Source organism: Methanomicrobium mobile BP (assembly GCF_000711215.1).
GTDB classification, from domain to species: domain Archaea; phylum Halobacteriota; class Methanomicrobia; order Methanomicrobiales; family Methanomicrobiaceae; genus Methanomicrobium; species Methanomicrobium mobile.
In genome coordinates, this window is the sequence record NZ_JOMF01000004.1 from 346,030 (window position 1) to 461,372 (window position 115,343).

The following is a 115,343-nucleotide window of genomic DNA, read 5'->3' on the forward strand; positions in this document are numbered from 1 at the left end:
ACTGCTTGACCGCCTCCTGAATTGCGGCACTGTGGGCTGCCGCCTGCGCCTCAAGGTGGTCTATCATCTGGGTGAGATCGGTGATTCTCTCGTCCTTCGAAGCCGCAATCTGATCGGCTGTCGTGACGCTCATTGCCTCGATCCTCGAGATGCTCTCCTTTAAGTCCTCGATACGCTGATCTTTTTCGGCGATAAGCTTCGTGAAGGTCTCGCGGAGCTCGATCTGAACATTGATATTATCCTTAAGTGCGGTAATCTCTTTCTTTAACGACTCTACCGTGGAAAGGTTACCGTCCCCGGTGCAGCCCGCAGCTTCCGACCCGCAGGTCTCAAGGTATCTGATACATGCGTCGCGAATCCAGTCGGATTTTTTTGCATTTACTTTCTCCGCGGCTTCATCGATTTTCTGTCCCAAACTGTCTTCTACTGTAAAGATAATTCTCATTTTATCACCATTCATTGCTCATTGCTGGTAGCTGTCTTCATATTCGTACTTATCTTCTGATTCACGGCAATCTTCGGGTTTCCTTTTGCAAGTTCGGCGGCTCTTCTGAAACATGCGTCCGCTTTTTCGAATTCCTGCATCTGCGTATATGTAACCCCGAGATTGTTGAGGGCTGCGGCATTGTTCGGCTCAAATGAAAGAACTTTGCCGAAACTGATTGCCGCCGCGCTTAAAAGTTTGATATGAAACTGAGAAATGCCGCGTTTGAACCAGACCCGTGCGTCATTTTCGTCAAGAGCGATAGCTTTGTCAAAGCAGTAGAGCGCTTTCTCGTGAAGCGCCGCATCCGCCAGACTGACTCCTTTGTTGTACCAATAGCCGACACTTACTTTCATCCTGTGTATCACCAAAAAGATGCCACCATGTTGCCGCCGCAAATCGTCGCCGGTAACCGGAATCACACCCGAATCCTGCTTAAAACGTTCACGGCGGAAATCTGACTGATTAATATATAATATCGACTTCATATGATAAATGTATTTGTTATCCCGCGCCGCATTTATCAGGGAATATCAAAGAATTTCTGTCAATAATCAATGATTCCGACATTTTACGCGACATTTGCGTTTATGTCGCGAAGACCCGCGAAGACTCACTAAGACCTGCAATGAACTGAGAAGACTCGTGAAAACCTGCAATAAACTGCGAAGACCTGAGATGACTTGCGAAGACCGTGAATACATGTGAATACATGTGAAGACCTGTCGCGAACGTTTGTGAACGGTATTAACCGTCATGAACCGTATGAACTGTTTCGAAAAGAGGTCTTATATATCATCATTATAAAGTATTTGTAATTATATCATCGGTAAACTACGGGATCGGCAGATTGCGCCATACGTAAACTGCCAATCCGGTAAGGGCATCTGCAGGTCAGATTGTTACATTATTTGCAAATACGGATTTTTGTAATACGGAATTTGCAGACAAGGTGCCGTGCCTGCTGTGCATGTAATATAACGGAGAATAATATGGGTGTTGATGAGATAAATCGGGTTCTTATCAGGGCATTGGAAGGCGATACCTCCGCAAGTCTGGATGCGGACTCAATGGAAGACGAATATCGCGAGCTGGCACGCACGGTCAATGCCGCCGTTAAGATGCTCGAGAAAGCCAAAGAGGCTGAGATTTACAAGAAAAGGCTGATTGCGTTCATAACTCAGAATCCGCAGGCAATCGCCGTTCTTGTAAAAGACAAGAGCAGAATCGACTTAAACAAAGAATACGAGCGTGTATGGCGCGGCAGTTACGACGAACTGATGGCAAAGAAGCTCTACGACTTCGACGTGACGATTACCGGCGGCGACGACTTCTATGCGTCATTCGAGACGAAGAGGAATGCCTGCACCGAGATGGAGGTCTCGTGGGCGGACGGCGTAAAGAGGAATCTGAGGCTTTTCCAGACGCCGATTCTTGACGAGAACGGCGAGATAGATGTCAATTATTATATCTATCAGGACCTGACAGCCGAGGTCGCGCTCAACAAATACCTGAGCACCGAGATCGACAAGATCTCGGAAAATATCGAGAAGATCTCGAAGGGCAATCTGGATATCGACCTCTCGGTCGGCGAAAGCGACGAATACACGCACAATGCCGCGGAGATGATACACAAGATCGCCAACAGCATCGGCGACGCAAAGACGGCAATAGAGAATCTCATTACGGATGTAGAATTCCTTTCGGACTCGGCAATTACGGGAGATCTCTCAAAGCGTGCCGATTCCTCGAACTATGAGGGACATTTCAAGGGTGTTATCGACGGTTTCAACCAGACCCTCGACATGATTGAGGGTCCGCTCAGAGAGTCGATGAAGGTCGTCAAGTTCTATGCGGATAACGACTACAGGGTGCGTTTCTCCGACGATGTCCCCGTCGCGGGTGACTTTGACGAGTTCAAGAACTCCATCAACGAGCTCGGCGACAAGTTTGCGGCCGTCATCTCCGAGGTCAGAAACGCGGTCGACAACGTGAACCACGGAACCGTGGAGATTACACGCGGCTCGGACGAGGTGGCGAAGGCAACCGAGCAGGTCGCGATGACCAGTCAGAAGTGCGCCGATATCAACCGCGACGTCCTCAAGAAGATGGAGAATATCCAGAGGCAGATTGCGGAACTTTCCGCCTCCAACGAGGAGATTGCCGCGACTTCGCAGGACGTTCTCAAGAATGCCGAGAACATGGCGACAATGGGCAGTGAGGCTCAGGTCCTCGGAAACGACGCAAATCAGAAGATGGAGTCCGTTCAGGACATTACGTCCAAGAGCGTTCAGGAGATTAAGGATCTCAACGAGCAGATAAAGGAGATCAACAACATCGTCAAGATGATCAATGAGATTACAGGTCAGATCAACCTTCTTTCGCTCAATGCCGCGATTGAAGCCGCACGTGCGGGTGAGCACGGCCGCGGTTTCGCAGTCGTCGCGGGCGAGGTCAAGAACCTTGCCGCCGATGCGAGAAAGGCGACCGACCATATCGAGAAGGTGATTACCTCGATTCAGAAGAACAGCCGCGAGACCGCCTCTGCCATCCAGGAAGCGAACAACAGTGTTCAGAGCGCGGTCGTGAGCGTAAATGCGACGATAAAGGCGCTCTACGAGATAGTCGGCGAGTCGCAGCAGGTGACGACGGATATGGGCGAGATTGCGCGTGCGATTGAAAACCAGGCGAATATCGCCAATATCGTCGTCGGCGCCACCGATGACGGCGCAAAACAGACTGGCGAGAGCTTAAAGGAGGTCGAGGAGCTTGCGGCTCTTGCGGAGGAGACGAGCGCTTCGGTCGAGGAGATAGGCAGCGCCATCCACGAGGTAAATTCGATGGTGAACTCGCTTACCGAGAACATGAACAATTTCAAGATCTGATATTTCATATGATTAAGGCATAGGGTGTAATTCCAGACAATCACCCGTTTACATTTTTTTTGAAACTTTTTCGTCCCGATAAACCGCTCACCCGCCATCTGCCACCCGTAACCCTTCAATCCCGCATATCGGCAGATTGATTAGAATCGAGATGGGCATAATATTAGACAATATCGGAGAGAACTTTCTAAAGCCGATCCGAAAAGACAGGGTAAAAATATACGGTATAAATATACGGCAAAATATAAGGTAAAAATATAAGGTAAATACGATACGGTAAGACGGGATAAAGCGGCATGAACGATGATTTTGCTGAGAATGGGGGCGGTCCGGATATCGGCAGGGCGGAAGAGATTCTGCGGAAATACTTCGGATACTCCGGACTATATCCCTATCAGCGCGAGATTATCTCATCCGTGCTTCAGGGTCGGGACGTTGCCGCGGTTATCGCGACCGGCGGCGGCAAATCCATCTGCTACCAGCTTCCCGCGCTCATGTCGGAAGGCGTATGCGTCGTCATATCGCCGCTGATATCGCTCATGAAGGATCAGGTCGATTCCCTGACGGCATCTGGGGTCAATGCGGGGCTTCTAAACTCGACGCAGGACTATACCTCGCATACCGCGGTTACCCGCCAAATGCAGGACTCGACAATCCCGATTGTCTATGTCTCGCCCGAGCGTGCCGTGACCGCGGCTTTCATATCGACGCTGAAGCGGACGAAGATCTCTCTTTTCGCGGTCGACGAGGCGCACTGCATATCCCAGTGGGGTCACGAGTTCAGACCCGAATACCGCCGCTTAAGCCTTCTCAAGAAGGAGTTTCCCGACGTTCCCGTCATAGCCCTGACCGCGACCGCCACCCCGATTGTCCGCGACGATATCATAAAACAGCTCGGGCTTAAGAATCCGATGGTGTATGTCGGCAGTTTTTACAGGAAAAACCTGCACTATTCCGTAATTCCGAAGAAGGACGCACTCGGGCAGATAATTGCGTATATCAAAAAGAGAGATGCCGACGACTCGGGGATAATCTACTGTCACAGCCGCAAAAATGCCGAAGAGATTGCGGGAAAACTCGCTAAGGCAGGCATATACGCACTTCCCTATCATGCGGGGCTGTCGAAACAGGCACGCGAGAAGACGCAGGACAGGTTCATCCGCGACAATGTCCACGTTATCGTCGCAACCGTGGCTTTCGGCATGGGAATCAATAAGCCCGACGTGCGCTACGTGATTCATTACGACCTCCCGGACAGCCTAGAAAACTATTATCAGGAGACGGGACGCGGCGGTCGCGACGGTCTCGATTCGGACTGTATCCTCTTTTACAGCCGCGGCGACCGCGCAAAAATCGAGTATTTCATCTCGGAGATATCAAGCGGCGTCCAAAAGAAGACCGCCGTAAAAAAACTCGATGCGATGACGGATTTCTGCGAGAGCAAAGAGTGCCGCGTCAGGATGCTCCTCGATTATTTCGGGGAGAAGACCGACGGGTTCGCCTGCGGAACCTGCGACAACTGCCTGCATCCGTCCGAGGAGTTCGACGGCACCGATATCGCCGTTCTCGCAATACGCTGCGTGGAATCGCTGGAGATTCCTTTCGGAGCGGGATATATCGTAGATATCCTGCGGGGCTCAAAGAGCCGTAAGATTAAGGAGAAGGGGCATGACAAATCCCCGTATTTTGCCGCGGGCGCACACATACCGAAGGAGAACTGGGAGAATTACCTGAAGGAGATCATCAATGCGGGCTATCTCTCGCGGAAGGGCACAAAGTATCCCGTTATCGAGCTTAACAGCCGGAGCGACGACGTGCTTTCGGGAAAGGTCAGGGTAAGCCTCTACCGCGATGCGGTCAAAGCGTCCGGCAGCAGCCGCAGCCGCCGCGGATCGATCAAAGACAGACTGCCTGTGCACGGCGCGGGCATTGCGAAGGCGGATAACGGCGGCATTCCCGACACCGCGCTCTTTGACAGGCTTAAGAGACTTCGCAAGGAGATTGCGGACCGCAAGAAGCTGCCGCCTTACATGATATTTTCAATCGCAACCCTTGCGGAGTTGTCCTCAAAATGCCCGCTGAGCAGGGAGGAACTCTTGGAGATCAAGGGTATCGGCGAGCACAAGGCGGACGAGTTCGGAAAACTCTTCACGGACGAGATTTACGCTTATTTGAGCGGCGGCGCGGACGCGGATAACGATGCCGCATCTGCCGCCCCGACCGCTTCCCCGGTCCCCGCCATGATTCCGCCGCCGAAGAAGAGCAGCGACATCACATACGAGATGTACTGCCGCGGCATGACCCTCGGTCAGATTGCGAAGGAGAGGGATCTCGCCGCGGGGACGGTTGCCGTGCATATCGAGGAGAAGATTCGCGAAGGTGCCGATATCAACATCGACGATCTCGTGAGTGCCGAAAACCGCGACGCCGTTCTCGCCGTCCTTGAGAGCTACGGCGATTCGATATCGATTAAGGACATTCGGATTCTCACGGACAGCAAGATTCCCTATGACGAGATTCGGTTTGTTGTCGCCCACAAAGCCGCAAAAAAGCAAAAATATTGAAGATAGATTGATGGCAGATTGAAGGTCGTGCGGTTTACTTCAGTATCCGATAGTCCGTCGTTCTCTGCCTGAATTCGCGCCCGATATCGACGGAGAGGCGTTCCATCTCGGCGGGGCTGAGATAATCCGCCTCGTTTCCTCCCGCATCCTGCGAGACTTCGTCGGTAAAAATGGTGCCGCCGAGGTCGTTTGCGCCCGAAAGCAGCATCATCTGGGTGAATTTCTTGCCGAGTTTGCCCCATGAGACCTGTATATTGTCGAAATTATCGAGGAAAAGCCTTGATACCGCGCAGAAGAGGAGATCGGCGCGTCCCGTAGCACCCGCGGGTGCAAGCCCTCTTTCGTAGAGCTTTGTATTTACGTGGAGATAGGGCAGGGGGACAAGTTCGGTAAATCCGTGCGTCTCGTCCTGAATGCCGCGGAGCACATTGAGGTGTTCGGCGCGATCGCGCTCGGATTCGATTGAACCGTACATTATCGTCGAGGTCGATTTCAGCCCGAGAGAGTGGGCTTCGCGGATAATCCGCGACCATTCCGCGGTTTTCACCTTGGTCGGGCACATCACGTCCCTGACACTGTCGACGAGGATCTCGGCGCCGGTTCCCTGAAGTGTTCCCAGACCGGCGTCGATCATCATCTCAATGACCTCTTTTGTCGAGATTCCGCTTTTTGTCGCGGAATGCGATATCTCGTCGGGGCTCATGGTGTGTATGTCGACGCCCGGGAACTCTTCGTGCACGAGACCTATGATATGCGCATAGCGCTCCGCGTCAAAATCGGGGTTGACACCGGAGAGAAGGCAGATTTCGGTGACGTTGCGCTCTTTTGCCAGCCGAATCCCCTCGCGGATCTGCGCCTCGCTCCTGAGATATGCGTCGGGGCTTGACTTCGGTTTTCCGAACGCACAGAATCCGCAGAGGTTTTTGCAGATATTCGTCACGTGGACGTTCTGGTTTCTGACATAGGTTACGGTATCGCCCGCTTTTCGTTCGCGGAGTTCGTCCGCCGCATCGCATACGTCGAAGATTCTGCGGTCGGTCAGCTTGAGAAGCGATGTTGCCTCGTCGACCGTCATCCTGTGACCTTCGAGAGTGTCGCTCAGCAGTTTTTTCAGTTGAGTTTTATCAGGTACCCCGTTCATTTTTCCCCCAATCACCGTTTTGCAGTAAATTCCGTATCCCCCGATACATTCGGCTTCAGGTCATACGTAAATCAGGCACGTAAATCCGGATCAGTCTTTCTTTGAGCCTTTTTTGCCTTTGTTACTTTTTTGATTATTTTTCGTATCATTACTTAAATTTTTCCTGCGGTTTTCGTCGCGGTTGCGGATATACAACTCATGGATGACCATGATTACAATCAGTATTATCGCGAATTCCACGATATGCAGCGGCGCATAACCGACATACGGTATCGAGAAGAAGGCTTTTCCCACGACCCATTCCTTCTTTACTGGCTGAATCATGCCGACATTCGTCAGACCCGCCATCTGGTCGTATACATTGTTGTTGTCGCCCTTGGTGATGTAACCGCTGATGTCGGACGGCTTGGATGCGTCGGCTTCGTGCCACGAGATTGCCCTGTGAATTATCGGGTGCAGGTTGCCGCGTCCGTTGGGTTTGTAGACGATGACGTCGCCGTAGACCTTATTTCCCTGTCTGTCAGGATTTTCGTTGTATTTGCCGTATCCTATGACCGCTCCCTCTTCGCTTGTCACGATATTGCCGAACCTGTCCGGCGCCACCACGATTACGAGGTCGCCGACGTTCATGTTCGGCACCATGCTCTCGGATTCGACGGCGACCACCGCGGGCCACGTGCCGCATACGCCGTACAGTCCGAGCACGATGAGACCGACTATGCAGACAACGCAGAGGATATCGCGTATAAAACTCATTGTCGGGTCGGTTGTCTTAAGAAATTTCATAAGCGGGTTTTTGCCGCCGGTATCGCTTTGTGTCTCGGTTTTTCTATCTTTTTCCGTATCGGGTATTTTCCCGGACTTGTTCTGTTTTGTCACGGCATTCATCCATCTACTGCTTTACAGAATAGAAAGCTATCATCGGTTTTAATGTTTCTTATATGTCGCGACCGAAGGTGCGGTTGCGGCAGGACAGCAGGTCAGCGTGGCAGCGGGCAGTCGGAGAGCGGGTCACCAGATGCGGGGGAAAAGCCTTATAGAATGCTTTCCCATTTGAGATTATGACCGATGTCAGTCGTGACGAATTGAAAGGGAGGGTAATCTCCCTTAAAGAGCTTGTTAATTATCAGGACGGCACCGTATCGAGCAGAATGATTGTAAACCGGAGTGCGGGGAGCATCACGCTCTTCTCCTTCGACGCGGACGAGGGACTCAGCGAGCATACGGCGCCGTATGACGCCGTCGTGACTATTCTCGACGGCGAATGCGAGGTCTGGCTTTCGGGCGAGACCCATGTCATGAAAGAGGGCGATACGATTATCTTTCCGGCGAATGCCCCGCATGCACTCTCGGCGATAACGCCGTTCAAGATGATGCTTATCATGATAAGGGGAGAGCAATGAACGCGGACGAAGGGAAATACTGCATAGTATGCGGCGGCATGGTGCCCTCCGGCTCGGACGTCAAGCAGATTGAGATAGACGGCAAGATGATAGGCATTTACTGTCTTGACGAGATAATTGCCCGGGTAAAATCCCAAAATCACGATTCCGAGGCAAAAATAAAAGAGGAACTGCTTGCCGCAGTCTCGAAGAAGAATTACATCCCGACAAAGAAACGCGAGGATTATGCCGCGGCTTTACTGAGGGAATACAAAGCGAAAAAAGATTGAATCGATAAAAAACAGCGGGGGTCAGCCGCCGAACAATCGTATGAGGATTGCCGTGACTCCCCCCGCACCCGCGCCGATACCGAGACTGAGACTGTTTTCCACGCTGAAAAGCGAGAACAGGGTACTCTTTCGGGATTTCTCCAGAGCCCGAAGCCGCCTGTCCAGTTCATTCTCACGCTCTTTTATCTCCGAAAGCGCCGCCCGTATCCACTTTACGTCGCGGTTTGTCTCAATCAGCATCTCCCGTGTCGAAATTCCGTGCATAACCCCGAAAACCCCCGTCATCATGCCGCAGAAGAACCTGCTATCCGCAGTCCGCTTTCAGGCATCCGCACGCAAAGAGAAAATTCACGAATGATACAAATAACGTCGATAATGCCTGTTTCCACTCATTCCTACTCAATCATCGCCGACCGACAAAATCTCACCGGCATTATCCGTCATTCATGCCTATACATGCCGATTCATTCTCCGCATACGAAATGCCCATACTTAAATTAAGGTGATAATGACCGCAAAAATGCGGAAAATCATTTCCGCATAAGTATACGCATAAGTATACGCATCAGCCCGCACTCAGGCGAGAGCGGGGACGGTATCAGCCCAGTTCTCGACCTTTTCAAGGATGGCGTCGCTCTCGAACGAGGAGATTCTGACCTTTGTGCGTGAGAAGGTAACATAGTATATCTCGCCGTTTGCGTCATGGCATTTCAGCTGACAGTAGAAGGCGTCGTTGTCGCTGTCTCTTACCGCGTCGCCGCCGATGTTCTCCGCAAGTGTTTCGTCAGCCGCAATTCTCGATGCCGACTGAGTAAACGCCTCTACGTTCGGCGATTTAAGCGTAATGTTGCCGACGGTCTTTGCATTGTCGTCCTCATAGAGAAATTTCGAGGTGTAATACTCTTTGTTCCTGACGACGCCCGCCGTCGCAACGCCCTGCGATGTGTAATCCGTGCACCCGAACGGATTTTCGGTGAGCACCGCGTTTACAATCGCGTCAAATGCGGCAATATCCGCAATAGGGTTGGTCAAAATTCTTACCGCGCTCTTAGAGTTGCCTGTTTCGATAAAATCTGTCATTTTCTTCACTTCCCGACTGTATCGTCTTCATCCGTGCCGCCGCATCCGATTGCCGCGACCGCAACCCGTCAGGGAAAAACTCTCCCCCGCAGAGTTTGTAAAAGCGCCCGCCATTATCCCAAAACCGACCGCAGGCATAACCGCATCTCCCGTTGTCCGAGGGAAACGGCGATTACGCACACGGCGGTTTCGGAGATTCCCGTGAAATGCCGCCCCGCATGCCGCAGTTATGCAGCATGCCTAAGCCCCATTCACGGATAAATGACTGCCCCCCAATCGGATAATCTCCGCAGAACGGACGGAGAAGGCGTCAAAGGTGAATTTGGATGCGCATTCCCCCTTCAGCCGCACTTCCCGCCGCTTGACACAACAATGTTATACCCGCAGATATAAGCAGGTTAGCCGTGCGTGGTGCGAAAGTGTATAACGGCAGTATAAGGATTTATTTCACGTCATTCAGGCGTAAAGCCGTTTTTAAAAATCACGAAAAACAGACACTGAAAAACCCGATGAAAAAGCAACGGCAAAAACAGTCAAAACATTTTAATATTTTATACTCCTAGACGGACTCGAACCGTCGTCCCCGGAACCAAAATCCGGGATGATTGACCGCTACACTATAGGAGTAAGAAATACCCGATTTCTAATATAAGATAGCTTTGATAAAATATATGAATTGCGCAACATGAATTGCGCAAATGACCGGGGTTGGAATCTGATAAATTAACAATACTTAAGTAATTAAACGGTAATTAAACACTTATTAAACAATAATTAAACAATAATTAAACACTTTACCACATATTCACTACATATTAACCGCTTATCAGACAGTTGTCGCGGTTAATCGCGGTCGTTAACATGGCAGACACGGAAGATGGATCCAATTATCTTAAGGCATACATCCTGCTGATGTATTACATAGTCGTGGGTCTCCTTGCCGTAGTCGGCAATCTCTCGGCAAACGCGGATATGAAGCCGATTCTCTCCATGCTCACGCCGCATCTGCTCTACATTCCGCTTGTTCTGACCGCGCTGTGGTATCCCAAAGAGAAGTTTATCCATATCTCGATATTCATAGTCTTCATCTTCGTATCTCTGCTCTCGTTCCTTATAGGCGATCTCGGCGCCGATGTAATATTCTCGATATTCATCTCGCTGATATACCTCTGGGTTTACTTTGCCATCATCCTCTTCATGCGCAAGCGCAACACGGCTGAGGAAAGCGTCCGTGCCGAGCTCGACATGGTTAAAGCCCAGCTCCGTTCAAGGATGGAATCCGAAGACTCGGCAGGCGGAGCGGGAACTGCGGGGGGAGCGGGCGGGACACCCGTCCGCGGCGTAGGTTCGGGATCGGTTGCGGTGGCTGAGACGGCTTACGTCATCGGCAGGGGCAAAAACACGGAGACTTTCGCGCCCGAACAGATTAAAGCGCTCATATCCTCGTTTGACGTCCGCGACCCGCTCATCCTCGAAGGCGCTTTCAATGCCGCGGAGGTAATGGGCAGGCAGGCGGAACCATATCTCATAGAAGGGCTTGGATCGCAGTCGCTGCCCGTCCGCGAAAACTGCGCCAGAATGCTCGGCAGGCTGAAATACGAGAGCAGCATCCCACATCTCATAGAGGCGCTGAACGAGAACTCCAAAAGGATGCACGCCGCCGCAGTCTCAGCCCTTGCCAACATAGGTCCCGCGGCAAAGGAAGCCCTCATCCTCGGGCTCAAAGACCCGTCCTATAAGGTGCGTGCGGGCTGCTGCGAGGCATTGAGAATCATCGGCGATAAAGACGTAATAGACCTCATCATCCCCATGATGGCGGACGAAAAGCACTACGTGAGGAAGGAAGCGGCGAAATCCCTCGGCAGAATAGGAAATTCCTCCGCGACGGGCGTCCTTACGGATGCGCTCTCCGACTGCTCCCGCGGCGTAAGACTTGCGGCGGCGGCATCGCTCGGGAAGATACGCGACGAAACCGCGGTAAAACCGCTGATTGAGCGCTACAAGTCCGAGACGGATTATCAGGTCCGCGAGAGAATCTTAAAGAGCCTCGCCATGATAGGCAACACGGAAGCCGTGGATGCCATACGCTTTATCACGATGTACGAGACCGATTCCGACCTTCTGGACTCGGCAAAAGACTTCTATCACGGCTTCAGCCGGCGGGATACCGATTGAATTCAAATCAGTCCTAATAATATAAATCCGCCAGAATCAGACCAATTCTTAATTATTCCCCGTTTTTCTCTTTCCCGGCATTCTCTTTATTCACGCGGAATGTCTTATACGGATAGGGCACCAGAATGAAGAATATCAGGGCTATTATTATCGGAACCATCAGACTTGTGATGCCGAAGAGAACATCCGTCATATCGGCAATATAGCCAGTAATCGCGACTCCGAGACCGCCCGAGCCGACGGCAAAACCGAGGATGAGACCCGAGACCATGCCCGTGCCCTTCGGCGCCATCTCATGCGACATTGCGACCGTGACCGAGAATGTCGTCCAGATGAAGTATCCGAAGATCATGAGGGCAATTATCGAGATTATGCCTTCCGTATTAATGAACAGGATAAACGGCGGAATTGCGCAGGCAACCCCGAATATCGAATACTCTTTCCGCCCGTATTTATCCGAGAGAGAGGCGCCTATGAACTGCCCGGCAACGCCGAAGAAGAGCATGAGTGAGGTGAGGAAGTTGGCAAGTCCGTATTCCATGCCGTTCTGCGTGAAGTAGGTCGGCAGATAGGCTATGCAGCCGTAGATAACCCATGACCTGAACGCCGTTCCCGCCACGAGATACGAGACAGCCTTAATGGGGAATTTGCCTTTCGCCGCTTCGCCGGCCGCATCAGGGGTTAATGCGGGTTTTGTTCCCGCATTCGCTCCGGAACTCTTTGCATCCCCCGCACCCGTCTTAGTGAAGTTTCTCGGAAGAACCTTAAGGAGGGTGACAATCATCAGAAATGCCGGTATGAAGAGCAGATAGAGACCGTTAATGCCGTAGAGCGAGACCGCGACACCCACAAGAAGAGGTCCTATCGCAAAGCCGAGGTTGCCGCCGATGACAAAGAGCGACGTGAGCTTTCCGCGGTGCTCGCCCTCAGCAAGCCGACTGACAAGTCCCAGAGCGCCCGGGTGGAAGAAGGCGTGACCCAGCGCCGCTCCGATGGCAAACATCATGGTAAGGATGTAATTCGAGGTCACAAGCCCTATGAATGCCATGAAGAACGACGAGAAGAAGATGGCGACGGGAATCGGGATGGTGAGCCTGTCGGTATCGTAGAGCCAGCCGACAATCGGCTGCGTAAAGGACGAGGTGAGCTGATGGGCGGTAACCAGAAGTCCCGCAAGGAAATAGGAATAGCCGTTCTGAAGAATCAGAAGCGGCAGTATCGCGGGAAGAACGGGCGAATATATGTCGTTGACCACATGCGATGCCGCAAGACCGAGTATTGTGCGAACGTTCTTCTCCATGCTCCCTGCCTTATCCTTACAAAATATTACTGTCTATTCTTATCGCCGTCGGAGATTCTTATTGTTTTCTCTTGTTGCGGATTCTTAGAGAGACTTACAGCCTCTCCATCCTCACGATATCGACGGCAATGTTTACGCAGTCCTTTGTATGATGGGCAAAGGTCCTCTTCATGGGGAATTCGCAACGGAATTTGTCGGTGATGACGGCTCTGCCTTCCGTGTATGCGGTCGCAAAAGCCAGAGAGCCGCCGTTTAAGACGGCATAGACCACGGGTGCGGCTTTAAGGGCGGCGTCGATGAAGGGTCGGTCGGCATGCTCGCTTCCGTTCTGTGCACCGAAAGGCGGATTCATGACGACGGTGTCAAACGGCACTTCGAACGGCACTTCCGCATCGGATGCACCTGCAAACGCGGAATCCGAACCGATATCGCCCTGCCTGAATTCGACCGCGACACCGAGCTTTTCGGCGTTCTTCTCCGCAATCTTAAGAGCGCCCGCATCCGTATCAATGCCGAGGACGTAAGCCGCCTCCAACAGGGCGGCGCCGCAGGCGAGCATCCCCGTCCCGCATCCGAGGTCGAGGACGTTTCTCTCCGTGATGTCGCCTTTCATCATCGCTTCGTGGAGCATGCGTGCCGCTACGGTCGCGGGCGTCATGTACTGCTCGAGAGCGGAGTTCGGTTTCTCGAATCCCGAGACGCTTTCAAGTTTTATCTCAAGGGTGCGGAGTTTAATCGTTCATCACCTCGTTTGTCATCTTCTTCCTTTTACCCAATCGCGTTCAGATATTGTCGAATTCGTCGATGGCGTAATCCTCCCAGTCGCGAACGCCGCAGACGATCTCAAACTCCTGCGGCGAGAGCATGGGGACGGGATAGCGTGCCTGATCGTCGTATGCGAGCCGCGGGCATGAAGTATTCACGTATGCGTCAAATCCGAGATTGAGCAGGGAATCGGGCGTTATCTCGCCGAGTGAGACAAGATATGCCTTATCCGATAGGGATAAAAGGCGGTGTGCAAGTTCTTCGCGGCGCTGACCCGATTTTTTGCTCACGATAATGCCGAAACGCTCCGCGGACCTTGCTTTTTCTATCTTTGCAAACCGCTGTCTGAGGAGTTTGTCGGTGTTTATGAGCTGAACTCTCTTCATGAACGGGTCAAGTGCCACAACGGTCGCGGATTTGCCGTTCGGGCGGTCTCCCCCGCAGCCAACCCCTCCGACCCCTGCCGAGAGGGCAATGCCGGTCGGGTGAAATACCCCCGTGCCTATGAAGAGAATGTTTCCGCATCCCGTCTTCCTCGCGGCACCGTAACTGCATCCGAGGATCTGACCCGCATAAGGTGTCCTTGAGCCGCCTTTGGCAATCACGCCCCCGATATTCATCTCCTTCAGAAGTTCAGCCACCCGCGGCAGCTCATGCACATGCTGAATCGTCGTGACAAGCCCTATCTTTTCGGGAGATTCCGCGCCGAAGAGCGAGACGGCTTCCTTCAAAAGCGCCGTGAACTCATCGGCGGTGAGTCCCCCGTCCCCGCCATCGCCGGCAAAGATATCCTGCGTCAGATACTCGTAGATGACCCCTTCCGTATCGTCAACGGGCGCATGTCCGTAGTGAATGAGGATATCAGCCTCTTTGAGAGCGTTCGTGTCAAGGTCGCAGGCGCCCCAGCAGGGTGAACCCGATATTATGACAGAATATCCGTGTTTTTTGAGTTCGTCGGCAAACTGCCATGCCTGACGTTTCAGACCTTCGGGAAACTGAAGGGCAACCGTCTTCGCATCGGTCGCGGAAAGTCTTTCCAAAATAGAATTGAGTTTAGTATTGTGTATTGAGGACATGAACGCCGTTCTCGTCGACATCTATCTCGACAAGGTATTTGTAATCGCGACCGATGTCGTGCTCCCCTCTCTTGATGACGACAAGGACATCGACGACCTCAGCGCCCGCCTGCTCGAGTCCAGAGAGGATTGCCCTCATGGTGCCGCCGGTGGAGAAGACATCGTCGACGACGACAACCTTATCGCCCTTCTTAATGCTGTTCAAGTAAAGCTCGCCCTTGGAGTAGCCAGTCGTCTGATGAAGGGCAATCTCGCCCGGAAGTTTGTATTCCCTCTTTCTGATGATGGTAAGCGGAATATCGGTCATCATCGAGAGCGCAACGCCGATATGGATACCCATGGCTTCGGCGACGACTATCTTGGTGACGCCTTCGAGATTTAAGTTTCTCAGCATGAGAACCGCGACCTCCCTTAAGAGTTCGGGCTCGACAATCGGGACGCCGTCGCTTATCGGGTGTATGAAGTAGTTGTATTCTCCTCTCTTTACAATGGGGCATGTCTCAAGTGACTTTACAAGTTTGTCAAACATAATATCTCCTTTTCCTGCTCTCTTTCTCTGATTATCAAATACTCGGGTTTCAAATTTCAAACTCAATGATTCTTTTTCTCCAGCATTGTCTTAACGTCCGCAAGGAACTCGTCTACGACTTCTTCCGTGACATGCGGCATGCAGACCGTTCTCATATGTCCTTTCCTTGTCCTCGATACCTTCCAGCCTTCGGGGGTGTCGGGGCAGACGAAGGAAGCGACATTGACGTCGGGCTGTGCGGCAACGGGTATGCCCATCTCCGCCATGCCCTTTATGAGCCTGCGGCTGTTCTTCATGCATGTATCGACAACCTTCTGCATACCCTCACTGCCGAGATATTCCTGAACGGCGTAGGCGGATACGACCGAAGCCCCGGGTCTTGTGCCGCAGAGCGTGCATTCCTTATTGACCGTAAGATAGGGCGTATCGACCTCGGTTGTCTTGAACATCGAAGGATCGCGTGCCATAAGACAGCCCGCGGGAATGATTGCCATACCCATCTTGTGCGGGTCGGCGGATATCGTGTCGACGCCAGGGAGTCTGAAGTCGAATTCGGGTGCGTTCCTGATATAAGGCAGGACGAGACCGCCGAAAGCGGCGTCGACGTGGAGGAAGATGTCCTTATCCTCCGAGATATCCGAAAGATAAGAGATTGGGTCGACGACGCCGTACTCGGTCGTGCCTGCGACGCCTACAAGACAGATTGTGTTTTTGTCGACGTAATCGGGGATTTTTTCCTCGTCCATCCTGTAGTTTTTGTCCGAGGGGACGACCCTCATCTCGAGGGAGAGGATATCGCATGCCTTGTCGAACGAGAAGTGAGCGGATTCGGGGATTACGACATTCGGGAACTTCGTCCTGCCCTTCGCAAGATTCCTTGCGATTCTGAGCGCCTGAATATTCGACTCCGTGCCTCCCGAAGTCGAGTATCCTCCGACATTGCCGCATCCGAGGAGTTCGCCCATACTTTTGACGAGCAATGCCTCAATCTCGGCGGTGCCGCTGAAGAGTCCCGGGTCTCCGAGGTTTGATTCCACGAACATATCATAGGCACGCACCGCAACCGGATGCGGAATCGTGCACATGGAACTGATTACTTTATGGTATTTTCTGTCTTTTCCCCTCATCTCCGCTAAAAATGAGAAGAGTTCTTCCTCGCTTCGTCCTTTCCGATTCATTATATCGCTTTGTCGGGATTTTGTCCCGTATTTGTAACGTATTTGTAACGTATTTGTAACGTATTTGTAACGTATTTGTAACGTATTTGTAACGTATTTGTAACGTATTGTCACGTTTTTGTCACGTGTTTTGTAGTTTAAGGTGGTATCCGTGAAAAATATGAAAACCGATTGTTTCCGATTGCGGCATCGTCGCCGGATCACAACCGGTACGGTATCGCAATCGGGTATCGCAATCAGTTCAGTCTTGCTCTTGCGGCATCCAGAATCAGTTTTGCTTCGGTCTTTGCGGCTGTCTCGCGAATCTTGGGGACGGCATCGATGTTTGCCGAGACACTCGTGATACCCGTCTCGATGAGCCACTTTACCATCTCGGGGTCGGAACCTGCCTGACCGCAGATGGAACACTCGACACCTGCCTTGCGGCAGCGGTCGATGGCGAACTTGATGAGCTTTAAGACCGCGGGGTGCTTGGGCATGTACATGTCGGCAACATTCTGATTGTTTCTGTCGATTGCCAGCGTGTACTGGATGAGGTCGTTCGTGCCGAAGGAAGCGAATTTGATGCCTGCCGCGATGAAATCGTCGACGAGGATGACGCTGCTCGGGATCTCGAGCATTACGCCCAGTGTTCTGTTCTCGACATCGACTCCGAACTCAGCCATGAGCTGTTTTGCGGCGATGAACTCCTTGGGGTGTCCCACGAGCGGGAACATGACGCCCAGGTTGTCGTAGCCCTCGGCCCAGAGCCTCTTGAAGACTTCGACCTGAAGTCTGAACTGGTCGCTTGACTGAAGGTCGCGGCGGATACCTCTCCAGCCGAGCATCGGGTTATGCTCAGAAGGCTCGTTCTCGCCGCCCTTCATGTTTCTGAACTCGTCCGTGGGTGCGTCGAGTGTTCTTACCCAGACCGGCTTGCCGTTGAACTCGTCCATAACAATCTTGATTCCCTTATAGACCTCGTCAATGAACTCGTTCTCTTTGCCGTTCGTGATGTACCAGTTCGGCGTCTTTCCGAGACCGAGGATAAGGTGCTCGACTCTGAGGAGTCCCACGCCGTCCGCGCCGGTTGCCGCCGCACGCTTTGCTGCCTCGGGAAGAGAGACATTGACCTTGATGCTCGTCGCGGTTATTATCTTTGCCGGAGCCGCAGTGCCTGCGCATGCCGCCGCACCTGCCGTCTGCTCGGAACCGCTCTGACCGACGGCGCCGTCGAAGACAAGACCTTTCTCGCCGTCGACGGTGACAACCTGTCCGTCCTTTAAGATGTGTGTCGCGTTCTTTGTTCCGACCGCCGCGGGCGTTCCGAGTTCACGGCTTACGATTGCGGCGTGACAGGTCATTCCGCCCTCATCCGTGATGATTGCGACCGACTTTCTCATGGCGGGCACCATGTCGGGGTTTGTCATCTTGGCGACTATGATGTTGCCTTCCTTGACTTTTGCGAGGTCCTTTATCGATGATATGATTACGACCGCACCCGAGGCGATACCGGGGGATGCTCCCTGACCTTCGAGAAGGATCTTGCCGTTAACCGCCGGCTGTGCCTTCTTTCCCGCTTTTAAGTCCCTCTGAATCGTGGTAATCGGGCGTGACTGGAGGATGAAGATCTTGCCGTCGACTATACCCCACTCCATATCCTGCGGGCATTCGTAGTGCTCCTCGGCAACTTTGGCGAACTTGGCAAGCTTCTTTATCTCGTCCTCGGAGAGAACGACCGCGTCCTGACGCTTTTTGTCAACGGCAACCTCTTTCGTTCCGTTGTTGCCGTCGGGGAGGATCTCGGTCTTCTTGTTTGCGATGTATTTGTCAATCACGCGTTTTCCTTTCTGATCGAAGACGTATTTGTCGGGTGAGACCGTGCCCGAGACTACGGCCTCGCCGAGTCCCCACGAGCCCTCGATGATGGTCGTCGGCTCTCCGGTTATCGGGTGCGACGAGAACATGACGCCCGCCTTCTGAGAGTAGACCAGCTGCTGGACGACGACGGCGATATCGACGTTTCTGTCATCGAATCCCTGTTTTGCACGGTAATATATTGCCCTTGCACCGTAGAGCGACGCCCAGCATTTCTGGACGGCTTCGAGGAGGTCTTTCTTGCCCTTGATGTTGAGGTAGGTCTCCTGCTGACCCGCAAAACTCGCGTCGGGCAGATCTTCGGCGGTCGCGCTCGATCTGACGGCGACGACGACGTTTTTGCCCATCCTGTTGTATGCCTCCTCAATGTTCTTTACGAGGCTTGCGGGCATCTTCGCCTTTAAAACAAGTTTCATGACGTCCTGTGCGGTCGCTTCGAGAAGTTCGGCATTTTCGACGTCGAGGCCCTTTAATTTGCCGAAAAGAGGATCTTCAATCTTGCTTTCGACGAGGAAGCGTCTGAATGCCTGTGCGGTAATGACGAATGCCGTCGGAACGGGGAGACCGACCGAGGTCATTTCACCGAGTGATGCGCCTTTGCCGCCTACTGACGGGATATCTTCTTTTCTGATCTCTGCTAACCACAGAATATCTTCAATATTGTTCATTTACTCTAAACCACCTTAGTAAAAGTAAATGTAATATCTATTTTTGCCATACTAATTAGTTTTCGCAAGTACCCGAAACTCAACCGCAGAACCGCGGCGTAACCCCTGCCCCGACCGCTCCCGTATGCCTTCCCGTATGTCCTTACAGTATGCCCTTCCGATACTCTTCACGCATATCCCACTGCCTGAAAATCATGCCGCGACCGACCCGTTATCCTGCCGCCTTAATGCCCCCGACATGCCGTGTGCAAACACTCAATACATTTTAATTGCAAATGAATAGTGGGATTTTTAAATGAGCTTTAAAGTCTTAATCAGTGACCCCCTCGCGGAAGAGGGAGTGGAGATTCTTCGCGCCTTTTGCGACGTCGATGTGAAAACGGGTCTTTCTGAAGACGAACTTGTAAAGATAATCGGAGACTACGACGGTCTTCTGGTCCGTAGCGGAACTCAGGTTACCGCCAGAATCATCGAAGCCGCCGACAAACTGAAGTTCATCGGACGTGCGGGTGCGGGCGTCGACAATATCGAGATGGAGCCTGCGACAAAGCGCGGAATAATTGTTGCGAATGCGCCGGCGGGCAACACTCTTGCGGCATGCGAGCACACGGTCGCCATGATGATGTCCCTTGTCAGAAATATCCCGCAGGCAACCGCCTCCGTCAAGAAAGGCGAGTGGAAACGCTCGCAGTTCATGGGTATCGAGGTCAACGGCAAGACGCTGGGTATCGCCGGATTCGGCAGAATCGGACAGGAACTTTCAAAGCGTGCAAATGCGATGGCAATGAAGGTCATTGCATACGACCCCTACATGAACTACAAGAGAGCCGAGGAGCTCGGCGTCACCGTCGTTACCCTCGAAGAGCTCTTTAAGATGTCGGATATCATCACCGTGCACACGCCGCTAATCAAAGAGACGAAGCACATGATTAACAGAGAGACGATTGCGACGATGAAGGACGGCGTCCGCATCATCAACTGTGCACGCGGCGGAATCATCGACGAGGACGCACTCTATGACGCAATCGTGAGCGGCAAGGTCGCCGGCGCGGCTCTGGACGTATACGAGGAGGAACCGCCGAAGAACTCGAAGATTATCGAGCTGCCGCAGGTCATCAACACCCCGCATCTCGGAGCGTCGACTGTCGAGGCTCAGAAGAATGTCGCGGTCTCGGTCGCCGAACAGTGTATCGAGGTCTTAAAGGGCGGCAGCGCGGACTTCGTCGTCAACGCGCCGATTGTCGCGCCCGACATGCAGGAGAGAATCAAGCCCTATGCGGAGATTGCGCAGAAGATGGGCAAACTTATCTCTCAGATTGTCGAGGGCAGAATTACCTCGGTCGAGATTGAATACGCAGGCAAGGCGGCGGAGTTCGGAAACGGCTCGAAGTACATCACCCGCGTCGTCGTCAAGGGAATCATGGACACAATCCTTCAGACCCCCGCAAATATCGTCAATGCCGAGTTCGCGGCAACCGAGCACTCGATTAAGATCTCGGAGAGCATCTCGCCCGAGGCACACGGCTTTGCAAACCTGATTACGATCACCCTTAAGACCGACAGGATGAGCGAGACCATAAGCGGCAACGTGCTTGCGCCCGACAAGGTAAGGATCGTCAAGATAGGCGACTACATGACCGATCTCACGCCGAGCGGCAGCGTAATCGTCTCGTATCACCACGACAAGCCGGGCGTCATCGGCGCATTCGGAACGATTGCCGGCAAATACGGCATCAATATCGCGGGCATGCAGGTCGGACGCAACAACCCGGGCGAGGATGCGGTTATGGTCCTCAATGTCGACTCCGAAGTTCCGCAGAACGTCATGGACGAGTTCTTAAAGATCGACGGCGTCAAGACAGCAAAGTACGCACGCATCTGAACCCGTCGTGTTTAGGGTCGTGTTCAATAAAAAATCCCCATAATTCCCCAAAATATCTTTTTTTGCCTTTCATTTTTTTTGCGCGCATTTATTAACCGTCATGAATATCTTATGTTATGGGTTTTTGCAGGGGTAATGCCACGGGTAATGCCGCGACCGGCGGTTTTCTGATGCTGATTATCTCCGTCTCGCTTGCGACTTTCATGTCGGCTCTTGACGGAACGATTGTAAATGTCGCACTGCCGACAATATCGCAGAATTTTCATGTTCCGACAAGCACGGTAAGCTGGGTCTGCACGTCTTATCTGCTGACAATGGCGGGCTGTATGCTGATTGTCGGAAAGACCGCCGACAGAATAGGATACAGGAAGATATTCATTCTCGGTTTTGCAATCTTTACGACGGGCTCGTTTGCCTGCGGCTTTCTGCCCGTTCTTCTCGATTCGTTATATGCCCTTATTGCCGCAAGAGTGTTTCAGGCCATAGGCGGTGCAATGATTACGGCAATAACCGCCGCTATGATTGCCGCTTATCTGCCGTTTGAGGAAAGGGGTCGCGGCATGGGTATCATCATGACCACGGCATCGCTCGGAATGGCGGTCGGTCCTACGGTCGGCGGAATTCTGACGCAATACCTGACATGGCACTGGATATTCTATATAAATGTGCCCGTAGGCATTGTTGCGATTCTCTTAAGCGCCAGATATATTCCCGCGGATCGCGAGATCGACGTGAGTAAATTCCTGCCGTTTGACAAATGGGGCTCAATCTTTATCTTCATCGGTCTGGCATCCTTTATGTTCTGGATATCGGAGGGTGCGGCATTCGGCTGGACGAGTCTGCCGATTATTGCCTCGCTTGCCGCCGCCGTTTTATTCCTTGCGGCGTTTGTCATCTGCGAGAGGAGGGCTGCCGACCCGATTCTCGATTTCGGGCTGTTTAAGAACCGCAACTTCCTGATACTGAATCTGCTCGCCTCGATTCTCTTTCTGAGTTACAGCGGCGTGAACTATCTCCTGCCTTTCTATCTTGAGTACGTGCAGGGCTTTGATGTCGCGTTCTCCGGTCTTGTGCTTGCGGTTCTCTCGTTCTCGCTTATGGCAGGCGGTCTTGTTTCGGGTGCGCTCTTCAATAAGAGGGGCGGACGCATGATTCTCCTCTGCGGTACGGTCTGTGTTCTTGTCGGCTATCTTATGATGATCGGCTTTAATATCGCGACCACCCTTTTATACATCGTGCCCGCGCTCTGTTTCGTGGGTTTCGGTCTGGGTATGGGCACAATAGTCATAAATCTGATTGTGAACTCGGTGCCGCGCTCAAAGAGCGGCATGGTTGCCTCGATTACGGGTCTTGAGAGGTTTGCGCCGATGACTGTCGGTATCGCCGTCTATAACCTCATCTTTATCGGGTCAATCTCATATCTGGGTCACCGTGAGCTTGCGGTCGGACAGCCCATATCGGATATGACCCTGATGTTCAGGCACATTCTTGCGCAGGGCTTTGAGATAACCTTCACGATTGCGGCAGTCTTCGGAGTTATTCTGGTCATCCTCACATTCTTCTCGCGTCAGGTCGTCCACGAAGATTATGTCACGGACGCAAACCGCGAACTTGTCGAGAGAATTACGAAGAAATAAAAAAATATTCAAAAAGTGAACTGTTCGGAATTTCCGAACTGTTGAAGAATTTAATGTCTGCTGAGATTACACAAATATTTCAGGAATTCCGAGTCTGCGGAATTCTTCGTTTTCTTTTTTGATTTTTTCCGCATCCGGCATGGTTTTAGTAGTATTCGTGTCTGCGACTTTGTTAAATTTATCGATATCTGGATAATATTTTGGATTGGGTTCGAGTCTTATCCCGTTGTCATTAGGGAACGGAAGTCTATGATCATAACGATATAATCTGATCTCGTCAGGGATGCCTTCAGGAAACGCATCACACACACGCGCATTACTTTTTGTATCTATACCTCGGTAATGTTTACAGGTATAGCACATTGGTGCCAATGTACTCATAAATATCCCTCCTATATTATCCACGTCTGTTGTTTTCTACAGCATTAATATTTCCATCATCCTACCCATCTATAAAACTATCAAACCCGTCAGAATATCGGCGGCGTTCTTCTTCGTTCTTTTTAATCTCATATACTTCTTGTATTGAGTTGATTGTAAATTCGTCCGCAGTTTTCTTGAATTCGTTTTCATCGGAATAATATTTGGGGTTTGGTTCAAGCCGTATTCCGTTATCGTTTGGGAAAGGAAGTCTGTGATCATAGTTATAGAGATATATCTCATCAGGGATACCTTTTGGAAATGCATCACACACACATGACCCATATTTTGGATCTGTGCCTCTATAGTGGATACAATATTGACACAGTGGGGCTAATCTCGACATAATCTCTTCACCGTCATTTAGTCTTTAGCTGCCTTAATTATTTTTATCAATCAATCCCCCACCATCTTTACATTTTCGCGAGGACAGGGGCTGTTTTGGTATTTTAACCAAAAATCCGCAACGTAATCTGATTATATCCAGAGATACCCGCCATAACCTCGAATTCATTCATGGGCTGTTATAAGAATTAATTATCCCTATCACAAACATGATTTTACATTAAAATCAATATATAGTCGAAAATCTGCGGTCAGAGGTAGGATAATGGAATCACCCGATTATTACGATATCAGACATGTGAACGGCAGTTCCGTGCATATAGAGATAGACAACGGACGTATCGAATCCGCGTCAGGCAGTTTCTCAGATACCGCCGTGCTCCGCGTCCTCAAAAAGAGCGGCTGGGGAATCGTGTCAATAGAAAATTACGGCTCCAAATCGAAGAAAGAGATAAACGAATATATTAAGACGGCGCTGCGCTATGCCTCGGCGACCGCGGAGAAGGTGGAGCTGGCGGAGGCAAAATCGGGAATCCTGAAGGTGCCCGCGATGAAGGAAGACCCCCGCGAGATCTCGCTCGAAGAGAAATGCGGACTCCTCATGGAGATCGAGCGTGCCGCGGCAATAAAAGACATAATCAATACGCGGGCAAACTACACGGAGGGCAGCGGCACCGTGCACTTCGAAGACAGCTCGGGCAACGAATACGAATATGAGATCTGCAGAAGTGGGTATTCCGTATCGGCGGTCGCGAAGCGCGGCGACATCATACAGGCGGGACGCGAGAGCGAGCATACGATTCTGGGACTCAACCTGCGGCATAAGGCGGAGAAGGGAAGAAGCGCCGCGGAAAGAGCCGTAAGCCTCCTCGACGCAAAGCCCGCGAAAGGCGGCATCATGGACGCCGTTCTGGATCAGGAGCTCGCCGGCGTCTTCGCACACGAAGCCGTGGGTCACGCCTCCGAAGGCGACCTCGTAAAAGAGGGTGTCTCCGTCCTTAAAGGAAAGATGGGGGAGAGAATCGGTAACGGCATCCTCACGGTAGTCGACGACCCGACACTCCCCGAGTTCGGATTCATGCCCGTCGACTGCGAAGGTATCCTCCCCGCAAGAACCGAGATAATCAAAAACGGCGTCTTAAACTCCTATCTTCACAACCGCCAGACCCTTGCCGCGGTGGGCGACGGCGACGCGGGGCATGCACGTGCGCAGACGGGCGAAGTCCCCGTCGTGAGAATGAGCAACACCTTCATAGAAAACGGCGATTCATCATACGACGAGGTCATTGCCGAGTGCAGAAACGGCATTCTCCTCAAAGGCTCGAGGGGCGGACAGGTCGACCCGGGACGCGGAGTCTTCCAGTTCAACGCAGAATACGGCTACCTCATCGAGAACGGCGAACTCTCGGGCATGGTAAGGGACCTCTCCCTCAGCGGCGAGATCCTCAAAACCCTGCACGACATCGTGCTCTGCGCCGACGACCGCCGCATGAACCCGGGATACTGCGGAAAGAGCGGGCAGAACGTGCCCGTCACCGACGGCTCCCCGCACCTTCTCCTTAAGAACGCGGTCATAGGAGGTATGGGATGATGGCGGACGCAATCGGGAACAAAATCGCAAACGGAGACGACGGCTCGGAGATAATCGACAGAATCCTCAACGCCGGCAGAAAACTCGGATATGAGACCGAAGTCTACTTCGTTACGGGAAAGGGCATAAACCTGGAACTCAAGGGCAAACTCATCGGCGAAGCCTGCGGCTCAGAGACATGGGCAATGGGCGTCCGCGTCATAAAAGACGGCAGAATCGGCTGCTCATCGACAAACAGCCCGTCGCGCTGGGAAGACTGTCTGAACTCGGCGATAGCGGGCTCAAAGTTCTCCGACATGCAGGAATGGGGCGGAATGGCAAAGCCTTCAAAGCCCGCGGTCTCATCGCTGAATGTCTTTGACAAAAACATTGCCGACTGCGACATTGCGACCGCAAAAGAACTCATAGAGAGGATGCTTTCGGCGGCGGAAGGCAAAGGAGCGGAGATAGCGGGCGGCTCGGGCTCGCTCTCCGTCGGCACGACAACGGTTGCCAACACCGAAGGCGTCTGCTACTCTCTCGAAAAGACGGGCTGCGGCGTCTCGATGGAGACCATTGACGGAACCTCGACGGGATACGAGTTCGATTCGTCGGGTTTCCTCAAAGACCTCGATCCCGAAAGAGTAGGACGCGAGGCATGCGAGATGGCGGTCTTCTCGAAGAACGGCGGCGATATCGCGACCGGAAAATACGACGTCATCCTCTCGCCGCTCAGCGTCTGCCAGCTCTTAAGCGCCGTCGTAATCCCCTCGCTCTCGGGAAGAAACGTCCACTCCAAGAGGTCGTATCTCGAAGGCAAACTCGGCGAATGCGTCTTCGACGAGAAACTCTCGCTATATGACAACCCCTTTGAAGGAGAGAGCGCAAGGCTCTACGATGCCGAAGGCGTCCCGACAAAGCGGATTGACTTCGTAAAAGACGGCGTCGTCGAGGCTTTCGCATACGACCTCAGGACCGCCTACCGCTACGGAGAAAAGTCCACGGGAAGCGCCGTCAGGGCTGGAGCGGGCGGTGCACCCGTCATCGGCACGCACAACATCTGCCTTGACGGAAAACGCGAGAATATCTTCGACGAGAAAGCCGTCTTTGCAACCGGCATTGTCGGGGCGCACACCGCAAACGGCGTTACCGGCGATTTCTCGGTCGAACTCTCGAATGCCTCGTGGATGAACGCCGGCGTCAAAGAAAACCCGATAAAATCCGCGATGCTCTCGGGCAATATCTTCGATATGCTGAAAAATCTCTCGGGCATCTCAAAAGAGTCCCGTGACTTCGGCTCGGGTGTCATCCCTTATCTGAGGTTCTCCGAATTGAGCGTTATCGGAAGATAAGCCTCATATAACCTTTTTTCAAAAAACTTTATCCATACTGCAGTCAAAATTACTGTTATGTTAGGGACTTTGCTTACTCTTGTAGCCGCGGCTTTAATTCTTATAGTCCTGTGGTATTTCCTCAAAAATCTGACAACACTGATAGTGAACTCCATCCTCGGAATCATTCTTCTGGTTCTGACATCCCATCTGGGAATTCTGGGAATGTCGGGATTTACGATCACATGGGGTTCAGTACTTATCTGCGCACTCGGAGGACTCCCCGGCGCAATTCTTCTGATTGTCCTCAATATTGCGGGAATACATATCTGAGCGGCATATCCGGCAATAACCGTGTCTCTAACTGTGAGGTTTTTGTAATGGATCAAAATAGCAATGAGAACACTGAAAATAATGCGGACAATGCGGCAAATTCGGTAAATGCGGCAAATGCGGCTGACGTGAACAATGCAGGCACCGCGACCGCAAAAACCGGCGAAAGCGACAATTTCAACCCGAAAGCGGTCGTCGCGATAATTGCGGGAATGATTGTCTGTCTGATTTTGGGTACCGCCGGTAACGCCATACTTCCCGAATGGGTAGTCTCCTTCTTCGCAGCGGCGGTAGAGATATCTCCGTTTGTAATTCTGGCTATTCTGGCATACGCATCGAAGAAATACGACGGCTTAAAGATAATCACGACAATCTGGCTGCTTCTGCTGATTCTCGGAATGGCATTTGTCACATTCGGAATGGGTCTCATCACGGTCCTGCCTGCCGATACCGTTGCGGGCATGACACAAGCCGCGAACAGCGGGGTAGTAACCGAGGAAGCGAGTATGGAAATTATGAAGTCGATGGAGGGTCAGATCGGCGCGATTGTCGGTCTCTTCTTCGGAGTCGTAATCGCGGGTTTGCTCGCACTTACCGCTCAGATTCGGGCGGTGCGTGTTTGGATATCGCGTTATATCCCCATAGATCCCGATTCGTTCGTGCACAAGACCGCACTTACGGCAATTCTGGCAGTTATCTTCATCTTTGCGGTACCGCTGATTGCCACGGGTCAGCCGCCGCTTACGAGCCCGAACGGCATTACCGTTCTGTCGGATTCGCCAGCCATGTCGGAAGGAATCATGGTCAACGTATATTCGCTGTTCTGGATGATATTCGGCTCAATGCTTGTTGCGGGATTGTTCGTCAGCAAGACAGCCGCACAGGTCTGTGAAAGACTCGGCTTGAGGATGCCGACGGCAAAAGAGTTCGCGCTTGCAATCGGCGTCGGCGTGGCTCTGGTTATTGTCTTCCACTTCATTGACACTGCCATTTCGATGTTCTGTAAATTTGCGGGTCTGACCCTCACGGACAATGCTGCGGTCAATAAACTCTTCTCTCCGTACCTGACGCCGTTTGCCGCCATTCTCGCAGCAATCTCGGCAGGATTCGGTGAAGAGATAGGAGTCCGCGGTCTTCTTCAGGAGAGATTCGGCATACTGATTCCGACAGCCCTCTTTGCCATGCTTCATGCTTTCCAGTACAACTGGGACGGCGTTCTCTCGGTATTCTTCGCGGGCTTTATCTTCGCAATTCTGAGGAAATACTATCACACGACGTTTACGGCAATATCCCATTCGATATATGATCTTATACTGTTCTATATGATCATCTACGGAATCACAATCTGAAACAACGGGAATACCCGCAATAACCCAAACACTTTTTTTCAAAATTACGCTTAAAACGGTAATATCAGATAATTCCAAAATAATGCGCAATTATTGTGTAAATAACGCGTAAATAACGCGTAATTAATACAAATTTAATACAAAATTAATGCAAAATTGATGCAAAATTGATGCAAAATTGATGCAAAATCAATACAAAATTGATGCGAAAATAGTATTATGTAAGAGTCAGGGATACAATCTCTGCGCTCTCGACACCCTTGATGCTTGCGAGAATCTTCTCAGCCTCTTCGGCTGCGCCACCGTCACCGTCGGGGATGACTATTGCGACTTTAAGCGAGGAGAGACCGAAGCCGATCGGCTCGATCTGCATGTCCTGTGTTCCCGGGTATTTCTCTTTGATTGCGACTTTAAGACCCTCAAGGTCGACCTCGGGTGATTCCGGCATGACCTTGACTATGATAACAACGTCACCCATTGTTTACGGCCCCTGGTATCCGCATTTCTCACAGGTGTATGAAACACTCTGGTGTCTGCATCTGTGGCATCTGTAGATAGGCTCACCGCATTTCGGGCAGGTGAATTTTGTCCATCCCGGCTCTGAGAGGGGGGCTTTACATGAAGTACATTTTTCAGTATCCATATTTCTTCTCCTAAAATTAACTTATAAATTCGGTTTGTCTGCACTTAAAAACTTCTATGGGTGCCTGTGAATATGCGTGCCGCCGAAATTCCGACCGAGAATGAAAGCGGTCAATAATTCGGGTTTTCGGGCATTGAGGATATATCCGTCGATTCCCGATTTGAGTATCAGCGGTATGCAAAAGGGGTCGACTTCCTCAAATCTCTCACCCTCGCGTATGCCGCAGATCTCGGGGATGATTTCGGAATTTTCGGCGGCATCCGATGCGGGCGCGCCGCAGGCGGCGGTGTCGGGTATGGGGGCGGGGGTTGTGCGGGTGGTGTTGATTGCGGAAGTGGTGTTGGTGTCACGGCGCATTATTCCGTCCACGGATTTGAGCAGAAGGAGAGAGACGCGGCAATCGCCGCCGAATCCCGGTTTAAGCCTTTCCGAAAGTTCCGATGCCGCCCATGCCGCTATCGAATCCGAGGTTATGTCCCACGAATGCGGCAGAGGGTCATGCTCGCGCATCGGCTTATAGGGCAGGAGGACAAGGGTTTTTCCGCAGCAGGATGAGCCGCGGCAGGTGTCGGCATCCGCGAAATCCGCGATACAATCCGCTAAAGAGTCGGTTGAGGGAACGCCGAGCGCCGAGATGAGATATCCGAACTTCTCCATGGCAAGCACGGCAAGCCAGTGAGAGGTTTCGTCATCGGCGTTCATGCTGCGGATTTCGTCGGCGAAGATGCCGCCGCCGGGGACAAGGACAATCTTATCAAAGGCGCAGTCCGGGGATTGCGCCGCGGATTTGAGAGTCGCGATTACGGATGAGACCTTATCCATGAGGCTGCCGCCGACCTTCACGACAAGTATCCGCCGGCGCTCTCCCGACGCGGACGCGGCGTTATCCCCGCGGATTGCGCCGCTTCCCTCTGTTTCTCCGTTCATCTTCATCCGTCACCGGTAATCTGTCAGTTCATTCAGATATGATCTTTCTTCGCGATATAATTATACGGCAAATACCGAAATTACCGGGAATACAAAAATACAGGATACTGCAACTGAAAATACAAAATACTAAAAAACCCGTTCACCTATTACTTTTATCGGATTCTATAGGGTATCGGCATGCACGGCAAAATAATATCGGGCAAAGGAAAGGAGCGCCGCGAAAACGAAGGTAAACCCGCGATCTCTGTCTTTAAGAGATATCTTCCGCTCTTCATCCTCGGCATCCTCTTCATGCTCTGCATATGCCAGACCGCATCGGCGTCGGCATACGATATCAGAATCACCGAGTTCTGCCCCGACACCTACCTCAAGGGCGAAGGCGACGAGTATTTTGTCCTCGGAGGCGGCGGAAGCCTCGGCGGCGTTGAGGTCTCCGACGGCGAAGGGAGCGTCGGATTCCCGAAGGGTGCGGCGTTTTCGGGCGCGGTTACCGTGGCACGCGAGGGCGCCGCATTCCGTGACGTTCACGGATACTATCCCGATTACGAGATGTATGATACGACGCCGTCGGTCAGGGACGCGGTCAGAACCGGCAACTTCCAGATGGGCAACGGCGGCGACAACCTCGAACTGGTAATCAACGGCGTCACCGTGCAGGAGATAGTCTACCCCTCCGACACGATAAAAAAGGGCGAGGGGCGCGTGCATAAGCTCGACGCCGCCACCGGAGTCTGGGATATCCGCCCGTATTATATCGGTCAGTCGGATTTCACGCCGCGGACGGTGAACGGAGCGGCGGTAACCGCCTTTGCCGCGCCCGACGGCTCGTATAAGGTCTTTTCCGACGCGGTTTCATCTGCGAAAAAGACGATTGACATCAATGTCTACGAACTCACAAACCCCGATATCACGGAGATTCTGGAACGGAAGACAGCCGCGGGCGTAAAGACACGAATCCTCCTTGAAGGAAGCCCCGTCGGCGGACTATCGCCGGAGAGCATATACGCGGCATCGCGGCTCTCGAACGCCGGCGCCGACGTAAAACTCGTATCCACGGAGAACGGCATATACCACACACCCTACAGATTCGACCATGCCAAATACATGGTCATCGACGGCGAAAAACTCCTGATTGCGAGCGAAAACTTCGGCAATACGGGCTTTCCGTACGCGGATGACGCGGCGGGACCGGCGGGCAGGGGCAATCGCGGTTTCGGTGCGCTGATTGAGAGCGCCGCGGTCGCGGAATACTTCACGGAGGTATTCGAGACCGATATCAGGGGCGGCTGGGTCACGGACTGGAAGGATTACGCCGCCGCAAACCCGCAGAAGATTCGCGGCGCAAGAGCCGGGGAGAGCGTCGGCGGCGCATACCGCGGGGATATCGTCTTTGCACCCGCAACCTTTTCGGGCGTCACCGTAACGCCGGTGCTCTCCCCCGACACCTCATACCTCATCCCCGAACTCGTGAACAGCGCCGAAAAATCGCTTTACATCGAGCAGGCATACATCACGAAATGGTCGGGCGGCAAAAACCCGTATCTTGAGGCGGCGATTGATGCCGCAAGACGCGGGGTCTCGGTCCGCGTTCTCCTCGACTCATACCGCTACAACACCGACGGCGATGACGACAACGACGAGATGGCGGATTACATAAACGACATCGCCGCTAAGGAAAATCTGGATCTGAAGGCGGCGCTGATTGATCTCGACCGGAGCGGACTCCTCAAGATTCACAACAAATGCGTCATCGCCGACCGCGACAGAGTCCTCGTAAGCTCGGTCAACTGGAACGAGAACTCGCCGTCATACAACCGCGAGGCGGGCGTTATCCTCGCGGGCGGCGTCGGCAGCGTAAACGGCGGCAGCGGCGGACAATCGGGCACAATCGGAGAGTATTACTCAAAGGTCTTCGACCGCGACTGGGAAAACCGCGAAGGCGGGGGAATTATCTCGATTGCGGACAGCATCATCGCCCCCGACTCCCCGGGCAAAGAAGGCAGAGGGCTTCAGATCATCATTGCCGCAGTCATAATCCTCTGCTTTGCGGTCATATTCGTAATTCGGAAAAGAAAAGTATGACTGTAAATTACTCTTTCTTCACATCCCAGTGAATGCAGACCCTCTGCGACCTTCCGTGAAGGGTCACTTTGCCGTCGAAATGCGCCTTAAGCCATTCCAGCAGTTTCTTTCGGTTCGCGGGGTCGGAGACGGCATGCCGCTGTGCAATCTTTTCGGCGGCAACATCCGCGGACGGATACTCGTCGGGCAGGCTCAGGGAATATGTGTATAAATCGGGGTAAATGCCCATCTGAGCGAGAGCGCCGTAGAGGAGGTCGGCTTTCGGTCCCGGGTAGAAATCCGCGGCGCCGATTGACCTCATGAACTCCCCGAACTCCTTATTCTCCCAGATGTATTCGCCGGCGAACCAGAAGAGGAATATTCTGCCGCGGCAGACCTTTTCCATACGGCGAACCTGTTCGCATATGTCCGCCATGGACAGCGAGAACGACGCGGCAACGGCGTCGAACAACCCGTTTTCAGCGACATTCAGGTCTTTTTCGAGATCGGCGTCCTCCCACTTTTTCTGAACGACGGTGACGTTTGCGAGGTTTTCCTCCGCGATTCTCTCCTTCATTATCGTGCACATTCCCAAAGACGGCTCCACGCAGACGACATCGCGGGCGTGCTTCGCGGCGGGAATGCCCAGAGTCCCGGGACCCGAGCCTATGTCCAGAAAACGTTCGGTCTTTTGAAGGTTTATGGTCTCGAGCTGTTTCAGCGGGCGGCAACGGTCTTTCTTCGTCCTCTCCCAGTAAGACCTCGCGTGCTCCACGGAGTCCCACTTCACGCGGTTGCCATGCTTCTCGTCGCTTTCGAAGACCTCTTCCATCCGCCTGCGCCATATATCGGCGTAGTCAGGTACGTATTCGGGTATATTCGCGGTCATTTTCATATCTCCCCCTTTGTTCCTTTATATGTTCCTTTTTATCATTAATGCCGGCGTTCGGCAATGAGGTTCAAATGGCATTAAGTAATGATATTCGGCAATATATTCAGTAATAATAGGACTGAATCTTTACGATTTCTGCCGAATCCTTAGCGTTTGCATACTCGTTGAGCGGATTCTCGTTAACTTCCAGAAATCTCAGACCCCAGTTGAACTTCGATAGTATATCATGCGCCTGATTCTTCTCCCCCATGATATATAATGCGGCGGCTAAAGCCTCGACCGAGTTCAGCATGAAGGCACGCCCGAAATGACCTGGATTGGCGGCAACGAGGAACGGCAGTGCCCGCCTTCTCTGGTAACCCTCGACAATCCCCGTATTAAGCGCCTCCCACGAGCAGTCCAGCGCCGTCAGAGACGGCGCTATCCTGTCGGCGGGTGAGAGAGCCTGATCTGCGGTAGGGTCGAGGATAAGCGAGTTCCTCGGAATCGCACTTATCTTGGAGTGGACTTTTATCATCCGAAACCGTTCCAGTTTCTTTACCGAGCATACGCGCGGGTCACAGGTATTGTCGCGCCATGCCAAAAGGGGCATCATCATATTATTGTTAAAACTAAAATCGTATAAGTTCATCTGTAGTTCATCCGTAGTTCATTCGTCATCCGTATCACGTATCGTATCACATATCGTATCACGTATCCCGCGGGATGCGGGGATTCGTGGATGCACGGATGCGCCGCGGCAGAAGGGGAAAAAAGAGGAAAAATCATGTATGTTCTGATTGCGGCGTGCGTAAAAAACCCGAATCTGCGGGCAAAAGGGATTACAAAGCCATCCGATATCGCGATGTTCAACCGATGCCTTGACCGCTGCCGTGACTGCGGCATTGAAACCCTCTTTCTCCCCTGCCCCGAGACCGTTTATCTGGGTGCGGACAGAGAGCCCGGCTCGTTCCTCGAAAGGCTCAATACTAAGGAGTTTGCCGCGATTATCGACGGCATGGAGAAGGAGGTGAGGGCAGAGTTCGAAAGGCGCGGCAGTATGCCCGCATGCATTGTCGGCGTCGACTCGTCACCGTCCTGCGGCGTTAACACGGTCTATATCACGGACGTGAAGGAACGCGGCCGCGGCGCTTTTATGAAACGTTTTTCGGATATTCCCGCCTATGATGTAAGTGAGTTTTCGATGTACAGAATATATCTCGCGGCGCCGCTCTTCTCCGAGGCGGAACGCGAGTTCAATGCGAAGATTGCCGGCATTCTGCGGGAGAAAAAGTATCTCGTCCATCTGCCGCAGGAGGTAGGGGATGACTCCTCCACACGCGACGGGGCGGAGACGGGACGGATTTTCGAGTATAACCTCAAAGCCCTCAAAGAATGCGATATCGTCGTCGCGGTCATCGACGGCGCCGATGCGGATTCGGGAACGGCATGGGAGATAGGTTATGCCTTCGCCGCCGGAAAACGGATTATCATGCTGAGGACGGATTTCAGGCGCACCGGCGACAACGAGGCGGTAAATCTCATGCTCGAAGAGTCGGGGGAGGTTGTCGGCAGCGTCGCGGAACTTCTCGGGGTGCTGAATTCCCCGTTCTGAATTTTTGTTTTACCACGCCGTACCCTATTTAAAGTTTATGTGCCACTCAAAATCTGTGTCAAAAAAACAATGACAAATAAAGGATTAATTGGAAAATAAACAAAAATGAAAAATATTTTTTATGTAATCGTCATGTAACCATAATGCAATCATTGTGCATTCAAAATATGAGAATGAGAGTATCATGTGAATGATTTTTTAGTCGATAATCAGTCCCAATAAGGAATGTACTTTCTATATTTTGCCGAATTATTTGACCCGTCATTATTGTATATCTTTATCAGGTTTTTCTCAAGAGTTTTTTTCAGTATCTTAGATGCAATCGGATAGTTTTTGTCATCAATACCCAATCTGTTACGAAGCGACGTATTTGTCATGTATTCTTTTTTCACGTAGCATAAGCAACAGTGCTGATAGCACGCGCGGATTTTATCGTTCATATCCATCTCCCCCAGTGAACGGTATGAATACATAATAACATGGAAGGAATCTTCGTCTTCTTTAAACTCGGGTGCAGGAAGCTGATACAACTCTATCTCGTTTATTGCCCGATCTATTCCGCTTCCCCGTTCTTCACAAAATCCCATGCGTCTCATCATTCTTGCAAGGGTTTCATTTCTGGAACGCGGCGTGCAGTTAATCAGCCTGTCCAAAGACACTAACAGACAACCGGGATTTGTAATTTCCATTCTTTTCGGGAATATCTCTACAACAGGACTTGTGCCTGAAATCCAGAAATCCTGATGAATTAGTGCGTTTGCAAGAAATTCGCGTATGGCTATTTCAGGATACATCATGACTTCTTTTCGGATTACATCTTTTATGATTTCATTTGAAGGCAACTCATTCTTGAGTCTCTCCATGGCTTTTACTAAAGTTACGGCATAACCTTCATTAAATTCCCATTCATCTTTTGCGTAAATCCGATCCGGGCTGTTATATGAGATTATTCGTAACTTTTTCCGACTGATGTGCGGATATCTGTCAAGTTTTTTTGCAAACAGAATTGCACCGAGATTTGTCAAAGAAAAGGTTTTGCCGGTCCGAACAATGAATCCTTCCTCAATAAGTCTGCTGATTTTTCCATCAGACGTGTCCGGAACTTTTTCTTTCAGGTATTTGAATATCTCATCCGTAAAAATGTGATCATCTATCTCTTCTTTGGATATGTTTTCAAATGCAATTTCCGATTCAAATCTGCGTTTATCCAATTCTTTCCAGAGTTTTTTCTCTAAATCGGGATATTCATCAATCGGTTTGTTATATGAATTAATGCGGACATATCTTGTACTTTTAAATGAAGTTGGCTGATATTTTGCGGCAGGTATCTGAAAAACTACAATTTTCTTTCCGTTTATCTGTAGATCAATTATTTCAAATCCGATGCGAGGTGTCAAAAGACGCCTTAACCACGGTTCAAGATCTTCATTTCCTTTTCCTTTTTCGGTTTTAGGATTGAATTTTGTTCCGACTATTTCATGTGTTTTGTCCTGAATTCCATATATCAGATAACCGTATTGCTCATCTGCCAATAGAGCGGAGTTACTTAATGCGGATATGTATTCCCCTATTTTTTCAGGTTCATGATAATCAACCTTAAACTCATAAAATGTGCCTTCTGACTCCGATTTGGCAAGATTTAATACAATTTCTTCAAGTGTGTCAGGTTTCAAAATATCTCCGCGCTATATCTTATACAGTGGTTTTTGTCAGCAACCTTATTATTGATTATTATTGGAAAAATCATGTTGTGCCTTATTTAAACCTTATGTATCACCAAAAATATGCTCCAAAAAAATAACCTCGCACAAGCAATTGTTTTCATAAATAATTCAAATTATCAATATTTTTTATGTAATCGTCATGTAATCGCAGACCTCCATATGATATGTGACACATTTAAAAAATTCCCGTAAACTCCACGTGACTTTTTAATATATTCGCGTCCTATCTGATCTCATACAGGACAATAAACCCGTCCCGAAAAGAGAGATTCGCTGAAAATGACCGACAGCACACTGCCCGGCAGAACAGTCTCGGATAAATCGGACCTTATCTGGCTGATGATAATAGGGCTTCTCACAGCCCTTGCTTTCACGGCAAGCTATATCTCCTTAAGCAACTCGCAGTCATACAGCGTCGCAAACATCTTTTTAATCCCGATTATCCTTGCATCCTTCATATATCAGCGGAAAGGAATCATCTACACCGTATCGGTCACGGCACTCTTCGTAATACTCGCCGTCCTCATGAATCATCGCGAGACGCTCTTCGATACAGGCATCTACGCGGTCATAATGATAGGTATCGGGCTTATTATCACGCTTCTGAGCATTGCGCTTCACAAGAGCGAGAACAGATACAAGATACTCTTCGAGACGTCGCCGGCGCCGATGATAGTCATAGACTCCAGAAACATTATCCGCGACATCAACGACAGTCAGTTCAAGATCTTCGGATACGACCGCAGGTCGCTCATCGGAAAAAACTTCTTCGAACTTGAGTTCATACCCGGAGAATGCCGCATGAACATGTGCGAATCGATAATCGGCGGAGAAGGCACGGAGATAACGTCGGATACGAATTCGGGCAAAGTCACGCGACAGAAAAATCGGGAACGTAAAACAAAGCCGGATGCGCCCGAGACACCGCACAAAAGGACGCTCATCATACATATCAACGACATAAACGGCATCACGCATACCTGCCAGGTCTATCACAGCACACTCAGAAACGAATACGGCACGGTCGAACTGCGAATCATCGGAATGCTGGACATAACCGACAACGTCATCGCGCAGAAAAACCTCCGGATATCCCTTAAAGAGAAGGAGATGCTCATCCGCGAAGTCCATCACAGGGTCAAGAACAACCTTCAGGTCATAGTAAGTCTCTTAAAGCTCCAGATGAACAGGACCGAGGACGAACAGGCATGCGAGACGCTCCGCGACTGCCAGACGAGAATCTATTCGATGGCGATGGTGCACGAGAAACTCTACCGCTCCGAAGGTCTTGCCGAGATCGACGTCCGCGAATACCTCGAAAATCTCGCAAGGAACATCATGATAGAGTATTCCGAGAAACTCGGAGATATCAGCATCGAGGTCACCGGCGACAGCGACCTCTCCTTCGACCTGGATACCATTGTCCCCTGCGCACTCATTACAAACGAACTCATAACCAACTCCTACAAATACGCATTCCCCGATAAAAGAGCGGGCAGGATATCCATAGACATATCCATGCAGAAACCGGAAGCGGGGGCAGCGGGGCAGGCGACGGCGCAGGACGGCGATGCGGAGAGCGAAGTCAGATATGTCTACACATACCGCGACAACGGTGTGGGAATCAGAAACCCGACTGCTGCTGTAGGGACGGAAGGTTCGGGTTCGGGCGCGGGCGGATCACGGAAGAACGCCGGCAACCTGCTCAACAACCCCGACACGCTGGGCATGAAGATTATCCGCTCTCTCGTAAGGCAGCTCAACGGCGTCATCGAGATAAAGAACTCCGGGGAATCTTCTGAAGGCACAGAAATTATCATTAATTTCAGAGGTAAACTGTAATAATCAATAACAGGTGAGGAATATGCCGTCCAACAAGAAGATACTGATAACCGAGGATGAAGGCATTGTCGCCCTTGAGATAAGGGAGACTCTGGAGAATCTCGGGTATTACGTGGTCGGCGAAGCACAGACGGGTCAGGAGGCCATCGAGCTGGCGCGGGATAACAAGCCCGACCTTGTCCTTATGGATATCACGCTTCAGGGGGACATGGACGGCATCGAAGCCGCGGAGAGAATCTATAACCTCTACGACATACCGATTATATTCCTCACGTCGCATTCGGACGAGGCGACGATAAAGAGAGCCATGCGGTCAAATCCGTTCGGATACCTGATTAAGCCGTTCAATGACCGCGAGCTTTACAGCAATATCGAGATGACGCTTCACAAGCACAGCGTTATCAAAAAGGTGGAGCCGAATGCGCTTATCGATTCGACACTGCGGCTTGTATCCGATGCCGTCATCACGGTCGCCGTCGACGGCGAGATTACACGCATGAATCCGCCGGCGCAGGCGCTTACGGGATATTCGCGCGAAGAGGCGACGGATTACGATATCTTCCATCTCTTCAGGCACGACCGCAGGAAGATCTCGGATATGATGGATTCCCTGCGGACCGATACCGCCGAGAAGAAAAACCTCCTCTCGTGGATAGAGTCGGTGACGCTTACGAAGAAGGACGGCGATTTTCTCCCGATGTCGCTCAATATCGGGTTTGTCAAGGGCAATCGCTGGAACAGCGACGAATACTTCTTCGTTCTTATCCCGTACAAGTCCAACGGCGCCATCGGCGAGGGCGAGTCGGGGCTTGAGAGATATTACAGGATTGTTCTGGACGCAATCAAGGACTCGGTCTGCCTCATTGATTCGGATTTCAAGATAGTCGTCTATAACTCGGCGTTCTCAAATCTCTGCATCCGCCTCGGTGCCGACCTGAACAAGCTCGATAAGCCCGTCTACGATATTCTTCCCAACGATATCTTCGGCAACAGATGGGACTTCAAGGATCTCTTCGACAGCCACAGATCGGGCGTGCCGAGCGAGATTGCGGTTAAGGAGAGGTCGTATATCAGGGACAAGGTTGCGCATTATCTGAATATCGAGACGATTATGCTCTCCGACGGCAAAAAGGTCACGCACTTTGCGATTATCTGCTTTGACGTGACACGCGAGAAGGAGGTCGAGGAGCGCGATGAGAAGCTTTCGCGCAATTTCCGTGCGCAGAGCCGCAACATCGAGGCGATTGCCGATATCTGCGCACGCTTAAAGCCGCCGGTCTCGACGATTAAGAAGGTTGCGGGTCCGCAAAACTCGATGGAATTCAGGAAGGTGATGAAAGCCGCGAACGAGCTTTCGGATCTCATCTTCCAGATGGATATGAAGTGGCTGAAATACGAGAGAATCAAGAGCCTCTTCACCGCGATGGGAATGGACCTGCCGGACGATAAGGGCATCGACGAGGACGAGAAGACCGATGCCGCGGCTCAGCAGGACGGCGAGTTCCCGACCGAGAACGACGGCATCGCGGGCGCAGGTGCGGACGGCACCGTGACGGATGCTTCCGCCGACGGAGACACCGCTCAGCCGAATCAGCCGGCACAGTCGAATCAGACCAATCAGTCTAATCAATCAAATCAATCAAATCAGTCTTCTCAGCCGCGTCATGCGACCGAGGACAGCGAGATGACCGAGGAAGAGCTGAAACTCTTTGAAGACCTCGATTCCGAGAGGATAATGAAATAAAAACAAAAAAATACAATAGCCGAAAACAGCAAAACAAATTCTTTTTTTTTATTCGGTCGGCTCTTTTGCGGAATCCTTTTCGGAATCGGTTTTTGAATCCTTTGGCGAATCCTTTACGGATTCTTTCCGGGATTCATTCTTTGATTCTTTCGCGGCATCGGTTGCCGATTCCTTTTCGGAGTCGCACGCATCGGTTTTCGGCGCGTTTTTCTTCACATACGGCGCAAAATACTTCTTAGGTTGCGGGCTTTCTGAAGTGTCATCGGACTTTTCGATATTTTCGGCATTTTCGGCTTTTCCGTCTTTATCCGCATTGTCCTCTTTTGCGGATGCTGTCGATGTTTCCGATGCTGCCGAATCTGCCGACTTGGAAGCCGAGATGCCGCCGAAGATATCGCCGAGAGAGATGCGTTTTTGCGTTCCGTCGCCGCCTTTATCGCCTCTACCGCCTTTTCCGAACATTCCTCCGATACCGTTCTTTCCTATCTTCCCGCTCTGCCCTTTATTTCCGCCGTTTGCGCTCTCTCCGCCCCCGTCTTCCATAAGCGAGAGGCTGTCGCTGTCGATAATGCTGTTGTCGTCGAAGACCGTGTAGGTCTCCTCGGTCCTTGCGGATGTGACACCGTAACGGGTCTTGGATATCTTGAGTTCAACGGCGGCGGTGTGCTCGCCGACCGATTTGTGCTCCCCCGAGATCAGCACTTCGTAGCTTCCGGGCGCCACGAAATGCTCCATGGATCTGCCGTCGAGATAGACCGTGCAGACAAAAGCGCGGTATTTGCCGCCCCTGGCATCGACGGAGAACTTCAGATACTGCGGGCTTTCCCCGGCGGCACGCAGGGCTTTCGGGACGTCAAGGACGATAATCGGTTTCACGCGATGCCGCATGACGTTCGCCGCGAAAAGCACGACAATAAAGAATGCGAGGATGAACGGCACCGCATATATTGCGTTGTTCGCGATCTCCGCCGCCATATCATCGGCATTTTTGACGCCGTCGAGGTCAACGTCTTCCGCCGCGATCATAGCCCGCTGCGTGAGATTGATCGCCTCGTCGTAATCCTTCTTTTCGTATGCGGCGCGGGCTTCTTCAATCAGTGCCTTCGCCAATACGGGATTGTACTTGAGATTCGCGGTTATTACCGCTTCAACCTCGGCGATAGCCTCGGGTATGGTGGTCTCGGGGACATAGGTCAGAACCGCGCCCTCGTAACCGATGATGAGAGTCTCCTCAATCGTCCTGAAACCGAGTTTTTCAATGCGTATCTCGTGCCTTCCCTGCGAAATCGTGCCCGAATACGGAGTAGTGCCCACGTCAACGCCGTCAATATACAGCTCGAAACCCGCGGGCACGGTCGTTACCGATATCGTGGTATCCGAGGGAACCAGCTCGGCTTTGACCTCGGATAACTTTCCTACCTCGACGTTAACCCTTCCCGTCCAGTCGTTATAGCCTCTGTGCCTGATAATCACCGTGTATTCGCCGGGCTCGACATCTCTCAGCGTATAAGGTGTTTTTCCGACATTGCGACCGTCAAGTATGATATCCGCACCCGTCGGAGTACTTGCGAAATCAATCTGACCAGTCGTCGGAATCGGTTTGAACTTATGATACACAAGCTCGGATGCGCCTTCGCTTACCGTCTTTACAACCTCGTAAGGCTCATAGCCGTCAAGTTCCAGACGGACGAGATGCGGACCCGTCTCAAAACTGTAAAATACCGTGTCTTTGTCGGAAAGACCGCGATAGTTGCCGTCTATCCAGATCTTTGCGCCCAGCGGCTCGGTCTCTATCTTGAATGCCTCTCCGACGGCGGCGCTCACCGCGGGCATCAGTAAAAGAAGGAGAATCAGGGCTAAAAGCGCTCCGTAAACAAATCTTTTAGTCCCTGTTGCGTGTATCATGACGGCGAAAAAATGAATTATTCCTGTTCCGTTCTAAATGCCGTTATTGCCGTTATTGACGTTACCGTTCGGCATATCGGGCGGACTCTGAGGAGATGCGGGCGGATATGCGGTCGGCTCGGAGAAAGGAGTGCCTCCCGTAACGGTCATATCGGGAGTTATCCGATAAAACAGATGATATATACCCGAATCCGGGAGAGTCGCCCAGACCTCATCCGATCTTATTTTGTCGACAGTACCCGTCTGCGACCAATAACCCGTAGCCGTGTCAAGTTTCATCACAATAAGTTCGGCATGGCTGTCCAGAGCATACGGATTGGTATTCAGAGGCAGAGCGACCAACTGCGGACTCTCAACCAGAGTCACATTATACTGACTGCCGAATGCTTTAAAACCGCCGGAAATATTCCGGACTTCGACATCCGAAGGAAATACAACGAACATATTCGTATTCGGAATATTCTCCGAGGGGTTAATCTGATGAACATCGGGCTCGCCCGTATGGGGATCGCCTTTCTTCAGTAATCCCAAACCGAGCGGGTCGGTAACGACGAAACCGACGGCGCCGCATACGAGAAGCGCAACAATAATGACGCCTATAACCGTCAGGCGCGTCTTATGCTTCTTCTCCATATGCTCCTCATACTCGCGCATCACTTTATCGCGGTCGGAATCAGTGACCACCCATTTTGAGTTATAGCCCGTCTTATCGAACTTCGTATCCTGACGGCGGCTCTCCGAATAACTCTCGGACGAGAATGCACGCGGCGCAGGCGCACTGTAAAACTCGCGTATCCTCTCCGAAACTATGAAATCGGCATACTGCTTCCTGCCCGCCGGCGATATGTTCTGAGTCCTCTCGAACTCGGTGACAACCCTCTCGGCAATACGGTTCAGCGGCTCTCTGCCGCTAAATCCCTGCATAACATCGGGTTTCTGCGCGAAAACTCCTATATGCCGATAGATATCCGAGATAAACCCGCCCGTGACGGTCTCGGTTGCCAGATTAATCTGATACCCGCCCGAGACCTTATCCACAATCATAAGGTCGGCATCGCGGAAAGTCCTCTTCGCAACGACTATGGTGAAACCCGCCGAAAGATAGGTCTTGAGCTTACCGGCAACGAGGACGGCGTAATCCACGGACTTGGAGAGATTGTCGGAGACGGCAAGGACATTCTTGCCAAGCAGAAGTCTGCCGATGGCATAATCCGCCGTCCCGATATCCGACATCTTGGATGTCAGCCGCATATTCCTCTCGTCGAAGAAATTGTCGTCCGAGGCGAGATTTCTCACCTCGTAATCGTTCTGCTCGAGAGTGCGCCTGACGCGGGCATAGAAATCCTGCACATAGGAGAGATCTATGTGCGAAAGATAAGCGTCATAGCCGCTCTTCTCGAGATAGATTACGGTATCGGGTCGGCGTCCCTTCTTCTGGACGTTGACCGCCGTGCCCATGAGAAGAGCACCGTTTCTGGTCGAGATATAGAGCGAAGCCGTACTTTCGTCGAGCATCTCGGCAAGATTAACCGCATACTCGTCAGTGAGCGAGCCCGAAACGATCTCGCCGTCGGTTGTGAATATTCCGTAAGTATCCTGCATAATCTCACCTGCCGAATTTGAAAACCTCGGAGAATCTCCACGGCGCAAGGTCCGTCGGAGCAATCTCCTCTTCCATGCCCTCTTCGGTCGGGAAGGGCTCGGCTGTCGCATCCACCGATACCGCGATGAAATGCATCGAGATATCGTCCATCATATTGATGAGGTTCTTAAAGACCAGATTCGTGCGCAGTATCTCGAAGAGCGAGTTCTCGATGGCAAGCGCCTGCTTCGACTTCTCGGGAACATCCGAGAGCTTTGACGCATTCATCGAGCGGATAAGACCTCTGATCTCCTTGTTCTTCCACAGAACAAGGTCGGACTTCGTGACCACGACCGCGAACTTCTTGTTCGACTTGAAGACGCCGAAGAAGTTCTTGTCCTCCAGATCTATGAGGGTCTTCATGTAGCCGCCGAACTCCCTGGCAAGCTGGGAATGCCCTTTACGGTTATCCGTAATCTTCTCGCCGTCAACGAGAAAGATGACCTTGCCCGCCTTTAGGAAGTTGCCGTACATGGTCGCGATGATGACACTCTTCGTAAACTCGGGGTCGAGGAGTTTATCCGCGTGATTAAACTTGATGAACCTCACGAAGTCCATCGTTCCGGCATTCTTTCTCACCTCGGCGGGCGAGATGTTCATTGCCGCGCTCAGCAGGGATATGGCTCTCTTGAAGTTGATATCGTTGAGCTCGTCGTAGTATTCGCCGGCATAATCGACAACGGTCCATTTAACCGGAATCAGACCGAACTTCTTTCCCTTCAGTTCATAGATGACCATCTGATAACGGTAAGTCCTCGGAAGAATCTTGCCGTCAAGCACGATTGAGTAGAGATTGGAGAGCTTGAGGTCGTCGCCGTCGTCGTTGGGGTCGCCCGTAAGCACAACGCCGTCGTTCGTGTGACCGCGGTTGTAATTATCCGAGATATACTTCCACAGACCCAGAACAAAGTAGGTCTTTCCCGAAGAACGCGGTCCGAAGACAAATATCTCGGAGGCACGCACGCCGACCGTAATCTTCATGGCTATCCAGTAAAGGATAACCGCAAGGATGATGCCTGCGCCGAAGAAGAATATGCTCTGCGCCGCATACGCATCGGTGGCGTCCATGACGGCAAGCGACATCTCGTAGAGAAGGAATCCGATAATCGTCAGGAACAGGACCGTCAGAAGAATCTTGGCGATAAGCGCCAGAAAGTCATAACGGTTCGTGATTACGGACTTTACAACGGCAACGCCTCCCAAAATGATGCCTATGGAATACATCATGACGAGCAGACTGATGTTTGCCCACGGGGATATCATCACATAGAAGTAAGGAACCGCCGCAAAGACGATGGCGTAGATGAATCCGTTTATTCGGGAATCCTCATTGAAGAGCATTCCGATTGCGACTGCAAAGAATATTCCGCAGAGCAGTTCCACAAATATCGTGAGTTCACCCGGCGCCGGATGCACCTTAAAAACGGGAGCAATCGCGGTAAAGACATATGCCACGATTATGCTCAGCGGAAGTGCCGCCAGAAAGTAGATCTTCCTTTTTTTACTGTTTATAATCATTCGCCGACGGCCTCTTTGATATCCTTGACCGTGTATAACTCAAGAATTCTCTTCCTCGCCTCATCCGCGTCTTCCTTGCTTCCCGCCTCGAGATCGGCAATCTCGGCGGCTTCGGTGAGGAGGAGAGTCTTCTCTCTTACGACATACTTGCCTTCCTGTAAGTAGAGTGCGTGGTGGAGGATATTCTCCTTCGACCTCTCGTACTTCTCCCAGTATCCGCCGCCCGTCGTGAGCGGAGATATGTTGTCGAGGAAGCTTGCCGCCGCAAAGAAGGTGAGCGAGATCTCCCACGGCTTTGTGTAATTGTGCGAGTTGACCTTGGCGCTGTCATTGCTCTTTAAGTCGAGCTGCTTTACGAGAGCGCGTCTGAGGTCGCTTCCCTTGTTCTCGGTAAGCTGCGAGAGCCAGTGCGACGGCGATGCCGCAACGAGAGCCGCCTTGTCAAAGCTCCATCTCTCCGTGCCCGCACTGCCGTATCCTACCGAGATATTGTTGATACCGAGTTTGTGCGAGTCGAGAAGATCCTTGTACTTCCACTGGACGATGTTGTAGAGCTTCTCGATCTCCGCCTTGCCTTCCTCGTCGTAGTCGAGGACGGAGAGGTCGGAGTCATCCTTTATGAGCGAGAGCACATTGGGGTTGATCTCGCCGAACCATGTGCGGTACATTCCCTCGACGGTCGCGTTGCCGCTCCTCCTCTTCTCGTCGATTGCCCTGAGACCGCCCTCATAGCCCTCGACATTCGCAAGGAACTTCTTTCTGGCATCGAAGGTCTCGCCGATAAGGTCCTCTATGTGCGCAAGGAACTCTATCTGCTGCTGCATATCCTTCTGCGACCGGATGAGCGCGTCGATATCCGAGCTTATCTTGTTGTATTTCGCCGTATATCCCTCGCGGGTATTGATTATCTCGGTAAGAGCCTCACGGACATTGGTGAGAACCGCAACCGTATCGTTTCCGTGGAAGGAGCGGATAAGCTGTGCCTTCTCCTCGGATCCGAGGTTGAACTGGGATATAACCGGCGCCAGCGCGGACTCGCGGATTGAACCCAGCTTGGAGTCGTATTCTCTCGAGAGGAACTTCTCCTGTATGAAGACATCGAAGGGGTCGCGGATTGAGATCTTTCCGGGGTGCATCTGGGAGATCTTTCTGATTCTCTCCTCCTTCGTCGCCTTTTCGCTGCGGAACATCTCTACATTGAGCTTCTTTCCGAGGAGGCTGTCGGCAAATCCCTGCTTCTTTGCGACCTTGGTCATATACTCGTTGAAGTAGTAGAGCGAGAGCGATTCGGCAAGATCCTTAAGGTATTCGAAATCTGCCGCGGTCGCATGCTCGAGTCTCTCGACATCCGCCTGAATCTCTCCGAGCGGCAGTGATTTGAGCCAGTCTTCGCGCTTAATCGGTTTTGCCTTGTTCTTGTCGGCAAGACTGAGCTTCTCTTTAAGGAGGAAGAGAAGAGCCGCGAACTTGTCGAGGAAGGCGCGTTCGAGATCGTCGATTGCCGCACCGTCGCCGCCTCCGCCCTGACCGAGTGCGATATAGTCCTCAATCGGTTTCGAAAGGTTGCTTATCTCGGAACGGATTGTGTCGTAGGTCTTTGACTTGAGGTTCTCGACCTCGTCAAGCTCGGTGCGTCTTGCCTTTATCTTGACGTCAAGCTCGCTGATCTCCGCCTTCAACGCGGACTCGCGTGCCGAGAGGTCGCCCGAGATCTTTCCGAAGTTCTCTTCGCCGCGGATGAGGTTGACGAAGGCTGTCCTCGCCGATTTTTCGTTGACCTTGAGCGTGGTCTTGTGAAGGTCGCCCATGACCTCCAGAAGCTGGAGGTTCTTCTTTATCGCCTCGTAAAGCTCCTGATCCTTTGCGTTCTCATGGGGTTTGGACTCGTTCTCGAGCGATTTCTTGAGTCTTGCCACATACTCGATGAGTTTGTCGTACTCTTTTATCGTCGCTATGTCCTTGAGGTCCTCTGGCATGTTGTTGGAGACCGCGGACTCGATAATCGACTGCGTCTTGAAGTTCAGTAGGTCGGTAATGTCGTTCTCCCAGACCTTCTTTACCTTCTCAATCTCTTTCCTGTAGGTATTGACGTCGTCGTGGGTGATCTCGCTGTCGGTCTTGGAGAACTCGTTGGGATACGCGTTCACGTTCGTCGCGAAGAAGTCGCCGACCGCCTTTAAGATCTTGCCGCGATTCTCCGACATTCCCGCAAAGGAGTCGATGACATCCTCAAAGCCCTTCTTGAGCGAACGCAGGTTCTCGACGGGGTATTCTATGACGTGAGAGTCGGCGAAGATGAATCCCGAATAGTCCTTCTTGGCATCGACGATAGCCGAGATATCCGCCGTGGGCAGATAGAAGGAGTTGATGAACATGTAGGGGAATGCCGAGTCGAACTCGATGACTTCCTGTTTTCTGTCGCCGCCGTCGACGTAACCCGTGGGACTCAGTGACGAGACTATGATATAATTGAAGAGCTTGTCGTCCTTCATATTGAGATATTCAATCTCCGAAAGGGCAATGGCGGCGTTGAGCTGCTCTTTCTCGCCCTCGCTTGCCGCCGGAAGCACGGCAAAGAGCCAGATCTTGGATTCCTGACCTCGTTTCTCCTTGATGTAGCGGGCAAGGTCGATGAACATTCCCGAACCCGTGCCGCCGCCGAGACCGACGATAATCGCAACCGGTCCGTGACCCTGGAACGACGGGAACTGCTCTCCGCCCTGCGTGATTGCCTTATAGAATACCGCTTTCGAGATGGCACGCCTTCTGTGGACGCCGCCGCCGAAATCATCGACTATGTTCCTGTCGACCTTCTTCAGGGACGCGTATTCGAAACCGTATTCGGGATCGTTCATCCACCAGACATCGACGAGCGGTCTCTCGCGGCGGTTCTTCATCTGCTCGCAGATCTTCTCGGACGTGAGCGAGGAGACGCGTTCAACATTGGCGAGATCGGGCAGGTGGAAGTGATAGCTCTTTACGCTTCCGCCCATCTGACTGTTCGCCCTCTGCATGGCGCCGACCTTCTTCTCTACATCATCCGCCCTCTGAATATCGGTTTTCCTCTGATTCGAGTCGGTATCGAATGTGTAGAGCGAGAGCCTTTTTCCGTCCGAGAGGAAATGCTCAAGGAACCAGTCATGCTCATAGAGATTCGAGATGAGCTTCTTACCGCATCCGCCCACCGCAACTACGGTCAGTTCGTCAGGCATCTGGAACGGTTTTCCTTCAATAATATCATCAGCCATTTTTTTGCTCCGTTTTTGCTTATTTGCTTATTTGGTTATATTCCGATTATTCCGCAACGGGTTTTTTAAATTCCGTTTCAATTTCAATATTCACTCTGATAGTCCTGCATGTTCTTTGCGCGGATTCCGCCCAGGAACATTCCGACGGCAAAACCGATGACGAGAAGAACTATTCCGATAATGATTGCCGTCATGAACGGCATCGTTGACTCCTTCGGAAGTTCGGCGTATTTGAGGACTTCGTTTGCCTCATCGGTAAGACCCTTGGAGTAGAGGTCCTGTGCGAGGACTCTCAGATTTGTATCCGTGATTGCGTTCACACGCGACATAAACTGCGCTTCTCCCGGGATTGTGACCGAGAATGTCTCGGTCGATGCCTGACCGACCATGTTGCCGTTTGCGTCAAGCGCCTTTACACTGTAGTAAATGTATCCCGTCTTCTGAGTCTGCCTCGTTGTTACGACAACGCCGTCCACTACCTCAATGGATGTGAGAACGGGCACACGTCCCGAGACGCTTACCTTAACGGACTCGGGCAGTCCCCCTTCGGCATTGAGTCTTAAGATCTGATTGTTGACGGAATTGTCGCCGTCAACGAGAGTAATACCCTCTGTCTCGACCGTCCAGAGAGTCGTTTCCGAAACCGGAATCAGATCGGTGTTCATCTCAATAACAGATGCCTGTTTGGGAATACCGCTGACAACTACCTGATAATTTACAACAACACCTTCATCCTGCGAATTGAGCAGTTTTTCGCCGGTTACGTCCGCATTTACGGCGGATGCCGGTATGCACAAGAGCATAACTGATACGATTAATGCGAATATCCAAAGGGATGCTCTGCTATTTATTGACATAATGAGAGATTAATTTTTGAATAATTAAATATTTCTTGTACTTTTTCAGTTTATGATCCGCAGATACCCGTTGCAGAATTCCGTATGGGTGTGCATGAGACGGCATGAGACCATCCGAGACCGTATGACCGTATTGAACTATGTGACCGTATGAGGCACGTATGTGACCTTATGCGACCGTATGGGAATGATATATCACATATTAACTGCTAATCTCTCATCTACGCAGATCTCAATACTTGTACTTATAGCGGTTCTCGTGCTCATATCCGCCCGAAGTTTCATGCGCAACGGGATTAAGATATGGCATATCATGCTTTGCGGAGCGCTGGCAGTGCTCATAACGGGGCAGATCTCGGTTCCCGACGCAATCCGTGCAATAAATTACGATGTCATAATTTTTCTTGCGGGAGCGTTCATTGTCGGCAGGGCACTCTCGGAGAGCGGCGCTTTAAACCCGTATATCGAGAGATTTTTTGCAAATCCGCGGAGTGAGAGAGGGTTTTTCCTTGTTTTCATTGCCGCGGCGGGTTTCCTATCGGCATTTCTCATGAACGATACCGTGGCAATAATCGGAACGCTCTTTGCGGTCTCGCTCTCGAAAAAGATGAATATCCCCGAGGAGATTCTTCTTATCACGCTCGCATTCTCGGTTACGACCGGCAGTGTCCTAAGCCCCGTCGGCAATCCGCAGAATCTTCTCATCGCATTATCCGAGGGCTTTGCCGGCTCTGCGGCATTCGGCGGTCTTTCAGCCTCCGCGAATCCTTTTCTCGTCTTCGGCGCCTACCTCATAGTGCCGACGCTGATCTCCCTTCTCCTCATATATCCGATATTAAAGCTCTTTTACCCGGATTTTTCCGCCGTCCGCAAAAGCCTCACCGCGACGGAAAAGACGAATCCGGATTCGACAGAAACTTCGGAAGTTGCGGTTGTCGCCGACGGCAGACTTGCGAAGATTGCCGAGATCTCGCTCGGCGTTCTCGTGCTCATGATACTCCTTAAGGGAGCGGCAAGCTTCTTCAATAACTCCTCGCTCATCCAGCTTCCGATGATAGCGGTCGCCGCCGCACTCCCCGTCATTCTGTTCTCCAAATGCCGCTTTGAGATAGTAAAAGGGATAGACTGGGGAACGATAATATTCTTCGCCGCCATGTTCGTCCTCATGCGGAGTGCATGGGACAGCGGATTTATCCAGAGCATTCTGAATCTCGGAACGGCGGATGCCGGGTCGCTCTTCACATCGGCATCCGTGATATACGGCTTGGGAATTACGGTCAGCCAGTTTGTCTCGAATGTGCCTTTCGTTGCGCTCTTCCTGCCGCTCATGGCGGATTCGGGTGCGAATGCCGCGGTCTACATGGCACTGGCGGCGGGAAGCACCCTCGCCGGCAATCTCCTGATATTCGGCGCCGCCTCGAATCTGATAATCATACAGAATGCCGAGAGATACGGCAGCACAATCGGTTTCCTTAACTTCGCAAGAGTGGGCATTCCGCTCACGATTGCGCAGTCCACCGTCTTCCTGCTGTGGTTCTGGATTATCGGCGCATGACTGATTGGTGCATGAAGGAGTAACGCATAAAGGATATGCATGAAGGATTCACGGGAATGACGATTCCCTAAAATTGACGCTAAACCGATAAAAAAGAATATTTTGGGATTATTTCACGATGACCGTGGCAGACCAGGTCGTGTCATCGGCGGTCTGCTGTTCCCATGAGCGCTTGTAGATGCCGTTGAGCTTGTAGGTTCCCGTGTTGACGGCCTTAAGCTCCCAGACATGCTCGCCGCCGGCACCGACAAGGGCGGTGTTCGGAGGTACGTATTCGTCGCTGACTACTTCAAAGCCCGTTGTGTCAAGCTGCCATGTGTAGCCCGTTGTCGGGTTCTCGGCGAGTGTAATCTTTACGATCTCGCCTTTGGAGACGGTATTCTCCGAGCCGTTATCGTCTTTCGTCAGGGAAAGTGCCGGTGTATCTTTACCTGTCGCCGTCGGTGCAGCCGAAGGTGCGGCTGTCGGCACTTCGGTTGCCGCTGCGGTTGCTACTTCCGTAGGTGCGGTTGAAGGTGTCGTCGTCTTCACGGTGTCCGTGCCCGTGCATCCCGCAAATGTGACGCACGCAATAAGTAAAGCGGCAACTGCCGCCAGACATGTGTATTTGTTCATGTTATCACCTTATTAATTGCAGAAAAAATTAGTCATTAATCCTATAAATACAACTCTTTAACTTTGATTTTTTTCACAGTCATACGGAACTGTCCGGCGCAATCGGCAAAACTCAAAAAAAACGATAATTGCGGGAAAAATTATTTGAAAATTAATCGGTCGGCTTAATTCTTTGCCGTGCCCTGTTTTGCGACCGCTTCCATCGCGGCTTCAATCTCGTCCTTATCGCCCAGATAGTAATGCCTTATCGGTTTCAGGTTCTCGTCGAGCTCGTAGACCAGCGGAGATGCCGTGGGTATGTTCACCTGCGATATCTCATCGTCCGAGACATTGTCGAGGATTTTAACGAGCGCCCTTAAGCTGTTTCCGTGAGCGACTATGAGGATTTTTTTGCCGGATTTAATCTGCGGGCATATCTCGTTCTCCCAGTATGGCTTTACCCTTGCGACCGTGTCCTTCAGGCTTTCGGTCAGCGGCAGTTCCTCCTTCGGAATCGAAGAATATCGCGGGTCATTTGCGGGATTTCTCTCGTCTTCGGGGGTGAGCGCCGGCGGTGCGACCGCATAGCCCCTTCTCCAGACAAATACCTGCTCGTCGCCGTATTCGGCGGCGGTCTCCGCCTTGTTAAGACCCTGAAGCGCCCCGTAATGCCTCTCGTTGAGTTTCCATGAGCAGGTGACGGGTATCCACATGAGGTTCATCTCGTCAAGCGCAATCCAGAGTGTGCGTATCGCACGCTTTAAGACCGAGGTATATGCCGCATCAAAGGTATATCCTTCCCTTGAAAGGAGAGCGCCGGCACTGTGCGCCTCTTTTATTCCCTGTTCGGAGATGTCGACGTCGGTCCAGCCCGTGAATCTGTTCTCTTTATTCCATTGGCTCTCGCCGTGGCGAAGTAAAACTACCTTGTGGATTTTTGCCGTATCCCAATCGGGCTGCACATTCGTGGCGGTCGGGGCGGTCGGGGCGTCTGAAGGTGCTGCCGTCTTCACGGTGTCCGTGCCCGTGCATCCCGCAAATGCGACAAATGCGATGAGCAAAGCCGCGACTGCCGTCAGACATGTCAATTTATTCATGATATCGCTTCCGTATTGCTTACAAAAGAATTGCCTCCTACCCTATAAATTCAACTGTTTAACATTCATATTTTCAACTTTCATATTTTCACGTTACCGGCGACAGGCAGGCAGGGAAACGGAAGTCAAATCGGGCATGCAAAATATGTTCTCAACTGCGGCACTATGTACAAAAATATACTTTGATGAATTAAATTATTCCGCGACACTGTCCTTAACCGATAAATACACTGCGCCAAGTTTGACTGCAAAGGACAATTTACCCCGAAAAATAATCGCGATCTCCGAAATATATAAATGCTGAATTCCGCAAAACTGAATTGCTGCACAATTGCAGGATGAAATATATGAAAGACAGCAAAATACCTTACAAAATCTATCTCAATGAAGACGAGATGCCGACACACTGGTATAATCTGAGAGCGGATATGAAAACCAAACCCTCTCCGCTTCTCAACCCCGCCACCGGCAAGCCGCTCAAGGCCGAGGAACTCACACCGATATTCTGTGAGGAACTCGTAAAACAGGAACTCGACGACACAACGCCGTTCATCGAGATCCCGAAGGAAATTCGCGACTTCTACAAGATGTACAGACCGTCGCCGCTCGTTAGAGCATACTGCCTTGAAGAAGCGCTGGACACGCCCGCAAAAATCTACTACAAGTTTGAGGGCAACAACACAAGCGGATCACACAAACTTAACTCTGCCATCGCTCAGGCGTATTACGCAAAGAAGCAGGGACTTAAGGGTGTTACAACGGAGACGGGCGCGGGTCAGTGGGGTACTGCTCTTTCAATGGCATGTGCATACTTAAACCTCGACTGTAAAGTTTTCATGGTCAAAGTCTCCTACGAACAGAAACCGTTCAGAAGAGAGGTCATGAGGACCTACGGCGCATCCGTGGTCCCTTCGCCCTCGGAGGCAACCGACGTCGGAAAGAAGATTCTTGCGGAGCACCCGGGAACGACGGGAAGTCTCGGCTGCGCAATCTCGGAGGCTGTCGAGGTCGCGGTCAAGAACCCGGGTTACAGATATGTCCTCGGAAGCGTTCTCAATCAGGTCCTGCTCCACCAGTCAATCATCGGTCTCGAGACCAAGACGGCGCTGGACAAATACGACATCAAGCCCGATATCATCATCGGCTGTGCGGGCGGAGGCTCGAACCTCGGCGGTCTTATAGCGCCGTTCATGAGAGAAAAACTGAGAGGAGAAGCCGATTACCGCATTATCGCCGTAGAACCGGCATCGTGCCCGAGCTTTACCCGCGGCACCTTCGCCTACGACTTCGCCGATACGGGTATGATATGCCCGCTCGCCAAGATGTATACTCTCGGAAGCAGTTTCATCCCGTCGGCGAATCATGCGGGTGGTCTCAGATTCCACGGAATGAGCACCATTCTCTCGCAACTCTACCATGACGGATATATGGAAGCCGTCGCCGTCGAACAGACCTCGGTATTCGAAGCGGCGGTGCAGTTCGCACGCACGGAAGGTATCCTGCCGGCGCCGGAGAGCTCACACGCAATCAGGACCGCCATCGACGAGGCACTCAAATGCAAGAAGACAGGCGAGGAGAAGAACATCGTATTCGGACTCACGGGAACGGGTTACTTCGACCTTGTCGCATATCAGATGTATAATGACGGCAAAATGACCGACGATATTCCGACAGACGCGGATATCGCGGCATCGGTCGCGAAACTTCCTAAAGTGGACGCATAAACCGGGCATAAATAGAATCATAACCGAAATCAGGACAGAAATCGGAACAGAACTCAAAACCAAAAAAAGAACCAAATAGGAACCCAAATTAAAACAGAAACGGGATGCGGTCCGAAAGGTTTCACGTGAAACATCGGTCCGCACCCGTCTGAATCCTCTTTTCGGCGGCGAAAAACCGCTCAGAAAAGCCTGTATATGAAATAATTCTCGAATGGTCTCTCTTTCTGATCGAAATCGGCGAGGATGTTGGCGCGGTTTCCGAGTTTCAGCATCTTTTCGGCGAGAACATCCGTACCGCAGCTCTTCTCGAAGAGCACGGAAAGGTCATGATTTATCTTCTTTATCTCTTCGTGAGAGATCTTGTTGAGAGCATCCGCGGGATAGGCGTCGATGCCGAAATACTCAAAGACGGATTCCATCGAGATGAGCCATAACCGAGACCGCACTGCCCGTCTTGCGGCGACGTTTGCCTCGATGTCGGTAAGAACCAGATACGCGACGTTCGGACCGTGATAGAATGCCTTGAATGAGTAGAGCGTGCCTTTCGATTCGGTTATCTTATCCGGCGATACCCCAAGGTAACGTGCCAATACCGCTTTTTTATTCTCAATCTCACGACGGGATACCATTTCCGATTCATCACACAGGGCAGTGACGGATTTTGAATAATTAATCCGAAATCAGGTCAATGCAGTCAGTATTGAAATTACTTTAAATTTGAATATAAAAAATATTGCTGATACTGACAGTTTTTGACGATGCCCCGAAAATGCGATGCAAATCATCCGGGGGCATTATGAATTTCAAAAAAAGACGGCGGAGAATACGGGTTTTTTTCGACCGCACCGCCATTTTCTTTTGGGTTCCTTTGGATTATTTTTGATGCTTTTGGATTTTTTATGAAATCTTTTGGACTTTATTGGGGTTACAGTTTCTACGACCTTTACTACGACCTTTACATCTCGGTCTTGATGAGGGCGTTATATGCCGCCTGCTTATACACATCGAGATTTGTGCCGTAAAACTCATCCGCCTTGAGAGAATCGTCGGTCTTTCCGAATACAGCTATGCGATCCAGAGTCGCTTGTGCCGCATCGTCGACCCAGATCTTTGCCGTATCGATATCGGTCTCGGAGATATTCTCGACCCTTACCGAGACAAAGACCGAGCCGTCCGGCGTTGTTCGGACAACGGGCTTGCCTATGACCGAGACATAGGTGCCCGGCTCGATCCTTGAGATCTTTGCCATCGCTTCCTGCTGGTAGCTTCCCGCATTAATGAAGAAGATACCCGTCGGATCCGAGACACGTGCGGTGTAAAACGGCGTATCGTCGCCTTTCTTCTCCTTCTGAGTCATCTGACCGCAGAAAAATATCCTGTTGCAGCGCTCTCCCGTCGGAAGTATGACATATACGGGGCTTTTCTCGTCGCTGCCGTCCTTGAACTGCAATCTGGTCTCACGGAGTTCGGCGGCAAAAACACGCTTTGCGGGCTCGCGTATGAACTTCTTTCCGTTCTGTGCGCCGTTTCTCGATCCCGAGCCGTTTGAACCGGCGTTATTTCCGAAATTATCGTCGGTCATCAGTCCTTACCTCCCTGATTGTCCGATGCTGCCGATTGCAGGACTTCCACGGATTCAGAAGCGCGGTTTATCAGCGCCGCATGCTTCTCCGAGTCGTAGTCCACGAACTCGCAGCTCGAGACGAGGACAGTGCCGTCAAGGTTGCTTCCCCTGCACCTGAAATATCTGCCCATCATAACCTCTTTGAGTTTATCGACGACATCGTCGAGTCCCAGCGGGCTTGACTGCACAATCTCGACCGCCTTGTCGAGTGTAATGCCGGTGACCGCCTCCACGACCTCTCTCTGCATCAGAATGTTCCTTGCGCTGACGCCGTCGTCCAACACCCCCGTCACTCTCAGATCATATCTGAAATCCGTCTGCACCTCGTGATCGGGGCAGTAGTTCTGCCTGTTCAGCACGCGGGTGCACCCCTCGACCGGACAGCGCTTGATTACCCCCGAACCCGGACCCATATTCAGAAATGCGCCGAAGAGCGTTGTGCTTCCGTCGGCAACATCAAGAGAAGCGCCCTCTTCCTCAAGTATGGTGGCGCCCGTGAAATTAAGGGAAAGTCGTCCCTGATATTCGTCGACGCCGGCATAATATATCGTGTATACTTTGCCTTCCTCGACAGCGGTGCTGCTGTCATCCTTCCATGTCACGAATTTGACACTGCCTGTCTCATCGCCGACCATTCCCGTCTGCATCATCCTGTCATGCCGCGGTTCCCAGTTCTGAACAACCTTTACGCGCACGGTGGCAATGCCGGGCTTAATCCCCGAAATCGGCACTGGCTGCGGGATAAGGGTGCAGACCTCGTCGACCTCCTCAATCTTCGTTCCCGAATGAATCTTCATGCTCGGCGAACCGCGATACTCATCCACGGTTGCCGACTCGAGACGATACCATGAACCGAGTTCGAGAGTCGGCGCATTTGCCTTTGCCCAGACAACAAAGCGTATTGCCCCGGAATCGTCGGCAATGATACCCGTCTGAGACATCGCGGGCGACACCGGTGTCGAGAGCGAGACAACCTTTCCCACGATATTTACCCAGTCGCCGGGGTTTGCATCGGCGATCTTTCCGAATTCGGCATTCTGACTGCCCGATGCGGAGTTCTTCAAAACTTCTTTAAGGCTCTCGCCGGTAACCATGCGCTCGGCTTCATCTGCCGGAATACTGAGATCGTTGATCAACAGGTTTAACTTGGAACGGATTTTTGCTTCGTTGGCAACGCCGCCCATATCACTTACTTTCCGGGAGATTCTTTCTACTATCTGTGGATCGATTTCCATTAATTTCACATCTCCAATTAGTACTAAGTACTGTATAGAATAAAAACCATGACCCCGCGGTCCGAAAGTGAAATGTTGTTTCGAAGTATGTTCTTCCTAAGCATGTTGTTCCGAAGCCGCGGCTGAAGGGCACGATATCTATACATTTAAGTAAAAATAATGCATACTAAATCAGATATGACATTAACAGCAGACAGTCCATTATCTGAATTGCTTCAGGAAAACCCGCGTTCAGCCGAGATTCTCATGAGATTCGGCATGGGCTGCGTAGGTTGTGCACTTGCAAGCGGCGAGACAATCAGACAGGCGGCAGCCGGTCACGGCATACCCCTTGACGAGCTTCTCGATGCTTTAGGCATCAAGCAGTAAATTCCAAAATATATTTTTCAAATTTTCAGTATTTTATCGATTTTTCAGCATTCTGGCGGATTTTCAGCGTTTTGTGCTTTTAGGGAGTTGTACATTCGGAATTTTCGCCAATAGGTCTATTTCTCGGTCAGCCGCAGATTGCGTGCCTTCGCAAACGCCTTTGCATCCGCGACCGCGACATCGGTATCGTCAAGAATGAAGTTCGCAACCTCTTTGTAATGATTTAAAAGACAGCGCTTGCACGACCAAACGGGACTGCCGTCCGATGAGGTTATCAGGTCGCCCAGCTCTTCGTCGCCGCAGGGGTAGAACGGACAGTAACAGAGTTTGCAGGACTGACCCCTGAAATGGCAGGGATAAAATTCGCAATAGGGTCTCCATTCCGTTATGCTAAGACCGCTCATGGTGCTGACAACGAAGAAAGACGGCTCTTTAGCGGAGACATCGCCCTCGTGACGCTTGAGGGCTTCGATAACGCCGTTTTTGACGCAGAGATAAACCTTAGAGCCGCAGTCCGTAAGGGTCCCCGCATATTCGTGCACGCGGACGCCTGCGGCAACGCCGCCCCCTACAGCTGTATCTGCGGGAGTATTTGCGGATTCATCGTCGGCGCGGTCGCAGATGACAACAACCTCATCGGTCGTTGTCCCGAAATAATCGCGCCCCAGACTGCTCAATGCATCCGCTTTTGCCTCCGTTGCCGTAATAATCGTCTCAAGGAGCGCCGAATCCGTAAAAAGCTCTCTCGAATGAACAATGATGTTTATCGTATGCGGCGTATACCTCTCGGACTCCGGCTTTGACCGCGGACGCGAAGACGCCGGAATCTCTGGGACATCGGGATTCGGATTGCCCGCGCCCGCCGTGACAAAGACCGTGATATAGCCGTAGGTAAAGATGCAGAGATTCTTCATCGAGACCGCGGTCAGCAGCCCGTAAAAATCGTCGCCGAATCCGGCGTCCTTTGCGACCGAATTCAGATAATTTTGCGGATTGTCGTGGTTGAAGTCCATCGGCACCGTATGATTGAATACCGTTGCGACATTGCCGATGCCGCCGCCGACACCCGTGCTTGCCGCTCTGAAATTGCCGCGAATAAAAAGAGTGTTTTGTTTTACCGTGTATCTCATGACACGTTATGAAATCTATGCCACGTTGTATCTGGCGCGGTCTTTGAGTTCCTGCTGTTTGCCCTGATTCCAGCCGGCAACATCGGCAAGGTAGCCTGTGACGCGGGACACCTGTGAAACGTCGTGCGAACCGCATTCGGGACAGATCGGCTGACCGCAGAGCGGACAATACTCAATCTTCTCGACAATGGAGTGCTGACAGTGGCAGTGGTCGAGCGGGCACATAATCTCAAGCTCGGTCTCGCCGCAGCACGGGCAGGGCGTCTCGTCGACGACATGATTACATGTGTGGCACTTGTATCTGCGTTCTTCTACGGGAATATCCTCCAAAGACTTGTATTTCTTTGCAAGTTCGAGCTGTTCCTCTGTCCAAATCATACATTTAATGTAGTGACTCTAGGCTTTAAAAGTATCCCATATAACATATCCTTCCGCGGCATTTTTGCGGCACAATGGTTATGATCTCCGTTATACATTTTTATCGCTCCGAAACAATTGTCCGCATTTCTCACCGTCATCACAACCCTTCGCAATCGGAGAAACATAGAACCTCGCAACCTGAGAGTGTCGGGGCGGGTGGGCGGGGACAGCAGTTACAGGAGCACAACGGCAGTCACATGAGCATAATGGCAGTTACGGGGCAAAATAGAATAGCTTTACACCTTTGAAAAGTCAATTACTATAAATGCCAAAAGACACACCCGTTGACTTCAACGAAGACATGACCGGAATCGTCTTCGACGGCGAAAGATACGATATTCCCGGAATGGACATGATATTTTACGCCGTCTACCAACGCGGCGCTTCCTCGCGCGAGGTCTTAAAGGAACTGCTCATAAACGAGATCAAAAGAGCAGGCATTGCCTATCCGAAGGATAAAGAAGAAGAATTCGGATTTGCGCTCGTCAAAAAATATAAGATGACGATGCAGAGAGGCGGCGGCGAGGTCTGAACCCGCAAAATCCGCAGATCACCGTTTTCACCTATTTCATATTTTTTCGTTTTTCAGCCGATGCGGCATGATAATGCCTCAGGTGACTCATAGGGCTCATCATATGCGAACCGCATCAGAACGGGTCATCTCATCATCGGCATCATAGGCATCATGCGGGTCAGAGTTTGCGCACGAATGCGTATTTTGCGGCGGCAGCCTGCGGATCGTCCGAGGTGTAAATAGATCTGCCGACTATCATGCCGTCGATGAGCGGCGCTATCTCCTCGGCACTGCCGCCCTGTGCGCCGACGCCTGGTGAGAGAATCTTCAGATTCCCGATAACGCCGCGGAGCTTCTTCACGGTCTCGGGACGTGTCGCGGGCGCGATTATGCCGTCAGCCTTGCAGTCCACCGCAAGTTTTGCGAGTTTTACGCCGTTTTCGCCTCCGAGGAACTCAAGAGCGCCCGGATGGCTCATCTCGGTCACGACATAACATTCGCCCCCGGCATCGTGAGCCGCCTCGACGGATGCCGTTACCGAGTCGCTTCCCGTAAAGCCCTGCGTGATTATCCCCGAAAATCCCGCCTCAAAGACGTGCTCGGCGATAAGCCGGCTGGTATTGGGAATATCCGCGACCTTAAAATCGGCGATAAGCGGCAGCCCGAGATGCGAGAGGTCGCGTGCAATCGAGAGCCCGCTGCCCAGAACGAGCGGGTATCCTATCTTGATTGCGTCAAGATACGGCGCCGTCTTCTCGGCTATCTCAACAGCCTCATCGCGTGTAAGAACATCAAGTGCAAGTATAAGATCAGTCATATTTCTCAGGTTTCGTTATTTCTGTAATCTTTCGAGTGTTGCGGCGACAATCAGCGGAAGGTTGATTGTGGCATCGCCGTATACGGTCTGCGAGGTGGCATCCTCGGTGAGCTTGCCCCACGATTTTGCCTCGTCGAGTGTCGCACCCGAAAGTCCGCCGAGGTCGGGTCTGTCGCCTGTGAGCTGAATCGCGTAGTCAAAGCCTTCGGGGGTCATGAGCCTGCTCTGGAAGATGTAGTTCTTCGGGACGCCGCCGCCGACAAGGAACGCTCCGCTTTTCTTCGCGGCAAAGCAGATATCCATGAGCTTTGACATATCCTTGAAAGCGTCGATTGTGACGCCGCCGGTCTGGTTGAACATCCAGTACTGAAGTCCTATCATCGAGTCCTGAAGTGCGGGGCAGAAGACGGGGACATCCTTCTTTGCGGCGGTTGCAAGGATACCGCGGTCGAGGTTCTTTCCGATGAGGTTCGTTACATCCTGAATCGAGTATTTCTGACCGCGTTCAAGTTGGGAGAAGACGTCCTGCATAAACTCCTCGAACTTGATGAACGCCGTCGTCGGAAGGTAGATATCGAAAATTCTGTTGATCTCCTCCTCGCGAAGTTTGACGTCGTCGCATATCTCGGTGCCGTGGTAGTGCTTACAGCCGATTGCCTCTATGGTGTCGTGGGTGAGGTTTGCGCCCGTGGAGACAAGGACATCGATGTGACCCGCGTCTATGAGGTCGGCGACGATTCCGCCCATGCCGCCGGGGACCATTGCCCCCGAAAGTCCGAAGAACTTGACGGCTTCTTTGTCGCGAAGCATATTTTCGTAGATATTGACCGCACGCCACAGCGATCCGCCGTTATAGGCGCGGGCATTTCCGAACTGCTCGACAAGCTCGTTTACGGTCATTCCGGCTCTAACACGTGCCTGCACTACAGGCGTTCCTAACAATGATTCATCCATGGATATTCACTATCTGTTCCTCTATTATTTGCGGTTATAAACCATAATAATATCATATTGCAGAAAAAGCAGTATATTAGAGTAAAACATGAGTAAAACCGCGGCAAGTACGGATATATAACGCGGTAAATAGGGGAGATGCGGATGAGAAGGGATTTTGAGACGGCAATGGCATCGGTGTATGCGCAGAGAGGGTATCACGTGAGTGCATACTTTGACTATTATGCCGCGAAGTTATTCTCGGATTCGGTCTTAAGCCGCATTCGTGCCGCCGAATGTCTTGCCGAGGCGCAGGGTGCGGATGCGGAAATCGCCGCGGAACTCCTCATCGAACGCATAGGGGTCGAGGATGATGCCGGCGCAATCTACGTCATGGAGACCGCTCTCGGTCGTCTGGGGGATGTTTCGGCAACGGCGCCGCTCCTAAAACTCCTCTCGTCCGATGACGGATGGGTGCGCAGGGGCGCCGCGAAGGCAATAGGGGTCATCGCCGGCGTCGATATCCTGCCGAAAATCACCGACATGCTTGCCGACGCCGACGAACACACGCGTGCGGGGGCGGCGCTTGCGCTCGGAATGCTGGGTTACTGGGAGAAGAAGGAACTTCTGATTCCGCTCCTTGACGACGGCTCAAACGAGGTCAGGGATGCCGCAAAAGAGGCAATCCGAAGGCTCGGGGGCATTCACTGAATAATGAAAAGTAATGGTGAAAAGTAAACTGAAAAGTAAAGCCGAAAACTAAAACCAAAACCTGAAAACGATAAGCAAACCTGAAAACAAATGAAAAGCAAAGACGCGAAGTAAAAACCGAAAAAATGGGCCTGGAGGGGTTCGAACCCACGGCCGCCCGGTTATGAGCCGGGCGCTCCACCACTAAGCTACAGGCCCGAGATGATGTCAACCGACCCGCCGCATGAGATAATGGGGGGCATTGTCCTCACCGGCATTCAATCGGTTGTGCACATATATTTTGTATAGAACAGATAAAAAGATTTTGAGATTGGCATTTTCGGATACTTTCCATTTATTTTCCGCATGCGTGACAGATGCTTTATGCGAACGCCGCTCTCACGCGCACTTTCGTTAGGTTTTGTAGAATTTGCCGAATCATATTCGCCATAACAAACGCTTCTTAGAGAGTTTTGGGACGCAGTTAAGTAAACCTAACGGGATAGTATGTATCAGCGAAGTTGAGAGGTGATAAGCAAGCCTACGGATAAGAAAGCAAAACACATAACGGATATAAGCCGCAAAGGCGCTGTTTACCGTTTACGTCTGTGAAATTACACGGCAGTCATAACAGAATCTGATTTAATTAAAACGTAATACTTTCAAAACCGCAAAATGTGATAACATGAACAGATCATCCATAAGAGGCATCGGTTCCGACAAAAAACTCCCTGACGAGTTCTTCGAGCTTTTCGGAATCTGCGTCAAAGACAAAAATAAGAGATAAATGTATATTACGCAGAAATCACGGATTTTTGCAGGTATACCAAAGAGTAAAAAACACAAACTACATCCGATATTTCATGTAAAACTCACGCACCGTTACATGAAACAGTCATCCATAATTAATTCCAACGCACGTACACTAACACACTAACACACTAACTCCGAAATACAAAAGCAACGGAAAAATAGCAACCATAATTACAGCAAAATAGCGTATTCATAAAATTACAACACTTAATTACAGCACCAAATTACAGCACTTAAAAAACGAACCGCAAATTAACCGCAAATTAACCGCAAATTAATCGCATATCGATCGTTAACTTAACGCAGATGCAGATGCTTGAACAAGCATACTGTATACATCTGTGTGCTGCACGAAAGGTATCTTTTTTTATTCACGAAATTTCAGAGAAATATTTACACAGATATCGGCATTTAAACTTACACGGATTTTGCACGGAACGGATAAAGGGGGAGAAAAAGATATGCAGGAGCTTGCCGCCGTTAAATACGAGATCTCAAAGTCGCGATTCTATGCGCATCTCTACCTGCTGGAGTTTCCGGATGAATACGCCGATGCCGTCGCAATTCACGAAAAGCTCTACAAAAAGGCGGCGCATCACTGTTCGGCAATGCTCTTTACGATGCCCGACGGCAGGACCGCGTCCGAGTTCAAGAACGACGGCGAGGTGGGGCACCCGGGACGGACGCTTCTCAACATTCTTGAGGTAAACGGGCTTAATTCGCATGCGCTGATTGTTTCAAGGATATTCGGCGGCATTAAACTCGGACCTTCGGGGGTTACGCGGGCTTTCCGCGACAGCGGGGATATGGCGGTAAAACTCGCGCAGAACAAAGATTGAGAGGTAAAGAGCGGTCACTTTTTGCGGAAGACGCCGTTTAACTCGGCACGCGGATAGCGGGCGCCGCGGACTTTCAGATCCCATCTGTGAGTATGAAGGGATACGCATTCGTAACCGCGACCGCAGAAGAGTTCGCGGACTTCGTCTTCCGTGAAGAAATGAGTCATTATTCCGTTTTTCTTCCTGTATGTCCGCGGTTCGGGGACGGCATCGCCGCAGGCTTTCATATCGGCGGCTTCAAACTCCGTGAAATAGAGGACGCCGCCCCGTTTCAGGACGCGGCAGAACTCGGATACGATTGTGCAGCGCTCCTCTTTTAATGAATGACCAATGATGTGCCGCGCAAATACGACATCGAAGGTGTCTGCCGCAAACATGAGCTTCGAGGCATCGGCGATGAGGACTTCGCCGCTCATCCTTGCGGTGAGGTTCTTCTTTGCCAGTGCGGCGGCAGTCCGCGAAAAGTCGAATGCGAAGATATCCAGACCTTTTCCCTGCATTGCCAGAAGAGTCTTGCCGTTGCCGCACCCCGCCTCAAGAACTCTCGTGCCCGCGGGCAGTTCGGGCAGATCGACTATTCCACCCCAGATATTCCCCGAACTCCTATACTGCCTCTCCCAGGATTCCCGCGGTTCCGATGAATCATAAGGTTCCGGTGTATCTTGGGGCGGCGCTCCGGCATAGTCTGGCATATAATACCAATATGTAAGGACTTCCCATTAAATAACAGGATAGGGGTATTCGATTCGGGATTCAGGATATGAATCAGGAATGAATCATCATACCCATGCGGTAAGCGGCATCTGATATGAGCCCGAAGTTACCTTTGCGGCAACGGTGGGATGCTCTATCTCGGCAACCGGTGAAGACGTGCTGTAGCCTTTTAAGACGCTGCCCAACGAGAGTATTGAGACCGTAAACATCCTGCCGTCCTCCATGCGTATATTGACGGCCTTCTTTGAACCCGATATCGTTGCGGTCCCCGCAATATTGTCCAGAAACCGTCCCCAGTTCTGCCGCACCGTCCAGACATATGCCTGGCCGCCGATGTTGACAAGCCGCTTTATCTCGGCAACGCTTACGACATAGATTCGGTTGTAAAGTCCGATCTCCAGGACCTGTATCTGCTCTCCGTTCCTGTCCTGCGCCGGGTAACCGACTCTCCTGATATATCCCGCTCTTATCATTTTATTTCATCTCCGATTTTCATATTGTTTCAGCTATTGTTTGCTGTTATTCCGGCGGGGTTCGTTCGCTCTTTCCGGCGCTTTTGTCCCCGCTGTCTGTCTGATAAGAGAATTGACTTAGGGTATATAAATCAACTAGCCGTGCGCGGTGCGAAAGTGAAATTTTCATCGGGCAGGTTCCCGATTGTTACGGTAATCATCCCGATTTTAAAATTGGGCACAAATACGAGGTATTTCGGATACGGTCAATGTGACGGAGTCAGTCCCGACAAATTAAATTCAAGTACTTACTGCGCATATATCCTATCACGGGTATAATCATGAGTCTTCCAATGCCGAGTGTAAAATACTTCATGGGGCAGATGACCTCGGAACTGTCCAATCTTGCCGCACGCATCTCCGATGAGAGCATAGAAAGGTTTACCGCCGAAATCCTGAAGGAAAGGCGAATATATCTGGCAGGCGCCGGTCGTTCGGGTCTGATTGCGCGTGCGTTCGCAATGAGACTCATGCATCTGGGCATGGAAAGCTACGTTGTCGGCGAAACCGTCACGCCCGCCATGCGAAAAGACGACATGCTCATAATAATCTCGGGTTCCGGCGAGACCAGAACGATGATAGACAATGCCGTCACCGCAAAGAGCATAGGCGGTCTCGTATGCCTGATTACAGGTCATCCTGAGTCCAAAATAGCGGCGATATCCGATCTTGTGATATGTCTTCCGGCGGAAGCGCATAACGCGGAACTTGACAGCACCTACGAGATAAGGCAGCTCAAAGGCGAATCCAAATCGCTTTCAATGCCGCTGATGAGGCTCGGAACACTCTTCGAGACCTCCGCACTCGTCTTCGCGGACGCGTTTATCGCCTCGATAATCGAGATAAAACACTGCGATATCAAAGAAGTCGTTGACAGATTCTCGAATATCCAGTAAATACACCAAATACACTAAATACACTTAATGCACATAATTCACCCGATACACTCACTACATTTTTATACAGATGACCGGTAAACTCCTGTCGTGTCATACACGTTTTTATCTTTGGAAAGCCCATTTATTAACGGGACTAGTCCGGGTGGTTAGGCGTCACCTGTTGCCCGAAACCGTCATACGCGGGGGACGAAGTCTGTCGGGCGGCTTTGGCGACCTGCTTTTGAAACATACAACCCGACTGCGAAGCCTCGTCCTGAGAGATCAGTGTAAAAGATTGGTTCAATTCCGGAAGGAATTGTCCGCTTTGAATCGCGGAGACCGGTTCAGGCCCGGAAGGGAGCAGACTTACCGTGAACATCTGGTGCCCTCAGGGTTGCGGGGTGGAGAAGGGAAGATGCAACGGATTCAGGCACGCGATTCCCACCGACAGGCGTGTCCCGTTTGTTTTGGCTCAAGCCTCCCGTATATTTTAAAGGGATATTAAAAGGAAAACAGGGATCTTTTCTCTAAATTCAGCTTATTTCTTTGTGATTCATGACCTTGATCGCATAAATCATACATATATTATATGTTCCATGAGTGTCAAAGTTCTCAAACGGGAAAAGGAAATGCTCATCATTAATAAACCCATTTAGAAACCATCACTATCAATAAACTCCAAATAAAACATATCAGACAATGGCAAAAGTAACAATCATCGGCGCTTCCGGAAAAGTGGGTCAATTCGCCGCATACTCAATCTCGGCAATACCTTACGTCAAAAAAATGCTTCTCTTCGGAAGAAAAGGTAACGAGGACGTGCTGGAAGGCACAAAATGGGATTTTATCGACAACTTCGCGGCACTCGGACGCGACGTAATGCTCCAGTGGAGCTGCGACCCCAAAGACCTCGAAGGCTCTGACATCGTCATAATAACGGCGGGAATCCCGCGCCGCGCCGGTCAGGACAGACTCGACCTTGCGAAGCAGAACGCCGTCATAATCGCCAAATACTCCCGGATGATAGCGGAAAACGCGCCGGACTCAATAATCTTCGTAGTCTCCAACCCCGTCGACGTCATGACCTCGGTTGCGCTGAAATACTCAGGTTTCCCGCAGAACCGCGTATTCGGTCTGGGAACACACCTTGACTCGATGCGCCTGAAATCCTTCGTCGCGCACCACTTCAAGGTACATGTCTCGGAGGTTCACACCCGTATCATCGGAGAACACGGCGCAAGCATGGTGCCGCTCTGGTCCGCGACAACAATCGGCGGTATACAGATAAGCAATCTGCCGAAATTCGACAGCCTGCCGAAAGAAGAGATGGTCCACTGGGTACTTAATGCCGGGTCACACATCATCGAGAAGAGCGGCGCCACCATCTACGGACCGGGCGCCGCAATAGCCACGCTCGTAAAGACCGTGCTCGGCGACGAGAACAGGATTCTCTCGGTCTCGGCATACGTCAACAGCGAGGTTCACGGCATCGGAAACGTAAGCATAGGAGTGCCCGCCCGCATCAACAGAAAAGGTGTATTCCCGGTCTCGATTATGATAAGCGAGGACGAGGTCAACCAGTTCAAGATCTCGGTCGAGAAGATTAAAGCCGCCACTGCCGATGTCATGAACGGACTTGACGAACGGATTGCCGCCGAAGAATAATTTTAAAGACAAATACAAAAGAACAATACTTTTTTTTTAATTTCTAAATTCCGTGCCAGGCAATGCTCAACGATAAAGCACGGACAATAACGGATTATACACGGAGAATACACGGATTAAACACGGATATAACACGGAAACTTTAAAGGACTGATATACTTTTTAAAATGAGAAAAATCTTTTCCCGCAACAGAAGAAGGTTTAAACAATTTTCGGGATTACTTAGGAGATAATCCCGTATTTACAAGCAACTTTATTTTTTCTTATCTGACCGCCTCCCTCAGTGGTCGTCTGATTAGAAAGTTCTCGCGAGAGTATATAAATGGACCAAATTCACCTTGGCGTATTGTATAACCGCGAGGTTAGACCGATGCACAAAGAGCATAGCCCGCAGCCAAAAGACCGTATCCGAAAGACCATAGCCGAAAGTGCCTGACGAAAAGCACTGAAGACGGGCATTGACGAAGAGTATTGCAGGATGAGGAACGGCGGACGAGAATCGCGGATGAAGATAACGGGATGAGTATAACGGTATGGGGGCAGCCGTAAAAGAACCGAATGTGAATAGCCGAATGTGAATAGCTGAATCTGAATAGCTGGATGTGAATAACCGAATATGAATAACCGAATATGAATTACTGAAGATAACGGTATTCTTGGAAACTTTTAGCTTTTTGAAAATGAGAAAAATCTTTTCCCGCAACAGAAGAAGGTTTAAACAATTTTTTGGGATTACTTAGGAGATAATCCCGTATTTACAAGCAACTTTATTTTTTCTTATCTGACCGCCTCCCTTAGTGGTCGTCTGATTAGAAAGTTCTCGCGAGAGTATATAAATGGACCAAATTCCCTCGGGCGTATTGTATAACCGCGAGGTTAGACTTATGCACAAAGTGTATTGACTCTGATACGATGAAAGTATAACGGGACGCGGTCTGAAAAAATGCCTGAAAAACGGACATAATGTCCGGAATTTCGGATAATTATATCTTTTTGGTTTAAATGATGATTAATACGTATTACGTAAAAGGAAACGGTAGGTTTTGGTTTTGTTCCGCTTTTGATGTTTATTTTCCGGTGTTTTGTTTTCCGTTGTTATGATAGGTTGATTTTCCGGTCTTTCAGGAGTCGAATTATCGGTTCTCTATTTCGGTTATTACGGATACATCACCCTGTCGGTTTTTAGGTTTCGGTTATGATAATCGTCTTTTCAGATTATGAGATTTTTCGGATACCTTATCCGATATCAAGGCTTTTAGTTAAATGACTACCAATTTTTTGCTTGTTTTCGTTTTGTTTCGTTTCGAACGGACATTATATGTTATCAATATGGATGGATGAGACCTTTTCTCGCATAAAAAGGTGATTCAAATCTTGTTTGCTGAAGATAACCAAAACCTGCCGTCATGTTTCTCTGCACATTATTTTCAGTACGATAACAGTACATGCTTTTTCAGACCACCTCCGCTGAACAGTCTATGATAGTCAATAGGACCCCGTACTATATATATTTAATTTGTGGTCGAAATCCTGCCGATGAGCCGCCCGCCGAACGAAAAAACTGACATTCGGAACGACAGAAAAAGTTGGCAACTATATATTGTTTAGCATGACGCCCGCAAAAAGAATATCAAAAAATAACGGAATAATTTCAAAACAAATGGCAAATATGAGATATATTCGCCAAACAAAATTGCCGCACAAAACGGAAAGGGATTGAAGGATTGACAAAGATAAGGCATCCGTCAACCGTAAGGGGGTATTTGCGGCACTATTGCGATGTCTGCTCTTTTGATATGCAATTGCGTTTGACAAATTCCAGTATAACCGGAATGGCAACTCCCGCAACGGCACAGGCGATGACGGCGGTCGTAAAACCTCCGCTCAGCTCCACTTTGCCGATTAAAAGGCGGGATGTGCCGATCATAAGACCCGTAAGCATGGCAAGCATCGCGGCATGATAGCGGCTGAGCAGAAACTTGAGTACCTTTGTGAAACCCAGAATTCCCAAAATACCTCCCGCGCTGAAGACAACGAGCGGCACTATGTTCATTGTGTGAATACAATTCAGAAGATACTCATACTGATTGAAGATTAACGTGATGTATGCCCCCGAAATTCCGGGGAGGATCATCGCGCAGAACGCAACCATTCCGGTCAGGAAGAGCACGGGATAAGAGTTCCCGAGCATCGCCGGCTCAAGCCCGCCCACAAGATAACCGATGACAAGACCCGCCAATGCCGAGCAGACGACCGCGACTATATTGCCGCGGGACTCAACTGACCCTATCTCCAGAAGAATCAAGACGGCGGAGGCTATGATAAGCCCGAAGAAAAAGCTGTACGTAAATGCGGTATAACTCTCAAGAAGCATCGAGATTATCTTCGAGACCGTAACCGCGGCAGCAACGATACCTGATACGAGGACGACGAGGAAGAAGAAATCCATGTATTTAAGCTCGGCGACGAAAGCCTTTCTGTCCGTGAAAAATGTCTTCAGAAGGACATCGGGGCGTATGTTTCCGATTGCCGTCACAAGCCGCTCGTAAATTCCCGTCAGAAGCGCAATCGTGCCCCCCGAAACTCCCGGGATAATGTCGCACGCACCCATCAGAAAGCCGCGTACAAGAATTAAAAGATATTCGCTTACGGTTTTATCCATTCTCTAAGAATTTACGGTCACGACATATATATGTCGCGAAATATCTTCGTGACACGCGGCATTCAAACGGGACAATATAAAGGGACAATATAAAGGGACAATATAACCGGACTATTTAGCCGCGACATTCATAAAATGACATAAAGGGCATCAGTACCCTGCTTCATCAGCAAAACACCCCATAAAGAGATGTCTTTCAGTGGGGGTAACTTTCATCATCTGCCCGAAAACTTACTTTCGCTTAGTTATTTGAGAATTCTACATGATATATATGACTCAGATTGCGACTCAAAAAACAGATCCTTAATTACAGTATAACTCATAAAATTCTGTCATGAAAAAAGACCTGCTCATGTGGGATGAAACCCTCTTTCGCGACGTGGAGGTATTCGAGATAGACTACATGCCCGAGCAGTTCGATTTTCGCGACAGTCAGATACGGGAACTCGCAATAAACGTCAAACCCGGACTTGCCGGGGCAAGACCGCTCAACACAATCTGCAAAGGACTCCCGGGCACCGGAAAGACCACGACCGTAAAGATGCTCTTTTCCGACATCGAAGAGAAGACAAAGAAGATAATCCCCGTCTACATAAACTGTCAGATAGACAATACAAAATTCGCAATTTTTTCGCAGATATACAAAAAACTCACGAAACGACCCCCGCCGGCATCGGGAACATCCTTCAAGAATCTCTTCGATCAGGTCTGCAAGATTCTTTCCGATAAAGATGCCGTGCTGCTCGTCTGCCTCGACGATGCCAACTACCTCCTCTACGAAAAGGAGATCAGCAATGTCCTTTACACGCTTCTGCGGTCGCACGAGGCAAACGAAGGTGTCAGAATCGGCGTCATCACGATTATCTCGGACATGACCGTCGACCTCATGCAGGAAGTCGACAACCGCGTCGCCTCGGTATTCAGACCCTCCGAGATCTACTTCGCGCCCTACAGCCAGAGCGAGATAAGCGAGATCTTAAACCAGCGCGTCATGCAGGGACTCTATCCTGGAGTTCTCTCATCCGATATCTTCGAACTTATCGTGGAGCAGACCATGAAGAGCGGCGACCTCCGCGTCGGAATCGATCTGCTCAAACGTTCGGCGCTGAATGCGGAGAAGGACGCCAGAAAAGAGATTGTAAAGGACGACGTCTGCCGCGCATATCTCATCTCGAAATATCTGCACCTCTCAAGCAGCGTAAAGACCCTATCGGATGAGGAGAAAGGGCTTTTGAAAGCAATTGCCCAGATGTCTCAGAAGGAGAAGGAGATGAATGCGGGGTCGGTCTTCGACGAACTCAAAGATTCTCTCAAAATAGGATATACCAGATACTCCGAGATACTCAAGAAATTCGACTCGATGCGGCTGATAAATCTCAACTACAAGGAAGGCAAGGGACGAACGCGGCTGATTACACTGCGTTACGACCCGTCCCGCATCATAGATATTCTAGGCTGAGATTTCGGTCTGAAAAAATCTTTACTCCATTTAACAATACTTATCTATTTTGTTGATTTAATCTACTTGAAAGAGGAATACTCTATGATAAGTGTTAACGAACTTGCTCTTGACATCTTTGAGGAACTCGCCGAGTACCCCGAAGATTACAATGTAGAATTCCACCAGCTGGACAACGGCGCCCGCCTTGTCGACTGCGGTGTAAAGACAAAAGGCGGATACCTTGCGGGAAAGCGCTTTACCGAAATATGTATGGGCGGACTTGCTGAGGTCACGTTCAGAAACGGCAACATCAACGGCGTTCCGATGCCGTTCATCGACATCAACACGGACTTTCCGGCAATCTCCTGTCTGGGTTCGCAGAAAGCGGGCTGGACGGTCAAGGTCGGCAACTTCTTTGCAATGGGAAGCGGACCCGCACGTGCTCTCTCGCTTATGCCCAAACACACCTTCGAAGTCATCGAATACGAAGATGAATGCGACTGCGCCGTAATCTGTCTTGAATCCGACAAACTGCCGACCGCCGAGGTCATGGACGAGATCGCAAAGAAATGCAATGTCGAGCCCTCAAACGTCTGCGCGGTCGTTGCACCGACGGCGTCGATTGTAGGCTCCATTCAGGTCGCCGGACGCTGCGTCGAGACGGCAATCTACAAGCTCAACGAGCTCGGTTTTGACACGAAGAAGATTCAGGCGGCAATGGGAACCGCACCGATTCCGCCGGTAAAGAAGGATTCCACACGCGCAATGGGCTGCACGAACGATGCGACAATCTACCACGGTCAGATATATCTTACAATGAGAGCACCCGAGATTGTCGATTACCTTGACAAGATTCCGTCCTGCAAGTCCTCATCCTACGGAGAGCCGTTCTACGACACTTTCAAGGCAGCAGGCTTTGATTTCTATAAGATTGACACCTCACTCTTCTCACCCGCGGAAGTCATCATCAACGAACTCACCGAGGGCAAGGTCTACAGAACAGGCAGTGTCAACCCCGAAGTTACTCTCAAGTCCTTCGGACTTCTCTAATTACATTTTTACACTTTTATTCGCGAAATCGGACGGATATTACGCATTTTCCCGTATTTTTCTCAAATTTACTTTCGTCCCACTGACTTTTGCCAAAAAAATACAGAAGAATTAAAAATCTACGGTGTCAATTCTATTTCATGAGCAGGGTTATTTCATATGCGGTATGTATTGCCGTGATGCTTATGTTATCCGCCGCCGTATGCGGATGCGTTTCGGAATCGGGCAAGGCAACGGATACGGGAGCGGATAAGGGCGACGCAAAAGTCACCGATTCGGGCGCCATCGTCATAGAGCGTTCCGGAATCATCAAAATACCCGCATTTGAGATCAATCCCGACGATGTAACCTGCGAGAACATAATCTCGCCTTCCATACTGATAGCCGACGGATTATACCCGATGATTGATTTCGAGATGTCTTTCATCACGGTATCGCCGAATCACGAGACCCCCCTGCATCTCCTGAAGGATACCTGCGAGTCGATATTCGTTACCTCGGGCACCGCGGATATGATGATTAACGGCAGGTTGATGACCGCGGAGGCGGGGACTCTTGTCTATGTCCCCATGAACACGCCGATGACAGTCAGAAACAACGGTAAGAGCGATCTCAAATATATCTCGATAACCAATCCGCCTTACAACCCGGCAAACGAGATCTTTCCCGAGAACACGGAATTCGACAGACTGCGCGTAAAATCCGAGAATGCGACCGCAATCATAATCGACGAAGCAGAACCCGGGGTCTTCTTCAAAGACGTCAAAGTTGCGAATCTGATAAATCCGGCAATACTTAAGGAATACAATAAAAATTACGATATAGGATGCGGAATTGCATATGTCACGATTCCGAAAGGCTCACACACCGATCCGCATATTATCGAGGGCACGACCGAAGTGGATCAGATTTTGCAGGGTAAGGGCGAGATAGTCGTCAATTCCAAGATTATGTCCTTTAAAGAGGGCGATACCGTGTATATTCAATCGGGTGCCCATCAGAGTGTTACCAATACGGGAACGGAAGATCTGATCTTTCTTGCGGTTACCTACCCGCCTTACAATCCCTCCGCGGATTCGTCGGTAAAGAGAACCTGAAAAGGAATGAAACGGAACAATACGGAACGATACGGAACGGAAATGACGCATAATTTCAACGAAAAATACGGACGGGACGAGGGTCTGACCGTGCTTGAACTGATTATCATGATCGCGGTTGTGTTGATAGTCACTTACGTGCTGTTGGGAGTATTTTCCTCAGATACGCCGTCCGAATCGGGTAAGAAAGAGGCTGCCGGCGGTATCATAGGTGATTTCGAGACTTCCATGGAGAATGTTCTTGCCCGCAACGGTCCCAGCTACGGGATGCAGGATATCTCGGGAACGCTCTACGATGTCGATATTTATTCCTACGGAGTGCACCCCGACGAGCTCGGAAGTGCCGCAGTTTCCATTAAACTGGTGGCAATGAGCGGCAAGAGCATTGATTTCAACAACGCCGATCTCCTGTTTAAATACGGTAATAATGTCGAGCGGCTTGCATATTCGACCGGGCAGCCGCTGTTGCCGGGTTACTGGGTCATTGTCCAGCGCGGTTCCGTTATTCCGTTCCAAAAAGCCGACGGCGACGATATTCTCGAGAATAACGAGATGTTTACTCTGGTTGTGAATCCGGCGATTACCGTTCCCGCCAACGGGGTCTTTGAGCTGACGCTGAATACGGATACGAACCGGGCTTTCGATATGAAGTTCGGCGTTCCCCCGGAGATACGGAAATACGGTGTTGTCAAACTTCGGGTCTGATACGGCAGTTTTTGCATCAGGATTATTATTGTATTGTGATTATTTTTGTATAGGGATTGGGACTGTATGATTCCGGAAAAAGAGGAGAGGTTGGCACTTTTGCTCATGTGTGCCGTGCTTTTGGCAATCGCCGGCGCACACTTTGTCCTCGGCGGCGCCGACAAATACGACTTCGCATCGGTCTATACGAATGCTTCGCAGGAGGGGGAACTTGTGAAGTATAACGGCACCGTTCTCTCGGTCTCGGCAACGAAGACCGGCGGTCATCTTATTATTGACGCGTGTCGCGACTGCCCGACGGATGTCTCCCAAAAAGAAAAACCCGAGACCGAGATTGTTCTTTTTGTCAGCGGCGGTGCCGCCCTTAAATCCGATATCGAAAAAGGGGACAATGTCTCCGCCGTGGGCAAGGTATCGATATACAACGGTCATCGAGAGATTATGATCGAAAAACTCGCGGATATCTCGGTTTTTAAGCAGGATAACGCCACGCCGGCGGCGTAAATTTCCTTTCGGATCGCAATCACGAATCGCGGTCAGAAATTACGTTCATAGATCGCGGACATAGAGATGAAACCGCATCCCTTTTCTGCCGTCCTTGTAGTCGACGCCGGTTGAGGCGACCCGCATATAACCGTGTTTTTCGTAGTAGCCCGTATTGCAGTAGTCATCGGCGCAGAGGTAATATCCGCCGCATCCGTTTCCGCGCAGATAATCCTGAAAATCCGCGATAAGCCGCGACCCAATGCCTTTTCCGCGGAGATCCTCACTCACCGCGAATAGGATGAGTTCGCCTTTGCAGCCTGCGGGGACGCTTCTTTCAAGTCTCGATAAAGCCCGCAGGGTATCTCTCCTGTGCTCCAGATAAATCCGCCCGTATCTGTTCGTTTTCAGCGGAATTACGTTGAGACACTGCCGCAAAGCCGTCGTTATGCTTCGTGTCGCGCCGCGATATCCGCTTCCCGAAGAGCGCTGCGAACGCGGGGTGCATCTGCCCAGCAGGTATCCGCACGGAATGCCCGCGGAATTCACCGCCGTAACCGAATATGAGGCATGCTTAAGGAAAATAAGGAGATAATCGCGGGCAATAAGCCCTTTTACCTTTGAAAGTCCCGCGAAATCTTCTCCGTGAGTGATATCAGTATTGTTCTTCAGGATATTGTCGAGCCAGAGGTCGAAGAGCAGATCTTCCAGATATCTCAGGTCGCTTCGGCGAAATTCGCGGAAAGTGACGGTTTCAACAGAATCCGCAAATTCAATAGGTTCTATGCCAGACAAAAAAATCCTGCCCGAAAAGTAAAAAAGTGAAGTTAATCCCCGAAGAGATCGGAATCGTCGGTCTCCATGTAGTTGAACTTCTTTGCTGGGGCCTTTCTCTCTTCCGGCATCTGCGGCGGCATCTCCTCATGTCTTGCCGCAACCGGCGCATTCACCGCATCAGCCGTGTTTTGCCGTGATACGGGCTCTTCGTCCTCGAAGATGTCGTCATAATCTTCGTCCGCGGCATTGTATCCAGCATAGAGCGAATCACTCTTTTGACCCTGTCCGAAACTCTGCGGTCCGCTTACAGGGGTAGTGAGTTCATCGAAGGAATACCCGTCGTATTCCGAATCCGAGCCGTCCGATGCGTTGCCGGACTGCTCATAAGGCATGTTCTGCCGACCGCTCTGACTGCCTGACAGATTGCTCTGCGGATTGCTCTCCGAACCGCCCCTGTTTGCGGCGGCGTTCATCTGCCGCTGTGCACGCAGATCGTCTTCCATTGTGTAGGCAACCGCTTTCGGACGGTTCTCCGAAGCGCGGTCGCGGAAATTATCATCGTAGATATCGTCGGAGGTCTCCTTTCCGAAATGCAGATCCGATTCGGAACGGAAACTTATACCCCCGTGTTCCTCACCGTCACGCGTGTTCTGCGCCGCATCTGAATCCTCCTCAATCCCGGACGGAATATCCGCGGAAGCACCCGGTAAAGTCTCTGTGGGGATACCCGATTTCGAATCCGAATCCGATTCTTCCTCAACGTCATCCTCACCGTAAGGCGAGGGTGCGGGCTCATGATGTGCATCCGTTCCGAAGACGGACTGCGCATTCGACATGTCCGCATGTCCGCTCTTATCCGCTGGCGTCTCCAGAGGATTTACCGCAATCTTTGTCGCGAATATGTCGTTGCCGCCGATACCGAGATTCGACGAGGATACTTCGGGTTTCTCGTCGGGTCTTTTCTCATAGCGTTTCTCGCCGAACTTGCGCTTCGCCGACATCCAGCCCGCCTCATCCGAGCCGAAGCCGTCCGAAAAGATATCGGATTGGTCCTTCATCATGTACTCGTCCGTGCTCTTAGGTTTCGGCGGCTCACTGCCGTAAACGAGATCGTCCCTCGAAGGACCCGCGGCATTCCCGTCTCCCGCGCCGGATGCGGGCTCCCTGTCGAAGAGATCGACGCTCTTCGACGACGCATTACCCGGTACCGAGTGAGTCTTGGGTGACAGACGGTTTCCGCGTGCCGAGCCGAAATCCGTATCAAATATGTCGGTTCCCCTGCTTATAGACGAACTTGAGGTAAATTTCGGACTGCTCCGCCCCGTACTGCTGCCGAACGACGACTCGAACATCCCCGAATTATCCGAGGGTCTTTCCCTTCGCCCCCGGTCGGCATCGTTCTTCATCCCCCCTTTTCCCGCGTATGAACCTGTTCCCCCTGATTCATTGCCGAAATCGTCTATTATTCCTTCCGAACGGTTACCCGAGACGCGTGATCTCTTGTCGGGTTTGTTGCTTCCCCCGAACGCATCGTCAAGGCCGCCGGATATTATATTCTCTCGTGGCATGTTGTAAAATATGGATCTCGAAGGTTATTAAGATTAGGTAATATCCCCTATATTTCGGCAAAAATCGCAAAAAAAGAACCAAAAAGATTTTCAATCGGCAGTATGAGAGGGGGTTTATGAGGTGGGGCTGTGCCGGTTTTGTAAGTATTGTCTGTGCGGATGCCGTTGCCGAAGTCAGTTCTTCGGAGAGGCTGAGGTCACCATGGCAACCGTCTCCCCTTTCGAGTTCTTAAGGAAGGTATTCTGCCAGATAACGCCCGTCTCTTTGCCGTCTTTTCGCACGACAACACCCTCGGCACTCTGATTTATGGAGATCTTTCCCGATATTGCTTCCTCAAAGCGTCTCCTAAGCTCCTTTGCTCTGTCTTTGGGGACAACGGTCATGAACCAGTCGGCGCCGATTAACTCCTCTTCGCCGTAGCCCAGCATCTCGCAGCCCGTGCGGTTAAGCCTTCTTATCGTGCCGTCCGTGTTGATTACCGCAATCATGACGCCGGCTACGTCCAGATAGCTCTGCGCCTCGTCGCGCTGTGCGACAAGGGCTTCCTGACTGCGTTTCTCCTCGGTGATATCCTCAAGTATTGTCAGAATATACTCGAGTGCGTTGTCGATTCCGAATATGGGGACTTTTCTGACCTTTAAGACATGCTCGCTGCCGTTCACCTTCAGGGTAAGTTCGGGCATGAAGACCGGCACCTTGTCGGCGGCAATCGATCTGTCGCCGGCGGCGAAGAACTCCGTCACCTTGTCGGGGAAGAGCTCGAAACCCATCTTGCCTATGCTGTTTTTGCCGACGATTCCGAAGAACTTCTCGGCAGCGCTGTTAAAATGCACGTAGGTGCCTTTTCCGACCTCCTTTACGACAACCATCGATGGGATGTTGTCGACGATTGAGGTCAGGAAGGATTTCCACTTGAAAAGACCTTTTACCGCCCTGTCGCGTGCCGATATATCGCGGCCCACAACGCGGTATCCGTTGAGCATGCCAATCTCGTCGAACTTCGGCGTGATTGAAAGCTCCATCTTTATCTGACGCTCTCCGCCCTGTCCGCCGTCACGGTTTACGCTGAAACTGCATTCAATCAGCTCGGAGCCGTTATTTTGGCGTGCGGACTGCATGGCGGCTCTAAAGCGCTCGCCGCATTCGGCGTCGATGAAACTGAAGAACGATTTTCCTATGGTTTCTTCGGCGGAGAGTCCCGTTATCTCCTTTATCTTGGGACTTGCGTAGAGGAGGTCGCCGGCGTCGTTGATGTCGAGTATAGTGTCGTTTATCTCTTCGACAAGGGATCTGAAATTGCGCTCGCTCTCCAGAAGCGCTTCCGTGGCGCGTTTTTCTTCGGTCGTGTCCTCCAGCATTATCGTGACGCCCGGGGAGGAGTCGTTGAGGACGGTCGGAATTATCTTTATCTTATAGTAGCGCTCTTCAAGGTCGCGGAATATTTTTATCTCGTCCACGGTCTCTTCGCCGTCAAGAGCGTTCTTCATGCGCTCGTTGATAATCGGGTGGTCAAAGCCGACGAGAGGAGAGTTGCGGAGTTCTTTGCCGACGATCTCGTCGCGGTTTACCTTGAGGAGTCTGCAAAGTGCGTCGTTTACCTGGACTACGCAGAGGTCGCTGTCGATTATTGCGACCATGTCGGACGAGAAGTTGAGCATCGCGGATAAGGGAGCACGCTGCGATATGAAGAAGACTTTGGCTTTGCCGTAGGTCTTCATATCTACCTGACCCGAGATTCTGAGGATGTCGAGATAGCGGGATACGGTATTTCGGTTTACGCCTATTTTATCCGCAATATCCGAAACAGACATGCCGCGCGGCGTTTCTTTCAGCACCTTGAGTATCTCCGACAACTCATCTGCGTAATTGTCCATATCTGTCTATTTAATTTGTAAATCAGCATTACTTATTGCTTTCGTTAATGCACCCGATATTGCAAAGTTCAATGATTCCTATAGTGCAAAGTATAATGCCTGGCATTAAAAGATATGTTTAAATACTTGCATGTGCAACAATAATATGCAATACCGTGAGAGCCGACGCAATAGGCAATCGCGGGGAAAAACCTCTACAAACCATGCGGGCCTGAATCCTCCCGCAGAGAGCGGAGAACGGCAACCATCCGATTGCCGCAATATACCGCCCCCAATCAAAATAATTGCAGAAGTTAATTGCATCACAGGCATATAAGAAGCCGAATTCCGTCGGGTAAGGCTACCATAACTTACAAACGACTCAAGCATTCCATAATTCATCGCAAAAGTCAAATGCAACACTCCGTGACTTTTGTTTAAACCTCTGTAATCCGGACGGAATTCCCGGCTTTGCCAAAACAGAACATAATAGTTACCATAACTCCTTAAACTATACCCCCAACCCCATAATTGCATAAACACAACCGGCAAAGGTTACAAATTTCCACAAACCCTAAAAACTCAAACCAAACCCACACACAAATTGCAATCCGGAAACACACGTACCATAGCAGTATCAGCAAATACACCCTAATCATTAACCTACAACAAGTTTTTCACCTCATAACCGGCAGAAATGACAGGCAAGAGTCTTTCTGCGGGTTTTTCCCCATATTGTCATCAGAAGAGCGAAAGCTGTCGGAGAATACACTTTTAAAAAAGCGACCTGAAAAAATGACTCTGAAAAGTGGCGCGAAAACGTGACTTGAAAAAGATTAAAAGAGAATTTGTTGATTTTTATTCATTTATTCATTTATTCACGTATTCATTTATTCACGTATTCACGCACTCACTCTTTCCTTCTTCCGGAAACCGCAAGAACGCCGCCGATTACCGAAAGTGCCGCAAAGACCGCGGTCGGTCCGAATCCGGGGGACTGTTTTGCAGCCGACTGTCTCGGCTTGACGGGATTTGCGGGCTCGGTCTTAATTATTACACTCTCACCCGTCTTTTCGTCGGTTCCGAGGATGAGCAGACCGTTATCGGGCGTACCCTGTATGCTCTTTACAGTCAAATCTCCCATATTCTTTGACCAGTCGGTATAACCTTCGGAATCGGTCTTAACTATGATATGCTCCGTAACTCCGGGCTGCGTATCCTTGCTTCCGAAGATGTAAAGACCGCCGTCGGCAGCTTTCTGAATATTGTAGACGAGGTCGACCCCGTCCACTGCCTTCTTTGAGACCGCCTTTCCGTCCTTATCGAGTATGACAACGTAGGGAACATATTCGGCTTCTCCTCCGTTATCAAGGCTCGGAACGAGCTGCGACTCGATTGCGCCCGCCGCATACCTGCCGTTGTCGATCGGCGCTATCGCGGTAAACAGTATCGAGACGTTATCGGTCTTGTACTGCTGGTTCCAGACGTCGCCGCCGGTCTCGTTTATCTCCATCGCAAAGGCGCGATACGGAGTTTCATAGTATATCGGGTCGACGTAGCCCGCAATTATGTATTTGTCGTCATTTCCGGTCTGAACCGACCTTATACGGAACTGTCCGCCGCCGGCGGGGTTGCCGAGCGACCTGTTCCAAAGTTCGTTGCCGTCGGTGTCGAGCTTAATCAGGAATGACTGGAGGTGGTCGCCGCCCATGAGGATATCACCGTGGGGGAGAACCTCAATCGATGTGATGACGCCGAGCGGCAGGTGATACTGCCAGAGCTCTTTCGCATCGGCGGAAGCGTTGCTGAGTTTTATGAGATTTTCGCCGTCTGTAAAGAGATATACTCCGCCGTCGGGGCAGCTCTGGAGGAATCTTACCGTGCCGTTGACATCGCCGCCGGAGACATTCCTTACCCACTGAATATTGCCAACGGAGTCCATTCCGAAGACCGCTCTGCCGTAATCGGTTTTGCCGCCGGCGATAAAGGTGCCGTCGGGCATCTGCCATACGGATGCGACGGCGATACTGACCGCATCGGAACCGTTGCCGTAGGTCGCGATATGCTTTTCCCATTCATACGCGGGACCCGTCGTCTGGTCGGCAGCCGCCGATGCCGCACAGAAAGTGCAAACCAGCAGCAATGCCGACGCAATCAGGGATATTTTATAAGATATTTTCAGACTCATGTTTTCACCGTAATTTAGAGTTGGTTATAAGGTTAATTAACTGTTATTATTGAATTAATTATTGAATTATTCTGAATTACGGGTGCAATTATTTTTGAATTATCTTACACGGGATTTACAACAACATTCTTTATGGTATTCGAACGTGATAATTTAAGTAATGATAAAGGTTGCAATCAACGGATACGGAACTATCGGTAAGAGAGTTGCCGATGCCGTCGCGGCACAGGAAGATATGGAGATAATCGGCGTTTCAAAGACACGACCGAGCAGTGAGGCGCTGGTTGCCAACAAACGCGGATACCCGCTTTATATCGCGGATATCTCGAAGAAACCGGCATTCGAGGCTGCGGGGATAAAGGTCGCGGGAACGGTCGAGGAGATGATCGCGGCATGCGACGTCGTCGTCGATGCGACGCCGGGGGGAATCGGAAAGAACAACCGTGCTCTCTATGAGAAGGCGGGCAAAAAAGCCATCTGGCAGGGCGGCGAGGATCACGAGGTCGCGGGTTTCTCGTTCAACTCCTCCTGCAACTACGCCGATGCGATAGGCAGACAATTTGCAAGGGTTGTCTCCTGCAATACCACAGGTCTTTGCAGGATAATAAACGCGGTCGACAAGGCATTCGGCGTTAAAAAGGTGCGCGCAACCATGGTCAGACGCGGTGCCGACCCGGGCGACCCGAAACGCGGTCCCGTCGATGCAATCGTCTTAAACCCCGTCACCATCCCGTCGCATCACGGTCCCGACGTTCAGACCGTGCTTCCGCACATCAATATTGTCACGACCGCTCTCGTGGTGCCGACAACCTTCATGCACATGCACATTCTCTCCATGGACCTGAAGAAGAAGGCTACAAAACAGGAGATTGTCGATTTAATCAACGCTCATCCGAGAATCGGACTCATCAGACACGGTCTGGGCATCACGAGCACAGCCGAGATTAAGGAATACGCATCCGATCTCCTGCGACCGCGCTCGGATCTCTGGGAATCCTGCATATTCGAGGATTCCATCTCGGTCTCCGAGGATAACGAGCTCTATCTCTTCCAGGCGATTCATCAGGAGGCGGACGTCGTCGTCGAGAGCGTCGATGCCATAAGAGCGCTTGTCGGCAATGTCAAAGACGCGGACAAGTCGATTGCGATGACAAACAAAGCGCTGAAATTTGAAGCGATATAATTCAAATCTCAGTCATTCTTTTTTTATCAGCTTTTTTTATCAAAATCGGAAAATGCCGCAGGGCATGCCCCGCAGTGTTATCCCTGTTATGCCGCCGAAATATGCCGCGGGTCATATGTCGCAGCAAACTTTATCATAATGATCCGCATGGATGAGCATTTCCCCCTTCCAATCGATTTTCATAACCTCGGGAAACAAATTGCACCTCCGTATATGGAAAAGTGAATGTTTTTACCTGCGTCAGACAAATTTTCATAAAATTTAGTACTGCGCACATACGCGCGGAAATTTGAAACGAAGTCTTTATATTAAATTCTCCAGTGGAAACCATGGGGTTCAACGGGAGTGTATTACAACACAAATACGCTTTACTTTTTTTCGGAGCGGTTTCAGATCTTCAGATAAATTCAAATGTACTAATAATATTAGGGACATAGATAAAATATCCTAATACCTAACGTAAGTAAACAGGATAAATTCAGATAAAACAGGTCTACAAAACTGGATTAACCCTGCCGGAATCAGCCTTTAAGAATCAACCTTACGGGATTAAACCGGCGGGTGCAATCATTCGGGAACGGAAATATGTTAAACGCAGCAGAAGACAATGAGAGGAGAGGAAAACGCGGAGAGTACAGAGGCTGTCACCGATCTCCGGCGGCTAAAAATCTCAGCAGGAAAGCCGAGGACTACCTTGAGGCAATACTGAACGTAAGCCTTGAGAAGGGTTATGCGAAGACAAGGGACATCGCAAAAGAGCTGGGCGTCTGTCCGCCTTCGGTCGTCGAGATGTTCATAAAACTGAGCAAACTCGGACTTATAGAATACCGCAAGTATGAGGGCGTAATCTTAAAACCCGAAGGGAGAGAGATTGCGACCGTAATCAAATACCGCCACGATACCCTCATGGCATTCCTAAAGCTCATCGCCGTTCCAGAAGATCTCGCAAACGACGATGCCTGTCTCATGGAGCATGAACTTCATGCCAAGACAATCGAGCAGATTCACCTCTTCGTAAATTTCTTGAACGAAAAAGGCACTGCAAACCATATCCTTCAGGATTTCGACGAGTTCTGCATAGTAAAGAGGAGCGAAGCGGAGAAAGAGCAGAACTGACGGAATTCCAATTATCATTCCTCAAATATAAATTATCTAACATTAATCATCAAACAATTACCCGATTTTTACGCAAAACTTTCTATTCGATATTTCGGAGCCTGATTTCATTCATTTTCATGCACTTTTTAATTTCGGCAAATTTCCGACATTTTAGATTTTTTGCGTAATATCCGAAACTGATTAAGAATCCGCTAAAAATCCTTCCGGATTTAGGTCACCGGTTATAACGACCAAACAAAAAACAGATGAGCGATGAATATATCAAACATCTCAGAATCAAGCAATGAAAAAGTCACCACGCTTGACACACTTCCCCCGAATCACAAGGGGACAATAATGTGCGTTCACGGCGCCGGTGCGTTCAAGAAACGCATTCTAGGCATGGGAGTGGTTGCCGGTACCGAGATTGAGACCGTACGTGCCGCTCCGCTCGGAGATCCCGTGGAATATAAGTTAAAGGGATACTGTCTGTCCCTGAGAAAAGCGGAAGCAAAACTCATTGAAATCGGCAACGTAACGGAGGTAAAACAATGACAACGGGCATATACGCACGAAATTCGCAGAAGAAACAGGTAATGCCGCTCGCGTTCCTGAAACGCGGCGAAAGCGGAGTCGTAAACGCGGTTAACCTCGGCGACGACGTCAGGAAAAAACTCATCTCGCTCGGAATCTGCCAGAACAGCGAGGTCACAATATGTTCGGAGTCCTGCGGCGCCGTAATCGTCAATGTCGGCAGTGCACACTACGCACTATCCAGAGCAACGGCGATGAAGATTATGGTCGGCACCGGCGGTTCGGACAGCGCCGGCGAGGACGGCATCATCCTCAAAAGCAGGTGCAAAAACAGCGAAACCGTCTCCGATAACGGCGGCAATCTTGTCATGCCCGATCTGGGAACGGGAGCAGAGACATACGAGTTCAAAAAGGTTGCCGGGACGATATAATGGCGGAGAACAAAAAACTGAGACTGGGTCTCATCGGAAACCCGAATGTGGGTAAGACCACGATATTTAACGCCATCACGGGCGCAAGACAGAAGACGGGTAACTGGCCCGGCGTCACGGTCGAGAAGAAGACCGGTCAGGTCACTCACAAAGGCGTCGATATCGAGATAATCGACCTTCCGGGAACGTATGCCATCACCGCATATTCGCCGGACGAGATAATCGCCCGCGACTTCATACTCGACGAGAAGCCCGACGTCGTCGTTCAGATCGTCGATACGACAAACCTCGAGAGAAATCTGTATCTTACGACCCAGCTTGCCGAGATTACTCCGAATCTCATGCTCGCCTTAAACCTCACGGATTTTGCCGAGGCACAGGGTCTTGCGGTCGATGCGGATAAACTCTCCAAGGAACTCTCGATTCCCGTCGTAAAGACGGTCGGAACCAGAAAGGAGGGTATAAACGAACTCCTCGATGCCGCAATCGGACTTGCCGGCAGCGGCAAAGGCACATGCGCAGGCTCATGCACATCATGCACCTCATGCGGCGGATTTGTCAATTTCAGCCCGAAGACCGAGGATGCGATAACAAAGATCTCCGAGGTTCTTGCAGGGGATGCCTCGCTTACCTCGAAGTATCTGACAAGGTGGCTCGCGATAAGTCTGCTTGAAGAGGACGCAAACGTCATCGAAAAGGTGAAGGCGAATTCGGACCTTTATGCGAAGTTATCGCCGGTTTTATCCTCTTACAGCCCCGAAGTTGCCGAAGCCGACATAGCGGACGGCAGATATACCGCGATAAGTGCGCTCGCACAGAAGGTGCGGATCGGAAAAGTCGAGTCCAAGATTAGTCCTTCCGACACCCTCGATCACGTCCTTACGGACAAATGGCTCGGAATCCCGATATTCCTCGCGCTTATGTGTGCGGCATTCGATCTGACCTTCACGTTCGGAGCGCCGTTCATGACGCTCATCGAGACCGTTGTCGGCTGGATTTCAACGTTTGCGGTCGACAATGTCCCGGGACTGCTCGGTTCAATCCTCGGCGACGGTATCATCGCCGGTGTCGGTTCGGTCCTCGTATTCCTGCCGAATATCCTGATTCTCTTCTTCGTTCTCTCAATACTCGAAGATACCGGATATCTCGCAAGAGCGGCGTTCATCATGGACCGGCCCCTTCATGCACTCGGACTTCCGGGTAAAGCCTTCATCCCGATGCTGAGCGGATTCGGATGCAATGTCCCGGGATTCATGGCGGCAAGAACCATCGAGGACGAGAAAGACCGCCTTCTGACGCTTCTCGTGACTCCGTTCATGTCCTGCGGCGCCAGACTTCCGATCTACGTCCTCTTCGCGGGCGTATTCTTCACGGCAAATGCGGGTGAGGTCATCTTCTCGCTGTATCTGCTCGGAATCGTTATCGCAATCGTTTCGGCGTTCATCTTCAAGAGAACGCTCTTCAAGGGCGAGCCCGCCCCCTTCATCATGGAGATGCCGCCTTACAGAATTCCGACGCTCTTTGCGGCGCTCGAACACATGTGGTCACGCGGCGAGCTTTATCTGAGAAAGGCAGGTACCTTCATCCTTATCGGTGCGGTCATTGTCTGGGCTCTTGCATCCTTCCCCGTCGGCGTCGAATACGGCAGTCAGGAGAGTTATGCGGGTGCACTCGGAACGGCGATTCAGCCTATCTTCGAACCGCTCGGTTTCGACTGGAAGATCTCGGTTGCGCTCATCTTCGGATTCGTTGCCAAAGAGGTGGTTGTCGGATCTCTCGGTGTGCTCTACGGCGCCGGAGATGACGAAGGAGCGCTTACGGATGCTTTGCTTGAAGATCCCGTGATGTCGCCGGTGACGGCACTGACGCTCATGGTCTTTACCCTGCTCTATCTGCCCTGTGTTGCGGCAACCGCCGTCATGAGACAGGAGTCGGGTTCATGGAAGTGGACGGGATTCATGGTTGTTTACACATGCGTTACGGCATGGATTGTATCGTTTATAGTCGCAAATGTCGCGAAATTATTCATCTGAGGTAAAAATGGCAAATTCAAACAAATCCAAAACAAATTCAAATTCCGTGCCTTCGGCAAAATACGGACTGGGTCTGATTGCGGGCATTCTGTATCTTGCCTTCGGCATTATGCAGCTTACGGCAACGGTCGGCTTTACGATGCCGTTTTACGAGTCGCTATACATCACGGGCGGCATCTTCAATGCCTTCGTTCTTCTCGTGACCGCCGCCGTCTTCCTGACCGGCATCCTCAGAATGAACAGGAATACCGCGGAGGCGGACGCATTCCTCGATGTCGGTTTCCTGCTCTCGCTTGCGTTCGGCATCGTGGCGATTCTGGGCACGCTTGCCGGCGGTCTTGACATGTGGATAGGCGAGGAGGAAGAGATTGTCGAGGGTATGCTCGAGACGGTTACTCCGCTGCTTTACATGGTTGTCTTCGGCTTCCTCGGATACTGCCTCTGGGCAAAGGATCTCTTCCGCAAGGTTGTGGCTGCATGAGTGCGGATGCAGGTAATGCAGACAATGCGGGCGGCGTAAATCTCATGGCGGAGATAGCAAAGAGTATTGCCGAGGGGGTCTTCATCCCCTCCGTTCTTGCTGCCGAGCTCGACATTTCCTCCAAAGAACTTTCCGAACGACTTTTCATGATGGCCCGAATGGGATTTATCGCAAAGGATGCACCGGCGGCATCATCCTGCGGCTGTGCCAAATGCTGCTGCGGATGCAACATCAGTGAGTGCGGTTCCGCACTTTCGGGGTCTAGCTATATACTTACCGAGAAGGGAAAGAAACTGTTAAAAGCTTAAACTGCCGCGGGAATACGCCACAGGCATTTTAAAACAGTTTTAAATTTTTTTGAGATTTTTAAAATTTTGAAAATTTCTTTTAACTTTTACTTTTAACTTTTTACGGCTTTTACTACTTTTACGACACTGCCGACTGCGGATATATCCTCACATCCCTTCCGTCATATTCCACTCTTAAAGCGCCGGCGTCGCAGAGGCATTTGACATGCCAGTGAACCGTGCTCTTGTCGATGCCGATGGCATCCGAGATATGCTTATTCGATATTCCGGGTCGTTCCTGAACAATCTTCAGAATAAGTCTGCGGTTCTCGTGTCGGGCAACGATTATGTCCGCGATTCTGTTCTCCGTAAACGAACCGTCGTTCCTGAAATAATAGACCTTGCCGCCCTTCTTGACATGGAAAATTTTTCTGCTCTTTTCAAGAATATACAGGTGATATCTGGTCGTTCCTATGTTTATTCCCGTAAGTTCGCCGATCTCCGCGGCGATAATGCCCGGGTTGTCGCATACGGAATCATAGATGATCTTTTTGTTGCCGCCGTCCGCACCCGAATCTGTTGCGTTCTTCGTTCTTCCGAAAAAGAGGAGAGCGTATTTCAGCACACAGATCAGCGAAAAAAAAGTGCCGAGGATCACCGAGACCTTAATCCATAAGGGCAGTTCGGAAAATTCACGAATTTTGTCACTGCCGGAGGTGTCGATATAATCCTCAAAATCCGGCGAATCCGAGACAATGTAGCCGTCCGCATAGTGATATACGGTGGCTTCGGTTTTTTCGGTCGGAGAAACCGCGACCGCCGCCGAAATTGCGAGAATAAAAATTACCGCGAATAATCCCATGATTGCGGTGTTCCGCTGCATCTTTTCTTCGTTCATGTTTACTCCGTGCATTTAGTGCATTATACTCTTTAACCGCGTTACGCAAGCGATACGTCAAACCGCGTATATATCGTCAAACCGTATAGTATTCGGTTCCGTCAACCCTGTCGCCTTTCACGGCATACCACCATTCGCCCAAATCCACCCCGTTGAGCCTTTTGATGTAAAAGTTGATTATGCCGTTTTGCGACCTGTCAAAATCGGCGTCACGGTAGGGACCGAAGATGTGACCCTTCGGCGAATATACGGTAATACTGAGATTGGAGAACGTATCCGACTCCGCCGCACTCTCCGTGGCATTGCGCCGGTAATCGGGATTGACGGATTCTCCCCAGCAGAGTTTGATGCCGAGCGCCGTCGTAAACGAGGTCACATTCTGACTGTGCCACTTAACTTCGTTGTTTTCGATGGTGTTTGCGTCTTTGGGCCAGCTTCTCTTCCAGCGGTTTATGTGCTCTTTCTGCTCGTCGCTCATCTCGGCGTAGAACTCGGGCCAGACCTTCTGCATGTACTCTCCGATGGTCATCTCCGAGCCTTCAAGCTCGTTCATTATCCTTAACTGCTCTTCGGTCGCATTGGCCGAGAGTGCGTCCACGGGATCCATCATCAGAAGCATGAGAATCAGCCCGATGAATACCGCAAAGATTGCCGATTTATACACGGATTGATACATTGTGTCCCCCCTTTTATCCTGTCAGGTTATGTTTGGTCCTGTTTTGTCAGTTTGGTTATGTCTTTTTCTGTTGTGTTCTGTTCAGTCCTTAGTTCGTTTCAGTTCGGTTCAGTCAGTTTGTTCTGTTTTATTCTCAGTCCTTTTAGTCCTGTTCGGTAATCATGGAGTCCGATATTGTTTAATGGTCTCTTTGTAACTCAGAAATATAAGCATTTTGCCGCAAGAATACAATATGCGGTCGCGGGGCAGGAAATTTTCAGAGGCATGACTCCATACCTGATTATGTTCATTCCTTTTGCGGCATTCGCCGTTAACTGAGATCCCGTTCCCGTATTTTCCGCTTTAATTTCGTCCTTTTTTTCTTCGTTATTCTCATGTTTGTTTACGGATTTTACATCATCGGGCCAGCTTTTCTTCCAGTTGTTGATCTTCTCTTTCTGTTCGTCATCGAGTTCCGCGTAGAACTCGGGCCAGACTTTCTGCATGTACTCTCCGATGGTAATGTCGGTGCCTTCAAGCTCATTCATTATCTTTAACTGTTCATCTGTCGCCACGGCTTTAAGAGCGCTTACAGGTGAACAGATTAATACTGCGCAGAGAAGTAATACTCCGGCAATTACATACTTTGTAGTTTTTTCCATAGAGATTTCCTGTCAAAAATTTTCTTGACATATCCTCATATATCGTGCAGGTTAATAACCGCTCTCTGATCCCTATCAAACAATCGATTCGGCAAAGATCAATTGTTTGATGAGGATGAGAGATGGTATATATTGCATAGATTCGATACAAAAAATCATGAGAATTACAATATCACAAATTCCCTTGATACTCTCCCTACTAATCATTTTGATTTCTTCATGCGTGCTTCCTGCATCCGCCTTGGAATTCTCTGAAGAAAAAATAATATTTGTCGCAGATGAGACAGCTGCTCCCAAATTTGCCATTGATTCGGGCAATATTTTCATCATGGAAAGGTGTATGAACCATAAAAACGATCACGGTGACTATATCATAGGATGGTCAAAACTTTACATCTATAACATAAGCACCGATAAACTGACTGAATTAACCTTTGATGATATGCCGAATACGGGAAATCACTTTCCGATTGACATATCAGGAAATACTGTTTACTGGATGGGAGAATCCTATATTCGATTATATGATACAGAATCAAAATCGTATGACAAATTACCTGTGCCGTCATCTCAACTGAGGTACCTCGCAGTTCAGGATGAAACGCTTGCACTTATTGCTACAGACTATCCTAACGGAATGGAGGGAAATGATATTTACATATCAACCGACGCAGGTGGAAATTTTAAACACTACATATTCCCCGGATATCAATACGACATAAAAATTAGCGGGAATAATGTTGCCTTTTATGACGACAGATACGGTCAGATGAGAAATACGGTACATTATCTCAATATCGATACTGGAGAGTCACATCAGATAGGTGACGAAACCAAAGGAGTGTACTTATATCCCGATATCTCGGGCAGTAATATTGTCTACATATTTGACCCTGATTTTTCTTCTTTTATGAAAGGTCCTAAGGAGGCTAAACAGGAATTACATCTGACCGACATTTCGACAAATAAGACATACCTGATTGCATCACCAAACGCACGAATTTCCTCAGCCGCAATCGATAATGACTACATTGTCTGGTGCGATAACAGGGATGAATCGGGAAAATACAAGCTATTTCTTTTCAATATGAAAGAAAATAAGGAGTATTACGTTGCCGATATCAATGCGGAATACGGAGCGGCTCCTCTTGTATCGAAAAACACAATAGTATGGGCTGACGGTGTCGATAACAAAGGAGTCATAAAAATCGTGACAATACATGATGAGAACTATGTCGATGAAGGCATAAGCGGCAACAGCGGCACGGACAACACAAACAACTCAGAAAACCCTCAGCCACAGCAGACAAGTCCGCAAACGGCATCGGGGGAAATAGTGTGCATAATTATCTCGGTCGGCATTGCATTAATCGCCAAAGCAGGATATCATGGAAGAAAGAATAACTGAATTGATACTCATAATTATCTCTTTAATTTCTTTATGCGTGCTTCCGGCATCAGCCTTGGAGTTATCCGAAGAAAAAACGATATTTGTCTCAGATGATACAGCATTTCCCTATTATGCCATTGATTCGGGAAACATCTTCATATTGGATTTGTATTTTGATAAGTATGCAAACAAGGATAAGAAACAAGACGATGAATGGTCAAGACTTTATTTGTACAATATAAGTAGCGATAAACTGACGGAATTAACCTTTGATGACATGTCCAATACGAAAGCAAATGACCCAATCGCAATTTCGGGAAATACAGTATATTGGACGGTAAATTCTGATTACCTATCATATGATGCGGATATCAGATCATATAATACAGCATCAAAAGCTTACAACAGATTATCCGTGCCGCCGTCTTTCCCGGAAGAACTTGCAGTTCAGGATAAAACGATTGCACTTGTTGCGACAAGATTTCCCGGTGACATTGACGGTCCCGACATTTGCCTTTCAAAGGATGGGGGTGAAAACTTTAAACGCTACAGACAACCCGGACATCAGGAAGGCATGAAAATGAGCGGTAATATTGTTGTCTATAAAGACAGCAGATCCAGCCATTCGAGTAATGCATTAAATTATCTTAATATCGACACATGGGAATCATATCAGATAGGTGACGAAACCAAAGGAGTATACACCTCTCCCGATATCTCGGGCAGTAATATTGTCTACAGATTTGATCCCGATTTCTATTCTTTTCTGAAAGGTCAGGATGCGAAACATGAATTACATATGATTGAAATTTCGACAAACAAGACATCAATAATTGCAGCACCAAACGCACGAATTTCCTCATTCGCAATCGATAAAGACTATATCGTCTGGTGCGATAACAGGGATAAACCAAATTACAAACTTTATCTCTATGATCTGAAAGAAAATAAAGAATATTACTTTGCCGATATCAATGATGAATACGGATCTGCCCCTCTTGTATCGAAAAACACAATTGTCTGGTCGGATAATGTCGATAACAGAAATGTCCTGAAAATTGTGACAATCCATGATGAGAACTGCGTCGATGACGGCATAAGCGGTAGCAGCGGCAGTGACGATACGGATAACACAGGCAACTCTGAGAACTCTCAGCCGCAGAATACAAACTCTGACAATACACAATCACAAACGGCATCGGGTGAAGTTGTTTGGATAATTGTCTCAGTCGGCATTGCATTAATTGCCATGGCGGGATATCATGGAAGAAAAAATAACTGAATTGATACTCATAATTATTTCTTTAATTTCTTTATGCGTTTTTCCGGCATCCGCATTGGAGTTATCTGAAGAAAAAATAATATTTGTTGCCGATGAGACAGCATATCCCAAATTTGCCATAGATTCGGGAAATATTTTCATCATGGAATTGTGTCCTGACCAAAACGACGGTCTTTATGACTTTATCATAGGATGGTCAAAACTTTACATCTATAATATAAGCACCGATAAACTTACGGAATTAACCTTTGATGATATGCCCGATACAAGAGGTCCCTCCCCAATCGCCATTTCGGGGAATACTGTTTATTGGACGGTAAATTCGGATTTACGATCATATGACATGGCATCAAAATCATACAACGAAATACTTGTGCCACCGTCTCAACTGATAGACCTTGAAATTAAGGATAAAACGATTGTACTTACCGCTACGGATTTTCCAAATGACATTGAAGGTCGTGACATTTACATATCAAAAGATGCGGGTGCAAACTTTAAACGCTACAGACTCCCAGGGTATCAATATGGCATTAAAATAAGCGGCAATATTGTCGCCTTTTATGACGACAGATACGGTCAGATGAAAGATACGGTACATTATCTTAATATTGATACGGGAGAATCTCATCAGATTGGTGACGAAACCAAAGGATTGTACTCATATCCTCATATATCGGGCAATAATATCGTCTACAGATATGACCCCGATTTTTATTCATTTTTGAAAGATCAGAAGGATATGAAGCAGGAATTATATATTACCGACATTTCGACAAACAAGACCTCCATAATTGCGTCGCCAAACGCACGAATTCCCTCATTCGCGTTTGATAAAGATTACATTGTCTGGGATGATAACCGCAATAAATCCAATTACAAGTTTTATCTTTACGATCTGAAAGAAAATAAAGAGTATTATGTTGCCGATATCAATGGGGAATACGGATCGGCTCCTCAGATCTCAAAAAATATAATAGCTTGGGTTGACAGTGTCGACAACAGAAATGTCCTGAAAATTGTGACAATACATGATGAAAACTATGTCGATGACGACATAAGCGGCAACAGCGGCACGGACGACATAGACAACTCTGAGAACTCTCAGTCACAGCAGACAAGTCCACAAACGGCATCAGGGGAAATTGTCTGCATAATTATCTCGGTCGGCATTGCATTAATTGTCATGGGGGGATATCATGGAAGAAAAAATAACTGAATACAAATGAATAAGTAGGAAATACGGAATAAAATCAAGAAATCATCAATTGTTTGATGAGGATGAGAGATGGTATATATCGTATAGATAAGATAGAAACAAATCATGAGAATTACAACATCACATATTCCTTTGATACTCTCACTGATGCTCTTATTAATTTCTTTCGCGTTTCCGATATCCGCTCTTGAATTATCGGAAGAAAAAACAATATTTGTCTCCGATGATGCAGCATCTCCCAGATTTGTCATAGATGCTGGAAACATTTTCATATTGGATTTATATTTTGATAAGTATGCAAACAAAAATAAGAAACAAGACGATGAATGGTCAAAACTTTATTTCTATAATATAAGCACCGATAAACTGGCGGAATTAACCTTTGATGACATGTCGAATACGAAAGCAAACGACCCAATCGCAATTTCGGGGAATACGGTATATTGGACGGTAAATTCTGATTACCGATCATATGATACGGATATTAGATCATATGATATAGTATCAAAATCTTACAACAGATTATCCGTGCCGCCATCACACCCGATAGAACTATATGTTCAGGATAAAACGATTTCACTTCTTGCTACAAAATTTCCTGATGACATTGACGGTCCTAACATTTGCATATCAACTGATGCAGGTGAGAACTTTAAACGCTACAGACTCCCGGGACATCAATCCGGCGGAAAAAACAGCGGAAATATTGTCGTCTTTGGTGACAGCAGATACGGTCAGATGAGAAAATCAGTCCATTATCTTAATATCGATACGGGAGAATCCTATCAGATAGGTGATGAAACCAAAGGGGTGTACACATACCCCGATATCTCGGGCACTAATATAGTCTACAGATTTGACTCCGATTTTTATTCGTACCTGAAAGGTCTGGATGTGAACCAGGAATTATACGTTACCGACATCTCGACTGACAAGACATCCCTGATTGCATCACCAAACGCACGAATTAACGTACCAGCAATCGATAAAGACTATATTGTCTGGTGCGACAATAGGAATAAACCCATTTTCAAGCTTTATCTTTACGATCTGAAAGAAAATAAGGAGTATTATGTTGCCGATATCAATGATGAATACGGAGCGGCTCCTCTTGTATCGAAAAACACAATTGTCTGGTCGGATAATGTAGACAATAAAAATGTCCTGAAAATTGTGACAATACATGATGAGAACTATATCGATGACGGCATAAGCGGCAACAGCGGCACGGACGACATGGATAACACAGGCAACTCTGAGAACTCTCAGCCACAGAATACAAATTCTGACAATGCACAATCACAAACGGCATCGGGTGAGGCGGTGTTTATTATTGCCGCTGTCTGCACCGCACTCTTTGCCAAAGCCCTGTATCAGAGAAGAAACGATGAATGAAAAATAAACGAACGAAAACCGGAGCAGAAGGAAATACGGGATGTTCAGGAAATAAAGGAAATAGAAATATAAAGGAAATACAGGGAATACGCAAGTGAGAAAAGATTATTGCAATAAATATTATCCTAATTGAACGCCAATAATATTGGCAGAAAATATGGACGCATACACACTTGCAACAAGAAATACAGTAGAGATCGTCACCGAAGATGAATTGAGAGCCGTACTTGCCAAGCCCGAAAAATCCGTATATACGGGATATGAGCCGTCCGGCGAGATTCATCTCGGACACCTCGTCACAATAAACAAACTCATGGACCTCCGCGACGCCGGCTTCAAGGTCAAAGTCCTCCTTGCCGACCTTCACGCCTTCCTCAACAAGAAAGGAACGATGGAAAGAGTCGCCGAACTCGCCGACTACAACCGCCGCTGCTTTGAGGCCGTCGGTCTCAAAGGAAAGAACGTCGAGTTCGTCCTCGGAACCGACGTTCAGTTAAACAAGGACTATCAGATAAACACGCTCAGACTCGCCCAGCAGATAACCCTCAACCGTGCCACAAGAAGCATGGACGAGGTCGGCAGAAACATGGACGCACCCCACGTCTCGCAGATGGTCTACCCCATCATGCAGATGGTCGACATCCACACGCTCGGCGTCGACCTTGCCCTTGGCGGCATCGACCAGAGAAAGATACACATGCTCGCCCGCGAATACCTCCCGACAATCGGAGCAAAAGCGCCGCTGTGTATGCACACCCCGATTATCAACGGACTTAACGGCAAGAAGATGTCATCCTCCGAGGGCAACTACATCTCGGTCGCCGACACCGAAGAAGACATCAGAAAGAAGATGAAGAAGGCGTTCTGCCCGCCGGAGATTGAGGAAAACCCGATTCTGCAGGTCTTAAAATACCACGTCTTCCCGAGACTCGACACCGTCACCTTAAAGCGCCCCGAGAAGTTCGGCGGCGACATGGAATTCACATCCTACGAGGAATGCGAGAAGCTCTACGGCGAAGGAAAGATTCACCCCGCCGACCTCAAAGCGTCATGCACGGAAGGAATCGTCGAAGTCCTCGCACCCGCAAGAGATTATTTGGGTCTGTAAGACAAAAGGAGTATGATACCATGATGAAACAGAACAGCAAAAAGAGCGGCACGAAAACGGCATTGACAATATTAATGCTCGTTATTGCCGCCGCCGTCATCCTCACGGCGGGATGCACGGGAACAACAAGCCAGCCGATAACCCAGACTCCGACGCCTGCGGCAACACCCGAGGTTCAGCCGACCGCAACCGAAGCGGCGCAGGTCACCGCCGAGGCAACACAGACACCCGCCACAAACGGTCCGATATATGCCGCCGGAATGATAGTCACGAACGGCAAAGGCACACTGAAGGTCATCGGCGAATACAACCCCAAGACCGAACGCTACTGCACGAGAACACTCATGCAGGACAGGGACGGAAACGCCTACCTTCTGAAAGACGGCTCGTTTAAGGAACTCGGAAGCGATTACGACGCATACAAATCCTTCGAACAGCTCTATAACACGGTCTATGACGACTTAAGCGCACACACCGACGCCGCGGAAGAAGTCTATAACGTCAACGAAAAGAGCGGTCAGAGAATCCCCGTCTACGCCACAAACGACAGAATCAACCTTGTCGGTTACCTGATTCCGTCGGATGCGCTCACCATGGACTACCTGAACGCAAAGACCGAGTGAAGACCGCGTAAATCCCTATAGAACCCAATTATCTTCATTTTTTACCCGCAATTACCGTGGAATTATCGTGAAATATATAGTGCAATTCATCATGCAATTTATCGTGAGTTCACCGTGCAATTATCGTAATCCCCTTTTCGTCCCATCATCTTTATTTAGCATAATCATCAACTTTTTGTCGGGATCCGACAGATAATATTTGGGCAATTTACCTCTCTGAATATTCACCGACAGTATGGTCTGAGACTTCATGAATACGGACGCGGAATTAATAACGGCGGTCTTCATCATATTAGCCTGCGCTCTGGCAATACAGTTGCTCGGAAGACGCATAAAAATGCCGCTCATAATCGGCTATTTCCTCACGGGAATCGTAGTCGGTCCTTACGGTCTCGGATTGATCGGCGAATCTGGTGTCTCTCTTCTTGCCGAACTCGGCGTAATTCTCCTGATGTTTACAATCGGACTTGAGATTTCGCTTAAAAACCTGCTCAGCATGAAAAAAGTGGTCCTCATAGGCGGCGGATTGCAGCTCTGTCTTACGACCGCTGCCGTCTGGGCAATCATGGTCATGCTCGGTTTTCCCTCGAACACCGCACTCTTTACGGGATTTCTGATCGCTCCTTCGTCAACGGCAATAATCATGAGCCTTTACCAGCAGAGCGGCGATATAGAAAACGCTCACGGAAAGATTGCCCTCGGAATGCTCATATTTCAGGACATCTGCGTAATCCCGATGATGCTCCTTGTACCGATAATCGCGGGCAATTCCTCCAAAAACTTAGCCTTCGAACTTCTCAATCTCGGATTCGGAATGCTGATTCTCGCCTTTGTCCTCGTCGCCGCAATCATCTTCGTGCCCCGTCTCCTGACAAAGGTTGCGTCATTCAGGAACCATGAACTCTTTGTAATAACAATCGTGGTCATCTGCTTCGGAATCGCATGGCTCATGTCGCTTAACGGCGTCTCGCTCGCACTCGGCGCCTTCCTTGCAGGCGTTGCCATTTCGGAGTCCGAATACAGCTACGAGATAATCGGGCAGGTGATGCCGATTCGCGACATTCTGACAAGTTTCTTCTTTGTTTCTGTAGGAATGATGCTTAATCTCGGATATCTTTCGTCACATGTCCTCATAATCGGCGTTATCGCCGTTGTGCTCCTCTTCGGAAAGACAATAATCAATTTCGTCAGTCTGAAGGCAATCGGCGTCATGTCTGCGGTTGCATTCCTGTCGGCGGTAGGAATCTCTCAGATCGGTGAGTTCTCGTTCATCCTCGGTCTTTCGGGTCTTCAGTCGGGAATTGTGGACAACGACCTTTATCAGATATTCCTCACGGTCTCGATTATAACGATGGCAATAACCCCGTATCTCGTAAATTACGCGCCCGCAATCGTCAAAAAACAGATGACGAGGAGGGCGGCGGCGGTTGCGGATGAACCTATTGATTTCGGCTTCGAAACCGCGGATACGGCGACGGATAAGGAACCTGCGGAAACAACGGCAACTGCGGTAACTGTGGGAACGGCGGGAGTAACGGGAGCTTCCGCATCCGCGGAATCCGCGGGCATATCTTCGGAGATAGCGGGAGAAACACCGGTAAAGCGCTCGCGCTCAACGAAACCGCACATATACAAAAAACATGTTATCGTCGTCGGTTACGGAATATGCGGTCAGTTCGTCGTCAAAGCACTCAAAAAAACGGGGATTAAATACATTATCCTCGAACTCAATCCCGCAACCGTTGAGGCGGAAAGAAAGAAGGGCGAGGAGATTATCTACGGCGACGCAAGCCGCGACACCATCTTAAATCACGTAAAGGCAGAGAAAGCGGGCGCAATCGTCGTTACGATTCCGAACGGCGAGGTGACAAAGGCAATCATCACGACCGCCAGAAGACTCAATCCGTCGATATACATCATCGCCCGCGTCAGATTTATCTCGGATATTACCGAATTATATCGTCTCGGTGCCGATGAGGTCATAGTCGACGAGAGAGAGTCGGCTATCGAGATCTTCAAGCGCACCATCCTGAAAAGCAATGTATTCACGCAGGAATTGGAGAAAGAACTCGACGTCAGCGTAAAACAGATGAGATTGAATCTCTACGACAGATATCTTGAAAAACCGATTATTGAGAGCGAAAAGAATGCGATCTCCGGAAATTACTCCCTCTTCCGCCCCATGATGCATATGATTCATACGGCGGACAAAAACATGCCGAAATCCAAGAACAGCATAAAGAAGATTGTCGTCGGCAAAAACTCGTATATCTGCGGCAAAAGACTCTCCGAGGTCTCGATACGCGGCAAATACGGTGTTTCGGTCGTCGCCGTAAAGAGAGCGGAGAACACCGATGCCGAACTTACGCCCGACGGCGATACCTTCCTCTACGAAGGCGATACCGCGATTGTCGTCGGCGAAATCGGCAAAATTGACGAGATAAGAAGACTCTTCGACGAAGTCGGAAACTGAAACACAAATATCCTGTAATCCCATAACTTAATTTGTTTTCCTTTTTTAACGCAATTCTGCCGAAAACTCATAACTTGCGGATAATTGCTGATAACTTGGGGATAATTGCGAATAATTTGTGGAAATTTGCGGATATATTATCCGAAATACGAATTATCACCGACTCTACGACGAATCTTACGTATATATCCGACAGATATATCTTACAGATATAAATATACAAAAATCAATTAACCTCTTTGAATATTCACCGACGGGACGGTCTGAAACTTCATGAATACGGATGCCGAACTGATTACCGCAGTATTTATCGTACTGGCCTGCGCTCTTGCAATACTGGTACTTGGAAGACGCGTAAAAATGCCGATTATAATCGGCTATTTCCTTACGGGAATCATCGTCGGTCCTTACGGTCTCGGACTGATAGGCGAATCCGAGGTGTCTCTTCTTGCCGAACTCGGCGTAATCCTCCTGATGTTCACAATCGGACTTGAAATTTCGCTTAAAAACCTTCTCAGCATGAAAAAAGTCGTCCTCATAGGCGGCGGTCTCCAGCTTTGTCTTACGACCGCGGCAGTGTGGGCAATCATGGTGATGATGGGATTTTCGTCAAACACGGCAATATTCATAGGTTTCCTTGTAGCTCACTCATCAACCGCGGTAATAATGAACCTGTATCAGCAGAGCGGAGAGATAGACACTCATCAGGGAAAAATGGCTCTCGGTCTGCTCATATTCCAGGACCTCAACGTCGTTCCGATGATACTTATGGTACCGATACTGGCAGGCTCATCCTCCGAAAGTTTAGGCTGGGATCTCCTAAATTTCGGATTCGGAATGATACTTCTGGGATTAATCCTCGTTGCCGCAATCATCTTCGTGCCGCGTATACTTACAAAAATCGTCTCGATGAGAAATCAGGAACTCTTCGTAATAACGATTGTAGTCATCTGTTTCGGAATCGCGTGGCTCATGTCGCTCAACGGCGTCTCGCTCGCACTCGGCGCCTTCCTTGCCGGCGTTGCCATCTCGGAATCCGAATACAGCTATGAGATAATCGGGCAGGTAATGCCGATTCGCGACATTCTCACAAGCTTTTTCTTCGTATCAATAGGCATGATGCTTAATCTCTCCGACCTCACATCCCATTTACTTGTAATCGTCGCAATCGCCGCGGCACTCCTCTTCGGAAAGACAATTATCAATTTCGTCAGTCTGAAGGCAATCGGCGTTGCGTCGACGGTGGCTTTCCTTTCGGCGGTAGGACTCTCGCAGATCGGTGAATTCTCATTCATACTCGGTGTCTCGGGTCTTCAGTCGGGCATACTTACCGAAGAAGTCTATCAGATCTTCCTTGCAATATCGATAGTCACCATGGCAGCAACCCCGTATCTTGTCAAAGCCGCACCCGTTATTGCCGATAAATACATAAAAACGCATGAATTCCCGCAGTCCGCGGAAACGGCGACAGGCATCCCGTCGGCAAACGGTGTGCCGTCCGACACCGACACGGCGGCATCCGTCCCGACGGAAAAAGGCGACGCGGTGCCTGCGGGTGAGAGTTCGGCAGCGGATACCCGGGGCATTCCCGCAAAAAAAGACGGTCGGCACGTGGTTGTTGTAGGTTACGGAATCTGCGGTCAATATGTCGTAAAAGCGCTTAAAAACACGGGTCTTAAATATGTCATAATCGAACTGAACCCGGGAACGGTAACGGAAGAGAAGAAAAAAGGCGAAGAGATAATCTACGGTGACGCAAGCCGCGACATTATCCTTAATCATGTAAAAATCAGCAAAGCAGGCTCAATTGTTGTTACCATACCGAACACGGAAGCGACAAAGGCAATCATAACAACAGTAAGAAGGCTCAATCCGACGATATACATCATCGCCCGCGCCAGATTCGTCTCCGATATTGCCGAACTCTACCGTCTCGGTGCCGATAAGGTAATTGTCGATGAAAGAGAAACCGCTCTTGAGATCTTCAAGTGCATAATCCTGAAAGGCAAGACGATTACTCCGGAGTTGCAAAACGAAATTGATGCCTGCGTAAAACAGATCAGGCGGGAACTCTACGACCGCTATCTCGAAAAATCGATGGCAGAAAGTAGCGATATGAACAATACGACCGACGGGAATAACTTTCTCCTCCGCCCCATGATGCATATGATTCATACGGCGGACAGGAACATGCCGAAATCCAAGAACAGCATCAAAAAGATTATCGTCGGCAAAAACTCGTATATCTGCGGCAAAAGACTCTCGGAGGTCTCGATACGCGGTAAATACGGCGTCTCGGTCGTCGCCGTCAGGAGAGCGGAGGACGCGGATGCCGAACTTACGCCCGATGACGATACCGTCCTCTACGAAGGGGATACCGCGATTATCGTCGGCGAAATCGGTCAGATTGACGAGATAAGGAAACTCTTCGACGAAGTCGGGGAATAAAACACAACATTATTGGAAGCGGATCGAAATCGGAGACGAATACGTATAAGAAACATACACGATTACGTATAAGATACATTCACGATTACGTATAAGATACATTCACGATTACGTATAAGATACATTCACGATTACGTATAAGATACATTCACGATTACGTATACGATACAGACACGAATGCGGATATGATTACGGAGACCGATATGGGCAAAAACAGAGATATTGAAAATAACGGCGGTAACGGCGGCACCGATAAACTCATCGAGAAGTTCGACAGGCTTGTCGAGAAAAAAGGGATTACTCTCCGCGATGCCGACAACTTCAAGGTGATGGAGAATGTCTTCGACGACCAGACCCTTCTTGCCCTCTATAAACTCGTGAACAAAGGAAAGATCTCCGCAATCGGCGGCTCGATTTCGACGGGAAAGGAGGCGAACGTCTTCTACGCCGAAGACGGCGACGGTCATCCGGCGGCGCTCAAGATATACCGCATTCAGTCGGCAAATTTCAATACGATGGGCGAATACATGGCAGGCGACCCGCGTTTTTCGTCGATACGCAAGTCGAAGAAGGAGTTCATATTTGCGTGGACGAAGAAGGAGTACGCAAACCTCATCCGCGCCCGCGATTCCGGGATCAACTGCCCGCAGGCTTATCTTTTCGACCGCAACATTCTGCTCATGGAGTTCTGCGGCGACAGAGAGACGGGGACGGCATACCCGCAGCTTCGTCAGGCGGCGGCAGGCTTTACAAAGTCGCAGGGCGAGGAGATATATCATGCGATTATCGCCGATATGAAGACGCTCTTCAACGGGGCGAGCCTCGTTCACGCCGATCTCTCGGAGTTCAACATCCTCTTCGACGGTGAAAAACACATAATAATCGATATGGGACAGGCAGTCCTTCCCGAGCACCCGGGTGCCGTCCGCTATCTGATTCGGGACATAAAGAACATAAACCGTTTTTTCAGCCGATTCTGCGAGCCGCTCGACGATGAGGCGGTCTTTAAGGAAATAGTCGGTGCCGAGAGAATGCAGCCGTAATTGCCGCGTAAAACGTATATAATCAATTAAGTCAAATTAATTGATATGAAAATACGAAAAATCAAATTCTCAGGTATAACGGTAATACTTGCGGTTCTTCTGATTGCATTCCTTCTTGTCGCGGGATGCACGCAGAATGCCGCTACACAGACCGGCACGCAAACGTCTGCAACAACGCCCTCAACGACCGCTCCGACAGGGCAGGCAACCGCCGCAACCCCGACAGGGGATTCCGATTCGCCTGAATACACGGTCGATGCCTCGTTTGAAGGCAGCGGTAACGGAGGTATCTCCACAGATCTTAAGGGCGGTATTGTCCGCATGCTTAAGGTAACCCAGCCGAAATACGAGAAGGCTTCCGTTGTTATCACAACCGGCGATGCAATCTATCCGTTCGAAAACGAACTGACCAAAGAGGCGGAAAAGTCAATCGCCGATGCCAAAAACGCGGATGAATCCGTTGCCGACGCAAAATACATCTGGACGCAGGCATTCTACGTTCCCCAGGACATGAAGACGAATTTAAAGATAGAGACTACCGGCGACTGGAAGATTGACATAGACGTGCCGCTTGCAATCAACGCGGTTCCCCCGATCGGCTTTAGGGGTGCCGGAGACGGTTCATCCTCCTTCTTCCAGATCAACAAAGGCGATTATACGGTCGATGTATCGGTTGAGGATGCCGACAAACTCTCGATAAGCCTTATGAGTTTCGACGGAAAAATCTACGCGCTTGATATACCGAAGGTATTTTCGGATTCAAAGGAAGGCACCCCCGGCAGCGTAAAAATACCGTTGAAAATCGATGAGAGCGGCAATTACCTCGTAAATGTCGCGTGCAACGGCATGTGGGAGTTAAATATCGCGCCTGCGAGCGCATAATTGAGTTAAAAAATTAATTTTTTTTTTTTATTTTTTATTTTTTATTTTTAAATTTTTCAGAATTTTTCAGAATTTTTCGTGCTCATTATTGCTTAAATTGCGTCATTCATCGTCATCGAAGATGAACAGTTCGTCTATGGTGGCGCCAAGCACCTTTGCGACGTCGTGAGCGAGTTTGAGCGAGGGGTTATACTTTCCTTTCTCAAGGAATACGACCGTCTCGCGCCGCACTCCGACAGCCTCGGCAAGCTCCGCCTGCGTGAGATTTTTCATAACGCGATACTCGCGAATCTTCGTCTCCATATTTCACCGCCCGTCCTTTTTCCCGCATTCCCCATAAAGAGAGATTGCGGTCAGTAAACATCCCCTCTCGATGCGAAATACTTCTGGAAGATGATTGTGCTTACAGGCATCAGTATGATAAGTATGCCTGTTATCATCTCGACCGTGAACGTGACCGCCTTGAGATACGAAAGCCAGAAGGCGAGTATGATTACGAGATAAGTCAGATACCACGAGTATGCCATGCCCCATGTGCCTATCTTGAGGGAGCGTTCGTCCTGAATCTCGCGATCCGCCGGTTTTCTGTATCCCGCAAAGCAGATTATGAACATGATGAATCCGCCCGTTATCATCATCTGGAAGTTGTCGCCGGCTGTCACCGTAAGTGCAAGACCCGCTATGATCATCAGCAGACCGAGGAGGCTTCCCGCAAGCAAAACCGCCTTCTTTCCAGTCATCTTCGCCGCAATCAGAGCCAAAATCAGTACCAAAATCACCGAAGCGAGACCGATTAAGTTAAAACCCGCGCCGGCTCCGGTGACGTAAGCCGCGATTATGACGATTACCATAGCTGCCGCGGATAATGCCGCCGAGATCACATACCTTCGCTCATTTGCGCCAAGCTCCGAGAAACGCTTCGGTGCGAATATGCCCGAAGTTTTCTCCGATTTATCCGTTTTGCCCGTTTTGTCTATTTTTTCTTCGCTATTTTCTTTGCTTTTTTCTTCGTTTGTCATATCCTTATCTCCAAAAGTTGAGTGTTTCAAACGCATTTGTGTTAGAAATAAACAACACTTTGTTAGATCAATATAACATGTTAGAAGTATATAACACTTTTCACAATCCCGCGTTACGCTGATTTCACGGATTTCTCGGATCGTCTGCCGTGGGGTTCCCGGGAATTCCGCCAAAGATTTTACACTTATAGAGACAATAATAATGCATACCAAAATATGGCGCAGACAGCGCCGATTAATTCGTTTTACAGATAAAATTTCAGAAATCTCAGATATACCCAAATCCGCGAATATACAAAACCCGCGGGGATTGCCCGAAATCAAAAAATCCCGATTTAATCCCCGATTTAATGCCGATTGAATGAATTCCTTACTAAAGAGATGAATAAATGACACAGCAGGAAGTAAAAATAACCCAGGACCGAATTGCGGTAATAATAGGAAAAGGCGGCAGAACCAAGCGCCTCATCGAGAAGAAGACCAATACGGCGCTTGAGGTCGACAGCGAGGAAGGAATCGTCACGATAGAAGCCGAAGACGCATTCGCGGTCATAAAAACCGCGGAAATAATCCGTGCAATCAACCGCGGTTTCTCGCCCGAACGTGCCTTCGTTCTTCTGGAGGACGAGGATGTCATCCTCGAGGTCGTGGATTTAAGTGCGGTCTGCAACACGCCCAAGCAGATGGAAAGACTCCGCGGAAGAATCATAGGAAAGGCGGGAAAGGCGCGCGAGCAGATCGAGAACCTGACCGGCGCCGAGATCTCGGTCTACGGCAAGACCGTCGCGGTCATAGGCGGCATTGAGCAGACAAAGAATGCCATTGCCGCAATCGACATGATAATCGAGGGTCTGCCGCACGAAAACGTCTTTGCTTTCCTCGATAAGAAGAAGAAGGAAGCAAAAGCCAATATGATAGAGTATTACTACTGAAGGTTTACTGCCGGAAGTTTACCGTTGAAAGTTTACTGTGAAAGGTACTGCCAAAGTGATTGATGCTGCAAAAGTGAGTAACGGCGAAGCGATTGTCGCGGAAGCGGTCAATACCGGAGAGGTTGCCGCCGAAGGTGTCATCGTTTCCTCACAATTTCACAAATTATTCTCATCCATATACGGTGCCTTCCCGAATGTTCACATTTCGGTCCCGAAAATGAACAAATCCGTATCCCGGCACCATGGTTTTTCAATCATTTTCAAGGCGCCGACAGATATATTTCCACTGAAAACCCGTTGCTCAAATTACGCTTCGTTTTCCGAAAACAGACCATGCATCACTTTTAGACAGGAAACAGTGGGGTGTCCTCTTCTGCCATGACAGCCCCGAAAAAGACGGGCGCTTCCCAAAAGAAGAACGCCTCGGGATACAGACTTGCCGACCTGCCTCTTCCGCAGGCGCTCATCGACGCATATGCGAAACGCGGCATAACCGAGCTTTATCCGCCGCAGGCAGAATGCGTAAAGAAAGGTCTCCTTGACGGCAAAAATCTCCTTATCTCGATTCCGACGGCAAGCGGAAAGACCCTCGTCGCCGAGATGGCAATGCACAGGCAGATTAGTGCGCAGGGAAAATGCCTCTATATCGTCCCTCTTAAAGCACTTGCCTCCGAAAAATTTGAAGAATTCCAGAATAAGGGCGTCAAAGTCGGCATTGCCACGGGCGACCTCGATAAACGCGACGAGTATCTGGGAAAGAACGATATCATCATCACCACGAGCGAGAAGGCGGATTCGCTCCTGAGGAACAATGCGCGATGGATGGAGCTTGTCACCTGCCTTGTCATTGACGAGGCGCATCTCATCGATTCCGAGGACCGCGGCGCAACTCTCGAGATGGTGATTACAAAACTGCGGTATCTCAACAAAAACATGCAGATTATCGCGCTTACCGCCACTATCGGCAACCCGAGAACTTTCGCGGGCTGGCTCGATGCCGAGCACGTCTCATCGGAATGGCGACCCGTTATCCTCAAGGAGGGCGTATTTTACGCAAATACCATCTATTTCGAGGAGGATGATCGGGAGATTGATATGCCGACGAAGGACGAGGATACCAATCTCTGTCTGGACTGCATCAAAGAAGGCGGTCAGTGCCTTGTTTTTGTCAATTCGAGACGCAATGCCGAAGGATTCGCAAAACGCATGGCAAAGGCTCTGGAAAAATACGACGAGGAACTAAAAAGGGTTCACGATAATGCACATGAAAATGTCCGTAAAAGAGCCGGAGGCACGGATAAGTCGGATAAAACGGACGAATCCGATGAGTCGGATGCGCTGCATGAGCCGTATAAGCCGTATAAGCACCTGACGGATTCCGCCGTTCTTGAAAGAATCGAAAAAGAGCTTGAGGCTGTAGCCGAGACCGATATGGGTCAGACGCTGGCGCTCTGCACGGGTAAGGGTGCATCTTTTCATCATGCCGGCATGAAACGCGAACAGCGTCAGATTATCGAGCAGGGATTCCGCGACGGTCACATCAAGGTTATTTCTTCGACGCCGACACTTGCCGCGGGACTTAACCTTCCGGCAAGACGTGTCATCATCCGCGATTATATGCGCTTTGCCGAGGATGGTATGCGCCCGATTCCGGTCCGCGAGTATCGGCAGATGGCGGGGCGTGCGGGCAGACCGCATCTCGACCCCTACGGAGAGTCGGTGCTGATTGCAAAGAGCCGCGATATGGCAAACGGGCTTTTCGAGGAGTTTATCGACGCTCCTTCCGAGGACGTGAAATCGCGGCTGGACGACGAGTCGGCACTCTGCGCCCAGATTCTCTCCCTGATTGCGACGGGATTTGTGCGAAAGGACGACGATCTGATTGCGTTTCTTAAGCAGACCTTCTACATGTATACGAACAAGAAGAGTTCGTATCTCACGGAGATAGTCGGCGATTCCATAGATTTCCTCGAGGACGCGGGAATGATCACGAAGATCGACGGGTTTCTTTCGGCGACGGCATACGGCAGTCTTGTCTCGCGCCTTTACATAAACCCCGTCAGCGCCGAGATTATCGCCGGAAAACTGCGCGAGAAGCAGGCGGTGATTAACGAAGGTCTAAGCGGTGTCTCGGGAAAGGAAAAACTCCGCCGCTCGAAGGATCTTGCGGATGCCGGTTCGAAAAACGCCGGCGGCAGCCCGATATTTTCGGATATCGGTCTTCTGCAGCTTCTCTGCAAGACGCCGGATATGCACACTCTTTACGTGAAAAAGGACGAGATTGCGGTTATCAACCAATTCTCGATGGAGCATGAGGATGAGCTGTGGCTCGGCATCTCGTTTGACAGCATGGAGGAGGATTATCGCGCTCTTAAAACCGCAATGCTCCTCGATAACTGGATCTCCGAGGTCGGCGAGAATCTTATCTGTCAGCGGTTTAATGTCGGTCCCGGCGATATCTACAATGTCGTAGAGAGCATGAACTGGCTCTGTTATTCGGCGTCGCGAATCTCTTCGATGTTTGCCGAGGATCTGAGAGAGGCCGTCACCGAGGTCGAACTGAGGATGAAACACGGCGTCAAGCGCGAGCTGCTTCCGCTTGTAAAGCTTCGGAATATCGGGCGCGTCCGTGCAAGAAGGCTCTTCAACAATAATATAACGGGTCCTGCGGCGATTCGGTCGGCAAAATTTGAGGCACTCGCATCGATTCTCGGTCAGAAGATTGCAAAGCAGCTTGTCGATCAGGTCTCGAAGATGGAGCGCGATTATTCGGGTCTTGACAGTCTGTCGTCACCCGATTATTCTGCGTTCCCTGCCCGCTCCGACCGCCCCGCCAGTTCTGATCGCACCGGCGATGAGGGGGGTAACGGCGATGCGGATGTTAACGGCGTTAACGAAGTCAAAGGTGCCAAAGATGCCGAAGTCGGGGATGCCGGCGAAGCTGATGATCTTGATGATGCCGATAATGACGGTAATGCCGGTGACGTGTCGCCGGTGCCGAATCGGAAGAAGGGTCACGGTGCTGAAAAAGAGCTGAATAAGGCTAAAGGTAAGAGTCCGAAAGAAAAGGGTTCGAAAGATAAAAGTCAGGGTCGGAATAACCAGAAATCGCTTTTTGAATTTTAGGCGACAAAGATTAGGCGGCAAAAATGACTGAATCAACTGAATCTGGAAATGCGGTTGGAATCCGTGAATATGAATTGCCATGAATCAAATGTGATATGCAAGGGGAGAAGAGATAATGAAGACTGAAACATATGCAAACGGAACAAATTTGAAAGATAACGGTAACGGTGCAGGCGGCTCGAGGCATTGTTTTGCGCTGAGTCCGGCGCCTGTGCCGGTATCGCCGGGAGAGGGGTCCGATGGAGAGGGAATCGGGATGTTCTGCAGTGTCGGAAGAGCGGAGTTGTCCGTAAAGGATATTCCGGAATGCCTGAAAGCCGTAAAGAAGGTCGCGGACGCGGAAAATGTGTACATAATCTGCCTGAACGCCGATTGCATAGCGGGATACGGGCATATCGAAAGTGCCGTTTTCCACGCGAAACGCTCATGGTATGAGGATAAGCCGATAGCGAACTCGTTCGAGATGGAAGTTCTTCTCTACACGGGAGCAAGACGGCAGTGCAACGAGATCGGAGAATTCGGACTTCACAAAGGCAATAACGACCTGTTTGTCTGCGTATGCGAAGAGATGAAAAATAAGGTCGGAAATGAAAGAGACGGCAATAAACACGGCAAGGATGAGAATAAGAATGAAAAATATGCCGAATATTGTGAGAAGAACGAGAAGGTTTTCTCCGAACTCGAGAGAGAGATTGGTCTTAAGTTGAAGAACGGCGATGACAGCGGTAACATCGGTGACGGCAATGACAGGATCTCCGATAGGAAACTGAAGAAACTCATGAAGCTCTTCGACATTCCGGACGAAGAGTTATCCGAAGTCGGCATCGGAAGAATCGAGGAACTGATTGTCGAGAAGGTTGCTCTGCTTGACATTCAGAAGTAAATTGGACTGACTTTATAGGATTGGTTTTTTACTCTTCTTTTTATTTTTATTTAATTTTCTGTGATTTTGACTCATAGTAGGTTAAGGAGTCTTTGACGGTTTCTGAGGGATATTCCGGGGAACCATTGATAGGAATTCGGAAGAATTGCTGTGAGATTGCTGTGAAATTGTTGACAGTTATTGAGAGAGATTTTAGAGAGGAATTGGATAGAGATTGTGGTGGAATTGCTGATAGTTATTGTTAGATAATTGTGAGAAGATTGTAGGGATTTTGTGAGGAAGGAGTGGTGGTTACCCCGACCCCATCATTTCGACTGGAGATGTTTTTATGGATAGGGGTGTTGAGAAGTAAGTGCCGTAAAGAATAGTGCAAGTACTTTTTGAAAGCGGAGAATAGTCATTGGTACCTATGAGAATAATAGTATATATTAATTGTTAAATGTAACACAAGGTGTGAAAAGTTTCTCACAACGACAATAAAAAATAAGAAAATAAATCAAACTTTACGAGAACCCTATCATGCACAACCCTCTCATACAATTTTTCATAAAAGAAAAATGCAATTCTTTCATCATAAAATTAGAAATCTCTTCATTATTCACTTATTTTTTATATTTTTCTTCTTCTTTTTCCTATCCATCTCTTATCAATTTCTTTCACCCCCCCACACATAAAAACATCTCCAGTCGAAATGATGGGGTCAGTGTCAACATCCTTGATCCTGATTCCTCTTTTCTCTCTTCCCTTCCCCTTCCCCCCCTCGTTAACTCTCATTAACTCTCTCCTGTCCTTACCATCTCCTTCCTCTCTCCTCCCGAACCCAGACCCCCTCCCCGTTTGCTCTTCCTTATTCAGCCCCCTCTTGAATCTTCCATCCTACATGTTCCCACATCTCGAGTTCTGCCCCCCCTTCCATTGCCTGCCTCGCCTCCTCAACTTTTCTCAGTTCCAATATCAATACCACTACTAATACCTATACCAAAACCCGTTCCAATTCCCGCGTCACCCCTCATATTTCTCCCTCATTTGATCCTGTTCAACCTTACCTGTTCCAATTCCTATCCCGATTCCGCAATAGCGCTTCGCAGGCGATATGGATTGCAGAAATATCTCATATTCGCGGAATATTTCCCGAAACAACCCTCGATTATCCCCTAAAGGTTCCGACCGGTTTCTCACTGCCTCACTCAAAACATAATGATTAATAATCTTTCAATCTGAATAGTATGTTTACACAAAGTTGCGGACTCGACAAGGGGTATGGGGAGTCTGGGAATCATTCGAAAAATCTCTCAATTTCTCAATGATTTTTAAAACGGAGTTAAAATCGGGTGAAATCTCATCCGAAGAATTATCTCTGAAATATAGGTAACTCTGCATGTTTTTCGTGCAATTTCCATTTGAAATCCCACCATCTCCTTTAAAATTCGAATTCTGTAATTTGATATGTAATTTGGTATGTGACTTGGCATGTAACCACGGTTGGCATGCAACCGGGTATGTAACTTGACATGTAACTTGCATGTAACTTGACATGCAATTCGGTATGCGGCATTTCATCAATTCGCCATCGGGATTCGTCCCGCATCCGACAGTCATGCAGAAATCATAAAAGCCGTCAAATAAATTAAAAAGAGGTCGTATCTGTGCCTGACAATTATGAGGATTACTGGAGCGGAAACAAAGGGGATATCGGGGGCGATAAAATAAACAATACCCTAAACGATATCGGAAACAGCATTGGAAACAACAAAGAAAAAGAGTACGGAAACGGAAACGAAGGCGTGAATGAGAACGCCGGCAAATTCAAATCCGGCAATTTTCCAAATCCCGATGATCTCTTCGGGAAATATCTGGATAAAGGCAACATTTACAAGAACAGGGAAGTTCTGCTTCACACATATAAACCGAACGATCTCCTGCACAGACGCGACGAGATAGAATCTATTGCCGCCATACTTGCGCCGGCGATTCATAACGAAACTCCTTCAAATATCCTGATTTACGGAAAAACGGGGACAGGAAAGACTACTTCAGTGGCGTATGTCGGCACCGCTCTCGTAAGCACGTGTCAGAAGATGGGAAAGACCTGCAATGTCATATACATCAACTGTCAGATTATAGACACTCAGTATCGGGTTCTCGGTTTTATCGCCGGCGAACTCGAAAAACTGGGCAGCAAAGCGAGCGATAAGTTCCGTTCCGGCATCCCGAAGACCGGATGGGCAACCGACCAACTCTATACCGAACTTAAGAACATGATAGACACAATCGGCGGCGTCAACGTAATCGTCCTCGACGAAATAGACAAACTGGTCAAGAAGAGCGGAGACGAGACACTCTACAGCCTCACCAGATTCAACAGCGACCTTAAAAACGCAAAGATAAGCATAATCGGAATCTCAAACGACCTGCGTTTCACAGAATTCCTCGATCCGAGAGTTCTGTCGTCATTATCCGAGGAAGAAAAAGTCTTCAATCCGTATAATGCCCTTCAGCTTCGCGACATTCTGAAGCAGAGAGCCGATATTGCGTTTGTGGACGGCGCCCTCGAAGATGAGGTAATTCCGCTTTGTGCGGCACTTGCGGCTCAGGAGCACGGAGATGCAAGACGCGCCCTCGACCTGCTCAGGGAATCGGGAGATCTCGCCAACCGCGAAAAAGCCGATAAGGTCACGGAGCGTCACGTAAAGAATGCGCAGCAGAAGATTGAAACGGATACCTTAAGCGACTGCGTATCGTCGCTTCCGACGCAGAGCAAGGCAGTTCTCTTCTCAATGCTGCTTCTTAACAGTAACAAACAGGCCTTCACGACGGGCGAAGTTGCGCAGACCTACAGGGAGGTTGCAAACGTCCTTGACCTTGACGTTCTCACGCACAGAAGAATCACCGACCTCATCAACGAACTTCAGATGCTCGGTATCATAAACTCCCGTGTAATTTCCAGAGGAAGATACGGGCGAACAAAAGAGATGTCATTCGGTCCCGGAACCGACAGAATCGAGAAGACACTTCATGACGATAAAAAATTCTACGATGAGCGTTTAAGCCTCATAGATGTCACACGTTTCAAAAACATGTACAGATAAAGCCTCCATTTTTATTACATTTTCATTATTTTCCATGTTGTTCCATTACTCCGCTCCTTTTTTTATTCCGTTATTCCATTCCCATGTGATTCCATAACCCCACCATTTTGTTATTCCATTTCCCCTGTTATTCAGCCCCCGTTATCCGATTTCCCTGTTTATTCCATTCATTTTTTATTCCTTTATTTCGTTCATTTTTTCCATCATACCTATCCGTTTGCGGTTTGGATAATCGGCGAAATTTAAGGCATATGAGATAGTAATATAGTTACAATATGGACGACAAGGACAGACTAATTCTGACTCTTCTCGAGGAAGACTGCAAAGTACCTGTGGAATCACTTGCGGATATGGTCGATTTAACCAAAGAAGAGCTTCTGAGTCGCATTGAAGTTCTTGAAAAAGACAGAATAATTCAAAAATACACGGCATGTGTCGACTGGGAGAAGGCAGGCGAAGGCGTGGTCGCCGCAATCGTCGAGCTCAAAGTCTCTCCCGAGAGGGATTTCGGATACGACAAGATAGCCGAGAGACTCGCAAGGCACAGGCAGGTTAAGTCGCTCCGTCTGATCAGCGGAGCATACGACCTTGAACTCCTCGTCGTCGGCAAAAACATCCATGAGATAACCCGCTTTGTTGCCGAGCAGGTAGCCCCGCTCGAACATGTGCGCGAGACGGGAACAATACTCATAATGAAGACCTACAAGGACAACGGCATAGAATACTTCGAACGCAAGAGCGGCGAGAGGCTGCCGTATTCGCTCTAAGGAGGTAAAAATGAGGAATTTTTGTTCGGAAAGAGTCCGCTCCATACCTCCGTCGGGCATACGCAAGTTCTTTGACATCGCTCAGGAGATGGACGACGTCATCTCGCTCGGCGTCGGCGAACCGGATTTCGATACGCCGTGGAACATAAGGGAAGCGGCGATTCGCTCAATCGAGCAGGGACAGACGGCATACACCTCGAACACCGGTCTTCTGGAACTTCGTCAGGAGATACAGAGATACCTCGAAGAGTCCTTCGGCGTCTCCTACGATTACCGTAGCGAGATGATAGTCACGAGCGGCGCCTCGGAAGCGCTGGATATCGTAATCCGCGGCGTTGTCGACCCGGGCGACGATGTCCTTGTCGCCGATCCCTCGTATATCGCATACTGCTCCAATGTCATGCTCGCCGGCGGCAGACCGGTTCAGGTCCCATGCCTTGAGAAAGACAAGTTCAGGCTGACGCCGGAGGCAATTCAGGAGAAGATAACGCCCAAGACCAAGGTGCTCCTCTGCAACTTCCCGAACAATCCTTCGGGAGCGGTCATGTCGAAGGATGACTATAAGGCAATCGCCGATGTCGTCGTCGATAACGATCTTCTCCTCGTCAGCGATGAGATTTACACCGAACTCACGTATGACGGTCAGAAGACGGCGGCGGCATCCGTCGACGAGCTCTGGGAGAGGACAATCACAATCAACGGATTCTCGAAAGCGTTCTCCATGACCGGCTGGCGTCTGGGTTACCTCTGCGCACCCAGGGAGATTGCCGCCGAAATCCTCAAGATTCACCAGTATGTCATGCTTTCCGCGCCAACGGGGGCTCAGTATGCGGGTATCGAGGCACTTAAGAACGGCATGGACGCCTGTAAGGAGATGGTTCAGGAGTTCAGGGTAAGGAGAAATCTCTTCGTAAACGGACTTAACAGGGCGGGATTAAAGACGCATATGCCCAGCGGCGCTTTCTATGCTTTCCCCAATGTCAGCGAATTCGGACTCTCGGACGAGGTCTTTGCCGAGAGACTCTTAAAGGAGCACCATGTCGCCGTGGTTCCGGGATCCGTCTTCGGAGACGCCGGTAAAGACCATCTCCGCTGCAGTTATGCGACCTCACGCGACGACCTGATGAAAGCGGTCGAGAGAATCGAGGAGTTCATAGCCGATATCTCGAAGAACTGAGCTGTCGGATTTGTTGAAGTTGTCGAATATCTCAGAGATGTCGGATATCCCGGAGAGGTGGGAGCTGTCGGAATTTTCCGGGTGAACCGGTCACCTTGTACCTGCCCTGCCGGGACCTGCGGCACGGGGCATCGACGACAAACCGAAGTATTAATTAATGACCCAAAAAAACAACCAAATCCATTTTTAAGGCATTTAAATAATTTTGCAATTGTTTTTCACGAAATCCCAAACCCCATCATTTCCACTGGAAAATCGTATTTTTACATAAGTCTGTCCGAATTGTCATGACCAAAATGTTAATCATAAAATTTTAAGTAAGTCTCAAATGCATTTTCACATCAAATCGTGATACCGGAATAAATAACAGTGTGAAGAAATAACCCGATTTCCCGACCGTATAATGAGAATGGAAAAACAGGATCCGAAAAGGCGGCAGAACCCCATCATTTCCATTGGAAATCAAAATAATTTCGGTTTAAACATTAAAATATTCACAAATCGGAACTAAAAATAAGTCGCATTAACCTTATTAACCCGTCTCGACCCCGGCATCTTGTCCGCACATAAGTAAAAATTATTTTACAATTCGGATTAACGTTGGTTTACCGTTCGTTTTGCCGGTAAACAGCCGCAGACATACCCCGCTCCCTGCCCTTTTCCCGCGCAATGTCCGTTCCCCATGCCTCTCTCAACCCATGCCCTGACCAGAAAAAGCACTATATATATTTTTGGGGAAATGCGCGTCTATGATCTCAAAAGCGTCCAAATCGGGCTTAAAAGAATAAAACCCTCAAACAGAGCGATTTCAAACTCGATTCATCGGGCTTAATTTTGTGTAACACATGATACATTTATTTAATATAAACTCACCAACTTTAATGAAATCCAATGAGTTGTACCATAATCGTAGGTGGCTTTTTTGGCGACGAAGGTAAAGGAAAGATCGTCGCTCACGTTGCGCACAAAGACAAACCCTCAATAATTTCACGCGGGGGTGTCGGCACAAACGCCGGACACACGGTTCAGGTCGGGGACAAATCCTACGGCGTCAGGATGATTCCGTCGGGATTCGTCTACCCGGGCGCAAAACTCCTTATCGGCAGCGGCGTCCTTGTCGACCCGACCGTCCTTAAAAACGAGATTAAGAACGTCGGCGTCGAAGGCCGCGTATTCATAGACAAGAGATGCGGCATCATCGAGCCCGAGCACATTGCGCAGGACAAGGCAAGCGAGCACCTATCAAAGAAGATAGGAACGACGGGAACCGGATGCGGACCCGCAAACGTCGCCCGTGTCAACAGAACGGCAAGACAGGCGAAGGACGTCCCCGAACTCAAGGAGTATATCGTCGATGCCGCTCAGATGCTCAACGACGCCATCGACCGGGGCGAGACCGTCCTCCTCGAAGGCACGCAGGGATTCGGAATTTCGCT

Annotated in this window: 99 protein-coding genes, 2 tRNA genes and 1 other RNA gene (2 of these 102 only partly in view); 53 read left to right on the forward strand and 49 right to left on the reverse strand. The window is 49.9% G+C overall.

The window, feature by feature from the left end; genetic code table 11:
• A protein-coding gene (locus T502_RS01645) for a hypothetical protein (RefSeq protein WP_042705316.1) crosses the window boundary here: on the reverse strand, positions 1-415 show its 5' portion. Its footprint begins 104 nt before the window's first position; only the first 415 of its 519 coding nucleotides appear in the window; its start codon is at positions 413-415; its stop codon lies off the left edge, out of view.
• Between the two features lie 41 nt (positions 416-456).
• Positions 457-840 (reverse strand): tetratricopeptide repeat protein, encoded by a 384-nt coding sequence (locus T502_RS01650; RefSeq protein WP_042705317.1) that lies wholly within the window; start codon positions 838-840, stop codon positions 457-459.
• A 636-nt stretch (positions 841-1,476) separates the two neighbouring features.
• Here T502_RS01650 and T502_RS01655 point away from each other — a divergent pair.
• Both T502_RS01655 and recQ read left to right on the forward strand, forming a co-directional pair.
• The gene (locus tag T502_RS01655) at positions 1,477-3,369 is read left to right on the forward strand and encodes a methyl-accepting chemotaxis protein (protein ID WP_052358984.1); all 1,893 of its coding nucleotides are present in this window, start codon (positions 1,477-1,479) and stop codon (positions 3,367-3,369) included.
• A gap of 296 nt (positions 3,370-3,665) precedes the next feature.
• Positions 3,666-5,933, forward strand: coding sequence for a DNA helicase RecQ (recQ, locus tag T502_RS01660; protein ID WP_052358986.1), 2,268 nt, complete (start codon positions 3,666-3,668; stop codon positions 5,931-5,933).
• 34 nt (positions 5,934-5,967) lie between these two features.
• On the opposite strand, the gene cofH is transcribed toward recQ, so the two are convergent.
• Both cofH and T502_RS01670 read right to left on the reverse strand, forming a co-directional pair.
• Entirely contained in the window at positions 5,968-7,074 is a 1,107-nt protein-coding gene (cofH, locus tag T502_RS01665; RefSeq protein ID WP_042705318.1) for a 5-amino-6-(D-ribitylamino)uracil--L-tyrosine 4-hydroxyphenyl transferase CofH, read from the reverse strand.
• Positions 7,075-7,164: 90 nt separating this feature from the next.
• On the reverse strand, positions 7,165-7,962 hold the full coding sequence (locus tag T502_RS01670; protein WP_245597734.1) for a S26 family signal peptidase: 798 nt from the start codon (positions 7,960-7,962) through the stop codon (positions 7,165-7,167).
• A 173-nt stretch (positions 7,963-8,135) separates the two neighbouring features.
• Here T502_RS01670 and T502_RS01675 point away from each other — a divergent pair, with 173 nt between their 5' ends.
• Complete coding sequence (locus tag T502_RS01675; protein WP_042705319.1) at positions 8,136-8,477, forward strand: cupin domain-containing protein; 342 nt, start codon at positions 8,136-8,138, stop codon at positions 8,475-8,477.
• Positions 8,474-8,746: a hypothetical protein gene (locus tag T502_RS01680; protein WP_042705320.1), complete on the forward strand. Its 273-nt coding sequence runs from the start codon at positions 8,474-8,476 to the stop codon at positions 8,744-8,746. The genes T502_RS01675 and T502_RS01680 overlap by 4 nt, the downstream gene beginning before the upstream one ends.
• A 21-nt stretch (positions 8,747-8,767) precedes the next feature.
• Here T502_RS01680 and T502_RS01685 read toward each other — a convergent pair whose 3' ends face one another.
• The 3 genes from T502_RS01685 to T502_RS01695 all read right to left on the reverse strand — a co-directional run bounded on the left by T502_RS01685 (position 8,768) and on the right by T502_RS01695 (position 10,453).
• Positions 8,768-9,010 (reverse strand): hypothetical protein, encoded by a 243-nt coding sequence (locus tag T502_RS01685; protein WP_042705475.1) that lies wholly within the window; start codon positions 9,008-9,010, stop codon positions 8,768-8,770.
• Between the two features lie 312 nt (positions 9,011-9,322).
• Positions 9,323-9,826, reverse strand: coding sequence for a hypothetical protein (locus T502_RS01690; RefSeq protein ID WP_042705321.1), 504 nt, complete (start codon positions 9,824-9,826; stop codon positions 9,323-9,325).
• A 554-nt stretch (positions 9,827-10,380) separates the two neighbouring features.
• Positions 10,381-10,453 (reverse strand) — tRNA-Gln (locus tag T502_RS01695).
• A 234-nt stretch (positions 10,454-10,687) separates the two neighbouring features.
• On the opposite strand from T502_RS01695, the gene T502_RS08455 reads away from it, so the two are divergent.
• A complete protein-coding gene (locus T502_RS08455; RefSeq protein ID WP_052358991.1) occupies positions 10,688-12,001 on the forward strand; it encodes a HEAT repeat domain-containing protein in 1,314 nt (437 codons plus the stop codon).
• A 52-nt stretch (positions 12,002-12,053) separates the two neighbouring features.
• On the opposite strand, the gene T502_RS01705 is transcribed toward T502_RS08455, so the two are convergent.
• The 6 genes from T502_RS01705 to ppsA form a co-directional block, all read right to left on the reverse strand.
• Complete coding sequence (locus T502_RS01705) at positions 12,054-13,301, reverse strand: MFS transporter (protein WP_042705322.1); 1,248 nt, start codon at positions 13,299-13,301, stop codon at positions 12,054-12,056.
• Positions 13,302-13,395: 94 nt separating this feature from the next.
• Positions 13,396-13,959, reverse strand: a complete 564-nt coding sequence (locus T502_RS01710; protein ID WP_342665732.1) for an METTL5 family protein — start codon at positions 13,957-13,959, stop codon at positions 13,396-13,398.
• Between the two features lie 124 nt (positions 13,960-14,083).
• Entirely contained in the window at positions 14,084-15,142 is a 1,059-nt protein-coding gene (dph2, locus tag T502_RS01715) for a diphthamide biosynthesis enzyme Dph2 (protein WP_042705324.1), read from the reverse strand.
• Positions 15,120-15,671, reverse strand: coding sequence for a hypoxanthine/guanine phosphoribosyltransferase (gene hpt, locus T502_RS01720; RefSeq protein ID WP_042705325.1), 552 nt, complete (start codon positions 15,669-15,671; stop codon positions 15,120-15,122). Before hpt ends, dph2 begins: the two co-directional genes overlap by 23 nt.
• Before the next feature lie 62 nt (positions 15,672-15,733).
• A complete protein-coding gene (gene mfnA / locus T502_RS01725) occupies positions 15,734-16,849 on the reverse strand; it encodes a tyrosine decarboxylase MfnA (protein WP_042705326.1) in 1,116 nt (371 codons plus the stop codon).
• 236 nt (positions 16,850-17,085) lie between these two features.
• Positions 17,086-19,374 carry a phosphoenolpyruvate synthase gene (gene ppsA, locus T502_RS01730; RefSeq protein WP_042705327.1) on the reverse strand — a complete coding sequence of 763 codons (2,289 nt, stop codon included), beginning with the start codon at positions 19,372-19,374 and terminating at the stop codon, positions 17,086-17,088.
• Positions 19,375-19,669: 295 nt separating this feature from the next.
• On the opposite strand from ppsA, the gene serA reads away from it, so the two are divergent.
• Together serA and T502_RS01740 are read left to right on the forward strand one after the other, a co-directional pair.
• The gene (serA, locus tag T502_RS01735) at positions 19,670-21,256 is read left to right on the forward strand and encodes a phosphoglycerate dehydrogenase (protein ID WP_042705328.1); all 1,587 of its coding nucleotides are present in this window, start codon (positions 19,670-19,672) and stop codon (positions 21,254-21,256) included.
• A 170-nt stretch (positions 21,257-21,426) separates the two neighbouring features.
• Positions 21,427-22,893 (forward strand): DHA2 family efflux MFS transporter permease subunit, encoded by a 1,467-nt coding sequence (locus tag T502_RS01740; RefSeq protein ID WP_245597735.1) that lies wholly within the window; start codon positions 21,427-21,429, stop codon positions 22,891-22,893.
• A 66-nt stretch (positions 22,894-22,959) separates the two neighbouring features.
• Here T502_RS01740 and T502_RS08460 read toward each other — a convergent pair whose 3' ends face one another.
• Both T502_RS08460 and T502_RS01750 read right to left on the reverse strand, forming a co-directional pair.
• The gene (locus T502_RS08460; RefSeq protein ID WP_052358995.1) at positions 22,960-23,274 is read right to left on the reverse strand and encodes a hypothetical protein; all 315 of its coding nucleotides are present in this window, start codon (positions 23,272-23,274) and stop codon (positions 22,960-22,962) included.
• Positions 23,275-23,335: 61 nt separating this feature from the next.
• A complete protein-coding gene (locus tag T502_RS01750; protein WP_157197433.1) occupies positions 23,336-23,659 on the reverse strand; it encodes a hypothetical protein in 324 nt (107 codons plus the stop codon).
• A gap of 264 nt (positions 23,660-23,923) precedes the next feature.
• Here T502_RS01750 and T502_RS01755 point away from each other — a divergent pair, with 264 nt between their 5' ends.
• From T502_RS01755 to T502_RS01770, 4 genes are read left to right on the forward strand one after another with little or no spacing between them, the layout of a single operon-like run.
• Positions 23,924-25,249, forward strand: coding sequence for a TldD/PmbA family protein (locus T502_RS01755; RefSeq protein WP_042705331.1), 1,326 nt, complete (start codon positions 23,924-23,926; stop codon positions 25,247-25,249).
• Entirely contained in the window at positions 25,246-26,580 is a 1,335-nt protein-coding gene (locus T502_RS01760) for a TldD/PmbA family protein (RefSeq protein WP_245597736.1), read from the forward strand. Before T502_RS01755 ends, T502_RS01760 begins: the two co-directional genes overlap by 4 nt.
• A gap of 57 nt (positions 26,581-26,637) precedes the next feature.
• Entirely contained in the window at positions 26,638-26,892 is a 255-nt protein-coding gene (locus T502_RS01765) for a pro-sigmaK processing inhibitor BofA family protein (RefSeq protein WP_042705332.1), read from the forward strand.
• Between the two features lie 47 nt (positions 26,893-26,939).
• Complete coding sequence (locus tag T502_RS01770; protein WP_052358999.1) at positions 26,940-28,241, forward strand: CPBP family intramembrane glutamic endopeptidase; 1,302 nt, start codon at positions 26,940-26,942, stop codon at positions 28,239-28,241.
• Between the two features lie 217 nt (positions 28,242-28,458).
• On the opposite strand, the gene T502_RS01775 is transcribed toward T502_RS01770, so the two are convergent.
• The 3 genes from T502_RS01775 to T502_RS08465 are packed head-to-tail and all read right to left on the reverse strand — an operon-like array spanning position 28,459 to position 29,811.
• Complete coding sequence (locus tag T502_RS01775) at positions 28,459-28,719, reverse strand: elongation factor 1-beta (RefSeq protein ID WP_042705333.1); 261 nt, start codon at positions 28,717-28,719, stop codon at positions 28,459-28,461.
• A 3-nt stretch (positions 28,720-28,722) separates the two neighbouring features.
• The gene (locus T502_RS08715) at positions 28,723-28,884 is read right to left on the reverse strand and encodes a zinc finger domain-containing protein (RefSeq protein WP_084172942.1); all 162 of its coding nucleotides are present in this window, start codon (positions 28,882-28,884) and stop codon (positions 28,723-28,725) included.
• Positions 28,885-28,938: 54 nt separating this feature from the next.
• Complete coding sequence (locus tag T502_RS08465; RefSeq protein WP_157197434.1) at positions 28,939-29,811, reverse strand: amino acid kinase family protein; 873 nt, start codon at positions 29,809-29,811, stop codon at positions 28,939-28,941.
• A 180-nt stretch (positions 29,812-29,991) separates the two neighbouring features.
• Here T502_RS08465 and T502_RS01785 point away from each other — a divergent pair, with 180 nt between their 5' ends.
• Complete coding sequence (locus T502_RS01785) at positions 29,992-31,896, forward strand: phospholipase D-like domain-containing protein (RefSeq protein WP_052359010.1); 1,905 nt, start codon at positions 29,992-29,994, stop codon at positions 31,894-31,896.
• A 7-nt stretch (positions 31,897-31,903) separates the two neighbouring features.
• On the opposite strand, the gene T502_RS01790 is transcribed toward T502_RS01785, so the two are convergent.
• Both T502_RS01790 and T502_RS01795 read right to left on the reverse strand, forming a co-directional pair.
• Positions 31,904-32,764 (reverse strand): class I SAM-dependent methyltransferase, encoded by an 861-nt coding sequence (locus tag T502_RS01790; RefSeq protein ID WP_169736970.1) that lies wholly within the window; start codon positions 32,762-32,764, stop codon positions 31,904-31,906.
• A 106-nt stretch (positions 32,765-32,870) separates the two neighbouring features.
• Positions 32,871-33,362: a DUF367 family protein gene (locus tag T502_RS01795; protein ID WP_042705483.1), complete on the reverse strand. Its 492-nt coding sequence runs from the start codon at positions 33,360-33,362 to the stop codon at positions 32,871-32,873.
• Between the two features lie 126 nt (positions 33,363-33,488).
• On the opposite strand from T502_RS01795, the gene T502_RS01800 reads away from it, so the two are divergent.
• Positions 33,489-34,361, forward strand: a complete 873-nt coding sequence (locus tag T502_RS01800) for a nucleoside 2-deoxyribosyltransferase (protein ID WP_245597737.1) — start codon at positions 33,489-33,491, stop codon at positions 34,359-34,361.
• Between the two features lie 209 nt (positions 34,362-34,570).
• Here T502_RS01800 and T502_RS01805 read toward each other — a convergent pair whose 3' ends face one another.
• Complete coding sequence (locus tag T502_RS01805; RefSeq protein WP_052359012.1) at positions 34,571-36,034, reverse strand: ATP-binding protein; 1,464 nt, start codon at positions 36,032-36,034, stop codon at positions 34,571-34,573.
• 330 nt (positions 36,035-36,364) lie between these two features.
• Here T502_RS01805 and T502_RS01810 point away from each other — a divergent pair, with 330 nt between their 5' ends.
• Together T502_RS01810 and T502_RS08470 are read left to right on the forward strand one after the other, a co-directional pair.
• On the forward strand, positions 36,365-37,927 hold the full coding sequence (locus T502_RS01810; protein ID WP_042705335.1) for a histidine kinase dimerization/phosphoacceptor domain -containing protein: 1,563 nt from the start codon (positions 36,365-36,367) through the stop codon (positions 37,925-37,927).
• Positions 37,928-37,949: 22 nt separating this feature from the next.
• Positions 37,950-39,671: a response regulator gene (locus T502_RS08470; RefSeq protein ID WP_052359014.1), complete on the forward strand. Its 1,722-nt coding sequence runs from the start codon at positions 37,950-37,952 to the stop codon at positions 39,669-39,671.
• Positions 39,672-39,719: 48 nt separating this feature from the next.
• On the opposite strand, the gene T502_RS01820 is transcribed toward T502_RS08470, so the two are convergent.
• The 5 genes from T502_RS01820 to T502_RS01840 form a co-directional block, all read right to left on the reverse strand.
• Positions 39,720-41,576 carry a PEGA domain-containing protein gene (locus tag T502_RS01820; RefSeq protein ID WP_084172944.1) on the reverse strand — a complete coding sequence of 619 codons (1,857 nt, stop codon included), beginning with the start codon at positions 41,574-41,576 and terminating at the stop codon, positions 39,720-39,722.
• Positions 41,577-41,609: 33 nt separating this feature from the next.
• Positions 41,610-43,178 (reverse strand): hypothetical protein, encoded by a 1,569-nt coding sequence (locus tag T502_RS01825; protein ID WP_042705337.1) that lies wholly within the window; start codon positions 43,176-43,178, stop codon positions 41,610-41,612.
• 4 nt (positions 43,179-43,182) lie between these two features.
• Positions 43,183-44,736 (reverse strand): hypothetical protein, encoded by a 1,554-nt coding sequence (locus tag T502_RS01830; RefSeq protein WP_042705338.1) that lies wholly within the window; start codon positions 44,734-44,736, stop codon positions 43,183-43,185.
• Positions 44,733-47,984 (reverse strand): tubulin-like doman-containing protein, encoded by a 3,252-nt coding sequence (locus T502_RS01835; protein WP_042705339.1) that lies wholly within the window; start codon positions 47,982-47,984, stop codon positions 44,733-44,735. The genes T502_RS01830 and T502_RS01835 overlap by 4 nt, the downstream gene beginning before the upstream one ends.
• A gap of 83 nt (positions 47,985-48,067) precedes the next feature.
• Positions 48,068-48,787: a hypothetical protein gene (locus T502_RS01840; RefSeq protein ID WP_245597738.1), complete on the reverse strand. Its 720-nt coding sequence runs from the start codon at positions 48,785-48,787 to the stop codon at positions 48,068-48,070.
• A gap of 235 nt (positions 48,788-49,022) precedes the next feature.
• On the opposite strand from T502_RS01840, the gene T502_RS01845 reads away from it, so the two are divergent.
• Entirely contained in the window at positions 49,023-50,396 is a 1,374-nt protein-coding gene (locus T502_RS01845; protein WP_245597739.1) for an ArsB/NhaD family transporter, read from the forward strand.
• A gap of 108 nt (positions 50,397-50,504) precedes the next feature.
• Here T502_RS01845 and T502_RS08475 read toward each other — a convergent pair whose 3' ends face one another.
• Positions 50,505-51,011: a protease inhibitor I42 family protein gene (locus T502_RS08475; RefSeq protein WP_052359016.1), complete on the reverse strand. Its 507-nt coding sequence runs from the start codon at positions 51,009-51,011 to the stop codon at positions 50,505-50,507.
• 164 nt (positions 51,012-51,175) lie between these two features.
• Positions 51,176-51,925: a 2,3-diphosphoglycerate-dependent phosphoglycerate mutase gene (gene gpmA, locus T502_RS01855; protein WP_042705489.1), complete on the reverse strand. Its 750-nt coding sequence runs from the start codon at positions 51,923-51,925 to the stop codon at positions 51,176-51,178.
• Between the two features lie 509 nt (positions 51,926-52,434).
• Between gpmA and T502_RS01860 the strand changes: the two genes are divergently transcribed.
• Positions 52,435-53,811 carry a TrpB-like pyridoxal phosphate-dependent enzyme gene (locus T502_RS01860; protein WP_042705490.1) on the forward strand — a complete coding sequence of 459 codons (1,377 nt, stop codon included), beginning with the start codon at positions 52,435-52,437 and terminating at the stop codon, positions 53,809-53,811.
• 179 nt (positions 53,812-53,990) lie between these two features.
• Here the strand turns inward: T502_RS01860 and T502_RS01865 are convergent, their stop codons facing one another.
• From T502_RS01865 to T502_RS01875, 3 genes are all read right to left on the reverse strand, one after another.
• A complete protein-coding gene (locus T502_RS01865; RefSeq protein ID WP_042705341.1) occupies positions 53,991-54,440 on the reverse strand; it encodes a hypothetical protein in 450 nt (149 codons plus the stop codon).
• Between the two features lie 326 nt (positions 54,441-54,766).
• Positions 54,767-55,393 carry a nucleic acid-binding protein gene (locus tag T502_RS01870; protein ID WP_245597740.1) on the reverse strand — a complete coding sequence of 209 codons (627 nt, stop codon included), beginning with the start codon at positions 55,391-55,393 and terminating at the stop codon, positions 54,767-54,769.
• A complete protein-coding gene (locus T502_RS01875) occupies positions 55,393-56,670 on the reverse strand; it encodes a nucleotide-binding protein (protein WP_052359019.1) in 1,278 nt (425 codons plus the stop codon). Before T502_RS01875 ends, T502_RS01870 begins: the two co-directional genes overlap by 1 nt.
• Positions 56,671-56,847: 177 nt before the next feature.
• Here T502_RS01875 and T502_RS01880 point away from each other — a divergent pair, with 177 nt between their 5' ends.
• Positions 56,848-57,039: a DUF1858 domain-containing protein gene (locus T502_RS01880; RefSeq protein WP_042705342.1), complete on the forward strand. Its 192-nt coding sequence runs from the start codon at positions 56,848-56,850 to the stop codon at positions 57,037-57,039.
• A 116-nt stretch (positions 57,040-57,155) separates the two neighbouring features.
• On the opposite strand, the gene T502_RS01885 is transcribed toward T502_RS01880, so the two are convergent.
• Both T502_RS01885 and nrdD read right to left on the reverse strand, forming a co-directional pair.
• Positions 57,156-58,169 carry an adenosylcobinamide amidohydrolase gene (locus T502_RS01885; RefSeq protein ID WP_042705343.1) on the reverse strand — a complete coding sequence of 338 codons (1,014 nt, stop codon included), beginning with the start codon at positions 58,167-58,169 and terminating at the stop codon, positions 57,156-57,158.
• 15 nt (positions 58,170-58,184) lie between these two features.
• Complete coding sequence (gene nrdD / locus T502_RS01890) at positions 58,185-58,547, reverse strand: anaerobic ribonucleoside-triphosphate reductase (RefSeq protein ID WP_042705344.1); 363 nt, start codon at positions 58,545-58,547, stop codon at positions 58,185-58,187.
• A 307-nt stretch (positions 58,548-58,854) separates the two neighbouring features.
• Between nrdD and T502_RS01895 the strand changes: the two genes are divergently transcribed.
• Positions 58,855-59,121 (forward strand): hypothetical protein, encoded by a 267-nt coding sequence (locus tag T502_RS01895; RefSeq protein ID WP_042705345.1) that lies wholly within the window; start codon positions 58,855-58,857, stop codon positions 59,119-59,121.
• A gap of 160 nt (positions 59,122-59,281) precedes the next feature.
• On the opposite strand, the gene pyrF is transcribed toward T502_RS01895, so the two are convergent.
• Together pyrF and T502_RS01905 are read right to left on the reverse strand one after the other, a co-directional pair.
• Positions 59,282-59,920: an orotidine-5'-phosphate decarboxylase gene (gene pyrF / locus T502_RS01900; protein WP_042705346.1), complete on the reverse strand. Its 639-nt coding sequence runs from the start codon at positions 59,918-59,920 to the stop codon at positions 59,282-59,284.
• Between the two features lie 15 nt (positions 59,921-59,935).
• Positions 59,936-60,874: a deoxyhypusine synthase gene (locus T502_RS01905; protein ID WP_042705347.1), complete on the reverse strand. Its 939-nt coding sequence runs from the start codon at positions 60,872-60,874 to the stop codon at positions 59,936-59,938.
• Positions 60,875-61,018: 144 nt separating this feature from the next.
• Between T502_RS01905 and T502_RS01910 the strand changes: the two genes are divergently transcribed.
• Positions 61,019-61,564, forward strand: a complete 546-nt coding sequence (locus T502_RS01910; RefSeq protein ID WP_042705348.1) for a HEAT repeat domain-containing protein — start codon at positions 61,019-61,021, stop codon at positions 61,562-61,564.
• 126 nt (positions 61,565-61,690) lie between these two features.
• On the opposite strand, the gene T502_RS01915 is transcribed toward T502_RS01910, so the two are convergent.
• Positions 61,691-61,762 (reverse strand) — tRNA-Ile (locus T502_RS01915).
• A gap of 1,055 nt (positions 61,763-62,817) precedes the next feature.
• Between T502_RS01915 and T502_RS01920 the strand changes: the two genes are divergently transcribed.
• A complete protein-coding gene (locus tag T502_RS01920; RefSeq protein WP_042705493.1) occupies positions 62,818-63,195 on the forward strand; it encodes a YigZ family protein in 378 nt (125 codons plus the stop codon).
• Between the two features lie 14 nt (positions 63,196-63,209).
• Here the strand turns inward: T502_RS01920 and T502_RS01925 are convergent, their stop codons facing one another.
• Both T502_RS01925 and T502_RS01930 read right to left on the reverse strand, forming a co-directional pair.
• Positions 63,210-63,887, reverse strand: a complete 678-nt coding sequence (locus tag T502_RS01925) for a class I SAM-dependent methyltransferase (protein WP_052359021.1) — start codon at positions 63,885-63,887, stop codon at positions 63,210-63,212.
• 87 nt (positions 63,888-63,974) lie between these two features.
• Positions 63,975-64,382 (reverse strand): hypothetical protein, encoded by a 408-nt coding sequence (locus T502_RS01930; protein ID WP_042705349.1) that lies wholly within the window; start codon positions 64,380-64,382, stop codon positions 63,975-63,977.
• Between the two features lie 320 nt (positions 64,383-64,702).
• Between T502_RS01930 and hxlB the strand changes: the two genes are divergently transcribed.
• From hxlB to T502_RS01940, 3 genes are all read left to right on the forward strand, one after another.
• A complete protein-coding gene (hxlB, locus tag T502_RS01935; protein ID WP_042705350.1) occupies positions 64,703-65,317 on the forward strand; it encodes a 6-phospho-3-hexuloisomerase in 615 nt (204 codons plus the stop codon).
• A 129-nt stretch (positions 65,318-65,446) separates the two neighbouring features.
• Positions 65,447-65,762, forward strand: an RNA gene (gene ffs / locus T502_RS08720) — signal recognition particle sRNA.
• Between the two features lie 236 nt (positions 65,763-65,998).
• Positions 65,999-66,964, forward strand: a complete 966-nt coding sequence (locus T502_RS01940) for a malate dehydrogenase (protein WP_042705351.1) — start codon at positions 65,999-66,001, stop codon at positions 66,962-66,964.
• Between the two features lie 1,771 nt (positions 66,965-68,735).
• Here the strand turns inward: T502_RS01940 and T502_RS01945 are convergent.
• Positions 68,736-69,575 carry a DUF368 domain-containing protein gene (locus tag T502_RS01945; protein WP_245597741.1) on the reverse strand — a complete coding sequence of 280 codons (840 nt, stop codon included), beginning with the start codon at positions 69,573-69,575 and terminating at the stop codon, positions 68,736-68,738.
• 385 nt (positions 69,576-69,960) lie between these two features.
• On the opposite strand from T502_RS01945, the gene T502_RS01950 reads away from it, so the two are divergent.
• From T502_RS01950 to T502_RS01970, 5 genes are all read left to right on the forward strand, one after another.
• Positions 69,961-71,085, forward strand: coding sequence for an ORC1-type DNA replication protein (locus tag T502_RS01950; RefSeq protein WP_042705353.1), 1,125 nt, complete (start codon positions 69,961-69,963; stop codon positions 71,083-71,085).
• Positions 71,086-71,169: 84 nt separating this feature from the next.
• The gene (gene mch, locus T502_RS01955; protein ID WP_042705354.1) at positions 71,170-72,117 is read left to right on the forward strand and encodes a methenyltetrahydromethanopterin cyclohydrolase; all 948 of its coding nucleotides are present in this window, start codon (positions 71,170-71,172) and stop codon (positions 72,115-72,117) included.
• Positions 72,118-72,257: 140 nt separating this feature from the next.
• Positions 72,258-73,214, forward strand: a complete 957-nt coding sequence (locus T502_RS01960) for a cupin domain-containing protein (RefSeq protein ID WP_042705355.1) — start codon at positions 72,258-72,260, stop codon at positions 73,212-73,214.
• A 42-nt stretch (positions 73,215-73,256) separates the two neighbouring features.
• Positions 73,257-73,919 (forward strand): hypothetical protein, encoded by a 663-nt coding sequence (locus tag T502_RS01965; RefSeq protein WP_042705356.1) that lies wholly within the window; start codon positions 73,257-73,259, stop codon positions 73,917-73,919.
• Between the two features lie 66 nt (positions 73,920-73,985).
• Entirely contained in the window at positions 73,986-74,423 is a 438-nt protein-coding gene (locus tag T502_RS01970; protein WP_157197435.1) for a hypothetical protein, read from the forward strand.
• Between the two features lie 45 nt (positions 74,424-74,468).
• On the opposite strand, the gene T502_RS01975 is transcribed toward T502_RS01970, so the two are convergent.
• The 4 genes from T502_RS01975 to T502_RS01990 all read right to left on the reverse strand — a co-directional run bounded on the left by T502_RS01975 (position 74,469) and on the right by T502_RS01990 (position 80,789).
• Positions 74,469-75,197, reverse strand: coding sequence for a GNAT family N-acetyltransferase (locus tag T502_RS01975; RefSeq protein WP_042705358.1), 729 nt, complete (start codon positions 75,195-75,197; stop codon positions 74,469-74,471).
• A gap of 32 nt (positions 75,198-75,229) precedes the next feature.
• Entirely contained in the window at positions 75,230-76,747 is a 1,518-nt protein-coding gene (locus T502_RS01980) for a hypothetical protein (protein ID WP_042705359.1), read from the reverse strand.
• 174 nt (positions 76,748-76,921) lie between these two features.
• Entirely contained in the window at positions 76,922-78,622 is a 1,701-nt protein-coding gene (locus T502_RS01985) for a PAS domain S-box protein (protein ID WP_042705360.1), read from the reverse strand.
• 889 nt (positions 78,623-79,511) lie between these two features.
• Complete coding sequence (locus tag T502_RS01990; protein WP_042705361.1) at positions 79,512-80,789, reverse strand: hypothetical protein; 1,278 nt, start codon at positions 80,787-80,789, stop codon at positions 79,512-79,514.
• Positions 80,790-80,949: 160 nt separating this feature from the next.
• Between T502_RS01990 and T502_RS01995 the strand changes: the two genes are divergently transcribed.
• The 7 genes from T502_RS01995 (at position 80,950) to T502_RS02025 (ending at position 86,857) form a co-directional block, all read left to right on the forward strand.
• Positions 80,950-81,972, forward strand: coding sequence for a type II glyceraldehyde-3-phosphate dehydrogenase (locus tag T502_RS01995; RefSeq protein WP_042705362.1), 1,023 nt, complete (start codon positions 80,950-80,952; stop codon positions 81,970-81,972).
• Positions 81,973-82,557: 585 nt separating this feature from the next.
• Positions 82,558-83,088 (forward strand): metal-dependent transcriptional regulator, encoded by a 531-nt coding sequence (locus T502_RS02000; protein WP_084172950.1) that lies wholly within the window; start codon positions 82,558-82,560, stop codon positions 83,086-83,088.
• 255 nt (positions 83,089-83,343) lie between these two features.
• A complete protein-coding gene (locus T502_RS02005) occupies positions 83,344-83,625 on the forward strand; it encodes a FeoA family protein (RefSeq protein WP_042705363.1) in 282 nt (93 codons plus the stop codon).
• Complete coding sequence (locus T502_RS08480; protein ID WP_052359023.1) at positions 83,622-84,035, forward strand: FeoA family protein; 414 nt, start codon at positions 83,622-83,624, stop codon at positions 84,033-84,035. Before T502_RS02005 ends, T502_RS08480 begins: the two co-directional genes overlap by 4 nt.
• A complete protein-coding gene (feoB, locus tag T502_RS02015; RefSeq protein ID WP_042705365.1) occupies positions 84,035-86,068 on the forward strand; it encodes a ferrous iron transport protein B in 2,034 nt (677 codons plus the stop codon). The genes T502_RS08480 and feoB overlap by 1 nt, the downstream gene beginning before the upstream one ends.
• Positions 86,069-86,075: 7 nt before the next feature.
• Positions 86,076-86,549, forward strand: coding sequence for a hypothetical protein (locus tag T502_RS02020; RefSeq protein WP_042705366.1), 474 nt, complete (start codon positions 86,076-86,078; stop codon positions 86,547-86,549).
• On the forward strand, positions 86,546-86,857 hold the full coding sequence (locus T502_RS02025; RefSeq protein WP_042705367.1) for a hypothetical protein: 312 nt from the start codon (positions 86,546-86,548) through the stop codon (positions 86,855-86,857). Before T502_RS02020 ends, T502_RS02025 begins: the two co-directional genes overlap by 4 nt.
• A gap of 118 nt (positions 86,858-86,975) precedes the next feature.
• Here T502_RS02025 and T502_RS08485 read toward each other — a convergent pair whose 3' ends face one another.
• The 3 genes from T502_RS08485 to T502_RS02040 all read right to left on the reverse strand — a co-directional run bounded on the left by T502_RS08485 (position 86,976) and on the right by T502_RS02040 (position 89,051).
• Complete coding sequence (locus T502_RS08485; RefSeq protein ID WP_169736971.1) at positions 86,976-87,734, reverse strand: winged helix-turn-helix transcriptional regulator; 759 nt, start codon at positions 87,732-87,734, stop codon at positions 86,976-86,978.
• Positions 87,735-87,810: 76 nt separating this feature from the next.
• Entirely contained in the window at positions 87,811-88,410 is a 600-nt protein-coding gene (locus T502_RS08490; RefSeq protein ID WP_052359027.1) for a hypothetical protein, read from the reverse strand.
• Positions 88,411-88,607: 197 nt separating this feature from the next.
• The gene (locus T502_RS02040; protein WP_042705368.1) at positions 88,608-89,051 is read right to left on the reverse strand and encodes a hypothetical protein; all 444 of its coding nucleotides are present in this window, start codon (positions 89,049-89,051) and stop codon (positions 88,608-88,610) included.
• Between the two features lie 157 nt (positions 89,052-89,208).
• On the opposite strand from T502_RS02040, the gene T502_RS02045 reads away from it, so the two are divergent.
• From T502_RS02045 to T502_RS02090, 10 genes are all read left to right on the forward strand, one after another.
• The gene (locus T502_RS02045) at positions 89,209-90,459 is read left to right on the forward strand and encodes a hypothetical protein (protein WP_157197436.1); all 1,251 of its coding nucleotides are present in this window, start codon (positions 89,209-89,211) and stop codon (positions 90,457-90,459) included.
• Positions 90,440-91,723: a hypothetical protein gene (locus tag T502_RS02050; protein ID WP_157197437.1), complete on the forward strand. Its 1,284-nt coding sequence runs from the start codon at positions 90,440-90,442 to the stop codon at positions 91,721-91,723. Before T502_RS02045 ends, T502_RS02050 begins: the two co-directional genes overlap by 20 nt.
• Positions 91,704-92,942, forward strand: a complete 1,239-nt coding sequence (locus T502_RS02055; protein ID WP_042705371.1) for a hypothetical protein — start codon at positions 91,704-91,706, stop codon at positions 92,940-92,942. Before T502_RS02050 ends, T502_RS02055 begins: the two co-directional genes overlap by 20 nt.
• A 105-nt stretch (positions 92,943-93,047) precedes the next feature.
• Entirely contained in the window at positions 93,048-94,337 is a 1,290-nt protein-coding gene (locus T502_RS02060; protein WP_157197438.1) for a hypothetical protein, read from the forward strand.
• A gap of 157 nt (positions 94,338-94,494) precedes the next feature.
• The gene (locus tag T502_RS02065) at positions 94,495-95,445 is read left to right on the forward strand and encodes a tyrosine--tRNA ligase (RefSeq protein WP_042705373.1); all 951 of its coding nucleotides are present in this window, start codon (positions 94,495-94,497) and stop codon (positions 95,443-95,445) included.
• 20 nt (positions 95,446-95,465) lie between these two features.
• Positions 95,466-96,068 (forward strand): hypothetical protein, encoded by a 603-nt coding sequence (locus tag T502_RS02070; protein WP_042705374.1) that lies wholly within the window; start codon positions 95,466-95,468, stop codon positions 96,066-96,068.
• Between the two features lie 250 nt (positions 96,069-96,318).
• Positions 96,319-98,541, forward strand: a complete 2,223-nt coding sequence (locus tag T502_RS02075; protein WP_042705375.1) for a cation:proton antiporter domain-containing protein — start codon at positions 96,319-96,321, stop codon at positions 98,539-98,541.
• Between the two features lie 273 nt (positions 98,542-98,814).
• A complete protein-coding gene (locus T502_RS02080) occupies positions 98,815-100,989 on the forward strand; it encodes a cation:proton antiporter domain-containing protein (RefSeq protein WP_042705376.1) in 2,175 nt (724 codons plus the stop codon).
• Positions 100,990-101,192: 203 nt separating this feature from the next.
• The gene (locus T502_RS02085; protein WP_052359065.1) at positions 101,193-102,032 is read left to right on the forward strand and encodes a serine protein kinase RIO; all 840 of its coding nucleotides are present in this window, start codon (positions 101,193-101,195) and stop codon (positions 102,030-102,032) included.
• A gap of 45 nt (positions 102,033-102,077) precedes the next feature.
• Complete coding sequence (locus T502_RS02090; protein WP_042705377.1) at positions 102,078-102,914, forward strand: hypothetical protein; 837 nt, start codon at positions 102,078-102,080, stop codon at positions 102,912-102,914.
• Positions 102,915-103,016: 102 nt separating this feature from the next.
• Here T502_RS02090 and T502_RS02095 read toward each other — a convergent pair whose 3' ends face one another.
• Together T502_RS02095 and T502_RS08495 are read right to left on the reverse strand one after the other, a co-directional pair.
• Positions 103,017-103,217, reverse strand: coding sequence for a helix-turn-helix transcriptional regulator (locus T502_RS02095; protein ID WP_042705378.1), 201 nt, complete (start codon positions 103,215-103,217; stop codon positions 103,017-103,019).
• A 50-nt stretch (positions 103,218-103,267) separates the two neighbouring features.
• Positions 103,268-103,933 carry a hypothetical protein gene (locus T502_RS08495; protein WP_052359029.1) on the reverse strand — a complete coding sequence of 222 codons (666 nt, stop codon included), beginning with the start codon at positions 103,931-103,933 and terminating at the stop codon, positions 103,268-103,270.
• A gap of 389 nt (positions 103,934-104,322) precedes the next feature.
• On the opposite strand from T502_RS08495, the gene T502_RS02105 reads away from it, so the two are divergent.
• The 3 genes from T502_RS02105 to cgi121 all read left to right on the forward strand — a co-directional run bounded on the left by T502_RS02105 (position 104,323) and on the right by cgi121 (position 108,874).
• The gene (locus T502_RS02105) at positions 104,323-104,865 is read left to right on the forward strand and encodes a KH domain-containing protein (protein ID WP_042705379.1); all 543 of its coding nucleotides are present in this window, start codon (positions 104,323-104,325) and stop codon (positions 104,863-104,865) included.
• Between the two features lie 378 nt (positions 104,866-105,243).
• On the forward strand, positions 105,244-107,991 hold the full coding sequence (locus T502_RS02115; protein ID WP_245597742.1) for a DEAD/DEAH box helicase: 2,748 nt from the start codon (positions 105,244-105,246) through the stop codon (positions 107,989-107,991).
• Positions 107,992-108,106: 115 nt separating this feature from the next.
• Positions 108,107-108,874, forward strand: a complete 768-nt coding sequence (gene cgi121, locus T502_RS02120) for a KEOPS complex subunit Cgi121 (RefSeq protein ID WP_042705381.1) — start codon at positions 108,107-108,109, stop codon at positions 108,872-108,874.
• Positions 108,875-109,483: 609 nt separating this feature from the next.
• Here cgi121 and T502_RS08850 read toward each other — a convergent pair.
• Positions 109,484-109,648: a hypothetical protein gene (locus T502_RS08850; protein WP_157197439.1), complete on the reverse strand. Its 165-nt coding sequence runs from the start codon at positions 109,646-109,648 to the stop codon at positions 109,484-109,486.
• A gap of 1,010 nt (positions 109,649-110,658) precedes the next feature.
• On the opposite strand from T502_RS08850, the gene T502_RS02130 reads away from it, so the two are divergent.
• From T502_RS02130 to T502_RS02145, 4 genes are all read left to right on the forward strand, one after another.
• Positions 110,659-111,963, forward strand: coding sequence for an ORC1-type DNA replication protein (locus T502_RS02130; RefSeq protein WP_042705503.1), 1,305 nt, complete (start codon positions 110,659-110,661; stop codon positions 111,961-111,963).
• A 275-nt stretch (positions 111,964-112,238) separates the two neighbouring features.
• Positions 112,239-112,730, forward strand: a complete 492-nt coding sequence (locus T502_RS02135; RefSeq protein ID WP_042705383.1) for an Lrp/AsnC family transcriptional regulator — start codon at positions 112,239-112,241, stop codon at positions 112,728-112,730.
• Between the two features lie 10 nt (positions 112,731-112,740).
• A complete protein-coding gene (locus T502_RS02140; protein ID WP_042705384.1) occupies positions 112,741-113,907 on the forward strand; it encodes an aminotransferase class I/II-fold pyridoxal phosphate-dependent enzyme in 1,167 nt (388 codons plus the stop codon).
• A gap of 891 nt (positions 113,908-114,798) precedes the next feature.
• Positions 114,799-115,343 carry the 5' portion of an adenylosuccinate synthetase gene (locus T502_RS02145; RefSeq protein WP_042705385.1) on the forward strand. The gene runs 457 nt beyond the window's last position, so 545 of the gene's 1,002 nt are visible here — the first part of the coding sequence; it begins with the start codon at positions 114,799-114,801; its stop codon lies beyond the right edge, outside the window.

What these genes read in the sequence shown, in the direction of transcription:
- T502_RS01650 (WP_042705317.1), bottom strand. Translation starts at nt 840, where the DNA reads ATGAAAGTAAGTGTCGGCTATTGGTACAACAAAGGAGTCAGTCTGGCG.
- T502_RS01655 (WP_052358984.1), top strand. Translation starts at nt 1,477, where the DNA reads ATGGGTGTTGATGAGATAAATCGGGTTCTTATCAGGGCATTGGAAGGC.
- recQ (WP_052358986.1), top strand. Translation starts at nt 3,666, where the DNA reads ATGAACGATGATTTTGCTGAGAATGGGGGCGGTCCGGATATCGGCAGG.
- cofH (WP_042705318.1), bottom strand. Translation starts at nt 7,074, where the DNA reads ATGAACGGGGTACCTGATAAAACTCAACTGAAAAAACTGCTGAGCGAC.
- T502_RS01670 (WP_245597734.1), bottom strand. Translation starts at nt 7,962, where the DNA reads ATGAATGCCGTGACAAAACAGAACAAGTCCGGGAAAATACCCGATACG.
- T502_RS01675 (WP_042705319.1), top strand. Translation starts at nt 8,136, where the DNA reads ATGACCGATGTCAGTCGTGACGAATTGAAAGGGAGGGTAATCTCCCTT.
- T502_RS01680 (WP_042705320.1), top strand. Translation starts at nt 8,474, where the DNA reads ATGAACGCGGACGAAGGGAAATACTGCATAGTATGCGGCGGCATGGTG.
- T502_RS01685 (WP_042705475.1), bottom strand. Translation starts at nt 9,010, where the DNA reads ATGCACGGAATTTCGACACGGGAGATGCTGATTGAGACAAACCGCGAC.
- T502_RS01690 (WP_042705321.1), bottom strand. Translation starts at nt 9,826, where the DNA reads ATGACAGATTTTATCGAAACAGGCAACTCTAAGAGCGCGGTAAGAATT.
- T502_RS08455 (WP_052358991.1), top strand. Translation starts at nt 10,688, where the DNA reads ATGGCAGACACGGAAGATGGATCCAATTATCTTAAGGCATACATCCTG.
- T502_RS01705 (WP_042705322.1), bottom strand. Translation starts at nt 13,301, where the DNA reads ATGGAGAAGAACGTTCGCACAATACTCGGTCTTGCGGCATCGCATGTG.
- T502_RS01710 (WP_342665732.1), bottom strand. Translation starts at nt 13,959, where the DNA reads ATGACGCCCGCGACCGTAGCGGCACGCATGCTCCACGAAGCGATGATG.
- dph2 (WP_042705324.1), bottom strand. Translation starts at nt 15,142, where the DNA reads ATGTCCTCAATACACAATACTAAACTCAATTCTATTTTGGAAAGACTT.
- hpt (WP_042705325.1), bottom strand. Translation starts at nt 15,671, where the DNA reads ATGTTTGACAAACTTGTAAAGTCACTTGAGACATGCCCCATTGTAAAG.
- mfnA (WP_042705326.1), bottom strand. Translation starts at nt 16,849, where the DNA reads ATGAATCGGAAAGGACGAAGCGAGGAAGAACTCTTCTCATTTTTAGCG.
- ppsA (WP_042705327.1), bottom strand. Translation starts at nt 19,374, where the DNA reads ATGAACAATATTGAAGATATTCTGTGGTTAGCAGAGATCAGAAAAGAA.
- serA (WP_042705328.1), top strand. Translation starts at nt 19,670, where the DNA reads ATGAGCTTTAAAGTCTTAATCAGTGACCCCCTCGCGGAAGAGGGAGTG.
- T502_RS01740 (WP_245597735.1), top strand. Translation starts at nt 21,427, where the DNA reads ATGCTGATTATCTCCGTCTCGCTTGCGACTTTCATGTCGGCTCTTGAC.
- T502_RS08460 (WP_052358995.1), bottom strand. Translation starts at nt 23,274, where the DNA reads ATGAGTACATTGGCACCAATGTGCTATACCTGTAAACATTACCGAGGT.
- T502_RS01750 (WP_157197433.1), bottom strand. Translation starts at nt 23,659, where the DNA reads ATGTCGAGATTAGCCCCACTGTGTCAATATTGTATCCACTATAGAGGC.
- T502_RS01755 (WP_042705331.1), top strand. Translation starts at nt 23,924, where the DNA reads ATGGAATCACCCGATTATTACGATATCAGACATGTGAACGGCAGTTCC.
- T502_RS01760 (WP_245597736.1), top strand. Translation starts at nt 25,246, where the DNA reads ATGATGGCGGACGCAATCGGGAACAAAATCGCAAACGGAGACGACGGC.
- T502_RS01765 (WP_042705332.1), top strand. Translation starts at nt 26,638, where the DNA reads ATGTTAGGGACTTTGCTTACTCTTGTAGCCGCGGCTTTAATTCTTATA.
- T502_RS01770 (WP_052358999.1), top strand. Translation starts at nt 26,940, where the DNA reads ATGGATCAAAATAGCAATGAGAACACTGAAAATAATGCGGACAATGCG.
- T502_RS01775 (WP_042705333.1), bottom strand. Translation starts at nt 28,719, where the DNA reads ATGGGTGACGTTGTTATCATAGTCAAGGTCATGCCGGAATCACCCGAG.
- T502_RS08715 (WP_084172942.1), bottom strand. Translation starts at nt 28,884, where the DNA reads ATGGATACTGAAAAATGTACTTCATGTAAAGCCCCCCTCTCAGAGCCG.
- T502_RS08465 (WP_157197434.1), bottom strand. Translation starts at nt 29,811, where the DNA reads ATGAACGGAGAAACAGAGGGAAGCGGCGCAATCCGCGGGGATAACGCC.
- T502_RS01785 (WP_052359010.1), top strand. Translation starts at nt 29,992, where the DNA reads ATGCACGGCAAAATAATATCGGGCAAAGGAAAGGAGCGCCGCGAAAAC.
- T502_RS01790 (WP_169736970.1), bottom strand. Translation starts at nt 32,764, where the DNA reads ATGACCGCGAATATACCCGAATACGTACCTGACTACGCCGATATATGG.
- T502_RS01795 (WP_042705483.1), bottom strand. Translation starts at nt 33,362, where the DNA reads ATGATGCCCCTTTTGGCATGGCGCGACAATACCTGTGACCCGCGCGTA.
- T502_RS01800 (WP_245597737.1), top strand. Translation starts at nt 33,489, where the DNA reads ATGCACGGATGCGCCGCGGCAGAAGGGGAAAAAAGAGGAAAAATCATG.
- T502_RS01810 (WP_042705335.1), top strand. Translation starts at nt 36,365, where the DNA reads ATGACCGACAGCACACTGCCCGGCAGAACAGTCTCGGATAAATCGGAC.
- T502_RS08470 (WP_052359014.1), top strand. Translation starts at nt 37,950, where the DNA reads ATGCCGTCCAACAAGAAGATACTGATAACCGAGGATGAAGGCATTGTC.
- T502_RS01820 (WP_084172944.1), bottom strand. Translation starts at nt 41,576, where the DNA reads ATGATACACGCAACAGGGACTAAAAGATTTGTTTACGGAGCGCTTTTA.
- T502_RS01825 (WP_042705337.1), bottom strand. Translation starts at nt 43,178, where the DNA reads ATGCAGGATACTTACGGAATATTCACAACCGACGGCGAGATCGTTTCG.
- T502_RS01830 (WP_042705338.1), bottom strand. Translation starts at nt 44,736, where the DNA reads ATGATTATAAACAGTAAAAAAAGGAAGATCTACTTTCTGGCGGCACTT.
- T502_RS01835 (WP_042705339.1), bottom strand. Translation starts at nt 47,984, where the DNA reads ATGGCTGATGATATTATTGAAGGAAAACCGTTCCAGATGCCTGACGAA.
- T502_RS01840 (WP_245597738.1), bottom strand. Translation starts at nt 48,787, where the DNA reads ATGCTCTTGTGCATACCGGCATCCGCCGTAAATGCGGACGTAACCGGC.
- T502_RS01845 (WP_245597739.1), top strand. Translation starts at nt 49,023, where the DNA reads ATGGGAATGATATATCACATATTAACTGCTAATCTCTCATCTACGCAG.
- T502_RS08475 (WP_052359016.1), bottom strand. Translation starts at nt 51,011, where the DNA reads ATGAACAAATACACATGTCTGGCGGCAGTTGCCGCTTTACTTATTGCG.
- T502_RS01860 (WP_042705490.1), top strand. Translation starts at nt 52,435, where the DNA reads ATGAAAGACAGCAAAATACCTTACAAAATCTATCTCAATGAAGACGAG.
- T502_RS01865 (WP_042705341.1), bottom strand. Translation starts at nt 54,440, where the DNA reads ATGGTATCCCGTCGTGAGATTGAGAATAAAAAAGCGGTATTGGCACGT.
- T502_RS01870 (WP_245597740.1), bottom strand. Translation starts at nt 55,393, where the DNA reads ATGACCGACGATAATTTCGGAAATAACGCCGGTTCAAACGGCTCGGGA.
- T502_RS01875 (WP_052359019.1), bottom strand. Translation starts at nt 56,670, where the DNA reads ATGGAAATCGATCCACAGATAGTAGAAAGAATCTCCCGGAAAGTAAGT.
- T502_RS01880 (WP_042705342.1), top strand. Translation starts at nt 56,848, where the DNA reads ATGACATTAACAGCAGACAGTCCATTATCTGAATTGCTTCAGGAAAAC.
- T502_RS01885 (WP_042705343.1), bottom strand. Translation starts at nt 58,169, where the DNA reads ATGAGATACACGGTAAAACAAAACACTCTTTTTATTCGCGGCAATTTC.
- nrdD (WP_042705344.1), bottom strand. Translation starts at nt 58,547, where the DNA reads ATGATTTGGACAGAGGAACAGCTCGAACTTGCAAAGAAATACAAGTCT.
- T502_RS01895 (WP_042705345.1), top strand. Translation starts at nt 58,855, where the DNA reads ATGCCAAAAGACACACCCGTTGACTTCAACGAAGACATGACCGGAATC.
- pyrF (WP_042705346.1), bottom strand. Translation starts at nt 59,920, where the DNA reads ATGACTGATCTTATACTTGCACTTGATGTTCTTACACGCGATGAGGCT.
- T502_RS01905 (WP_042705347.1), bottom strand. Translation starts at nt 60,874, where the DNA reads ATGGATGAATCATTGTTAGGAACGCCTGTAGTGCAGGCACGTGTTAGA.
- T502_RS01910 (WP_042705348.1), top strand. Translation starts at nt 61,019, where the DNA reads ATGAGAAGGGATTTTGAGACGGCAATGGCATCGGTGTATGCGCAGAGA.
- T502_RS01920 (WP_042705493.1), top strand. Translation starts at nt 62,818, where the DNA reads ATGCAGGAGCTTGCCGCCGTTAAATACGAGATCTCAAAGTCGCGATTC.
- T502_RS01925 (WP_052359021.1), bottom strand. Translation starts at nt 63,887, where the DNA reads ATGCCAGACTATGCCGGAGCGCCGCCCCAAGATACACCGGAACCTTAT.
- T502_RS01930 (WP_042705349.1), bottom strand. Translation starts at nt 64,382, where the DNA reads ATGATAAGAGCGGGATATATCAGGAGAGTCGGTTACCCGGCGCAGGAC.
- hxlB (WP_042705350.1), top strand. Translation starts at nt 64,703, where the DNA reads ATGAGTCTTCCAATGCCGAGTGTAAAATACTTCATGGGGCAGATGACC.
- T502_RS01940 (WP_042705351.1), top strand. Translation starts at nt 65,999, where the DNA reads ATGGCAAAAGTAACAATCATCGGCGCTTCCGGAAAAGTGGGTCAATTC.
- T502_RS01945 (WP_245597741.1), bottom strand. Translation starts at nt 69,575, where the DNA reads ATGGGTGCGTGCGACATTATCCCGGGAGTTTCGGGGGGCACGATTGCG.
- T502_RS01950 (WP_042705353.1), top strand. Translation starts at nt 69,961, where the DNA reads ATGAAAAAAGACCTGCTCATGTGGGATGAAACCCTCTTTCGCGACGTG.
- mch (WP_042705354.1), top strand. Translation starts at nt 71,170, where the DNA reads ATGATAAGTGTTAACGAACTTGCTCTTGACATCTTTGAGGAACTCGCC.
- T502_RS01960 (WP_042705355.1), top strand. Translation starts at nt 72,258, where the DNA reads ATGAGCAGGGTTATTTCATATGCGGTATGTATTGCCGTGATGCTTATG.
- T502_RS01965 (WP_042705356.1), top strand. Translation starts at nt 73,257, where the DNA reads ATGACGCATAATTTCAACGAAAAATACGGACGGGACGAGGGTCTGACC.
- T502_RS01970 (WP_157197435.1), top strand. Translation starts at nt 73,986, where the DNA reads ATGATTCCGGAAAAAGAGGAGAGGTTGGCACTTTTGCTCATGTGTGCC.
- T502_RS01980 (WP_042705359.1), bottom strand. Translation starts at nt 76,747, where the DNA reads ATGCCACGAGAGAATATAATATCCGGCGGCCTTGACGATGCGTTCGGG.
- T502_RS01985 (WP_042705360.1), bottom strand. Translation starts at nt 78,622, where the DNA reads ATGGACAATTACGCAGATGAGTTGTCGGAGATACTCAAGGTGCTGAAA.
- T502_RS01990 (WP_042705361.1), bottom strand. Translation starts at nt 80,789, where the DNA reads ATGAGTCTGAAAATATCTTATAAAATATCCCTGATTGCGTCGGCATTG.
- T502_RS01995 (WP_042705362.1), top strand. Translation starts at nt 80,950, where the DNA reads ATGATAAAGGTTGCAATCAACGGATACGGAACTATCGGTAAGAGAGTT.
- T502_RS02000 (WP_084172950.1), top strand. Translation starts at nt 82,558, where the DNA reads ATGTTAAACGCAGCAGAAGACAATGAGAGGAGAGGAAAACGCGGAGAG.
- T502_RS02005 (WP_042705363.1), top strand. Translation starts at nt 83,344, where the DNA reads ATGAATATATCAAACATCTCAGAATCAAGCAATGAAAAAGTCACCACG.
- T502_RS08480 (WP_052359023.1), top strand. Translation starts at nt 83,622, where the DNA reads ATGACAACGGGCATATACGCACGAAATTCGCAGAAGAAACAGGTAATG.
- feoB (WP_042705365.1), top strand. Translation starts at nt 84,035, where the DNA reads ATGGCGGAGAACAAAAAACTGAGACTGGGTCTCATCGGAAACCCGAAT.
- T502_RS02020 (WP_042705366.1), top strand. Translation starts at nt 86,076, where the DNA reads ATGGCAAATTCAAACAAATCCAAAACAAATTCAAATTCCGTGCCTTCG.
- T502_RS02025 (WP_042705367.1), top strand. Translation starts at nt 86,546, where the DNA reads ATGAGTGCGGATGCAGGTAATGCAGACAATGCGGGCGGCGTAAATCTC.
- T502_RS08485 (WP_169736971.1), bottom strand. Translation starts at nt 87,734, where the DNA reads ATGAACGAAGAAAAGATGCAGCGGAACACCGCAATCATGGGATTATTC.
- T502_RS08490 (WP_052359027.1), bottom strand. Translation starts at nt 88,410, where the DNA reads ATGTATCAATCCGTGTATAAATCGGCAATCTTTGCGGTATTCATCGGG.
- T502_RS02040 (WP_042705368.1), bottom strand. Translation starts at nt 89,051, where the DNA reads ATGGAAAAAACTACAAAGTATGTAATTGCCGGAGTATTACTTCTCTGC.
- T502_RS02045 (WP_157197436.1), top strand. Translation starts at nt 89,209, where the DNA reads ATGAGAATTACAATATCACAAATTCCCTTGATACTCTCCCTACTAATC.
- T502_RS02050 (WP_157197437.1), top strand. Translation starts at nt 90,440, where the DNA reads ATGGAAGAAAGAATAACTGAATTGATACTCATAATTATCTCTTTAATT.
- T502_RS02055 (WP_042705371.1), top strand. Translation starts at nt 91,704, where the DNA reads ATGGAAGAAAAAATAACTGAATTGATACTCATAATTATTTCTTTAATT.
- T502_RS02060 (WP_157197438.1), top strand. Translation starts at nt 93,048, where the DNA reads ATGAGAATTACAACATCACATATTCCTTTGATACTCTCACTGATGCTC.
- T502_RS02065 (WP_042705373.1), top strand. Translation starts at nt 94,495, where the DNA reads ATGGACGCATACACACTTGCAACAAGAAATACAGTAGAGATCGTCACC.
- T502_RS02070 (WP_042705374.1), top strand. Translation starts at nt 95,466, where the DNA reads ATGATGAAACAGAACAGCAAAAAGAGCGGCACGAAAACGGCATTGACA.
- T502_RS02075 (WP_042705375.1), top strand. Translation starts at nt 96,319, where the DNA reads ATGAATACGGACGCGGAATTAATAACGGCGGTCTTCATCATATTAGCC.
- T502_RS02080 (WP_042705376.1), top strand. Translation starts at nt 98,815, where the DNA reads ATGAATACGGATGCCGAACTGATTACCGCAGTATTTATCGTACTGGCC.
- T502_RS02085 (WP_052359065.1), top strand. Translation starts at nt 101,193, where the DNA reads ATGGGCAAAAACAGAGATATTGAAAATAACGGCGGTAACGGCGGCACC.
- T502_RS02090 (WP_042705377.1), top strand. Translation starts at nt 102,078, where the DNA reads ATGAAAATACGAAAAATCAAATTCTCAGGTATAACGGTAATACTTGCG.
- T502_RS02095 (WP_042705378.1), bottom strand. Translation starts at nt 103,217, where the DNA reads ATGGAGACGAAGATTCGCGAGTATCGCGTTATGAAAAATCTCACGCAG.
- T502_RS08495 (WP_052359029.1), bottom strand. Translation starts at nt 103,933, where the DNA reads ATGACAAACGAAGAAAAAAGCAAAGAAAATAGCGAAGAAAAAATAGAC.
- T502_RS02105 (WP_042705379.1), top strand. Translation starts at nt 104,323, where the DNA reads ATGACACAGCAGGAAGTAAAAATAACCCAGGACCGAATTGCGGTAATA.
- T502_RS02115 (WP_245597742.1), top strand. Translation starts at nt 105,244, where the DNA reads ATGACAGCCCCGAAAAAGACGGGCGCTTCCCAAAAGAAGAACGCCTCG.
- cgi121 (WP_042705381.1), top strand. Translation starts at nt 108,107, where the DNA reads ATGAAGACTGAAACATATGCAAACGGAACAAATTTGAAAGATAACGGT.
- T502_RS08850 (WP_157197439.1), bottom strand. Translation starts at nt 109,648, where the DNA reads ATGAGAGTTAACGAGGGGGGGAAGGGGAAGGGAAGAGAGAAAAGAGGA.
- T502_RS02135 (WP_042705383.1), top strand. Translation starts at nt 112,239, where the DNA reads ATGGACGACAAGGACAGACTAATTCTGACTCTTCTCGAGGAAGACTGC.
- T502_RS02140 (WP_042705384.1), top strand. Translation starts at nt 112,741, where the DNA reads ATGAGGAATTTTTGTTCGGAAAGAGTCCGCTCCATACCTCCGTCGGGC.